We start from the raw sequence: 112,158 nt of genomic DNA, 5'->3' as shown, positions 1-112,158 counted from the left end.
CTCCTTGAAGTGGTCAATGCCTGCCGGCGCATGGCCAGCGGGTGAGGAGAAGTATTGGTGAATACGTCACGACGATGACTAAGACCGTTCCGAGCGAGCCTAAGAAATTTCCTAGCGGCAAGTCATGTCACAAGCCTGGAAGCACAATGCCCCGGCATTGGCCGGGGCATTGTGTGTTCCGCGCGAGGTATCAGTGCGAGACTGCGCCACTGGCCCCCAGGCCGGTCTGCGAACGGACGAACTGCGGGAAGAACAGTGCACGTTCGTTCTCGGCTGCCTTGGACTTGTCGGTGACCGAGAAGAACCAGATACCGGCGAAGGCGATGATCATGGAGAACAGCGCCGGGTACTCGTAGGGATAGATGGCTTTCTCATGACCGAGGATCTGCACCCAGATGGTCGGGCCGAGGATCATCAGGCCCACCGCGCTGACCAGGCCCATCCAGCCGCCGATCATGGCGCCGCGGGTGGTCAGTTTCTTCCAGTACATCGAAAGCAACAGCACCGGGAAGTTGCAGCTGGCGGCGATGGAGAAGGCCAGGCCGACCATGAAGGCGATGTTCTGCTTCTCGAAGAGGATGCCCAGGCCGATCGCCAGCACGCCCAGGGCGACGGTGGTTATCTTCGACACGCGGATCTCGTCCTTGTCGTTGGCCTTGCCCTTGCGCCAGACGCTGGCGTACAGGTCATGGGACACCGCCGAGGCACCAGCCAGGGTCAGGCCCGCGACCACCGCGAGGATGGTGGCGAAGGCCACTGCCGAGATGAAGCCGAGGAACACGCTGCCACCTACCGCGTCGGCCAGGTGTACCGCTGCCATGTTGTTGCCGCCGATCAGGGCGCCGGCGGCATCCTTGAAGTCGGGGTTGGTGCTGACCAGCAGGATCGCGCCGAAGCCGATGATGAAGGTCAGGATGTAGAAGTAACCGATGAAACCAGTGGCGTAGAGCACGCTCTTGCGGGCTTCCTTGGCGTCACTGACGGTGAAGAAGCGCATCAGGATGTGCGGCAGGCCGGCGGTGCCGAACATCAGCGCCAGGCCCAGCGAGAAGGCCGAGATCGGGTCCTTGACCAGACCACCCGGGCTCATGATCGCCTCGCCCTTGGCGTGTACCTTGATCGCTTCGGAGAACAGGGTGTTGAAGTCGAAGCCGACGTGCTTCATCACCATCAATGCCATGAAGCTGGCGCCGGACAGCAACAGCACCGCCTTGATGATCTGCACCCAGGTGGTGGCCAGCATGCCGCCGAACAGCACATACAGGCACATCAGGATACCGACCAGGATCACTGCGACATGGTAGTCCAGGCCAAACAGCAACTCGATCAGCTTGCCGGCACCGACCATCTGCGCGATCAGGTAGAACGCCACCACCACCAGCGAACCGGAAGCCGACAGGGTGCGGATTTCCTTTTGACCGAGACGATACGAGGCAACATCGGCGAAGGTGTACTTGCCCAGGTTGCGCAGGCGTTCGGCAATCAGGAAGAGGATGATCGGCCAGCCGACCAGGAAGCCAATGGAGTAGATCAGGCCATCGTAGCCCGAGGTGAACACCAGGGCGGAAATACCCAGGAACGAGGCTGCCGACATGTAGTCACCGGCGATTGCCAAGCCGTTCTGGAAACCGGTGATCTTGCCGCCGGCGGCATAATAGTCCGCCGCGGACTTGTTGCGCTTGGAGGCCCAGTAGGTAATACCCAGGGTGAAAGCGACGAAGGCCACGAACATGGCGATGGCAGCGACGTTCAGCGGTTGTTTCTGCACCTCACCGGTCAAGGCATCGGCGGCCCACACGGCGGGTGCGAAGGCACCGCAGGCCAGGACGGCCAGGGTTTTGGCGTGTCGGATCATTGCTTGGCCTCCTCGAGGATCGCCTTGTTCAACTCGTCGAATTCGCCGTTGGCGCGGCGGACATAGAGCGCGGTGAGCACGAATGCCGAGAGGATCAGCCCGACACCGAGGGGGATGCCCCAGGTGATCGACGAGCCGGCGCTGAGCTTGGCACCCAGCACATGCGGGCCATAAGCGATGAGGAGGATGAAGGCGCAATAGAGACCGAGCATGATCGCCGAGAGAATCCAGGCGAAACGCTCGCGCTTGGTGACCAGTTCCTTGAAGCGCGGACTGTTCTGTATCGATTGGTAAATGCTGTCGTTCATTGTTTTTGTCCTAGCAGCACAGATTAGGGAGAACCCGACTCCACTTTATTCTGCCGATGGACGCCAACCAGACGACCTTAGTCTTAGATGCAACGGTGTTTTGCAAAATTTGCAACAACCGCAAACGCATCGCGGGCAAGCCCGCCCCCACGATGCTTGTGGGAGCGGGCTTGCCCGCGATTCTTCCAGCGCTTACTTGCCGGTCCACTCCTTGACCCGCTCCGGATGCTTGGCCACCCAGTCCTTGGCTGCCGCCTCGGGCTTGGCGCCTTCCTGGATCGCCAGCATCACCTCACCGATCTCATCCTTGGACTGCCACTGGAACTTCTTGAGGAACTCGGCAACTTCCGGAGCCTTGCTCGCCAATTCCTTGCTGCCGATGCTGTTGACCGTCTCAGCGGCGCCATACACGCCTTTTGGATCCTCGAGGAACTTCAGCTTCCATTTGGCGAACATCCAATGCGGTACCCAGCCGGTCACGGCGATGGATTGTTGTTTAGCGTAGGAGCGGCCCAGCTCCGCAGTCATCGCCGCGCCGGAGCTGGCGGTCAGCTTGTACCCGGTCAAGCCGTAGTCCTTGATGGCCTGATCGGTCTTGAGCATGACCCCGGAGCCGGCATCGATCCCGACGATCTTCTGCTTGAAGCTCTGATCGGTCTTGAGATCTTCGATACTGTTGGCCTTGACGTACTCGGGGACGATCAGGCCGATCTTGGCGTCCTTGAAGTTGGGGCCATAATCGACCACGTTGTCTTTGTTCTTGGTCCAGTACTCGCCGTGGGTCACCGGCAGCCAGGCCGAGAGCATGGCATCGAGCTTGCCGGTGGCCACGCCCTGCCACATGATGCCGGTGGCAACGGCCTGCAGCTTCACGTCATAGCCGAGTTTCTGCCTGATCACTTCGGCGGCCACGTTGGTGGTGGCGACGCTGTCGGACCAGCCATCCACGTAACCGATGCTGACTTCCTTGGCCATTGCCTGCGCAGTACTCATGGCCAAAACCAGGGCGGTACTCACGCCCAGGAAACGTCGCATTCTTGTAATAGTCGCCATCAAAGCATCCCTCGTCAGGTCTTGGAGATTGCATCATCGACCTGCCTGCGCCTGCGACCTGCTCTGGCAGCGACGTTCAGCGAGCGATCAGCGACAGCACTGTGCCATTAGCGTCACCCAGTCAGGGCAGCCTGCGCGATCCTTGCATGCCAAATGCTTGGCGCCGGGCTACTATCACGGGTCCCAGGGGCCGCGCAGTAGCCCCAGCTCCCGAATACGACGATGGACCGCCCGATGTTGCGCACGCTCTACCTGTTCGCCAGCCTGCTCGCCTTCCTCTTTCTCGCCGCCCTCTGGTATGGGCTCGGCAGGCCCGTGCACCTGCCCGATGCCGCTAGCCCGACGCACAAGCTGCAGTGCGCCTCTTACACCCCCTTCGACAAGGACCAGTCGCCCTTCGACCAGCCGTTGCGCCTGCGCCCGGCGCGCATGGATGCCGACCTGGCGTTGCTCAGCGAGCGTTTCCAGTGCATCCGTACCTACTCGATGACCGGCCTCGAGGCGATCCCGGCGCTGGCGCGCAAGCACGGGCTGAAAGTGATGCTCGGCGCCTGGGTCAACGCCAACCCGCTGGACACCGACAAGGAAGTAGAGTTGCTGATCGCCGCGGCCAACGCCAACCCCGACGTGGTCAGCGCGGTGATCGTCGGCAACGAGGCGCTGCTACGCAAGGAAATCACCGGCGAGCGCCTGGCCGGCCTGATCGCCAAGGTCAAAAGCCAGGTCAGCGTGCCAGTGACCTATGCCGATGTCTGGGAGTTCTGGCTGCAGCATCCCCAGATCGCACCGGCGGTGGATTTCCTGACCATCCACCTGCTGCCCTACTGGGAGGACGAGCCCCGCGGCATCGATGCGGCGCTGGCCCATGTCGCCGAGGTGCGCCAGGTATTCGGCAACCGCTTTGCGCCCAAGGACATCCTGATCGGTGAAACCGGCTGGCCCAGCGAGGGCCGCCAGCGCGAAACCGCCGAGCCGAGCCGGGTCAACGAGGCCCGCTTCATCCGCGGCTTCGTCGCCCTGGCCGAAGCCAACGGCTGGCGCTACAACCTGATCGAAGCCTTCGACCAGCCGTGGAAGCGCGCCAGCGAAGGCGCCGTGGGCGGCTACTGGGGGCTGTACGACGCCGACCGCCAGGACAAGGGCGTGCTCGAAGGGCCGGTGAGCAACCTGGCACTGTGGCCACACTGGTTGCTGGCCAGCGTGGCCCTGATGCTGGCGGTCCTTGCCCTGGCCGGGCGTCCAGCCGACCAGCGCGCCACCTTGCTGCTACCGTTGCTCGTGGCCCTGGGCGCCGGCTGCCTGGGGTTGTGGGGGGAGCTGGTTCGCACCAATGCCCGCTTTGCCGGCGAGTGGTTATGGGCATTCGCCCTGGCCGGGCTGAACCTGCTGGTGCTGGCCCACGGCGCACTGGCGCTGGCCCGGCGTGATGGCTGGCGCCAGCGGCTGTTCGCCTGGCTCGAGGCGCACGCAGGCTTATGGTTGCTGGCGGCAGGGTTCGCGGGGGCGGTGAGCATGCTGGCGATGGTATTCGACCCCCGCTATCGCAGCTTTCCCAGCGCTGCGTTGCTGCTGCCGTCGCTGGTCTATCTGTTGCGACCAGTCCCGGCGCGGCGAGCCGAGGTGGCCCTGCTCGCCTTCATCGTGGGTGCCGGGGTGGCGCCACAGTTGTTCCGCGAAGGGCTGCAGAACCCGCAGGCGTGGGGGTGGGCGGTGGTCAGCGTATTGATGGTCGGGGCGTTGTGGCGCAGCCTGAGGTTGCGCCCGGCGTGAAACCCAGCGCGAGGACTTCGTCCTCGATTCGCCGGCAAGCCGGCTCCCAAAGATAAGCGTGTCAGACCTTGTGGGAGCCGGCTTACCGGCGAGGGCCGCCCAGCGGCCGCGCATTTACCGCACCAGCCGCAACCCCGCCAGCACCAACGCAAACACCGCGATGCTCGCGGTATACAGCACCAGTGCCGGCCCCCCAAACACCAACGCCAGCACCGCCAGCCACCAGCCGCCCCGCCCCGGCCACAACTGGCAGACCAACGCCAGGCCCAGTGCCGCCCAGGCCATTACCTGAAAGTGGATTGCCAACCCGAGCAATGATCGCGCCTGGCATTGCCAGGTATCCCCTGACGCACTGCACAACCCGACCCACCGGGCATCCTCCATCAACCCATAACGCACGCCATAGCTGGCCGCCAGCCACAGGCCCAGGCACGCCAGCAGGACATAGAGTGGCCACGTACGAGACATCCGGTTCTCCAACAGCGGTAATGGAAACGCTGCATGATCCCCCAGCGCAGTGCTGAAAGGCAAAATCATGGCCTAGCAGCTATGTTGCACAAGACAAACGTTGGCTGGCGCGGCAACATCTGGTGCGACGAACGACAGGGCGACGGGCAACTTTGTACAGTCTGCAGTGGTCCTAGCCTGCGTAATGCACGACCTTGCGTTTTCCTTGGGGGACTACATGCTTCGATCTTTGCGCCTCGCCGCCCTGCTCGGCGGCCTGCTCATGGCTGCGGCCGCCTCGGCGCGGGATGTCGATGCCGCGAGCTACGGTTACCCGTTGACCAACCCGTTCGAGGCGACCATCGCCACCACGCCGCCGGAAAAGCGCCCGACGCTGCCCAGCGACGATGACATCGACCAGGCCGACTACAGCCTCACCCTGCGCCCGGAACGCGAGTTCACCCTGCCCGACAACTTCTGGTCAGTGAAGAAGCTGCGCTACCGCCTGGCCAGGCAAGATCACGAAGCGCCGCTGATCTTCCTGATCGCCGGCACCGGCGCGCCCTACTCCAGCAGCATCAACGAATACCTGAAGAAGCTGTTCTACCAGGCCGGCTACCATGTGGTGCAGCTGTCCTCGCCCACCAGTTGGGACTTCATGAGCGCCGCCTCGCGCTTCGCTACCCCTGGGGTGTCGAGCGAAGATGCCAAGGACTTGTACCGGGTCATGCAGGCGGTGCGCGCCCAGCAGGCACGCCTGCCGGTCAGCGAGTATTACCTGACCGGCTACAGCCTGGGTGCATTGGACGCGGCGTTCGTCAGCAAGCTCGACGAAACCCGCCAAAGCTTCAAGTTCAAGCGTGTGCTGCTGCTCAACCCGCCGGTCAACCTGTACACCTCGATCACCAACCTGGACAAGCTGGTGCAGACCCGGGTCAAGGGCATCGATCGCAGCACCACTTTCTATGAACTGATGCTGGAAAAGCTCACCCGCTACTTCCAGGACAAGGGCTATATCGACCTCAATGATGCGTTGCTCTACGACTTCCAGAAGTCGCGGGAGCACCTGTCCAACGAGCAGATGGCCATGCTCATCGGCACCTCGTTCCGCTTCTCGGCCGCCGACATCGCCTTTACCTCCGACCTGATCAACCGTCGCGGGCTGATCATTCCGCCTAAATTCCCGATCACCGAGGGCAGCAGCCTGGAACCCTTCTTCAAACGGGCCCTGCAGTGCGACTTCGACTGCTACCTGACCGAGCAGGTGATCCCGATGTGGCGCGCGCGCACCGACGGCAACAGCTTGCTGCAACTGATCGACCAGGTGAGCCTTTACGCCTTGGAGGACTATCTGCGTGACAACCCGAAGATCGCCGTGATGCATAACGCCGACGATGTGATTCTCGGCCCAGGCGATATCGGCTTCCTGCGCCGGGTATTCGGCGAACGCCTGACGCTCTACCCCCATGGCGGCCATTGCGGCAACCTCAACTACCGCGTCAACAGCGACGCCATGCTGGAGTTCTTCCGTGGTTAACAGACTGCTGCTCGTCACCGCCCTGCTCGCCAGCGGCTGCGCCCTGGCCGAGGAAGTCGCGCCACGTGCCAGCGTGGTCGAGGCCGACAAGACCGAAACCCTCACCGTGGAATCGGACGGTTTCGTCGACCCGCTGCGCGAACTGAAATTCAATCCCGGCCTGGACCAGCGCGAATTCGAACGCTCGACCCTGGCCGCGCTGAACATCTATGACCCGCTGGAGTCGCTGAATCGGCGCATCTACCACTTCAACTACCGCTTCGACCAATGGGTGTTCCTGCCGGTGGTCGACGGCTACCGCTACATCACCCCCAGCTTCGTGCGCACCGGGGTGAGCAACTTCTTCAACAACCTGGGTGATGTGCCCAACCTTTTCAACAGTGTGCTACAGCTCAAGCCTCAGCGTTCGGCACAGATCACCGCCCGATTGATGTTCAACACCATCATCGGGGTCGGCGGCCTGTGGGACCCGGCGACCAAGATGGGCCTGCCTCGGCAGAGCGAGGACTTCGGCCAGACCCTGGGCTTCTACGGGGTGCCGGACGGACCGTACCTGATGCTGCCGATCTTCGGGCCGTCGAACCTGCGCGACACCACCGGGCTGGTGGTGGATTACGTGGGGGAGAAGGAAATCAACTACCTGAACGTGCCCGACACCGCCAGCGACCACCCGGAGCTGACCGTGCTGCGGGCAGTGGACAAGCGCTACACCACCAACTTCCGCTACGGGCAGACCAACTCGCCGTTCGAGTACGAGAAGCTGCGATACGTGTATACCCAGTCGCGCAAGTTGCAGATCGCCGAATAGTAAGCATGGGGCCGCTACGCGGCCCTTTCGCGGCGGGTCGTCGCCACGACGAGCCAGGGAAAGGCCATTACAGCGGCCCTCATATCCCCAGGAACTGGCACAGCTCCCGCTTCTTGGCCAAGGCATCCTTGCGCCCCAACTCGATCAGTTCGCTGCAATAGCTCGCCTCGAACAGCAGGTAGCTCAACACCCCTGCCCCGCTGGTCTTGGTCGCCCCCGGCCCGCGCAGAAACAGCCTCAGCGCCGCCGGTAGCTCGCGGCGGTGACGGGCGGCAATCTCGTCCAGCGGTTGGCTGGGCGCCACCACCAGCACCTCGATCGACGCCAACCCCAGGCGCCGGGCGTCCAGGTGCGCCGGCAGCAGATGGCTGAGATGGTTGAGCCGCTGCAGCAACTCGATATCGTCCTCGAGGCTGTCGATGAAGGTACTGTTGAGCATATGCCCGCCGATTTGCGCCAGGCTCGGTTGCTGGCCACTGAACACGCGCTGGGTCGGCAAGGGGGGCGACGGTCGCTGGGGGTTGCCGCTGACGCCGACCACCAGTACGCGACTGGCCCCCAGATGCAGCGCCGGGCTGATCGGCGCTGACTGGCGCACGGCGCCATCACCGAAATATTCCTCACCCAGGCGTACTGGCGCGAACAGCAGCGGGATGGCCGAACTGGCCAGCAGATGGTCGATGGTCAACGGCGTGGGTATGCCGATGCGGCGATGTCGTAGCCAGGGTTCGATGGTGTGGCGGCCCTGGTAGAACGTCACCGCCTGGCCGGACTCGTAACCGAACGCGGTCACGGCAATGGCGCGCAACTGATTGGCCGCCAGGGAGTGGGCGATGCCGTCCAGGTCCAGATGCTCGTGCAGCAGACCGCGCAGTGGGCGGCTGTCGAGCAGCGCCACCGGCACCTGGCCGCCAAGGCCCAGCAGGCTGTGGCCGACGAAGCGACTGGCCTGGCGGATCACCCCTGGCCAGTCGCTACGCAACACCAGGTGGCTGCGAAAGTTCTGCCAGAAGGCCGTCAGATGCTGTACCGACTCGGCGAAGCGGGTGGCGCCACTGGCCAGCTTGACCGCGTTGATAGCACCGGCGGAGGTGCCGACGATCACCGGGAAAGGATTGGCGGCGCCCGGCGGCAGCAGCTCGGCGATGCCGGCCAGCACGCCGACCTGGTAGGCGGCGCGGGCACCGCCGCCTGAGAGGATCAGGCCGGTGGTTGAGGTCATGCATCCTTCCTGGAGTCAGTGGTTGCCAGTACCGGCCTTATCACGGGGCAAGCCCGCTCCCTAACGCTTTTTCTTGTCGTACAGCCGTGGTTCGCCTTCAGGCCGCGATTTGAAGCGCCGATGCGCCCAAAGGTACTGCTCCGGGCACTCGCGCAGCACACCCTCGACCCACTGGTTGATGCGCAGGCAATCGTCCTCCTCGGTTTGACCGGGGAAGTCCTCGAGCGGCGGATGCACCACCAGACGATAGCCGCTGCCATCTTCCAGGCGTTTCTGGGTGAATGGAATCACCCGCGCCTTGCCCAGCCGGGCGAACTTGGTGGTGGCGGTGACGGTGGCCGCAGGGATACCGAACAACGGCACGAAGATACTCTGCTTGATGCCGTAGTCCTGGTCCGGCGCGTACCAGATCGCACGGCCCTTGCGCAGCAGCTTGAGCATGCCGCGCACGTCGTCGCGCTCCACCGCCAGCGAGTCGGCGTTGTGGCGCTCGCGACCGCGGCGCTGGATAAAGTCGAACACCGGGTTGCCATGTTCGCGGTACATGCCGTCGATGGTATGCACCTGGCCCAGCAAGGCGGCGCCGATTTCCAGGGTGGTGAAGTGTACGGCCATGAGGATGGCCCCTTCACCTTCACGCTGGGCGGCCTGCAGGTGCTCGATACCTTCGATGTGAGCCAGGCGCGCCAGCCGGGCCTTTGGCCACCACCAGCTCATGGCCATCTCGAAGAAAGCGATGCCAGTGGAAGCGAAATTTTCCTTGAGCAGGCGCTGCCGTTCGTCGCCGGACAGCGCCGGGAAGCAAAGTTCCAGGTTGCGCGCGGCGATGCGTCGGCGCTCACCCGCCAGCCGGTACATCACCGCGCCCAGAGCGCGCCCCAGCGCCAACAAGGCCCGGTACGGCAGCTGGGCGACCAGCCACAGCAGGCCCAGGCCCAGCCACAGGCCCCAGAATCGCGGGTGAAGGAAAGAGGATCGAAAACGCGGGCGTTCCATTGAAGCTTCCGGCAAGACATGAGCCCGGCATTCTACATCGGTTGCGGGCAAACGGTCTTATCGCTATAAGTCAGGGCACTTTTTTCGCAACAAGCCGTCTATGCAGACCATGAGCACCAACCAGACACCCGACAACGCCCCCGTGTTCCAGCTCAAGGGCAGCATGCTTGCCATCACCGTACTGGAACTGGCGCGCAACGACCTCGAGTCCCTCGACCGCCAACTGGCGGCGAAGGTCGCGCAGGCGCCGAACTTCTTCAGCAACACGCCGCTGGTCCTGGCCCTGGACAAGCTGCCCCATGACGAAGGCGCCATCGACCTGCCCGGGCTGATGCGCGTGTGCCGTCACCATGGCCTGCGCACCCTGGCGATCCGCGCCAGCCGCATCGAGGACATCGCCGCCGCCATCGCCATCGACCTGCCGGTGCTGCCGCCGTCCGGGGCCCGCGAACGTCCGCTCGAGCCGGAACCCGAGGTGAAGAAGCCCGAGCCAGTCCCAGCGCCTCCACCTGCGCCGGCCGAACCCGAAGTGCGCCCGACGCGGATCATCACCTCGACGGTGCGCGGCGGCCAGCAGATCTACGCCCAGGGCGGCGACCTGGTGGTGACCGGCTCGGTCAGCCCCGGCGCGGAACTTCTCGCCGATGGCAACATCCATGTGTACGGCGCCATGCGCGGTCGCGCCCTGGCCGGTATCAAGGGCAATACCAAGGCACGCATCTTCTGCTTGCAGATGACTGCGGAAATGGTCTCCATCGCCGGCCAGTACAAAGTGTGCGAAGACCTGCGCCGCGATCCGTTATGGGGTTCGGGGGTGCAGGTCAGCCTGTCCGGCGACGTGTTGAACATCACCCGTCTTTAACGGATACTTGCCGGCATTTTTAGCGCAACTTTTTTCACGTTGCCGTTTTTCGTATTTGCAGGGACCCACGTCCCGTTTATTTAGGGGTGAAACACCTTGGCCAAGATTCTCGTCGTCACTTCCGGCAAGGGGGGTGTGGGCAAGACCACCACCAGCGCCGCCATCGGTACCGGCCTCGCACTGCGCGGGCATAAGACGGTCATCGTCGACTTCGACGTCGGCCTGCGTAACCTCGACCTGATCATGGGCTGCGAACGCCGCGTGGTGTACGACTTCGTCAACGTGGTCAACGGCGAAGCCAACCTGCAGCAGGCCCTGATCAAGGACAAGCGCCTGGAAAACCTGTTCGTGCTGGCCGCCAGCCAGACCCGCGACAAGGACGCCCTGACCAAGGAAGGCGTCGAAAAGGTACTGATGGAGCTCAAGGACCAGTTCGACTTCGTGGTCTGCGACTCGCCGGCCGGTATCGAGAAAGGTGCGCACCTGGCGATGTACTTCGCCGACGAAGCCATCGTCGTGACCAACCCCGAGGTTTCGTCGGTACGTGACTCCGATCGCATGATCGGCCTGCTGTCGAGCAAGTCGCGCCGCGCCGAACAGGGTGAAGACCCGATCAAGGAACACCTGCTGATCACCCGCTACCACCCCGAGCGCGTCGAAAAAGGCGAAATGCTTGGCGTCGAGGACGTCAAGGAAATCCTCTCGGTCGAACTGCTGGGTGTCATCCCCGAATCCCAAGCCGTGCTGAAAGCCTCCAACCAGGGCATCCCGGTCATCCTCGATGACCAGAGCGATGCAGGCCAGGCGTACAGCGACACCGTCGACCGCCTGCTGGGCAAGCCCAAGCCACTGCGGTTCATCGAAGTGCCGAAGCAAGGATTCTTCGCGCGCCTGTTTGGAGGCAAATAAACCATGAACCTTTTTGACTTCTTTCGTGGCAGACAGAAACAGAGCAGCGCGTCGGTAGCGAAAGAGCGTCTACAGATCATCGTGGCGCACGAGCGTGGCCAGCGCAGCACCCCGGACTACCTGCCTGCCTTGCAGAAGGAGCTGGTGGAGGTGATCCGCAAGTACGTCAACATCGGCAACGACGACGTACAGATTGAACTGGAAAACCAGGGCAGCTGCTCGATTCTGGAACTGAACATCACCCTGCCTGATCGCTGATCGCGCAGCTGGGTGTAATCATTGGGGCTGCTTTGCAGTCTATCGCCGGCAAGCCGACTCCCACAGACAACGCGGGACCCTGTGGGAGCCGGCTTGCCGGCGATGGGCCGCAAGGCGGCCCCAGTGCTTTCCGCCATTTCACCGAGACCTAGCAATGCCGCTGTCGAACATCCAGATCCTTCACGAAGACGCCGCCGTCCTGGTGATCAACAAGCCGACCCTGCTGTTGTCGGTGCCGGGTCGCGCCGAGGACAACAAGGACTGCCTGATCACCCGCCTGCAGGAAAACGGCTACCCGGAAGCCCTGATCGTCCACCGCCTGGACTGGGAAACCTCGGGGATCATCCTGCTCGCCCGCGACGCCGACAGCCATCGTGAACTGTCACGCCAGTTCCACGACCGCGAGACCGAAAAGGCCTATACCGCGCTGTGCTGGGGCCAGCCCGCGCTCGACAGCGGCAGCATCGACCTGCCCCTGCGTTACGACCCGCCGACCAAGCCGCGCCACGTGGTCGACCATGAGCAGGGCAAGCATGCCCTGACCTTCTGGCGCATCGTCGAGCGCTGCGGCGATCACTGCCGGGTCGAGCTGACGCCGATCACCGGGCGCTCGCACCAGCTGCGCGTGCACATGATGTCGATCGGCCACCCGCTGCTCGGCGACCGGCTGTACGCCAACCCCGAGGCGCTGGCGGCCCATGAGCGGCTGTGCCTGCATGCCTCGATGCTGAGCTTTACCCATCCGGTGTCCGGCGAACGCCTGAAATTCGAGTGTCCGGCGCCGTTCTGAGACTCGGGCCCGATCGCGGGGCAAGCCCGCTCCAACGCCTCGCGATAGGGCTGACACAATTTTTCGAGCATTTACGCTAAACTCGCGCCACTGCTGTCTGGAGTGACTTATGCGCGATGCCCTGAACGCCGGCCTGATCGAATTCCTCAAGGCCTCCCCGACGCCCTTCCACGCCACCGCCAGCCTCGCGCAACGCCTCGAGGCCGCCGGCTACCAGCGCCTGGACGAACGCGACAGCTGGGCCACCGTGCCTGGCGGCCGCTACTACGTGACCCGTAACGATTCCTCGATCATCGCCATCAAGCTCGGCAAGCATTCGCCGCTGATCGGCGGTATCCGCATGGTCGGCGCCCACACCGACAGCCCATGCCTGCGGGTCAAGCCGCAGCCCGAACTGCAGCGCCAGGGCTTCCTGCAACTGGGCGTCGAAGTCTATGGCGGCGCCCTGCTCGCCCCTTGGTTCGACCGCGACCTGTCGCTGGCCGGCCGGGTCACTTTCCGCCGTGACGGCAAGGTGGAAAGCCAGCTGATCGATTTCAAGCTGCCGATCGCGGTGATCCCCAACCTGGCGATCCACCTCAACCGCACCGCCAACGAAGGCTGGCAGATCAACCCGCAGACCGAACTGCCACCGATCCTGGCGCAGGTCGCCGGCGACGAGCGCGTCGACTTCCGCGCCCTGCTCACCGAGCAGCTAGCCCGCGAACACGACCTCAACGCCGACGTGGTGCTGGATTACGAGCTGAGCTTCTACGACACCCAGGACGCCGCGTTGATCGGCCTGAACGGCGACTTTATCGCCGCCGCCCGCCTGGACAACCTGCTGTCGTGCTACGCCGGCTTGCAGGCGCTGCTGAACGCCGAAGGCGACGAGACCTGCGTACTGGTGTGCAACGACCACGAGGAAGTCGGCTCCTGCTCGGCCTGCGGCGCTGATGGCCCGATGCTCGAGCAGACCCTGCAACGCCTGCTGCCCGATGGCGACGACTATGTGCGCACCATCCAGCGCTCGCTGATGGTCTCGGCCGACAATGCCCACGGCGTGCACCCCAACTACGCCGACAAACACGACGGCAACCACGGCCCCAAGCTCAACGCAGGCCCGGTAATCAAGGTCAACAACAACCAGCGCTACGCCACCAACAGCGAAACCGCCGGGTTCTTCCGCCACCTGTGCATGGCCGAGGAAGTCCCGGTGCAGAGCTTCGTGGTGCGCAGCGACATGGGCTGCGGCTCGACCATCGGCCCGATCACCGCCAGCCACCTGGGCGTGCGCACGGTGGATATCGGCCTGCCGACCTTCGCCATGCACTCGATCCGCGAACTGTGCGGCAGCCATGACCTGGCCCACCTGGTGAAGGTGCTCGGCGCCTTCTACCGCAGCCGCGAACTGCCCTGACGGCCAACCCGCTCCCACGCGGACCTGTGGGAGCGGCTTGCCCCGCGATCGGATCAGCACCTGCCCCCGGTCAATCCGCCTCGCTTGCAAAGCGCTATGCTTGATACATGGCCCCCAAAACAGAAGGATGCTGTCCATGTCATCGCCGTTCCTGTCCCTGTTCGCGCCGGTGTTCCTGTTCCTGATGCTGCTGACCATCGGTTTCAGCCTGCGCGAACGCAATGTCGGCGTGCTGATGATGTGGATCGGCACCCTCGGCATTTTCGGCCTCACCTGCTGGAAGATCCTCGAGAAACTGCCGTCGTAAACCTCTACACTCGGGCAAACGTTTGACCTGAGGTAGATTTCCCGGTGCCAGCCCTCCTGCGTTGCATCACGCTGCTGTTCCTGTTGCTCGTCACGCCAGCGCACGCCGCCGGCCTGCCAGGCCTGCTCGGCTCCAGCACGCCCGCCCAGCCCGAAGCCAGCGAGCCCTTGGGCAAGTCCCTGGACGAGGTGATCAAGAACCTGGAAAACGACCAGCAACGCGCCAAGCTGCTGGCCGACCTGAAAAAGCTGCGCGACGCCACCCGGCAATCGCAACCCACCGTCGAACAGGGGGTGCTCGGCCTGATCGGCGGTGCCCTGCACGACTTCGAGAAACAGTTCAGCGGCGATGCCAGCCCGTTCAAGCGCTGGTCCCTGGAAATCGACCAAGCCCAGGACGAACTGGCCGCACTGGTGGTGCCGGTGCATCAATGGCCGGCGATCCTGTTTGGCTTCGCCGGGGTCATCCTGGTCTGGGGCCTGCTGGCCTATGCCTTCAACTGGATCGGCCACCGTGTGCGCCTGCGTTTCGGCCTGACCGAAGACCTGCCGCAACACCCGCGGACCTGGGACCTGGTGCGCTTTGCCCTGCGCAAGCTGGGGCCCTGGCTGGTGGCGCTGGTGTTCACCGTGTACCTGAGCTTCGCCCTGCCCTCCTCGCTGGGCAAGTCGATGGCCATGGTGCTGGCCTACGCGCTGGTGGTCGGCACCCTGTTCTCGGCCATCTGCGTAATTGCCTTCTCGCTGCTCGACGGCCCGCATCGCCACCGCGCCCTGCATATCCTGCGACACCAGGCGTTCCGCCCGCTGTGGCTGATCGGCAGCTTCGCCGCGTTCGGCGAGGCGATGAGCGACCCACGCCTGACCACCGCGCTGGGCAGCCACCTGGCCCATGCCCTGGCCACCTTGGCCAATGTGGTCGCAGCTCTGTGCACGGGGCTGTTCATCCTGCGCTTCCGCCGCCCGATCGCCCACCTGATCCGCAACCAGCCCCTGTCCCGGCGACTGACCCGGCGCACCCTGAGCGACACCATCGAACTGCTCGGCAGCTTCTGGTACCTCCCGGCGCTGATCCTGGTAGCGATCTCGCTGTTCGCCACCTTCGTCTCCGCCGGCGACACCAGCACCGCCCTGCGCCAGTCGCTGATGTGCACGGTGCTGGTGGTGGTGTGCATGGTGCTCAATGGCCTGGTCCGTCGCCACGCGGCAAAGCCCAGGCGCGCCAACAAGCGCCAGGCGGTCTATACCGAACGCCTGCGCAACTTCGGCTATGTGCTGGTGCACCTGTTCATCTGGCTGCTGTTCATCGAACTGGGCCTGCGCGTCTGGGGCCACTCGATGATCAGTTTCGCCGAGGGTGACGGCCATGAAGTCAGCCTGCGCCTGCTGGGCCTGGCCGGTACGCTGATCGTCGCCTGGCTGGTGTGGATCCTCGCCGACACCGCCGTGCACCATGCCCTGGTGCATTCGCGGCGCGGGCTGGCCAACGCCCGTGCGCAGACCATGATGCCGCTGATCCGCAACGTGATGTTCGTGGTGATCGTCATCATCGCGGTGATCGTCGCCCTGGCCAACATGGGCATGAACGTCACCCCACTGCTGGCCGGTGCCGGTGTCATCGGCCTGGCCATCGGTTTCGGCGCCCAGTCGCTGGTGGCCGACCTGATCACCGGCCTGTTCATCATCATCGAGGACTCCCTGGCCATCGACGACTACGTGGATGTCGGCGGCCACCTGGGCACGGTCGAGGGCCTGACCATCCGCACCGTGCGCCTGCGCGACATCGATGGCATCGTGCACACCATCCCGTTCAGCGAGATCAAGAGCATCAAGAACTACTCGCGCGAATTCGGCTACGCGATCTTCCGCGTGGCCATCCCGCACAGCATGAACATCGACCAGGCCATCACCCTGATCCGCGAGGTCGGGCAGAAACTGCGCAACGACCCGCTGATGCGCCGCAACATCTGGTCGCCGCTGGAGTTGCAGGGGGTAGAGAGCTTCGAGTCGGGCTCGGCGATCCTGCGGGCGCGGTTCAAGACCGCGCCGATCAAGCAGTGGGAGGTGTCGCGGGCGTTCAACCTGGCGTTGAAGCGCCAGCTCGATGAAGCGGGGTTGGATCTGGCGACGCCACGGCTGTCGGTGCAGGTGGTGACGGCTGGCGGAGGGGCAATGGCTCAGAGCAACGTTTCCAGCTAGATCGCATCGCGGGGCAAGTCGCATCGGCGCACCGCGATGTTCACCCTACCCAGCCTCGGCGCGAATGCGGATCGCATCGTGACGCCAGTATTCCAGGTCGCAGTCGATCAGGTGCCCATGCTGGTCGCTGTTGACCCGGGTGATATGCAACCCGGGGCTGCCAGCCGACACCTTCAAGGCAGCCGCCGCCTCGGCCGGCAACGCCGTCGGCAGGATTTCAAAGCACACCTGCCCATAGTGAATGGCGTATTCCCGCGCGTAGATCTCGGTCAGCGACCGCGCCAGGTCCAGCTCGAGGATCCCCGGGAAGTAACGCGGGTTGAGATAGTGCTCGGCATACAGCACCGCTCGCCCATCGATCCGGCGCAAACGGCAGATCCTCACCACGCTGGACAACGCCGGCAGGCGCAGGCGCGCACAGATCGACGCAGAGGCCGGCTGCAGGCGCGCAGACAGTAACTCAGTGCTCGGCACCCGCCCCTGGTCGCGCACCATCGCATGGAAATGGCTGCGCTCGATCAGGTCGTAGGTCAGCCGCTCGGGCGCGACGAACCAGCCACGGCGCTCCTCGCGGTAGATCAGGCCCATGGCCTCGAGCTGCACCAGCGCCTCGCGCAGGGTGATACGCGTGGTGTCGAACACCTCGCTGAGCCTGCGCTCGGCCGGCAGCTTGCCGCCGGGTGCCAGCAGGCCGTGTTCGATCTGCTCCTGCAGCGCATGGCAGATAGCTGTTACCGCGCGCGGTGGCGTCGCTTGCATCAAAGGTTACCTATCTGGACTAGTCCAGCCCCGAAACGGGGCAGTTGGAGCGTAGTGCAAGCCTAGGGACAGCTGATGAACATCCTGTGACACAGGCGCCACAGGGCACTTGCCAGATCTGCCAGATCCGCGCCAGCCCACGCGAATCAAGGCTTTCGATCTGGTCTACGCTGTAGTTCCAGGGCCTTGGGCCTGCCACCCGCCCCCGCCCCTTACATCAAACTGTCACGCAACAGGCCTACCTTGGCGCAAGGTTTGCTGACCTAGACCAAGGGGTCGCAAGCACCGCTTCAGTTCATAACAACGAATGCAAGGCACCCACCAAAGGAGCTTCGGATGAAAAAGTTGTTCATGGCGTCACTGCTCGGTTCGGCCATCGCTTTTTGCACCTCGGCCATGGCCCAGGACCTCAAGGCCCTTGAAGACGCCGCCCGCAAGGAAGGTACGGTCAACAGCGTGGGCATGCCCGATGCCTGGGCCAACTGGAAAGGCACCTGGGAAGACCTGGCGAAAAAATACGGCCTCAAGCACAGCGACACCGACATGAGCTCGGCCCAGGAAGTCGCCAAGTTCGATGCCGAGAAGGACAACGCCAGCGCCGATATCGGCGACGTCGGCGCGGCCTTCGGCCCGATCGCGGTCGCCAAGGGCGTGACCCAACCCTACAAGCCAAGCACCTGGGACCAGGTCCCGGCGTGGGCCAAGGACCAGGACGGCCACTGGGCGCTGGCCTACACCGGCACCATCGCCTTCATCATCAACAAGGACCTGGTGAAGGAAGAGGACCGCCCAAGCACCTGGCACGACCTGGAAAAGGGCAAGTACAAGGTCGCCATCGGTGACGTAGGCACCGCCGCCCAGGCCGCCAACGGCGTGCTTGCCGCCGCCATCGCCTACAAGGGCGACGAGAAGAACATCGAGCCGGGCCTGCAGCTGTTCACCAAGCTGGCCCAGCAGAAGCGCCTGTCGCTGGCCAACCCAACCATCCAGACCCTGGAGAAAGGCGAGGTGGAAGTGGGCGTGGTGTGGGACTTCAACGGCCTGAGCTACCGCGAACAGATCGACCCGAAACGCTTCGAGGTGCTGATCCCCTCCGATGGGTCGGTCATCTCCGGCTATACCACCATCATCAACAAATACGCCAAGCACCCGAACGCGGCCAAGCTGACCCGTGAATACATCTTCAGCGATGCCGGCCAGACCAACCTGGCCATCGGCCACGCCCGACCGATCCGTGCCGAACACCTGAAGCTGCCGGCGGATGTACAGGCCAAGCTGCTGCCCAACGAGCAGTACAAGGCCGCCCAGCCAATCAAAGATGCTGCGGCCTGGGAAGCGACCTCCAAGGCCCTGCCACAGAAGTGGCAGGAGCAGGTGATCATCGAGATGGAGTAAGCGCCATCCACCTCGTGGGAGCATCGGCGCACCGCCACTCCCACGAGGCCCCGTTTCCCCTGGAGCCAACATGTCACACAACGTCATCCTGGTCCTGCTCGACGGCCTCAACCACCAGGTGGCCCATCACGCCATGGGCCACCTGCACGCCTATGTCGAGGCCGACCGCGCCGCGCTGTACCGCGTGGAGTGCGAGCTGCCGTCGCTGTCGCGACCACTTTACGAATGCATTCTCACCGGTGTACCGCCAATCGACAGCGGCATCGTGCACAACAACGTCAACCGCCTGTCCAACCAGCGCAGCGTGTTCCACTACGCCCGCGAGGCCGGCCTGGGCACCGCGGCGGCGGCCTACCACTGGATGAGCGAACTGTACAACCGCTCGCCGTTCGACCCGCTGCGCGACCGCCACACCCACGCGCCGAAGCTGCCGATCCAGCATGGCCTGTTCTACTACGCCGACCACTACCCCGATTCGCACCTGCTGGCCGACGCCGAATACCTGCGCCGTCGCCATGCGCCGAATTTCCTCCTGGTGCACCCGATGAACATCGACGACGCCGGCCATCGCCATGGCCTGGACAGCAGCCAGTACCGCAACGCCGCGCGCAGCGCCGACATCCTGCTGGCCGACTACCTGCCGCGCTGGCTCGAGGAGGGCTACCAGGTGCTGGTCACCGCCGACCACGGCATGAACAACGACCGCTCGCACAACGGCCTGCTCGCCGAGGAGCGTGAAGTGCCGCTGTTCGTGTTCGGTGAAGCCTTCAGCCTCGACCCTGCGGCCAAGCCGCTGCAGACCGAGCTGTGCGGCACGATCTGCGAACTGCTCGGCGCCGCCCACGACAAACCGGTCTGCCGGGAGCTGCTCAAGTGAATGCAAGCCATCGCGGCCGCTACCTGGCCCTGCTCTGCCTGCTGCCGTTCGCCGTGTTCTTCATCATTTTCCAGATCGCGCCGCTGGCCTGGGTTGCGATAAACAGCCTGCAAAGCGAGAGTGGCTGGGGCCTGGCCAACTTCAGCAAGATCTTCGCCTCGAAGTTCTACCTGCAGGCGTTGCAACGCAGCCTGGAGATCAGCTTCTGGTCGAGCCTGTTCGGCATCGTCATCGCCACGTTGGGCGCCTATTCGCTGCGCCAAGTCGACTCGAAACTGCGCGACTTCGTCAGCGCCTTCGCCAACATGACCAGCAACTTCGCCGGCGTGCCTTTGGCGTTCGCCTTCATCATCCTGCTCGGTTTCAATGGCGCGCTCACCCTGCTGCTCAAGCAGATGGGGCTGCTCGGCGACTTCAGTATCTACTCCAAGACCGGCCTGATCCTGGTCTACACCTACTTCCAGATCCCCCTGGGCGTATTGCTGCTCTACCCCGCCTTCGACGCCCTGCGCGAAGACTGGCGTGAATCCGCCGCGCTGCTGGGCGCCAGCCATTGGCAGTTCTGGCGGCACATCGGCCTGCCCGTGCTTACCCCGGCGCTGCTTGGCACCTTCGTCATCCTGCTGGCCAACGCCCTGGGCGCCTATGCCACCGTCTACGCCCTGACCACCGGCAACTTCAACGTGCTGCCGATTCGCATCGCCGGTCTTGTCGCCGGCGATATCAGCCTCGACCCGAACCTGGCCAGCGCGCTGGCGATGGTGCTGGTGGGCCTGATGACCGTGGTCACGGTGGCCCATCAATGGCTGCTCAAGAGGAGCTACCATGCGCGCTGAAAACAAACGCGGCGGGCTCTACCACCGCGCGGTGGTCTACCTGCTGTTCCTCATCCTGCTGCTGCCACTGGCCGGCACCCTGCTCTATTCGCTGGCCACCAGCTGGTCGGCGACCCTGCTGCCCAGCGGGCTGACCATCAAGTGGTATGTGGCACTGTGGAGCGAACCGCGCTTTCTCGCCGCCTTCGGACAGTCGCTGCTGGTGTGCGTGGGCGCGCTGGTGCTGTCGGTGGTGCTGATCCTGCCGCTGTTGTTCGTGGTGCACTACCACTTCCCCAAGCTCGACGCCTTGATGAACGTACTCATCCTGCTGCCGTTCGCGGTGCCGCCGGTGGTGTCCGCGGTGGGCTTGCTGCAACTCTATGGCAGCGGGCCGATGGCCATGGTCGGCACGCCGTGGATCCTGATCGGCTGCTACTTCACCATCGCCCTGCCGTTCATGTACCGGGCGATTACCAACAACCTGCAGGCGATCAACCTGCGCGACCTGATGGACGCCGCGCAACTGCTCGGCGCCAGCACCTGGCAGGCGGCATTCCTGGTGGTGCTGCCGAACCTGCGCAAGGGCCTGATGGTGGCGCTGCTGCTGTCGTTCTCGTTCCTGTTCGGCGAGTTCGTGTTCGCCAACCTGCTGGTGGGCACCCGCTACGAGACCTTGCAGGTGTACCTGAACAACATGCGCAACAGCAGCGGCCACTTCAACAGCGCCCTGGTGATCTCCTACTTCGCCTTCGTGCTGGTGCTGACCTGGGTTGCCAACCGCCTGAACAAGGACAAGACCTGACATGAGCTTCGTCAGCGTACAGAAACTGCAAAAGAGCTACGCCGGCAGCCCGGTGTTCGAGAACATCGACTGCCAGATCGAACGCGGCGAGTTCGTCACCCTGCTCGGCCCCTCCGGCTGCGGCAAGTCCACGCTGCTGCGCTGCATCGCCGGGCTGACCCCGGTGGACAGCGGGCGGATCCTGCTCGACGGCCAGGATATCGTGCCGTTGAGCCCGCAGAAGCGCGGCATCGGCATGGTGTTCCAGAGCTACGCACTGTTCCCCAACATGACCGTGGAACAGAACGTCGCCTTCGGCCTGCGCATGCAGAAGGTCAAGGCCGACGAAAGCCAGGCACGGGTGCGCGAGGTACTCGACCTGGTCGAGCTGGGCAGCTTCGCCGGGCGCTACCCGCACCAGCTGTCCGGCGGCCAGTGCCAGCGCGTGGCCCTGGCCCGCTCGCTGGTCACCCGCCCGCGCCTGCTGTTGCTCGACGAGCCACTGTCGGCGCTGGATGCGCGTATTCGCAAGCACCTGCGCGAACAGATCCGCGCCATCCAGCGCGAGCTGGGGCTGACCACCATCTTCGTCACCCATGACCAGGAAGAAGCGCTGACCATGTCAGACCGCATCGTCCTGATGAACCAGGGACGCATCGTCCAGAGCGGCGATGCCGAAACCCTCTACACCGCGCCCGTGGACCTGTTTGCCGCCGGCTTCATCGGCAACTACAACCTGCTCGACGCCGACAGCGCCAGCCGCCTGCTGCAACGCCCGGTGGACGCGCGCCTGGCGATCCGGCCAGAGTCGATCACCCTGAGCCTGAACGGCGAGCTGGATGGCGAGATCCGCAGCCACAGCCTGCTGGGCAACGTGATCCGCTACCGCGTCCAGGTACGCGGCGTGGAACTGGTGGTGGACGTACTCAATCGTTGCGCCAGCGATCTGCACGCGGACGGACAACGGGTATCCTTGTCGATCGACCCCACGGCGCTACGGGAAGTGGCCTAAGGAGATTCAACGCATGGCACTGGCAATTTTCGATCTGGACGAAACCCTCATCCACGGCGACTGCGCGTCGTTGTGGAGCAAGCAGATGGCCCGACTGGGCTGGGTCGATGGCAAGAGTTTCCTCAAGCGCGACCATGAACTGATGGAAGCCTACGGCAAAGGCCACCTGCAGATGGAGGACTACATGGCCTTCAGCCTGGAGCCGATCGCCGGGCGCACCCTGGAAGAGGTGGAGCACCTGGTCGAGCCCTGGGTCGAGGATGTGATCGAGCCGATCATCTACGGTGATGCGTGCCGCTGCATCGCCGAGCACCGCCAGCGTGGCGACAGGGTCCTGATCATCTCGGCCAGCGGTGCTCACCTGGTCGGCCCGATCGCCGCGCGCCTGGGCGTGGACGAATACCTGGCCATCGAACTGGAAGCGGTCAACGGCGTGTTCACCGGCAAGACCCACGGCGTGCTCACCTACCGCGAAGGCAAGATCACCCGCCTGCTGGAGTGGCTCGACCAGGAACAGGAAAACCTCGAGGGCGCGAGCTTCTATTCCGACTCGCGCAACGACCTGCCGCTGTTGCTGAAGGTGGATCACCCCCATGTGGTCAACCCGGACCCGGTGCTGCGCGAGCACGCGCAAACCAACGGCTGGCCCATTCTGAGCTGGTCTTGAGTATGATCGGGGGCAGCTGAACAGAACAACAAGGATTGCCCCATGCGTGCCCTCGCCGCCCTCAGCCGCTTCGTCGGCAACACCTTCGCCCTGTGGGTGCTGGTGTTCGCCTGCCTGGCCTTCCTTCAGCCGCAGTGGTTCGTCGCCCTCAAGGTCGCCATCGTGCCGCTGCTGGGCCTGGTGATGTTCGGCATGGGCCTGACCCTCAAGCTCGACGACTTCGCCGCCGTCGCCCGCCAGCCTTGGCGGGTGGCGCTGGGGGTCATGGCGCATTTCGTGATCATGCCCGGGGTGGCCTGGCTGTTGTGCCAGCTGTTCCATCTGCCGCCGGAAATCGCCGTGGGCGTGATCCTGGTCGGCTGCTGCCCGAGCGGCACGGCGTCGAACGTCATGGTGTGGCTGTCCAGGGGCGACCTGGCACTGGCAGTGGCGATCGCCGCGGTGACCACCCTGCTCGCCCCGCTGCTCACCCCGGCGCTGATCTGGTTCCTCGCCTCGGCGTGGCTGCCGGTCTCGTTCATGGACATGTTCTGGTCGATCCTGCAGTTGGTGATGCTGCCGATCGTGCTCGGCGTGCTCGCCCAGCGCCTGCTCGGCGCCCGGGTGCACTTGGCGGTGCAGGTGCTGCCGCTGGTATCGGTGGTAAGCATCGTGATGATCGTCTGCGCGGTGGTGGCGGTCAGCCAGGCGAAGATCGCCGAATCGGGGCTGCTGATCATGGCGGTGGTGGTGCTGCACAACAGCTTCGGCTTCCTGCTGGGCTACCTGACCGGCAAGCTGTGCAAGCTGCCGCTGGCCCAGCGCAAGGCGCTGGCACTGGAGGTGGGCATGCAGAACTCCGGATTGGGCGCGGCCCTGGCGTCGGCGCACTTCTCACCCCTGGCCGCGGTGCCCAGTGCGCTGTTCAGCGTATGGCACAACATCTCCGGGGCTTTGCTGTCGACGTGGTTCCGGCGGATGAAGGAGCCTGCGCCCGAGGTTGAGAACATCGTATCTGCCAGAAATTGATGTTGCCTGACCCGGCCTCATCGCAGGCCTGCCGGCTCCCACACCGACCGCATGAAGCCAGCCATGCGCTAACCCTGTGGGAGCCGGCTTGCCGGCGATGAGGCAACCACCGATCCTTGAAACTTGCCCCAGCCTCGGCAAATGGGCACTATAGTGCGCACTGTGAGGACGGCCTCACGACGCTGTGCGTGAACATACCGGGGACGGCCCCATCTTTGATAACGATGGAGACTCACCATGTCCTGGATCATCCTGTTCTTCGCCGGCCTGTTCGAAGTCGGCTGGGCTGTCGGCCTCAAGTACACCGACGGCTTCACCCGCCCCCTGCCCACCGTGCTGACGGTCGGCGCCATGGTCATCAGCCTCGGCCTGCTGGGCCTGGCCATGAAGGAGCTGCCGCTGGGCACCGCCTATGCCATCTGGACCGGCGTCGGCGCGGTCGGCACGGTGATCGCCGGGATCATCCTGTTCGGTGAATCCATGGCGCTGATCCGCCTGGCCAGTGTCGCCCTGATCATCACCGGCCTGGTCGGCCTGAAGGTCAGCGCCAGCTGACCTTCCTCCGTTACCCCTAGCGAACGTCGCCGCGCAGCAGGCTCACCTGCTCGCGCAGCGCCTCGGGCTGCGCCGCCTCCACCGGGATGGCGGCGCCGGCCACCAGGGTCACCCGCGACCACAGGCGCTTGAAGAAGCCTTTGTTCGGGTCACGGCTGAAGAAGCTGCCCCACAACCCCTGCAACGCCAACGGGATCACCGGCACCGGCGTCTCCTGCAGGATGCGGTTCACGCCGCCCTTGAACACATCGATCTCGCCATCCGCGCTCAGCTTGCCCTCAGGGAAGATGCACACCAGCTCGCCATCGGCCAGGTACCGGGCGATGCGGGCGAAGGCGCGCTCGTAGGTGGCCTCGTCCTCGCCGCGCCCGGCAATGGGGATGGCGCCCGCGGTGCGGAACACGAAATTGAGCACCGGCAGGTTGTAGATCTTGTAGTACATGACAAACCGGATCGGCCGGCGGATCGCGCCGCCGATCAGCAGCGCATCGACGAACGACACATGGTTGCATACCAGCAACGCCGCGCCTTCGTCGGGAATGCGCTGCAGTTCGCGGTGCTCGACCCGGTACATCGAGTGGCTGAGCAGCCAGATCAAGAAGCGCATGGTGAATTCCGGCACGATGCGGAAGATGTAGGCATTGACCGCGATGTTTAGCAGCGACACCACCAGGAACAGCTGCGGGATGCTCAGCTTGGCCAGGCTCAACAGGACGATGGTGATGATCGCCGACACTACCATGAACAGCGCGTTGAGAATGTTGTTGGCGGCGATCACCCGGGCCCGCTCGCCTTCCGCGGTGCGCGCCTGGATCAGCGCGTACAGCGGCACGATGTAGAAGCCACCGAAAATACCCAGGCCGACAATCGATAGCATGATCCACCAGGCCTGGCTCATGGCCAGCAAGGTCAGCCAGTCATGGGGCACGGCACCGACCGGGACATCCCCCGAGTGCCACCACCAGAGCAGGCCGAACAGGGTCAGGCCGAACGAGCCGAACGGCACCAGGCCGATCTCCACCTTGCGCCCGCTCAAGCGCTCGCACAGCAGCGACCCGACGGCGATGCCTACCGAGAACAGGGTCAGCACCAGGGTGACCACGGTCTCGTCGCCGTGCAGCCAGTCCTTGGCGTAGGCCGGGATCTGCGTGAGGTAGATCGCGCCGACGAACCAGAACCACGAGTTGCCAACGATCGAGCGCGATACTGCCGGGGTCTGGCCCAGGCCCAGGCGCAAGGTCAGCCAGGACTGCTTGAAGATGTTCCAGTCCAGCTTCATCTGCGGCGCGGCAGCAGCGGCGCGGGGGATCCAGCGGCTGGCCAGGTAGCCCAGCACCGCGGTGCCCACCACCCCGGTGGCGGCCAGCACCGCGTACTGGTTGGAGGACATCAGCATACCGGCGCCGATGGTGCCGGCCAGGATCGCCAGGAAGGTGCCCATTTCCACCAGGCCGTTGCCGCCCACCAGTTCCTCCTCACGCAGGGCCTGGGGCAGGATCGAGTATTTCACCGGGCCGAACAGCGCCGAGTGGGTGCCCATGGCGAACAGCGCCACCAGCATCAGTTCCAGATGATGGGTGACGAAACCGGTCGCGCCGATGGCCATGATGACGATCTCGGCCAGCTTGATCGCACGGATCAGGCGGTCCTTGGCGAACTTCTCGCCGAACTGCCCGGCCAGCGCCGAGAACAGGAAGAACGGCAGGATGAACAGCAAGGCGCACAGGTTGACCCAGATCGAGCGGTCGCCTTCCAGGCTCAGCTTGTAGAGGATCGCCAGGATCAGCGACTGCTTGAACAGGTTGTCGTTGAAGGCACCCAGCGACTGGGTGATGAAGAACGGCAGGAAGCGCCGCTTGCCGAGCAGGGTGAATTGCGAGGGGTGACTCATCGTCCTTGTACCTGGTTGGGCTTTGTCATTGGAGGCACGCTCAGCGCCCGAAGCCACAAATCTGCACGGGAATGCACGATAAAGGCAAGCCCGTTGCCTAGCCTGGTCGCTAGTAGCGGCCAGCTCCTGATCGAACTGCATCGCCAGCTTGAGACGCCCAACCTGGAGTTCTCGCAGAACGGGCATCTGTGCCTGAGCTGCAACGACAACCCGCTTGGCTTCAAGCTGACTTGCGAGCTGACCCGCACGAGCGATTTCCGCTTGCTGATCGAGCACGGCGTGCACCTGCCGCAGCTCACCGTATTGCTCGACGCCGTGCACACACTGGCCGAGCAGCACGACGACAATTTCAATCTACCTACCCCGGTACAGATCCAGACGGAGCACTGACATGGACCTTTTCGCCCTTATCCTGCTGGCCGTACTGATCGGCGTACCGCTGATCGTCATCAGCCTGTACAACGGCATCGTCGGTAACCATAACCGCGTCAAACGCGCCTGGGCCGATGTGCTGACTTATGAGCGGCAGAAGACCAAGGTCCTCGATGCGCTGCAGGAGCAGGCTGGTCTGTACCGCGATCATGAGCAAAGCGTGCTGGCCGGGATCACCCGCCTGCGCAGCGCCATTGCCGAACTGCCTGTGGAAGCGAACGGCAAGATCCTGGCCAAAGCCGAGGGCGCCACCCGTTCGTTGCTCGGTGGGCTGCGCGTGGCCTTCGAGGCCTACCCCGAGCTCAAGGCCTCGGAGCTGATGAACAACCTCATGCGTGAAATTGCCGAGCAGCAAGAGAACGTCGGCGCGGCCATCGTGATTTTCAACGGCGAGGTGGAGCGCTTCAACAACAGCATCCAGATGTTCCCAGGGTCGCTGGTCAACAGCGTGATGAACAAGCATTCGGCCGTCACCCCATTCACCGATGACCAAGCCACCAGCGCCTTCGACTACACCCCTAACCTGTGAAGCCGCTCAGCGCTGGGCAATGCACGGCGACACGAACAGCTCGCCGCGCCAGGCCCCGCGCAAGGTTCGGCTGGCCACCAGCGCCCAGAGTATGGCCAAGGCCACCACCAGCACCTGGCCGAATACGCTGAAGAAACTCAACTGCAGCCAGCCCGCCAACTTCAGCGTGGCCAGGCAGTACACGCCAAGCGGGAAGGTGAACCCCCACCAGCCCAGGTTGAACGGCATGCCCTGGCGCATGTAGCGCAGGGTGATCAGCACCGCCGTCAGCAACCACCACAACCCGGCGCCCCACAGCACGATCCCGGCCACCAGCCCCAGCCCACGCGCCACCTCACCGAGACTGCCCAGGCCATTGGCGGCGAACACCGCTGGCGCATCGCCACCGAGCACCAGCATGCCCAGCGCGCCGGTACCGATCGGGCCCAGCGCCAGCCAGCTGGAGGCGGCCATGTTGGCCGGCGGCAGCTTGTGCAGGGCCATGCGCAACATGAGGATGGTGAGGATGCTGAACGCCACCGGCAGCGAAACCGCCCACATCACATAGCTGGTGATGACCACCAGGAACTGCCGGTGCGCATCCACCAGGTGCGGCGCCAGCAACCCGCCACTGGCGGCGGCGACCTCCGCTGCCACCACCGGCAGCAGCCACACCGCGGTCATCTGGTCGATGCTGTGCTCCTGGCGGGTGAACATCAGGTAGGGAATTGCCACGCCGCATAGCAGCGCCAGGCCCACGTCCAGCCACCAAAGCATTTCAACCCACGGCACCACGCCCTCGCCCCAGCGCGCCAAGCCGAATACCAGGGCACCGTTGAGGATGGTGGCCAGGCCCATGGGGATGGTGCCGAAGAACATCGACACGGTGGAGTGCGCGAAAATCCGCCGCGCCTCATCGAAGAACATTACCCAGCGGGCGCCGTACAGGATACAGAACAGGGTAAACAGGCCGATGGTCAGCCACCACAGGCCCTCGGCCACGCTGTCCAACCCCGGCATCTGGACCTGATGGAAGGCCAGGGCCAGCACGCCGGTACCCATGGTCGCGGCGAACCAGTTGGGGGTGAACTGGCGGATCACTTCGCGGGGGTGGGCCAACTGGCTGAACGGGCGCCAGGAAGGCGCGCGGGTCTGGGTGCATGGCATAAGCTGTCTCCTGCCCTTGTGTAAGGTATGAATATCTTATGCCTGGAAAGAATATCTATATAACGGGTAATTTCTCTATCTGTTATCGATTTCAAAGATATAGCAGCCCGGCCCGCACTTGACATATGCTTGACCGTTGACAATGACAAGGATCAGTCGATGCTACGCGCCCTCAAAGGCTACCCCGCTGCGGTTCGCCTGCTATTGTTCACCACCTTCACCTTGACCATGGCCCGGGCCATCACCCTGCCCTATCTGGTGGTGTACCTGTCAACGCACCTGGGCCTGTCGGTCGGCCAGACCGGCCTGCTGGTCGGCGGCGCGATGCTCCTGGCCTCCATGCTCAGCCTCTATGGCGGACACCTGGTCGACACCCTGCACAGTCATACCCTGATCGTCGCCTGCACCCTGGTGTTCGCCGTGGCCTTCCTCGGCATCGTGGCCAGCACTTCGGCTGCACTGTTCTTCTGCTTCCTGGTGATCGCCTACCTGGCCCAGACCGTGGTGGACATTGCCGCCAAGGCCGGGTTCTGTGCCTTGCTGCCGGAGAACCAACGCGGCGAAGTGTTCGCCATCAAGTACACCTTCAACAACATCGCCTGGGCTGCGGGGCCGATGCTGGGGGTGCTGCTGATCGAGGCGGACGACCACCTGCCGTTCGTGGTTTCGGCCCTGATCGGCCTCAGCCTGAGCCTGGTCTATTACCGCCTTGGCGAACGCAACTTGCTGAGCCTGCGCGAGGAAAGGCCGGCAGCGGGCTTCACCCAGGTCGCCCTGGGCATGCTGCGCGACCGGCGCCTGGTGTGCTTCACTTTGGGCGGCGTGCTCAGTGCAGTGGTGTTCGGCCAGTTCACCGCCTACCTTTCGCAATACCTGGTAGTGACCCTGAACGATCCCGCCGAGGTGGCGCGTCTGGCCGGCTACCTGGTCACCACCAATGCCCTGGCAGTAATCGGCCTGCAGTACCTGATCGGCCGACGCATCACCCGTCAGCACCTGATGCCCTGGCTGATGGCAGGCATGGCCATGTTCGTTGCCGGATTGCTAGGGTTCTCGGTGGCCGCTTCGGCGCCGGCATGGTGCCTGGCCATGCTGGTATTCACCCTGGGCGAGATCATCGTGATTCCGGCCGAATTCATGTTCATCGACCTGATCGCGCCGGAGCATCTGCGCGGGGTTTATTATGGCGCGCAGAACCTCTCCAACCTCGGCGCTGGGCTCGGGCCGATCCTGGTAGGGCTGGCACTGGGGCATGTGGTGCCGGTGACGGTGTTCTGCCTGTTGATCGGGTCGGTGCTACTGGCGGCGGTGTTCTACTGGATGGGCACACGCAGGGCCCGCCAGGCTTAGTTGGCAATACTGGCCCATCGCGGGGCCTGCGACGTCCTGCCACTGCGACCATCGTCGGCGCTGACGAACCGCGCCCTGCGTGCCAGACTGATTGATCGGGACCGCGTTTTCTTTTTTGCTCCGGAGTTTGCATGTCGTTGTCCAGCGGGCTGATCGCCGTGGTCGCCCTGGCCTATATGGCCATCATGTTCGCCATCGCCTTTTACGGCGACCGCCGCAGCACACCGTTGCCGCCGCGTCTGCGCGCCTGGGTGTACAGTCTGTCGCTGGCCGTCTACTGCACCAGCTGGACCTTCTTCGGCGCGGTCGGCCAGGCCGCCGAGCAGCTCTGGGCGTTCCTGCCCATCTACCTGGGCCCGGTGCTGCTGCTGATCTTCGCGCCTTGGGTACTGCAGAAGATGGTGCTGATCAGCAAGCAGCAGAACATCACCTCGATCGCCGACTTCATCGCTGCCCGCTACGGCAAGTCGCAGAGCCTCGCGGTGGTGGTGGCGCTGATCTGCCTGGTTGGCGTCCTGCCGTACATCGCCCTGCAGCTCAAGGGCATCGTGCTGGGGGTGAACCTGCTGATCGGCGCCAACGCCGACGCCACCGGCAGCCGGGTGCAGGACACCGCACTGGTGGTATCGCTGGTGCTGGCGCTGTTCGCCATCGTCTTCGGCACCCGCAGCCTGGACGTCACCGAGCACCACCGCGGCATGGTCCTGGCAATCGCCTTCGAATCGCTGGTCAAGCTGCTGGCCTTCCTTGCCGTGGGCGCCTTCGTGGTGTTCAACCTGTACGACGGCTTCGACGACCTGTTCACCCAAGCCCGGCAATCCGTGCACCTGAACGACTACTGGGAAGAAACCATCAACTGGCCGTCGATGGTGGTGCAGACCGCCGTGGCGATGATGGCGATCATCTGCCTGCCGCGGCAGTTCCACGTCACCGTGGTGGAGAACATCGAGCCACAGGACATGCGCCTGGCGCGCTGGGTGTTCCCGCTATACCTGGCCCTGGCAGCGCTGTTCGTGGTGCCCATCGCCCTGGCCGGGCAGATGCTGCTGCCGGGCACGGTGATCTCCGACTCCTTCGTGATCAGCCTGCCGCTGGCCGAGGCGCACCCGAGCCTGGCCCTGCTGGCGTTCATCGGCGGCGCCTCGGCGGCCACCGGCATGGTCATCGTCGAGGCCGTGGCGTTGTCGACCATGGTCTCCAACGACATGCTGCTGCCCTGGTTGCTACGGCGCAACAACGCCGAACGGCCATTCGAGGTATTCCGCCACTGGATGCTCTCGGTGCGCCGGGTGACCATCGTGGTGATCCTGCTGCTGGCCTATGTCAGCTACCGCCTGCTCGGCTCCACCGCGAGCCTGGCGACCATTGGCCAGATCGCCTTCGCCGCAGTCACCCAGCTCACTCCGGCCATGCTCGGCGCGCTGTACTGGAAGCAGGCCAACCGCCGCGGCGTATTCGCAGGACTGGCCGCCGGCATCTTCCTGTGGTTCTACACCCTGGTCCTGCCAATCGCCGCCCACAGCCTGGGCTGGCCACTGCAAGTGTTCCCGGGCCTGGCCTGGCTGCACGGCAACCCACTCAACCTGCCGATAACCCCGCTCACCCAGGGCGTGGTGCTGTCACTGGCGGGCAACTTCACCCTGTTCGTCTGGGTTTCGATCCTGTCGCGCACGCGGGTCTCCGAGCACTGGCAAGCCGGACGCTTCATCGGCCAGCAGACCAATGCCCGCCCCTCCAGCAAACCCTTGCTGGCAGTGCAGATCGACGACCTGCTCAAGCTCGCCGCGCGATTCGTCGGCGAAGAGCGCGCGCGGCAAAGCTTCATCCGCTTCGCCTACCGTCAGGGCAAGGGCTTCAACCCGAACCAGAACGCCGACGGCGACTGGATCGAGCACACCGAACGACTGCTGGCCGGCGTTCTCGGCACTTCCTCGACCCGGGCGGTGGTCAAGGCCGCCATCGAAGGCCGCGACATGCAGCTCGAGGACGTGGTGCGCATCGCCGACGAAGCCAGCGAAGTGCTGCAGTTCAACCGTGCGCTGCTGCAGGGGGCCATCGAGAACATCAACCAGGGCATCAGCGTGGTCGACCAGAACCTGCACCTGGTGGCCTGGAACCGCCGGTACCTCGAACTGTTCAACTACCCCGACGGGCTGATCAGCGTCGGCCGACCGATCGCCGACATCATCCGCTACAACGCCGAACGCGGCCTGTGCGGCCCGGGCGAGGCACAGGTGCACGTGGCGCGGCGCCTGCACTGGATGCGCCAGGGCCGTGCCCACTCTTCCGAGCGGCTGTTCCCCAATGGCCGGGTGATCGAGCTGATCGGCAACCCTATGCCCGGCGGCGGCTTTGTCATGAGCTTCACCGACATCACCCCGTTCCGCGAAGCCGAGCAGGCCCTGCGCGACTCCAACGAAGGGCTGGAACAGCGGGTCGCCGAGCGTACTCATGAGCTGTCACAGCTGAACCAAGCCTTGACCGAGGCCAAGAGCCGCGCCGAGGCGGTCAGCCAATCCAAGACCCGCTTCCTTGCCGCGGTCAGCCACGACCTGATGCAACCGCTCAACGCCGCCCGGCTGTTCTCCGCCGCCCTGTCGCAGCAGGCCGAAGGCATGAACGACGAAGCCCGGCAACTGGTGCAGCACATGGACAGTTCGCTGCGCTCCGCCGAAGAGCTGATCAGCGACCTGCTCGACATCTCGCGCCTGGAGAACGGCAAGGTCACCCCCGACATCAAGCCTTTCGCCCTCCATGAGCTGTTCGACACCCTTGGCGCCGAGTTCAAGGTGCTGGCCGCCGAGAAGGGCCTGGAGTTTCGCCTGCGTGGCAGCCGCCTGCAGGTCGACAGCGACATGAAACTGCTGCGCCGGGTGCTGCAGAACTTCCTCACCAATGCCCTGCGCTACGGCAAGGGTCCGATCCTGCTCGGCGCCAGACGCAAGGGCGAACGTCTTTGGCTTGAAGTGTGGGACCGCGGGCCCGGCATCGCCGACGACAAGCTGGCGGTGATCTTCCAGGAGTTCAAGCGCCTGGACAGCCACCAGACCCGCGCCGAGAAAGGCCTGGGGCTGGGCCTGGCGATCGCCGATGGTTTGTGCCGGGTGCTCGGGCACGCGCTGGAGGTACGTTCCTGGCCGGGCAAGGGCAGCGTGTTCCGCGTCAGCGTGCCCATCGCCCGCAGCCCCGCGCCCGCGACGCCCGCCCCCGTGGAACAGGCCGGCCAGCCGCTGGCCGGGCTGCAGGTGCTGTGCGTGGACAACGAAGACAGCATCCTCATCGGCATGAATAGCCTGCTCAGCCGCTGGGGCTGCCAGGTGTGGACCGCGCGCAACCAGGCCGAATGCGAGGCCCTGCTCGGCAAGGGCCTGCGCCCGCACCTGGCGTTGGTGGACTACCACCTGGATGACGGCGAGACCGGTACCGGTCTGATGGGTTGGCTACGGGCGCGCCTGGGCGAGCCAGTGCCCGGTGTCGTGATCAGCGCCGACGGACGCAACGAGACCATCGCCCTGGTCCATGCCGCAGGCCTGGACTACCTGGCCAAGCCGGTCAAGCCGGCAGCGCTGCGCGCCCTGCTCAATCGGCATCTGAGCCTGGTTCAGTAAGGACCTCGTCGCTCAGGGCGCGCTCGACCAGCTCGGCCGGCAGGCTCTTGCTGGCCCGTGCGCCGAGCAGCTTGAGCTGCTCACTGCGGCTGACCAGGTTGCCGCGCCCCTCGCACAGCTTGTTGCGTGCCGCGGCATAGGCCTTGTCGACCTGGGCCAGGCGGGCGCCGAGCTCGTCCAGGTCCTGGATGAACAGCACGAACTTGTCATACAGCCAGCCGGCGCGCTCGGCGATCTCGCGGGCGTTCTGGCCCTGGCGTTCCTGTTTCCACAGGCTGTCGATCACCCTCAGTGTGGCCAGCAAGGTGGTCGGGCTGACAATCACGATCTGCCGGTCGAAGGCCTCCTGGAACAGGTTGGGCTCAGCCTGCAGCGCCGCCGAGAACGCCGCCTCGATGGGCACGAACAACAGCACGAAATCGAGGCTGTGCAGGCCCTCCAGGCGGTTGTAGTCCTTGCTCGACAAACCCTTGACGTGATTGCGCAGCGACTGCACGTGCTGCTTGAGCGCAGCCTCGTCGTTGTTGCCGACAAACTGCTGGTAGGCCGTGAGGCTGACCTTGGCATCGACCACCACCTGCTTGTCGCCCGGCAGCATGATCAGCACGTCGGGCTGGAACCGCTCGCCGTCGGCGCTCTTGAGGCTGACCTGGGTCTGGTACTCGCGGCCCTTCTCCAGCCCCGCGTGCTCCAGCACCCGCTCCAGGATCAGCTCGCCCCAGTTGCCCTGGGTCTTCTGGCCCTTGAGTGCCTGGGTAAGGTTGGTGGCTTCGTCGGACAGGCGCAGGTTGAGCTGTTGCAGACGCTCAAGCTCCTTGCCCAGGGAGAACCGCTCGCGGGCTTCCTGCTGGTAGCTTTCCTCGACACGCTTCTCGAACGCCTGAATGCGCTCCTTGAGCGGGTCAAGCAATTGGCCCAGGTGCTGCTGGCTGGTCTGGGCGAAGCGTTGTTCGCGCTCATCGAAGATTCTAGTGGCCAGGTCGGCGAACTGGGCACGCAAGGTGTCGCGGGCTTGCTGCAAGTCTTCCAGGCGTTGCTGGTGGCTTTCCTGCTGCTCGCGCAACTCGGCCTCCAGCCGTGCGGCCTGCGCCTCCAGGCGGCGCAGCTCGGCCTCACGGTTGGCGCGCTCGAGGTGCCAGGCGTGGGCGGCATCGCGGCTGTTGTCGCGGTCGATCTGCAGCAACTCCAGCTCACGCCCCTGGGCGGCCAGCTGGGTCTGCTTGATGGTGTTGGCCTCGCTGAGGTCGCTGATCTCGTCACGGCTGGCCTCCAGCTGCGCCTGCAGGCCAGCCTGGGCCAGTTGCGCGGCGGCAAGGCGCTCTGCAAGCAGTGCTTGCTCGGCCTTGCGCGCACCCTGGCCGCGCTGTACCTGCATGACCCAGCCCAGGCAAGGCACGGCACCTGCCACCAAGCCCAGCAGAATGCTGGTCAGATCCACTGTCATGCCTACCCCGATCGAACACTGATTGATGCTGCGCAGCTTATCAGGCTGCTGGCGCGGTTGCCTGTGCAGCCCTGTCGCGGGCAAGCCCGCGCCTGTTCAGGCGGGGAACCACTGACGCAACAGCCGCCGCGCCTCCTGCGAACCCTGCCCCGCCGCCAGCTCCAACCAGTAACGGGCCTGTTCAGGCTCCTGGGCCTGGCACAACCGGCCAAACTCCAGCTGTGCCCGACGGTCACCGGCACGGGCCGCCTGACGCAACAGCTCATGACCGATACGCCGGTCGCGGGCATTGCCGCAATCCCGGCAAAGCATCTGCCCCAGGCGGCTTTGCGCCACCACCACGCCCTGGCGCGCCGGTTGCTTGAGCATGCGCCCGGCCAGGTGCTTGACGCTGGGCTTGTCGCCCAGGCGCGGGCTGTCGAGCAGCCACAGGGCCACTTTCAGGGAAAAGCGCTTGGGGGACGGCAGCGCTGGAGAGGCATCAGGACTGGCGAAGTGTTTACCGCGAAGCTTCATGACCAACAGCAAGGGTGACTCGAGAGGCGCGCCACTCTACTCGATTTTTTGCAAACTGGCCTGGGCGACTTTCGGCTGATCGACATTTTTTTCGATGATTTTTTCTTGACGTTTTCACGGTGAAAATGCCCATGCCAGACCGCGCCACCAATTGTCGGACAATCGATGAAACAGCTGGCACGCCCGTCCTAGAGCAAGCGCCCGGGACAATCCACAGAACCTGTGGATAAGTCGGTGGACAACCCCTGAAGGCAGCCCGCAAACCCCTGTGAAATGGGGCTTTCAGTCAAACTGTCGATTTTTTCACCAGCAAAAATTAGTGTTTTTTTTCATTGACTTAAGCCCGCAGTCAAGTCATTGGCGAGCCTTCCACAGGATGTTGCAAGTGCGTTACAAGTCTCCGGGCGAGTGTGTACAAGTGCACCATCAAACGGCACGACTGCGCCCGAAAACGGCACATCCAGGCGATTGCCGGGGCATTTACCCCTCTTCACAGCAGGTGCAATAGGCGACATAATGTTCGGCTCCCCGCAATAAAAAAAAGCTTGCCAACCCTTGTATGTTCGCGTAGGGTTGCGCCCTGTTAGTACCCAGCTGAAGTCATTCTGGCCACTTAGTCCCTACAGCCCGGCGCTCAAGACGAGCAGGCGCTGCCCCATCGGGACCGGCCCATTCGATGATTCACTCGGCAGACCCTGCCCAGCACGAATCACGTTTTCAGATTGATCAGGATCTTCCCCGGCGCCCAGAACCCTGGTGTCGGTGTGCTGCCTGCCTTCTGTCGTACCTACCAGTCAGCCCAGCGCCACTTATTGCATGCGCCCCTCTGGCTGCCCTGTTCCAGTCAGGTTCTGCGTCTCCTTAATAAAGACGTCACTGGAACGTTTCTATTGTGCACGGATCACATACCGTGTCTTATGCAGGAACATCCAACAATATGAGTAACCATCAACAAATCCAGGCTGCCTTTGGCACCCTTTCCCAGGCCTTCGCTCCACTCAAGTGCCTTATCGTTGCCCCACGCAAGGGCAGCTTCAGCTTCACCCTGGTCGACGAATACGGTGTGGCTTGCCACAGCGAGCGTCTCTATCCGGACCAATACAACCGGGCCGAGCCGCTGCAGGCCGTGATCGAGCGTGCGCGCCAATCGTTGACCGCATGAATGAATGGCAGGTGATTCACCCCATGAATACACCCTGCACGCGCCAGCCTGAAGGTAATTGGCTTAATCGCCAGCGGGCATATGCTCCACGCCTTCTGGCCGCAATCGATTTAAAAACAGCCCTTTACACCACAGTTATCACACTACACTTCAACTCGAGCGGCACCTGCCGCTTCCGGCGGGCCTGACCACTCACCAGCTGCCAAGCTCCAGCGCCCGTCGGCCCTTTTCGTAAGAGGCCATCATGGGCATCGCTGCGAACGAGTTGAGTCGATACGTGATCCGACCGACCCTGATCTACCTGGGCCGCCACTGCGACAGCGCAGAAGCGTTGTTACTGGGCGTTGCCGCAAGCCAGTCGGGGCTGGGCGCTGCCCTGCATGACCGACGCGGCCATGGGCTTTACCGGATCGGTGAGAATCGTCACAGTTGTTTGTGGGACGAATACCTGGCCCGCGACCCCGAACTGGCCAGCCTGGTCCGCGGTCTGGCCAGTCAGCACGCCTTTCTCGGTGGCCCCCACCTCGAACTCACCGTCAACCTGCGCTACGCCACCGCCATCGCCTGGATGCTCATAGAAGAGCAGGCCACGCCGCTTCCAGCCGCCGACGATTTACTGGGCCTGGCGCGGATCTGGCGGCAGACCTTCCACCCCCAGGGGCGCCTGCGGGATTTCACCCACGCCTGGCACCAGTGCATCGAGCCGATGCTTACCCACGCCTCCTGAACAGCCACGTCCTACAACCGGAATAAACGGAATTTTGGTCGGATTGTCCTACAAAACCGCTCTATTTCCTGCGTTCTAGCCTATAGCGCAGCGCGGCATTTGTTGGTAGCGTTTCGCCCCGGAGATCCCAAGGAGTTTCTAATAATGAAAAAAGTTATGCTCAAAACCTCTCTCGGCGTTGCCGTTGCCCTCGCTTCCAGCCAATTGCTCGCCAGCGGCTTTGCCCTGAACGAACAGAGCATCAGCGGCATGGGGACAGGTTTTGCGGGTCGTTCTTCTTCTGCCGAAGATGCCAGCACCGTGTATGGCAACCCGGCGGGCATGTCCCGCCTGAAGCGCGATCAAATGACCGTCGGTGGTGCCGCGGTCATCGCCAAATCCGATATTTCCGGACGCGGCAGCAACAAAGGGGGGGAAATGGACGGCGACATGGTGCCTCTGGTCGGCGTGCCGATGGGTTACTACGTCAAGTCCATCGATGATCACTGGAGCGTCGGTTTCGGCGTCTACGTGCCATTCGGCCTGGTCACCGACTACGGCAGCGACGATGCTGCGCGCTACTGGGGCAAGAAAAGCCATGTTCAGGTCGTGACCTTCCAGCCGACCGTGAGCTATGCGTTCAACGACAAGGTCTCGATCGGTTTCGGCCCGACCATCAACCGCATCGAGGGTGAACTGGGCTCGAACCTGGCCAGTATCTCGCCGCTGCGTCCGGCCGACGGCGAAGTGAAGATCAAGGGTGACGACACCGCGGTTGGCTACAACATCGGTATCCTGGTCCAGGCCACCGACCGCACCCGCGTCGGCCTGACCTACCACTCGATGGTCGACTACAAGCTCGAAGGCAAGACCAAGGTCAGCTACCCGCTGCTGGGACTGGACGGCAACAAGTTCGATGCCACCCTGAAGATCAAGACCCCCGAGTCGGTGGACTTCTCGGTCACCCACGAGCTTGACGACCAGTGGACCTTGTACGCAGGCAGCACCTGGACCCGTTGGAGCCGCCTGGAGAACATCACGGTCAACAACGAAGTGCCGGCAGGCCCTGCCGGGCAGTTCGCGACCATCAACGAAGAGCAGAACTGGCACGACACCTGGGCTCACGCCATTGGTGCCTCGTACAAGGTGAACAAGGAATGGGTCCTGCGGACCGGTTTCTCGGTTGACCAGTCGCCGACCAACAACACCAACCGTTCGCCGCGCATCCCCACGGGCGATCGCAAGATCTTCAGCATCGGTGCCGGTTGGAGCCCGTCCGACGACATGACCATCGACGTGGCCTACTCCTACCTGTGGGAAGAGGACACCAAGGTCAACAACCAGCCGCACAGCCCGACCGAAGCCGGCCTCAAAGGCAGCTACCAGGCCAAGTACGAAAACAGTGCCCACGGCATTGGTGCTTCGCTGACCTACCGCTTCTGAGTGTCACCCGCTGCATGAAGAAACCGCCCTCGTGGCGGTTTTTTCATGCCTGCACGGGCCATTATTTGCCCAAATCCATTTGCATGAACTTCACCTCGCACCGCAACGAGCGTGCGGTGACGCAGTAAAGTCGTCACCCGGGCCCTGGACTTCGGACGAATCCTTCGATTATGACTGTCTCCAAAAGGTGCTCAATTGCTGCCACGCAATTGCGCGCCCTCTATACTATTTCCAGCTGCAGCTGACGAAGAACTTGCACCTGGATTAAGCACCTGCAGCTCAATACCAATTTCTGACTGCCCATCATTAGCCCTTGTATTAGAACCAGGCACAGACAGATAAGCTGCATAAGCGCTACTTACAGCTTGTGCACCTTTTACAAAACCTGAAAGCACCCCAAAGCCGAATTGACTAAGGTGTAAATTTTCTTGATCGGGAATATCGTTCCATAAACCCGCTCGAGACTCCACCGCTGCGACGCCCGCCCCCACGACATGGACGCCTGCTGCAAAAAAATTAGCAAGCGCTGCTTTGCGATTACTGCCAAGCTGTTTAAAGCCCACCAGTGCATGCCCCATGGCAGCAGCCGCTGAACCAACCGCCAATGCATATTCGTCCACCCCTAGGGCACCTGCCGGCGAGGGCGACGTACTTATGTCATAAGTTTGTGTCGAGGTCAGTATTGGGGAAGTACTTCCAGGGCTAGGGGCGGATTGGAACATATTACCTCTAAGGTTCCAACCAGGTGCGCCAATCGCCGGCAAAGTATTACGGAGAGGCGCCCGACCATTTCGATCCTGATAGTTGATCGGATCTCCAGCGCAATAGTTATATGCATTGATACCTCCCTTTGCGAACGGGCTCAACGCATCGGGAGACAAGAAACGCATCAAGCAAGGATCATAACTTCGATACCCATTACCCAAGTGATAAAAGCCCGTCGCTGCTTCACGCGCCTGACCACAATACGCCAGCCGTGGGCCAATGGCTACTGGCAATGCACCATAAGGCGGATAGCTTCGAGCAGCATCCGCCGAGGCCAGAACTGACTGTTGCTGGTCACATACTGCTAGATTTTGCATTGCCATGATGCTCTCCGCGCACGTATGACTTCAGCAAGCGTGCATCACTCAGACGCCGGAGGTAACTGGTAAAAATATCAGGTCAGCCCACCTTTCGCTCCACGTTGGACCTATTACACCGCTGCAGGAAAAGCTGCCCTTGTGGCGGTTTTTTCATGCCTGTACGGGCCATTGTTCACCCAGGCACTGTTGCAGGTATTCCATGAATACACGCACCTTGGTCGTCAGCGCAAAGCGGTCGGCCAGGCACAGATAGACATCCATCGGTTCAGTCCGGGCATAAGCGTGGCCACCGCCATTGTTTTCAAACAACGGCACCAGCCGGCCGGCATCCAGGTGCGGACGCACGACGAACTCCGCCAGGCGAGTAATGCCGCCGTCATTCAGGGCCATCTGGGTCAGCGCATCGATGTCGTCACTGATCAATACCCTGCCGAATCGGGCCTCGAAACGCAGCCCGTCGCGCATGAAGCCCCAGGGCAGCAAGCGCCCATCCACCGGGTAGCGGAACACCAGGCAACTGTGGTCTTGCAGGTTTTCCGGGGTGGTGGGCCGGCCAGCGCTGACCAGGTAGCCAGGCGATGCGCAGCAGATAAATGGAATACGGGCGATATGCCGGGCCAGCAGGTGGTCTTCCAACTGCGGGGTGATGCGCAGGCTGACATCCACATCTTCCAGGGCGTGATTGACCTTGCGATCAGCCATCACCAACTCTATCGAAAGCAGCGGGTAGCGGGCGCTGAATGCCGGGATCAACGGCGCCAGCACATGCCGGCCGAAGGCTGAGGTCGAGGCGATGCACAATCGTCCCTGGGGCTCGCTGTCCGGCGTGGTGACCGCCTACTCGGCCAAGGCAAGCTCGCGCTCGATATGCCGTACACGTTCGTAGTACAAGCTGCCGGGCCATGTTGCGGGTAGTACGGGTCAACAGCCGTATCTGCAGGTGAGTTTCGAGCCGCGCCAGGTTCTGGCTCACGGCCGCTGGAGTGAGCCCCAGGCTGCGGGCTCCACCGGCGATGCTGCCAGCCTCGACGACCTTGATGAAGCTGCGGATGGCATTGAGTAGGTCCATGAGATGCCTGACTGATTCGTAAGTTTCTCTTTATAAAGAACTCACCAATCAAGGTCTACAGCACCTCGCACCCCCGTTGCTAACCTGCGCCTCCACCCCATCGTCGAGGAAGTACCATGACTGGACTCGCTACGCCGCGTCGCCGACGCAAGCTGCACCGAGGCACAACGCCCTATGTTTTTGCTTTTTACATGTCGGCCATCATGGCACTGCTGATGTGCTTCGTGATTACCGCAGCCAACGGCGGGATCGATGCCGACTACCTGCACAATGTGCTGAAGGCTTATCAACTAGCGATGCCGGTGGCGTTTTTCTGTGTCCTGATGGTTCGACCAGTAGTCCTCCGGCTGGTATCACTGACTGTACACCCTGAATAACGCCAGGCCAGACGCTCCGCGTCTATTCCTGAGCGCCTTCAAGGCTGCGAAGCAATCGCCTTGTCGATCGCCGCCCTGAACGCCGGATCATCCGGCTTGGTCAGGCTGGAGAAGTTACCGATCACCTTGCCCTTGCGATCCACCACATACTTGTAGAAATTCCACTTCGGCGCACTGCTCTGCCGGGCCAGCTCGACAAACATCGGGATCGCATCCTTGCCACGAACAGCCTGGGTCTTGGTCATGGTGAAGGTCACGCCATAGTTGGCGTAACAGACCTTGGCGGTCTTCTCGCTGTCGGCGTCTTCCTGCTTGAAGTCGTTGGACGGCACGCCGAGCATTTCCAGGCCCTGCTCGCGGTAATCCTTGTAGGTCGCCTCGAGCCCCTCGAACTGCGGAGCGAAGCCGCAATAGCTGGCGGTGTTGATCACCACCAGCGGCTTGCCGGCAAAACGCTGGCACAGGTCGATCTGCTCCTTGCCGCGCAGCTCGGGCAGGCTGCCCTGAAGCAGCGCCGGGCAGTCCGCCGCCCAGCTCGAAGTGGCGGCGGCCAGGGCCAGCAGGGGTAGGGTCAGCCAGCGCGCATGCATGATATCGGTCTCCTGCACATGATTCCTTGAATGTGCAGGTTAGCGCTTAACACAGGCTCATGCCCAACTGCATCAGTGCCAGGCCACCCTTGTGCCAGCCCCACCACACCAGCGCCAATACCAGCACTGCGGCAACCACCAGCAGGCCGTGCCCCAACAGGCGGTTCATGCCGCCTGGGCCTGCAGGCGGGCGACCGGGCGTTCGCGCACCGGCCAGTTCAGCGCCGCGGCCAGCAGGCTGAGCAGGATCGAGATCTGCCATACCAGGTCGTAGCTGCCGGTCTGGTCATACACCACGCCACCCAGCCAGCCGCCGAGGAAGGCGCCCAGCTGGTGGAACAGGAACACGATGCCACCGAGCATCGACAGGTTGCGCACGCCGAACAGCGTGGCCACGGTGCCATTGGTCAGCGGTACCGTGGAAAGCCACAGTAGGCCCATGGCGATACCGAACAGGTAGGCGCTGAACTGGGTCACCGGCGCCCAGAGGAAGAGCACGATGACCACGGCGCGCAGCAGGTACAGGCCGGTGAGCAGGCGCGGCTTGGACATGCGCCCACCCAACCAGCCCGCGGTGTAGGTGCCGACGATGTTGAACAGGCCGACCAGCGCCAGCACGGTGGTGCCGGTAGTCGCCGGCAGGTGCTGGTCGACCAGGTAGGCCGGCAGGTGCACGCCGATGAACACCACCTGGAAACCACAGACGAAAAAGCCCAGCGCCAGCAACCAGAAACCTGAATGCGCGCAGGCTTCCCGCAATGCCTGGCCGAGGGTCTGCTCGGCGCAATGACTGGGCAGCGGGCGGTCACGCAGCATGCCTACGAACGGCACGACCAAGGCCACCAGCAGGCCCAGCACCAGCAAGGCTGTCGACCAGCCCAGCCACTGGATCAGGCCCAGGGTGCCGGGAAGCATGGCGAACTGACCGAAAGAGCCGGCGGCGCTGGCGATGCCCATCGCCATGCTGCGCTTCTCCGCCGGCACGGCGCGGCCGACCACGCCGAGGATCACCGAGAACGAAGTGCCGGACAGGCCGATGCCGATCAGCAGGCCGGCGCTGAGCGACAGCGACCAGGCCGAATCGGCAAAGGCCATCATCGCCAGGCCGACTGCGTAGAGAATGCCGCCGATGATCACCACCTTGGCCGCGCCCAGGCGGTCGGCCAAGGCCCCGGTGAACGGCTGGGCCAGGCCCCAGATCAGGTTCTGCAGGGCGATGGCGAAGGCGAATACCTCGCGACCCCAGCCGAAATCGGCGCTCATCGGCGCCAGGAACAGACCGAAACCATGCCGCACCCCCAGCGACAGCGCGAGGATCAGCGCCGCCCCCAGAAGTACCCAACCGCTGCTCCGCCAAAGGGAAGTCATTGTCGTTGTCTCCAGCCCATCGCAAGGTTGATGCGGGTATATACCCGCTTTTAATCGTCGAATATCAGGCAAGTTGCTCCAACAAGCGCACCAACTCGTCACGCTGCCCCTCACCCAGCCGCTTCACCAGTTGCGCCTGGGCCTGCTGCCAGGCCGGGTAGGCGGCATCCAGGCATGCCCTGCCCGCCTCACTCAACAGCACCACACGGTTGCGCTGGTCTTCTCCGTCGGCCAGCCGCACCAAGCCCTCGGCCTGGAGCACCTTGAGGTTGCGACCCAAGGTGCTGCGCTCCAGGCCCATGGCCTCGGCCAGGCAAGTGATGCTGGGGCGGTCGAGGCGCTGGACATGACGCAGCAGGGAAAACTGGGCGACATTGATGCCGAAGCCGACAAGGGCCTCGTCGTAATGCCGGCTCACCCCACGGGCGGCACGACGTAGATGGGTGCAGATGCATTCACTGGTCAGCATGGATACGTGTATATACCCGCATCCACAACGTTGCAAGACATTTCAGGAAGTGAGGCCAGGCAGCAGGTGTCGACGGGCTTTGAGTGCAGGCAGGTCATGCGACCCGAACCGCCCGCGGGCCCGCCACTTTTTCATCCGTACAAGATCGGCATACTCGACCAGATCACCCGGCCGGCGGCCTATTGCAACGCCAGGCCAAGCACCACCACCAGTTCCAGCAATTCGAGCAGTGCCCCGGCGGTATCCCCGGTGGCCCCACCCAACCGCTTGCACATCAACCGTCGCAGCCAGGCGAACACCAGCAGTGCCAGCAGCATTACCCCCAGCACCGGCCAGCCGCCCATGACCACGCAGAGTGCCACAGTGGCCAGCAACACCCAGATAGCGCCATGCCGCGGCAGATGCTCGGCCAGTGCCGACCCGAGCCCACCGGGGCGCACATAGGGCGTACCGAGGAACAACCCCAGCATCGCCGCGCGCCCGACCACCGGTGCCAGCACCAGCAGGCCGCCAGCCCCCCGCTCGACCAGTACCCACAGGGCACAGAACTTGAGCAACAGCACCAGTACCAGGGTGACCACGGCGATCGGCCCGCTGCGCGGATCCTTCATGATCTGCAAGGTGCGCTCGCGGTCGCCGAAGCCACCCAGCCAGGCATCGGCGCTGTCGGCCAGGCCATCCAGGTGCAGCGCGCCACTGAGCAACACCCACAGCGCCAGGAGCAAGGCCGCGTGCAGAGGGGCCGCCACGCCATCCAGCAGCTGGCTGGCCAGCCACAGCAGCAAGCCGAACAGCAGCCCCACCACGGGATAGAACAGCAGCGAACGCCCCATTTCCTGTGGCGTCGGCATACCCGACAGGCGCACCGGCAGGCTGCTGAGAAACTGCAGGGCAATCCAGAACGGCAGCATCTCAGCGCACCTCGTGCAACTGACCGTCTTGTGCCACGGCCAGGCGTACCAGCGCCCCATGGCCGACCTCGACCTGCAACAGTTGCTCACGTGGCAGGCCGCGTGCACGCGCCAGCAGCAAGCGCATCACCCCACCATGGGTCACCACCAGCACCCGTTTGCCGGCATGCTCGCGGCGCAGGCGCTTGAGCGTGGCCAGCACCCGTTCGGCAAAGACCAGCACTGGCTCGCCCGCAGGCGGGGTGAACGCATAAGGATCCCTCCAGAACAGTCCCAGGGCATCGGCGTCGGCCTGCATGATCTGGGCGGCGCTCTGCCCTTCCCAGTCGCCGAAATGCAGCTCGCGCACACCGGCCTCGCGCTGCACCGGCAGGTTGATCCGGGCCCCCAGCTCTTCGGCAAACGCCGCGCAACGCTGCAACGGCGAGCTCACCAGCACATCCCAGGGGCCGGCAGCGACGGTGGCCTGACGCATCTGCGCCCAGCCGTTTTCGGTAAGGGCATCGTCGAGGCTGCCGCGCAGGCCGCCGCCGAGCTCGGTCTCACCATGGCGCAGTAGCTCGAGGATCATGCCGGACGATCCGCCACCGCGGCCTCGGCAAAGGTCGCCATCTGCCCGTGCAGGGCGCAGGCCAGGCGCATCAGCGGCACCGCCAGCGCCGCTCCACTGCCCTCGCCCAGGCGCAGCCCCAGGGCCAGCAGCGGCTCGGCCTCCAGCGCCGCCAGCAGGGCCTTGTGGCCTGGCTCGGCGCCTTGGTGGGCAAACAGCAGCCACGGACGGCATTGCGGGTTGAGGCGCACCGCCACCAGGGCGGCGACACTGCAGATGAAGCCGTCGACCAGCAGCGCCACGCCATGCTGGGCGCAGGCCAGGTACGCACCTGCCAGCGCGGCGATTTCAAAGCCGCCGACACAGGCCAATGCCTGCAGCGGTTGGTCGGCGCGCAAACCGTGCAATACCAGGGCGCGCTCGATCACTTCGGCCTTGTGGCGTACACCTGCGCTGTCCAGGCCAGTGCCAGGGCCACTGAGCTCATGTGCCGCGCAGCCCAGCAGGGTGCTGGCCAGGGCCGCCGCAGCAGTGGTATTGCCGATGCCCATTTCGCCGCCGATGAACAGTTGGGCGCCCTTGTCGATGGCGCGCAAGGCGCTGTCGCGACCAGCCTGCAATGCCGCCGCCAGTTGCCCCTCGGTCATCGCGGGCTGGCGGGCGAAATTGGCGGTTCCGGCCCCCAGGCGCAAGTGATGCACGCCAGGCAGTTGCAGGTCCGCGTCGATGGTGCCGAGGTCCACCACCTGCAGTTCGGCGCCCAGCTCGCGCGCCAGCACGCTGATCGCCGCGCCACCGCCGACGAAGTTGCGCAGCATCTGCCCGGTCACTGCTTGCGGATAGGCGGAGATGCCCTCCTCCACCACGCCATGGTCGCCGGCGAAGATCGTGATGGCGACCCGCTCCAGGCTGGGACGCTCGCGCCCCTGCAAGCCAGCCAGGCGTACCGCCAGGCCTTCGAGCTGGCCGAGGGAGCCGGCCGGTTTGGTCAGCTGTTGCTGACGGGCGCGAGCCTGGTCCATGGCGGCGCTGTCAAGGGGTTGGCAGGCGTCACGCCACCACATCGGGGTCATAAGGCGGGTCCTTTGAGCATGAGAGGGAGGCCGGCGACGGTCAGCACCACGCGCTGGCAGCGTTCGGCCACGGTTTGGTGCAATGTGCCTGCGAGGTCGACGTAACGGCGGGTCAGTTCGCCCATGGGCACCACGCCCAGGCCGGTTTCGTTGCTGACCAGGATGATCGTGCCCGGCAGTTGCGCCAGGCTGGCGAGCAGCGCGTCGCGCTCCTGCGCCAGGCGCTGGTCATCCTCGAGCATCAGCAGGTTGGTCAGCCACAAGGTCAGGCAGTCCACCAGCAAGCAGCGCCCTTCGTGGGCTTCGGCGTGCAGCACGGCGGCCAGCGCCACGGGCTCCTCCACCAGCCCCCAATGGGCCGGACGCCGTTCGCGGTGCAAGCGCACGCGTTCATTCATCTCGCCGTCCAGCGGCTGGCTGGTGGCGATATAGGTCACCGGCAGGTCGCTGGCTTCGGCCAGTTGTTCGGCCAGGCGGCTCTTGCCCGAACGGGCGCCGCCGAGGATCAGGCTGTGCATTTCAGGCGACTCCACACAGTTCGCGCAGGCGCGCGGTGTCCAGGTGCTGCTCGACCAGATCGGCCAGGCGCTCGATATCGCGCTCGCGCAGGGCCTCGTAGTCGATGGTCTGCGCGTCGGCCAGCCCAGCCCAGCGCAGCAGCGCAGCGCACGACTGGCTACCCTCGAACAGGCCATGCAGGTAGGTGGCGAGGATCTGCCCGTCGGCGCTGATGGCGCCATCGGCACGGCCGTCGGCCAACTGCACTGCGGGGCGCTCCAGCGCAAGCCCGCTGGTGACGCCGGCATGGATCTCATACCCCGCCACCGGGGCCTGCTCGAGATCGAGCGTGCCCGTCACGTTACGCAACTGCTTCTCGGCTTCCAGCACGGTGCTGTACGCCAGCAGGCCCAGACCATCACTGGAGCCGGCCGGTCCTTCCAGGCCCAGGGGATCATGCACCTGCTCGCCGAGCATCTGCAGGCCGCCGCAGATGCCGATGAGCTTGCCGCCATAACGCAGGTGCCGGGCGATGGCCGCGTCCCAGCCGCGCTCGCGCAGTTGCGCCAGATCGCCGCGCACGCTCTTGGAGCCAGGCAGGATGATCAGGTCGGCAGGCGGGATCGGCTGGCCGGGGCCGATGAACTGCAGGTCCACCTGAGGGTGCAGGCGCAGCGGATCGAAGTCGGTGTGGTTGCTGATGCGCGGCAACACCGGGACGATCACCTTCAGCAGGCGCTCACTCTTTTCGCCCTGGCGCGTATCGATACCATCCTCGGCCTCCAGGTGCAGGTCGGTGACGTAGGGCAGCACGCCCAGCACCGGCTTGCCGGTGCGCTGCTCCAGCCAGTCCAGGCCAGACTGCAGCAAGGCGATGTCGCCACGGAAACGGTTGATGACGAAGCCCTTGACCCGCGCCTGCTCGCTCGCCGACAGCAGCTCCAGGGTGCCGACCAGATGGGCGAACACGCCGCCCCGGTTGATATCGGCCACCAGGATCACCGGGCAGTCGACGGCCTCGGCGAAGCCCATGTTGGCGATATCGCCGGCCCGCAGGTTGATCTCCGCCGGAGAGCCCGCGCCCTCGACCATCACCACCGGATAGGCCTCGCTCAGGCGCTCGTGGGAGGCCAACACCGCCCGCATGGCGATGGTCTTGTAGTCGTGATAGGCCACGGCGTTCATGCTGGTCACCGCCCGGCCATGGACGATCACCTGGGCGCCGGTGTCGCTGTTGGGCTTGAGCAGCACCGGGTTCATATCGGTGTGCGGCGCCAGCCGGCAGGCCTGGGCCTGCACCGCCTGGGCGCGACCGATCTCGCCGCCGTCGGCGGTCACGGCGCTGTTGAGCGCCATGTTCTGTGGCTTGAACGGCACCACGGCGATGCCCTGGCGCAGCAGCCAGCGGCACAGGGCGGTGACCAGCGTGCTCTTGCCGGCATCGGAGGTGGTGCCTTGCACCATGAGGGTGGTCATGCCGATTCCTTGTGGTAGTCCGCCAAAGCCTGGGCCAGACGTTGTTCGTCCGCCGCCGTGGCGGGCAGGCCGAAACGCAGCGCCGATGGCCGCTCGAACAGCCGCACCAGGATGCCCCGGCGAGCGAGATAGTCATGCAGGTGCGCGGCACGTTCGTCACGCACGTACTGGAACAGGTCGCAACCGCCACTGGGTGGCAGGCCAGCGCCTTCGAGCGTCATGGCCAGACGCTGGCTGGCCTGGGCGCAACGGGCAATCTGCGCCAGGTGCGTCGCCTCGTCGGCGAAGCACGCCTGCCCCAGCACCCGGGTCGGGCCACTGACGGTCCAGGGCCCGAGCGCCTCGGCCAGTTGCCGCAACACATCCGCCTCGGCGACGACGAAGCCCAGCCGCACGCCGGCCAGACCGAAGAACTTGCCGAACGAGCGCAGTACGATCAGCCCGGGTTGTCCGGCCTGATCGACCACGCTGTGTGCCGGCGTGTTGTCCATGAAGGCTTCGTCCACCAGCAACCAGCCACCCCGCGCAGCCAGACGCGCATGCCAGGCCAGCAGGCGTTCGCGGGGCACACGGCGACCGGTGGGGTTGTTGGGATTGACCAGCACCAGGACATCCAGGCTGTCGAGTACGTCCTCGACCTGGGCCTCATCCAGCTCGACCAGCGCATGCCCCGCCCGCGCCCAGGCATGCGGATGTTCGGCATAGCATGGCGTCAGCACCCCGACCCGAGCGGTCGAACGCAGGTACGGCAAAGCCTGGATCGCCGCCTGCGAGCCGGCCACCGCCAGCAGCGGCTGCGCGCCATAGTAGCGCCGTGCAGCCGCCTCCAGGCCGTCCTCGGTCTCGGGCAGTCGAGCCCAGGCGTCCACGGGAATCGGCGGTATCGGGTAGGGCCAGGGCGCGATACCACTGGACAGGTCGAGCCACTGGTGCCGAGGGATCGCGTACTGTTTCACCGCCCGTAGCAGACGGCCACCGTGCTCAAGCATTCAGGTAGGCTCCCACGCAGATCAATAGCACCCACAGCCAGACGCCGCGCTGTACCAGGTTCCAGCCACGCTCGATGGCGTCGGCGTCGGCCATCGGCCCCTCGCCCAGGCGCGGGCGTTCGTGCAACTCGCCGTGGTACACCGCCGGGCCGCCCAGCTCCACGCCCAGGGCTCCGGCCCCCGCCGCCATCACCGGGCCGGCGTTGGGGCTGTCCCACAGCGGCGCCTGCTTGCGCCAGCAGGCCAGGGCCAGGCGGGTCTTGCCCAGCAGCGCATAGGTCAGCGCCACCAGCCTGGCGGGAATATAGTTCAGCCCATCGTCGATGCGTGCCGCGCACCAGCCGAAGCGCTCGAAACGTTCGTTGCGATAGCCCCACATGGCATCCAGGGTATTGCTCAGGCGATACAGCACCACCCCCGGCGCCCCGGCCACGACGAACCAGAACAGCGCGGCGAATACCGCATCGCTGCCGTTCTCCAGCACCGACTCAGTGGCCGCCCGGGCCACGGCAGGCTCGTCCAGCTCGCGGGTTTCGCGGCTGACCAGGTAACCGACGCGCCGCCGCGCCTCCTCCAGGTCGCCCTGGCGCAACGCCTGGGCCACCGGCAGCACATGCTCGCCCAGGCTGCGCAGGCCCAGGGCGCAATACAGCGCCAGCACATCCACCAGCCAGCCGATAACAGGCAGCCAGGAAAGGATCAGCGCCAGCAAGGTCAGCGGCACCACCGCCAGGAACCAGGCCGTGACACCGTGGCTGCGCCAGCCCCGGCCACCGGCGTTGAAACGCTGCTCCAGACGCGCGGCAAGGTTGCCGAAACCGACCAGGGGATGGCGCCGCCGCGGCTCACCCAGCAGTGCGTCCAGGGCCACGCCGGCCACGGTCAGCAAGGCCACGCTCATGGACATTCCCCCCACTGGTTCTCGTACAGCATGTCACTCAACGGCCGTTGCTCGGCCCAGTCTTCCAGCACCAGCATCGGCGCCGGGTAGAATTCGGTCACCGGCCCCAGGCACAGCACCGCCATGGGCTTGGCGCCCGCGGGCATGCCCAGCAGCTCGGCCAAGGCCCGGGGCTCGAACAGCGACACCCAGCCCATGCCCAGCCCTTCGGCCCGCGCCGCCAGCCACAGGTTCTGGATGGCGCAGGCCAGCGAAGCCAGGTCCATCTCCGGCAGGGTGCGACGGCCGAAGACATGCGCCTCGCGCTTGTCCATCAGCGCTGCCACCAGCACCTCGGCGCAGTCGTTGATGCCTTCGACCTTGAGCTTCATGAACTCATCGGAGCGTTCGCCCAGGGCTTCGGCGGTGCGCACCCGCTCTTCCTCCACCAAAGCCTGGATACGTTCGCGCAAACCGCGCTGGCTGATACGAATGAAGCGCCAGGGCTGCATCAGGCCCACGCTGGGGGCTTGGTGAGCCGCGGCCAGCAGACGCCCGAGCAACTCGGGCGCCACCTCGCCGCCGGCGAAATGGCGCATGTCGCGGCGCTCACCGATGGCCCGGTAGATAGCCGCGCGTTCAACGGCGCTGTACGCGTGTTCGCTCATGGTCGCAACAGCGCCGCCGCCGCGTCGGGGTTGGACGGAAAATAGAAGTGCACGTAGGAAGCGGTCAGCCGGCCCAGGCGGAAGACCGCCTCGTTGCCGCGGCCGCCGTTGGGGCTCAGGCCCCGGGCTATCGGTTGCAGCTCGGTGCTGGTCAGCGAATGGTGATAGGTGTGGCCGCGCAGGGTGCCTTCGGGCAACTCGACGGCCTGCAGGGCCAGGGCCGCCAGGCGCTTCTGCATGGTCGCCTCGCCCGGCAGCAGGCCTGCCAACGGCGCACGCACACCGGCCACATCGGTCAGTGCGTCGAGCAGGTAGAGCATGCCGCCACATTCGGCCAGCAACGGCTTGCCCTCGGCGTGGTGGCCTCGGATCGCCTCCAGCATCGGTGAGTTGGCGGCCAGGGCCTGATGGTGCAGCTCCGGGTAGCCGCCTGGCAGGTACAGGCTGTCTACATCAGGCAACTCACGATCATGCAACGGCGAGAAGAATTCGAGCTGCGCGCCGAGGCTGCGCAGCAGATCCAGGTTGGCCCCATAGGTGAAGGCGAAGGCTTCGTCGTGGGCCACCCCGATGCGCACCCCGGCAAGCGGCGTGGTCACGCCCAGCAGCTCAGGTCGGGCAAAACCGACCGGTGGCGGCAATGCGGCATCGCAGCTGGCACCCAGCGCTTCGGCGGCGGCATCCAGGCGCGCATCCAGGTCGTTCAGTTCACTGGCCTGGACCAGGCCGAGGTGGCGGCTGGGCAGCTCGATGCCACGCTCGCGGGACAACCCGCCGTACCAGCGCAGGCCTTCGGTGAGGCTGCCTTCGAGCAACTGCGCATGGCGCAGGCTGCCAACCCGGTTGGCCAGCACCCCGGCGAACGGCAGGTCGGGCTGGTAACGTGCCAGGCCCAGGGCCAGGGCGCCGAAGGTCTGGGCCATGGCCGTGCCATCGATCACCGCCAGCACCGGTACGCCAAAATGGCGGGCCAGGTCGGCGCTCGACGGCGTGCCGTCGAACAGCCCCATCACGCCTTCGATCAGGATCAGGTCGGCTTCCCCCGCCGCTTCCCACAGCAGGCGACGACTCTCCTCGGCACCGATCATCCACAGGTCCAGCTGGTAGACCGGCGCGCCACTGGCACGCTCGAGGATCATCGGGTCGAGAAAGTCAGGCCCGCACTTGAACACCCGCACCTTGCGCCCGAGGTTGCGGTGCAGGCGGGCCAGGGCGGCGGTGACCGTGGTCTTGCCTTGGCCCGAGGCCGGGGCCGCGATCAGTACGGCGGGGCATTGGCGCGAGTCACTCACAGCTCGACGCCCTTTTGTGCGCGGATACCGGCCTGGAAGGCGTGCTTGAGCATGCCCATCTCGGTGACGGTATCGGCCAGTTCGATCATTTCGGGCTTGGCCGCACGGCCGGTGACGATCACATGCTGCATCGGTGGGCGGGCCTGGATGTCCGACAGCACCTGGTCGAGGTCGAGGTAGCCATGCTTGAGGGCGATGTTCAGCTCATCGAGCACCACGAACTGGATCGACGGATCCTGCAGCAACTGGCGCGATACCGCCCAGGCCGCTTCGGCGGCCGCGATGTCGCGCTGGCGGTCCTGGGTCTCCCAAGTGAAGCCCTCGCCCATCACGTGATAGCGCACTTGCTCGGGGAAGCGGCGGAAGAACAGCTCTTCGCCGGTGCTGTTGCGGCCCTTGATGAACTGCACCACACCGCATTGCATGCCATGGCCCAGGGCGCGGGCGAGCATGCCGAAGGCCGAACTGCTCTTGCCCTTGCCATTGCCGGTCAGTACCAGCAGCAGGCCGCACTCGTTGGGGGAATTGGCGATGCGCTCGTCGATGATCGCCTTCTTGCGCAGCATGCGCGCCAGGTGACGTTCGTCGCGTTCGGTGGATTCGCTCATCAGGGGTCTCCGCAGGCTGTCGCCGGTTGGCGACAGGGAAAAGGCGGGCAGACGGAGAACGCGCAGGGGCCGTGGCCCCAGGCCACATCGCACCGCACATCACCCTCCGTGATGCCGTTGGCAGTGACAGGCCGGTCTCCGGGCTCGCGAGCGGGACATGCCCGGACGACGCGCCTTCCCGGATACCTTTACCCAGTGGCCATGCGCCGTCTTTTACTCACCTACCGTTGCGGGGGCAGCGCCGGACTCGCGCCTGCTGGCGCTCACCGGCTTCCCAGTTTCACCCTGCCGAACCGCAGTTCGCCGGGCACCTGAAACACGCCGCGAAGGTTAGAGGGTTGCACCGGGAGCGTCAATCGAACGAAGACCGTTCTGGCCTGGGTCAATGGCCGATCCGCCAGCTTGTGCCACACTCAAAGCGGTGATATCACTTAGCCACCATTTCGGCTGGCCTCAATCACAATGACAAGGAGCGCAGCATGCAAGGCCTGATCATCAATAACCCGCGCCTGGAATTCCTGCGCCCGGCCCTGGAACGCTGGGTCGACTGCATCGACCGCTTCAACCAGTTCCAGGGCGACAACGAAGCCCCCTATTGGCATGGCGCCGCCGCCAACACCGGACTGCTCGCAGCGGCCGCCTGGCAGGCCGAGCTGACGGCGCTGCAGCAGTACACGAGCAAGAAACAGCGTGACGAAGGCGAGCGTGAGGCCCGCGGCGACCTGAGTATCAACAGCGCCGAAGAGTCGATCCACCTGCACACCAGCCAACGTTGGCCGCGCATGGCCCGTCTCGACATGGGCCCGGCCTTGCAGGAAACCGCCAACCACGCCAAGACGATCGCCTACGCCAGCCAATTCAAGGCCGGGGCGCTGTTCGTCACTCCGTGGAAGGCCGGCCAGCATGCCAGCCCCGAGGAACTCCAGGACCTGGTAGATGACCTGCAGAAACACACCGCTTGCGCGATCGCCTGGTACTTCCCCTATGGCTACCGCAAACTGCACAACGAATTGGGCCAGTACTATCCCGGCGTGGCATTACTGCTCAAGCAAGCTTGATGCCCCTGGCACAGGCCAATGAACAACCAGACGCTGTCCGCGTCCTTATCTAGCGAACAGCAGTCAGGGATTCTGCGCCAGATGTTCAGGGGGTAGCACCCGTTTGGCCTGAAGATAGGCCTTGGCCCAGTAGCTGTTCGACAGGTAGTCCAGACGCACGGTGCCCCCCGTGGAGGGCGCATGGACGAAACGCCCCTCACCCACGTAGATCCCGGCATGGCTGACATGCGAGCCGCCATTGGTGGCAAAGAACACCAGATCGCCGGACTGCAGCGCATTGATATCCACGTTCGGCGCACGCATGACGATCATGTCGCGGGTGGTGCGTGGCAGGCTTATACCCGCGGCATCACGATATACGTAGCCGATCAGGCCACTGCAATCAAAACCAGAGTCTGGAGTGTTGCCGCCCCAGCGATAGGGAGTGCCCACCAGCCCGATGGCACGAAACAGCACATCATCCGCCGCGGGCGAAGACGGCGACGAATTGAACACCACCGGCGCTGTGGGCATTGTCGCCGGAGCGGGAGCACGACTGGAACAGGCCGCGAGCAGGGCCACGAGGGAGAGGAATGCGAAGCGCGCCAACATCGCCATGATGTAAACGTCCTGTCGGGAAGCCCTCGGCCATGACCGAAGGTAAAAAGAGTTGAGAATTTAGATTAGCTGCTTTCTGTAAATGCGCACGGCGGCGAGCTTTTCAGCTACGCCGCCGTGGCAGGGTACAGCATTTTGATATCAATTCAATTGCGCGAGATCGTGGTCGGCGCCATGGCGAGCGCGCGCTTGGCCTCGATGAAGGTCTTGCTCCAGTAGCGATCGCCAAGGCTGTCGATGCGCACGCCACCGCTGCGGCGGCTGCTGGAATGGATGAACTGGTTGTCACCCAGGTAGATGCCAGCGTGGCTGACGCGACCACGACCGTTGGTGCTGAAGAACAGCAGGTCGCCGGGCTTGAGTTTGTTGCGGGCGACTTTCGGTGCGTCGACGTTGATCATCTCGCGGGTCGAACGCGGCAGGTTCATGCCGGCCTCTTCGCGGAACAGGTAGCCGATGAAACCGCTGCAGTCGAAGCCGGACTTCTCGGAGGTGCCACCGAAGCGGTAGCGAGTACCGATCAGGGCCATGCCGCGTTCGAGAATGCTGTCGGCCAGTACGGGCAACTGGTACGGCTTGCTGTTACTGGAGAAGGCCTCGAGGTCATCTTCGCTGGCCAGCTCTTCCTCGGTGAATACGGAAGAGGCAGAGGCCTTGGCCTTGACCGATTGCTCGGTGGCCATGCGTTGATCCTGCGAAGGTGCGACCGGGCCGGTGGAGGCACAGCCGTAAAGAAGGGTGACAAGTGCAAGTGGCACGAGGGGTGCGAAGCGCTTCAGCATGGGCACGACCGTGTCTGTAGTCCTTTAGAAGGGGGAAACTATGCCTTCTATCGGACCCATTTGCAAATTTTATCGAAAAACATGTGACTTTTCTGATTCGACGCTCTGGCACCGTGTTTTCAGCGCTACCAGCCGAGGGTTTCCTTGAGGAACGGAATGGTCAGCTTGCGCTGGGCCTGCAAGGAGGCCTGATCGAGGCGCTCGAGCAGGTCGAACAGCGCGCTCATGCTGCGCGTACCACGGGTGAGGATGAAGTGGCCGACTTCGTCGGTCAGATGCAGGCCGCGGCGCGAGGCGCGCAGTTGCAGGGCGCGCAGCTTGTCCTCGTCGGACATCCCGCGCATCTGGAAGATCAGCGCCAGGGTCAGCCGCGACTTGAGGTCGGCCAGCTTGATCGGCAACTCCCGGGGCGAGCTGGAGGCTGCCAGCAGCAGGCGCCGGCCACTGTCGCGCAGGCGATTGAACAGGTGGAACATCGCCTCTTCCCAGTCGGCCTTGCCCGCGATCACGTGCAGGTCATCGATGCACACCAGCTCGTATTGCTCGAGATGGTCGAGCAGTTCGACGCCACGCTCGAGCAATTGCGCCAGGGGCAGGTACACGGCGGGCTCGCCGAGTTGCTGGAAGCGGTGGGTGGCGGCCTGCAACAGGTGGGTACGGCCCACGCCCTGCTTGCCCCACAGGTAGATGAGGCTTTCGGTCCAGCCGGCGTCGGCTTCGCAGAGCCGCTCGACATAGCCCAGTGCCGCGGCATTGGCGCCGGGGTAGTAGTTGATGAAGGTGGCGTCGTCGCGCAGACGCACACCCAGGGGCAACTGGATCGGTTTCATGCTCGCGGGCGGTCGCGGGGACCACAGGGGGCCTTTGATGAACAGTGTGCAAAGTCTATACCCGCAACGCGGGCGGCACAATCCGGCAGGGGAATAGCACAAGTAAAATCAAGCAGTTGCGTTGCGGAGCAAGCCCGCTGCCACGCCCTCTAGTGTTCAAGGCTCCGGGCATGGGAGCGCGCTTGCCCCGTGATCGCTCACAGATCCGGGTCCACTTCCCCGGCGTACATGTCCGATTCCTTGTACAGGTCGTGGACATGGCGCAGCAGCACCATGATCACCGCCGCCACCGGCAGCGCCAGCAGCACCCCGGTAAAGCCGAACAGCTCGCCGCCAGCCAGGATCGCGAAGATCACCGCCACCGGATGCAGGCCGATGCGGTCACCCACCAGCAGTGGAGTCAGCACCATGCCCTCCAGCGCCTGCCCGACCATGAACACCGCGACGATACCGAGCATGGGATAGAGGTCGCCGCCGAACTGGAACAACCCGGCGACCAGCGCCGCGCCAATGCCAATGATGAAGCCCATGTACGGCACGATCGCCGCCAGCCCCGCCAGCATGCCGATCAGCAGGCCCAGCTCCAGGCCCACCAGCATCAGCCCCGAGGAATAGATGACGCCCAACGCCAGCATTACCAGCAGTTGCCCGCGCACGAACGCCCCGAGCACCTCGTGGCACTCGCCGGCCAACCCCACCACCTGCGGCTCACGCTGGCGCGGCAGCAGGCTGCGCAGCTTGGCCATCATCAGGTCCCAATCGCGCAGCAGGTAGAAGCCCACCACCGGGATCAGCACCAGGTTGGCCAGCCAGCCGATCAGCGCCAGGCTCGAGGCGGTGGCCTGGGACAACAGCACGCCGACGATGTCGGTGGTCTGGCCCATGTGCTCGCCGATCGCGGCCTTGATCTTGTCGAATTTCCAGAAGCCATCCGCCAGGCCCAGGCGGCTCTGCACCCAGGGCAGCGCCACGTGCTGCAGCCAGTCGAGCATTTGCGGCGCCAGCTCGTACAGGCGCAGCAGTTGCTTGGCCAGCATCGGCACCAGCACCAGCAGCAGGGCCAGGAAGATCAGGGTGAACAGGCTGAACACCACCACCACGCCCCAGGTGCGCGACAGCCCGAGGCGCTCCAGGCGATCGACCAGCGGGTCGGCCAGGTAGGCCAGCAGGATGCCCACCAGGAACGGTGAGAGGATGTTGTGCAGGAAGTACAGCAGCACGGCGATCACCAGGGCCGCGCCCAGCCAGATCCAACGACGCATGTCAGTCATTCGCGCCACTCCTTACCAGCGAAAGCGCAGGCCGTCGAACGGCGTTGCGGCAGTGGTGGGCGGCGGTGTGCCGGTATCGCCCTGCGCGCTCGGCGCAGGCGTGGCGGCGGCTGGCTCGGCAGGCAGCTCCTGCAGCTTGGCCAGGCCCAGCTGGGCGCGCAATTGCTCGCGATTGCCGCTGACCTGGTAGGTCAGGGTGTCGCCTTCTGCCATCTGCAAGCGGGCGCCATAAGGTTCCAGCACCCGGCTCAGTTCGGCGTAACGCTGCAGGTTCATCCCCTGCACCTGTACCTGCAGGTCGCTGCTGGCGCCGGGCCGCGTGACATAACGCGGCGCCAGGCGGTTGCTCACTGCCAGCAGCACCGCATCGGCCAGGGCCGCCTGGTCGCTGCCTTCAGCGTTGCCCTGTTCGCGGTTGTCGCCCAGCCACAACTGCCACTTGCCCTGCCACTTGCCGTCGGCCTCATGGGCGTGCACCGCCAGCAAGGCGTCGGCACCATAGCGCTCGGACGCCTCGCGCAGCGGCGCGGGGTCGTTACCCTCGAGCAGCTTGGCATTGGCCACCAATTGCTCCTGCAGATCGGCCAATGGCAGGCGCAGGGGCAGGCCGCGATGCTGGGCTGCCCGACGCAATGGCTCGGCGGCGCTCTGGCCATCGCCGACCAGGCTGCTGCCCTCGACACTGTCGTTCAGCCACCAGCCCAGGACCGACGGCCGGTTGCTGCCCCACAATGCCAGCCCCGCCTGGCGCAGGGCGCGCTCGGTGCTGCCGGGGTCGAACTCGACCAGCACCGACTCCGGTGGGCCTGCCTCGGTACCGACCTGATTGATGATCTGTTGCGGGTCCTTGCGCAGCGCGGCCAGTGCCGGGTTCTGCGCGGCCTTGGGGTCGCCGGTCAGGCGCAACACCAGGGTGTCGAGCGCCTTGCCGGTCGCCTGGGCGCGAGCCTCGCTGCCCTGCCCTTCGACGGGCTCGCGAACCTGATACAGGCCCGAGACGGTTTCGGCCTGCGCGAGGGTGCCGGCCACGACGAGGCAGGCGCCAGCAAGGAAATTGAGAAGACGCATTGAGGATTCCTGTCCAGATGACCTTGGGGCGACGCGCCCTTGCCTGTGGGCTGTGACCGCGCCACGCCGGAAAATGCTCCGCCGCGCCACGCCTTTGCGCGCGTCGCCATGCCTATACCTTATACAGGCGCCGACGCGGCAACCAGTCGCACAGGGTGAAACAGCGTTTTTTGCCCAGATTTCCCGCCTGCCCGTCGGCCTGAGGATGGCCGCCTTGGGGCAACCCTGATAAAATCGCGCGCCTTCGCAGACCAGTGACGTACAGGCAGCCGCCGTTTCTGAAAGTGGCCTTGGCCGTCCCGGTCGTTTTTCTGAATCCCTCCCTCCTAAAGGCCTGGATCAATGAGCAAGCAACCCTCCCTGAGCTACAAAGACGCCGGTGTAGACATCGACGCCGGCGAAGCACTGGTCGAACGCATCAAGGGCGTCGCCAAGCGCACCGCACGCCCTGAAGTCATGGGTGGCCTGGGCGGCTTCGGCGCCCTCTGCGAGATCCCGGCCGGCTACAAGCAGCCGGTGCTGGTCTCCGGCACCGACGGCGTCGGCACCAAGCTGCGCCTGGCGCTGAACCTGAACAAGCACGACAGCATCGGCCAGGACCTGGTCGCCATGTGCGTCAACGACCTGGTGGTGTGCGGCGCCGAGCCGCTGTTCTTCCTCGACTACTACGCCACCGGCAAGCTCAACGTCGACGTGGCCGCCACCGTGGTCACCGGCATCGGCGCCGGTTGCGAACTGGCCGGCTGCTCGCTGGTCGGTGGTGAAACCGCCGAGATGCCAGGCATGTACGAAGGCGAAGACTACGACCTGGCCGGCTTCTGCGTCGGCGTGGTGGAAAAGGCCGAGATCATCGACGGCTCGAAAGTGGTCACCGGCGACGCCCTGATCGCCCTGCCATCCTCCGGCCCGCACTCCAACGGCTACTCGCTGATCCGCAAGATCCTCGAAGTGTCCGGCACCGACATCGACAACACCCAGCTCGATGGCAAGCCGCTGGCCGACCTGCTGATGGCGCCGACCCGCATATACGTCAAGCCCCTGCTGCAGCTGATCAAACAGACCGGCGCGGTCAAGGCCATGGCCCACATCACCGGCGGCGGCCTGCTGGACAACATCCCGCGCGTACTGCCAAAAGGCGCCCAGGCCGTGGTCGACGTGGCCAGCTGGCAGCGCCCGGTGGTGTTCGACTTCCTGCAGGAAAAAGGCAACGTCGACGAACATGAAATGCACCGCGTGCTGAACTGCGGCGTGGGCATGGTCATCTGCGTGGCCCAGGACCAGGTCGACAACGCCCTGAACGTGCTGCGCGCCGCCGGCGAGCAGCCGTGGGTCATCGGCCAGATCGCCGAAGCCGCCGAAGGCGCCGCCCAGGTCGAGCTCAAGAACCTCAAGGCACACTGATGCCGGGCAAGACCTGCAACGTCGTGGTACTGCTGTCGGGCTCCGGCAGCAACCTGCAAGCGCTGATCGACAGCAACAGCGCCAGTGACAGCCCGGTACGCATCCGCGCGGTAATTTCCAACCGCGCCGATGCCTACGGCCTGGAACGCGCCAAGGCCGCCGGTATCGACACCGCGGTGCTCGCGCACACCGGCTTCGACGGTCGCGAAGCCTTCGATGCGGCGCTGATGGCGCTGATCGACGGCTTCGCCCCCGACCTGGTGGTGCTGGCCGGTTTCATGCGCATCTTGAGTGGCGGCTTCGTGCGCCACTATCAAGGCCGCTTGCTCAACATACATCCGTCACTGTTGCCCAAGTATAAAGGGCTGCACACCCACCAGCGCGCGCTGGAGGCTGGCGATGCCGAGCACGGCTGCAGCGTGCACTTCGTCACCGAGGAACTCGATGGCGGGCCTTTGGTCGTACAGGCTGTGGTGCCGGTTGCAACGGACGACACCGAGCAGACGCTCGCCGAGCGCGTGCACCTGCAGGAACACCAGATCTACCCGCTGGCGGTGCGCTGGTTCGCCGAAGGACGCTTGCGTCTGGGCGAGCACGGTGCATTACTGGATGGCCAGCCGCTGGCGGCCAGCGGTCACTTGATTCGATCCTAGGAGAATTTATGCGTCGCGCCCTGCTCTTGGCTCTCGCCGTGCTCGCCCTGCCCCTCCAGGCAGCTGATCTGAAGCCTTTCGCGGCCAGCTACACCGCCGACTGGAAGCAGCTGCCCATGAGCGGCACTGCCGAGCGCAGCCTGGTGAAGAACGCCAACGGTACCTGGGACCTTAATTTCAAGGCCTCCATGATGATCGCCAGCCTGACCGAGCAAAGCACCCTCAAGCTCGACAATGACACCCTGCTGCCGCAGAAGTACCACTTCGAGCGTGGCGGCTTGGGCAAGGCGAAGAAAGTCGACCTCACCTTCGACTGGACCGGCAAGAAGGTGACCGGCAGCGACCGTGGCGACGCGATCAGCCTGCCGCTCAACCGCGGCGTGCTGGACAAGTCGTCCTATCAACTGGCGCTGCAGCATGACGTGGCCGCCGGCAAGAAAAGCATGACCTACCAGGTGGTCGACGGTGACGAGATCGACACCTACGACTTCCGCGTGCTGGGCACCGAGAAAGTGGCCACCAAGACCGGCCAGGTCGATGCGGTCAAGGTCGAGCGCGTGCGCGATCCTAGCCAGAGCAAGCGCATCACCGAGCTATGGTTCGCCAAGGACTGGGATTACCTGCTGGTGCAACTGCGCCAGGTCGAGACCGATGGCAAGGAATACGTGATCGTGCTGCAGGATGGCACGGTAGACGGCAAGGCGGTCAAGGGTAACTGATGGCGCTGCCTGCAATACCCGAAGCCCCGCCTTGTGCGGGGCTTCTTTTTCGGTGAGTGCCTGCACCGCCCAATCGCGGGCCAAGCCCGCACGTATTTGTGTTCGATTCGTGGAAGCGGGCTTGCCCCGCGACTGGCCTCTTCATGAAACTTGTTTCATCGCTGTTTTATTTACTTAGCCTGCTAACAAACTCTATAAAGAGGGTGTGCGACACGCTGTCGCAGCCAACTGAAGCAGTGGAGTTTAACGATGACAGTCCAAGTAACCGAACGCGACGAATCGAAAATGTCCCACGAAGGCCTGGCCGCTGGTGTGCGGATCTGGGATGTGCATCAACAGGGCCAACTGGTCGGCATGTTCCATGATGAGCACCAGGCCCAGCAATACCGCATGGAGCTGGAATACCTAGAGAACCAGCGACCGTCGCAATAACACCCTCTTCAAACGAAAAACCCCGCCTAGGCGGGGTTTTTCATGCTTACCACATCAGATCGTCAGGGATCTTGTAGGCTGCGTACGGGTCGTCCTCGTCCGCCTCCTCGACATGGGTGTTGAGCAGCAGGATGCGCTTGGGGTCGCGCTCCTGGATCTTCACCGCCGCCTCGCGTGGAATCACTTCGTAGCCACCGCCATGGGCGACGACCGCCAGCGCGCCGTTGCTCAGCTTGCTGCGCATCAGGGCGTTGACGGCGATGCGCTTGACCTTCTTGTCATCGACGAAGTTGTAGTAGTCCTCGGTATTCAGCTTGGGCAGGCGGGTCGCCTCGATCAACTGCTTGATCTGCGCGGCACGGGCCTTCTGCTCGGCCTTCTCCTGGACCTGGCGGTTCAGCTCCTGGTCTTTTCGGGCCTTCTCGGCCTGGGCTTCCTTGGCCAGGCGCTGCTGGCTGTCGTCCACCTCGACCTGGCCTTTGTGCTCCAGGCGTTTCTGTTTTTTCTCGGCCTTGTTGGTCTGAGAAACCTGTTTCTGGTTGACCAGACCGGCTTTGAGCAATTGGTCGCGAAGGGAAAGGCTCATGGAAGTTCACTCACTTATGCATCAGCTCAGCCGCAGCTGGGCAGGTTCTTTTCCTGACGCTTGGCCTCGCCCCACAGGGCGTCCAGCTCGTCGAGGGTACGATCTTGGATGTTCAGGCCCTGCTCGCGCAATGCCTGTTCGATGAATCGGAAGCGCCGCTCGAACTTGCGATTGGCGCGGCGCAGGGCGTTTTCCGGGTCGTGGCGCAGGTGGCGGGCCAGGTTGACGGTGGCGAACAACAGGTCGCCCAGCTCATCTTCCAGCGCATCGCTGTCGCCATCGGCCATGGCCTGCAGCACTTCGTCGAGCTCTTCACGGACCTTGTCCAGCACCGGCAGCGCGTCCGGCCAGTCGAAGCCGACCGTGGCGGCGCGCTTCTGCAGCTTGGCCGCCCGTGACAGCGCAGGCAAGGCCGCCGGCACGTCGTCGAGCAGCGAGAGCTGTTCAGGCTCGCTCTTCTCGGCGCGCTCCTCGGCCTTGATCTCTTCCCAGCGCGACTTGACCTGGGCCTCGTCCAGCATGGGGGTGTCCAGCGGCGCATAGAGCTCGCCGGTGGGGAATACATGGGGGTGGCGGCGGATGAGCTTGCGGGTGATCGCATCGACCACGCCGTCGAACTCGAAACGCCCTTCTTCCCTTGCCAGCTGGCTGTAGTAGACCACCTGGAACAGCAGGTCGCCCAGCTCGCCCTGCAGGTGCTCGAAGTCGCCGCGCTCGATGGTGTCGGCCACTTCGTAGGCCTCTTCGATCGTGTGCGGGACGATGCTGGCGTAGTCCTGCTTGAGGTCCCAGGGGCAACCGTATTGCGGGTCACGCAGGCGGGCCATCAGGTGCAGCAGGTCGTCGAGGGTGTAGGTCATGAATATCTTTCCTCAGCGAGGGCCTTGCCCTCGATCGCCGACAAGCCGGCGCCCACAGGGTTATGCCGTACCTGTGGGAGCTGGCTTGCCAGCGATGGGCCGCACAGCGGCCCCGTTCTGTCTCAAGGGGTACGGTTACGCCGCGTCTCGATGATGTTGGGCAACTGCGAGATCCTGCCGAGCAAGCGCCCCAGGGCGTCCAGGCCAGGGATCTCGATGGTCAGCGACATCAAGGCGGTGTTGTCTTCCTTGTTCGAGCGGGTGTTTACCGCCAGCACGTTGATCTTCTCGTTGAGCAGCACCTGCGAAACGTCGCGTAGCAAACCCGGGCGGTCGTAGGCACGGATGATGATGTCGACCGGGTAGGTCTGCACCGGGATCGGTCCCCAGCTGACCTGGATCATGCGCTCCGGCTCCTTGCCCGCCAACTGCAGCACCGAGGCGCAGTCCTGGCGGTGAATGCTCACGCCACGGCCCTGGGTGATGTAGCCGACGATGGCATCGCCCGGCAGCGGCTGGCAGCAGCCGGCCATCTGCGTGAGCAGGTTGCCGACGCCCTGGATCTGAATGTCGTTGCGCTTGCCCGAACGGATGCCCCGCGCCTGGCGCGGGATCAGCTCAACCGGCTCCAGGCGCTCGGGTTCGAGCAACTGCTGGGCGGCGTTGACCATATGCGCCAGGCGCAGGTCGCCGGCACCGAGGGCGGCGAACATGTCCTCGGCGGTCTTGACGTTGGCCTTCTCGGCCAGGCGCTCGAAGTCCACCTGCGGCAGGCCCAGGCGCGACAGCTCGCGTTCGAGCAGAGTCTTGCCGGCGGCGACGTTCTGGTCGCGAGCCTGCAGCTTGAACCAATGGACAATCTTGGCCCGGGCCCGCGAGGTGGTCACGTAGCCCAGGTTGGAGTTCAGCCAGTCGCGGCTCGGGCTGCCGTGCTTGCTGGTGATGATCTCCACCTGCTCGCCGGTCTGCAGGCTGTAGTTCAGCGGCACGATGCGCCCGTTGATCTTGGCGCCGCGACAGTTGTGGCCGATCTCGGTGTGTACCCGATAGGCAAAGTCCAGCGGCGTCGAGCCCTTGGGCAGGTCGATGGCGTGGCCGTCGGGGGTGAACACGTAGACGCGATCCGGCTCGATATCGACGCGCAGCTGTTCGGCCAGGCCGCCGATGTCGCCCAGTTCCTCGTGCCACTCCAGCACCTGGCGCAACCAGGAGATCTTCTCTTCGTAGTGGTTCGAGCTGGGCTTGACATCGGTGCCCTTGTAGCGCCAGTGGGCGCAGACACCCAGCTCGGCTTCCTCGTGCATGCCATGAGTGCGGATCTGCACCTCGAGCACCTTGCCCTCGGGGCCGATCACCGCGGTGTGCAGGGAGCGATAGCCGTTTTCCTTGGGGTTGGCGATGTAATCGTCGAACTCTTTCGGAATGTGCCGCCACAGGGTGTGCACGATGCCCAGCGCGGTGTAGCAGTCACGCACTTCCGGCACCAGCACGCGCACCGCGCGCACGTCGTAGATCTGGCTGAACTCCAGGCCCTTGCGCTGCATCTTGCGCCAGATCGAATAGATGTGTTTCGCCCGGCCACTGATATCGGCGTTGACGCCGGTGGCCAGCAGCTCGTTCTGCAACTGGTTCATCACGTCGCTGATGAAGCGCTCACGATCCAGCCGGCGCTCGTGCAGCAACTTGGCGATCTGCTTGTACTGGTCAGGCTCGAGGTAGCGGAACGACAGGTCCTCGAGTTCCCACTTGATATGGCCGATACCCAGGCGGTGCGCCAGCGGCGCATAGATATCGAACACCTCGCGCGCCACACGCAGGCGCTTCTCGTCATCGGCCGCCTTGACCGCCCGAATGGCACAAGTACGCTCGGCCAGCTTGATCAGCGCCACGCGTACATCGTCGACCATCGCCACCAGCATCTTGCGCAGGTTCTCGACCTGCGCCTGGGAGCCGAGCACCAGCGACTGGCGCGGGCTGAGGCTGGCACTGATGGCCGCCATGCGCAGTACGCCGTCGATCAGCTTGGACACCACCGGCCCGAAGCGCTGGCCGACCTCGGCCAAGGTCACCTTGCCTTCGCGCACCGAACGGTAGATGACAGCCGCCACCAGGGAATCCTGGTCGAGCTTGAGGTCGGCGAGGATTTCGGCGATCTCGAGCCCCGCCTGGAAACTGGACGTGCCATCGGCCCAGGAATGCTTGGCAGGGTTGCCTTTCTTCTCGACCTCGTGGGCAAACTCGCAGGCCTCCTTCAACCCCGGGCGATCGAGTTGCGAATCGACGCTCACCACATGATCGAGCCATGCTTCGAGATTGATACTGCCGTCGTTGTTGACCGGCTGGTGCACTCTCACCTGTACCATCTTTGCTTTACCTTTCCATACAGCGCACCACGCAGGTGCACTGGCTATCACCTGTGCGTCCCTCACTCCCTGATGGCCGCACCAAGAGGGCCAGCCCGGCTAGCCCGCTTCGAATAACGCCATGGCTTCGACATGCGCCGTCTGAGGAAACATGTCGAGAATCCCGGCCCTTTTTAACCGGTACCCCTGCCCGACCAGCACTTGCGTATCACGCGCAAGCGTGGCGGGGTTGCACGATACATAGACCAGCCGTTTCGCACCCAGCCGGGCGAGGCCTTGCACCACCTCGAAAGCCCCGTCGCGCGGTGGATCCAAGAGTACCGCAGAAAAGCCCTCGGCACCCCATCCAGCGCCTGCCAAAGGCTGCGATAAATCGGCCTGAAAAAACCGTGCGTTATGCACATTGTTGGCGTGGGCGTTGGCCTCGGCACGGCTGACCATGGCCTGCACGCCTTCCACCGCCACCACCTCGCGCGCCTGGCGGGCCAGTGGCAAGGCAAAGTTGCCCAGGCCGCAGAACAGGTCCAGGACCCGCTCATGCGCCTGGGGCGCCAGCCAGGCCAAAGCCTGCTGGATCATCGAGGTGTTGACCTGGGCATTGACCTGGACGAAATCCCCCGGCCGCCAGGCCAGCTCCAGGCCCCAGGGCTCCAAAGCAAAGCCCAGTTGCGCCGCGGCGTCTACTGGCGCCGGCTCGCCCTCGCCCTGCAGCCATAACTGGGCGCCGGCCTCGCGGCAGAATGCCTCGAGCCGCGCCAGGTCTTCACTTGGCAAGGGCGCCACATGCCGGACCATCACTGCTTCCGCGGTACCACTGAACAGCTCCACATGCCCCAACACCTGCGGCTTGCTCAAGCTGCGCAACACGGTCGGCAGGTGGCGCATGATCGCCTGCAAGGGCTGTACCAGCACCGCGCAGTCGTCGATGGCAACGATGTCCTGGCTGGCCTCGGCGCGGAAACCGACCTCCAGCTGACGCGCCTTGGTGTCCCAGCGTACCGCTACCCGCGCCCGGCGACGGTAGCCGAATTCCGGTCCGCACAAGGGAACAGCCCACTCTTCGGGCTGCACGCCGGCCACCCGCTGCAACTGCTCGGCGAGCAGGCGCTGCTTGAGCGCCAGCTGGCCGTCATGGGGTAGGTGCTGAAGGTTGCAGCCGCCACAGCGGGCGTAGTGACGGCAGGGCGCTTCGCGGCGCTCGGCGCTGGCCTGGAACACCCGTTCCAGGCGCGCCTCGACCACCTTGCCGCGTGCGGCAAGCACCCGCGCCTCGACGTCTTCGCCGCCCAGCGCGCCGCTGACGAACCAGGTACGACCCTCGCTGAAGGCGATGCCACGGCCGTCACCGGCCACGCGCTCGATAAGCAAGCGCTGCTTCTTGCCCACCGGCACTTGTGCGGCACGGTTGCCGCCGGCCGGCTGAAAACGCAGGCCGGTATTGCTTTTCTTTCTGGACATCAGGTCGGATCGAACAGGCCGGTGGAAAGGTAACGGTCGCCGCGGTCGCAGATGATGGCGACCATCACCGCGTTCTCGACTTCACGGGACAGACGCAACATCGCCGCCACCGCCCCGCCGGAGGATACGCCACAGAAAATGCCCTCTTCGCGGGCCAGGCGACGGGTGGTTTCCTCGGCCTCCTGCTGGGACATGTCGACCACGCGGTCGACCCGGGTGGCGTCGAAGATCTTCGGCAGGTACTCGTGGGGCCAACGGCGAATGCCCGGAATGGCCGAGCCTTCCATCGGCTGCAGGCCAACGATCTGCACCGCCGGGTTCTGCTCCTTGAGGTATTGCGAACAACCCATGATGGTGCCGGTCGTGCCCATGGAGCTGACGAAGTGGGTGATCGTGCCCTGGGTCTGCTGCCAGATCTCCGGGCCCGTGCTGTTGTAGTGCGCGATCGGGTTGTCGCCGTTGGCGAACTGGTCAAGCACCAGCCCACGGCCTTCGGCCTGCAGTTTTTCCGCGAGATCGCGGGCGCCTTCCATGCCCTCTTCCTTGGTCACCAGGATCAGCTCGGCGCCATAGGCGGTCATGGCCGCCTTGCGTTCGGCGGTGGAGTTGTCCGGCATGATCAGGATCATCTTGTAGCCCTTGATCGCCGCGGCCATGGCCAGGGCAATGCCGGTATTGCCGGAGGTGGCTTCGATGAGAGTGTCGCCGGGCTTGATCTGGCCACGCAGTTCGGCACGGGTGATCATCGACAACGCCGGGCGGTCCTTGACCGAACCTGCCGGGTTGTTGCCTTCGAGCTTGAGCAGCAAGGTATTGCTGGTGTTCCCGGCGATGCGCTGCAGGCGAACCAGCGGCGTATGGCCGACGCAGTCGGCGATGGTTGGGTACTGCAGGGTCATGGGCGTTTTCGCAATCCGGACGGCAGGGGCGCCTATCATACCGGCAAACCCGGCGCGGCCATATCACGCAATTGTCGGTGGTTATAGCGGGTAGCTATAAGCAATTGTTCCCTGGCACCGGGCTTGTCCGCGCCGGACCAACCGACGGCCCCGCTTCATGGGCAGGCAGGCGCATGCACAGGCGCAGGCCACGCTCGCCATTAACCGCCCACACCAGCCCACCCTGGCGGCGGATCGCATTGCGGGCAATGCTCAAGCCCAAGCCAAAGCCACCGTCCCCGGGCCGCGCCCCGTCCAACCGGGAAAACGGCGCGAAGATCCGCTCGAGGTCTTCCTCGGCCACGCCACCGCCGTCATCCTCCAGGTCGATACGCCAATACCCGCCTTCACGCCAGCCGCCCAGGCGCACCACACCCGCCTCCGGCGAGTGACGGATGGCGTTGCGCAGCATGTTCTCCAGCGCCTGGGCAAGGTCGTTGAGGCTGCCCCGCACCCAGCAGTCCGCCGGCAACGCACAGCGCAACTGCCCAGGTGCCCAGCCGCTTTCGTAACAGGCATTCTCGCTGAGCAGGTCCCACAGCGCCGGCACCTGGATCGGTTCCAGGTTCACCGGGGCGCGCTCGGCGTCCTGCCAGGCCAGTTGCAAAGTGTCCTCGACCAGTTGCTGCATGCCGTCCACCTCGCGGTGCAGGCGTTCGCGCAGGCGCTGCAGGTCGGTTTCGCCGTCGCAGGCCACGCGCAGGCGGCTGAGCGGCGTGCGCATCTCGTGGGACAGGTCGCGCAGCAACTGCTGCTGCAAGGCCACGGTGCCCTGCAGGCGCTCGGCCATCTGGTCGAAGGCCCTGGCCAGTTCGCCCAGCTCGTCCTTGCGCCGGGTGGTGCGCGGATCCAGGCGCGCCGCCAGTTGGTCGGCGCGCCAGGCGCTGGCCTGTTCTCGCAATTGGTTGAGCGGCACGATCAGCATGCGGTACAGGCCGACGCACAACAGCAGGGTAAACAGTCCAGGAATGATGCCGTTGGTGACGATGCGCCAGAACAACCGGTACTGGCCCGGGTTGAAGCGCTCCGGCAGCTCGATCACTAACATGCCCTGCTCCGGCGCGCCGGGGAACGGCAGGCGCAACCAGGGCTGGCCGATACTGCGCCGGCTCATCGGCCAGTCAACGCCGCGCAGGCGGGTCAGGCGCTGGGCCTGCCGGGCAGTGAGATCAGCGTTGCCCAACGGCTGCAGGTCGCCATCAAGCACCCCCGCCCAGCCTTGCTCGCGCCCACGCATCTCGGCCAGCCAGGCATCGACACCATCAGCGCCGCCCCTGCGCCAGGCCAGCTCCGCCTCGGCCGCGTAACCACGCAGCACCTGACGCGCGGGTTCGGAAAGGAAGGCGTCCTGGGTTTCCATATGGCGACCCCAGCTGTAGCTGAGGCCGATCATCAGCAGGCAGAAGCCCACCAGCAGGACGGCCAATTTCCAGAACAGCGAATGGCGATCGAGCACGACTCAGTCGACCTCGCCCACGCCGAATACATAGCCCTTGCCCCAGACGGTGCGGATCTGCCGCTCGTGATAACCGATGGCCTTGAGCTTGCGGCGAATCTGGCTGACGTGCATGTCCAGGCTGCGGTCATGGCGCGAGTATCCGCGCTGCAGCACCTGCTGGTACAGGAACGGCTTGCTGAGGACCTCGTCCTCGCTGCGATACAAGGTGTCGAGCAGGCGGTATTCGCTGGGGGTCAGCCCGGCCCACTGGCCGGCAAGGCAGATATCGGCCGCTTGCTCGTCAAAGCGCAACAGCGGCTCCGCCTCCTTGCGCGGCGCCAACGCCCGTCGTTCGAAAGCCACTCGGCGCAGGATGGCCTCGATGCGCACCCGCAGCTCGGCGAAACTGAAAGGCTTTGGCAGGTAGTCGTCCGCGCCGCGTTCAAAACCATTGATACGATCGGCCTCGGCCCCCAGCGCCGACATCAGGATGACCGGCGTGGCGCTGCGTCGGCGCAGGCTGGTCAGCGCATCCAGGCCATTGAGGCCGGGCAGCAGGATGTCCAGCAGGACCAGGTCGAAGGCTTGTCGTCCCGCCTCCTCAAGCCCCTCCAGAGCACTACGGCACCAAGTCACCTGGAAGCCGCCGCGACGCAATTCTTCGCGCAGGTAGGCACCGAGCACGGGATCGTCCTCGATGGCCAGGATGTGGGTGGCGTGAATAGCTTCAGGATGCATTGGCAACTGCCATCGATTCTCAGTTGCGTGATTATTGGGCAAGCGCTCCTGGCAAGGCAACCGTCGCCCGACTGACGCGCCATCGTACAGCCGGCCTTACTTGGCAAACAAAAGCCTTACAAATGCCTGCGGCGCGGAGTAACGTTCCCGCTGATGCGCGAACAGCGCTTTTCAAGGCACATGACAGGAGACAGGTGTGCTCGACCGTTTGGGAATCCGCAGCCGCGTCCTGCTGCTGGCCTTGCTCCCCGCCAGCCTGATGGCCCTGGTGCTGGGCAGTTACTTCACCTGGTTGCAGCAGAGCGACCTGCGCACGCAGCTGCTGCAACGCGGCAAGATGATCGCCGAGCAGTTGGCGCCCCTGGCGGCGCCGGCCCTGGCCCGCCAGTCCCCGGCGCAGCTGGAGCGCATCGCGGCCCAGGCCCTGGAGCAGGTCGACGTGCGCGCCGTGGCGTTCCTCGCCGCCGACCGCACGCGCCTGGCCCACGCCGGCCCCAGCATGCTCAACCAGCCGCCCAGCGGCGGCACCGGCACGCAACTGCTGCAGCGCACCGGCAACGATGCCACCCGTTACCTGATGCCGGTGTTCGGCCATCACCGCGACCTGGCCACCGACGCCGTACCCGCCGAAGCCGAGCGCCTGCTCGGCTGGGTGGAGATCGAGCTATCCCACGACGGCACCCTGCTGCGCGGCTACCGCAACCTGTTCACCAGCCTGCTGCTGATCCTCGCCTGCCTGAGCCTGACCGCGCTGCTCGCCCTGCGCATGAGCCGCACCATCAACGACCCGATCAACCGCATCAAGCACGCGGTCAACCAGCTCAAGGACGGCCACCTCGACGAACGCCTGCCAGCCATGGGCAGCCACGAGCTCGACGAACTGGCCGCTGGCATCAACCGCATGGCCGAGACCCTGCACAGCGCCCACGAAGAGCTGCAGCACAGCATCGACCAGGCCACCGAGGACGTGCGCCAGAACCTGGAAACCATCGAGATCCAGAACATCGAGCTGGACATGGCGCGCAAGGAGGCCCTGGAGGCCAGCCGCATCAAGTCCGAGTTCCTCGCCAACATGAGCCACGAGATCCGCACCCCGCTCAACGGCATCCTCGGCTTCACCCATCTGTTGCAGAAGAGCGAGCTGAGCCCTCGCCAGCTCGACTACCTCGGCACCATCGAGAAATCCGCCGACAACCTGTTGGGGATCATCAACGAGATCCTCGACTTCTCCAAGATCGAGGCCGGCAAGCTGGTACTCGACAGCATCCCGCTCAACCTGCGCGACCTGATCCAGGACACCCTGACCATCCTTGCCCCGGCCGCCCATGCCAAGCAGCTGGAGCTGCTCAGCCTGGTCTACCGCGACACCCCGCTGTCGCTGGTGGGCGACCCCTTGCGGCTCAAGCAGATCCTCACCAACCTGGTGAGCAATGCCATCAAGTTCACCCGCGAAGGCACCATCGTCGTGCGCGCCATGCTCGAGGACGAGCAGGAAGACAGCGTGCAACTGCGCATCAGCGTCCAGGACACCGGCATCGGCCTGTCGCCGCAGGATGTGCGCACCCTGTTCCAGGCCTTCAGCCAGGCCGACAACTCGCTGTCACGCCAGCCCGGCGGTACCGGCCTGGGCCTGGTGATCTCCAAGCGCCTGATCGAACAGATGGGTGGCGAAATCGGCGTCGACAGCACGCCGGGCGAAGGCTCGCAGTTCTGGATCAGCCTCAACCTGCCCAAGGCCCACGACGACACCGAGGAGCAACCCGCCCAGGCCCTGGTCGGCCGTAGCGTGGCCATCGTCGACGGGCACGACCTGGCCCGCCAGGCATTGCAGCACCAGCTCGAGGACTGCGGCCTGGCGGTCACCGTGTTCGCTTCCTGCGACCAACTGCTGCACGGCGTGCAGGCGGCAAGCCAGGCCGGGCAGCCGTTCGACTTCGCCGTGCTCGGGGTCAATCTCGGCAGCCTGGCGCCGGAACAACTGGGGCAATACCACCAACAGCTCGAGCGCCTGGGATGCCAGTGCGTGGTGCTGTGCCCCACCACCGAGCAGCCGCTCTACCACCCTTACCTGCCCAACGCCCACGGCCAGTTGCTGGCCAAGCCCACCTGCACGCGCAAGCTGCGTCGCCTGCTGCTGGAACTGGTGCAGCCGCGCCGGCCGGTGTGCGAGCAACGCAGCAACGGCGGCCAACGCATGCCCAAACTCCTGTGCGTCGACGACAACCCGGCCAACCTGCTGCTGGTGCAGACCCTGCTCGAAGGAATGGGCGCCGAGGTACTGGCGGTGGACAGCGGCTATGCCGCGGTGCAGGCCGTGCAGGACGAGCCCTTCGACCTGGTGCTGATGGATGTGCAGATGCCAGGCATGGATGGCCGTGCCTGCACCGAACAGATTCGCCAGTGGGAGGCCAGCCAGAGCGGTCCGGCCCTGCCCATCGTGGCCCTCACCGCGCACGCCATGGCCAACGAAAAGCGTGCCTTGCTGCACAGCGGCATGGACGACTACCTGACCAAGCCGATCAGCGAGCGCCAATTGGCCCAGGTGGTGATGAAATGGACCGGCCTGAGCCTGGGATCACCGCCACAGGAACGGCCCAGTGAGCGCCTGCCCGACAGCAGCGAGCTGAAGGTGCTCGACCCGGAGGAAGGGCTGCGCCTGGCCGCCGGCAAGCCCGACCTGGCGGCGGATATGCTGGCCATGCTCCTGGCCTCGCTGGAGTCCGACCGCGAGGCCATCCAGGCCGCCCGCGACGCTGCCGACCGCAACGCCATGATCGAGCGGGTGCACCGGCTCAACGGCGCCTCGCGTTATTGCGGCGTACCGCAGTTGCGCGCGGCCTGCCAGCGCAGCGAGACCTTGCTCAAGCAGGACAGCCCCCAGGCGTTGCAGGCCCTGGACGAACTGGACCAGGCCATCAGCCGACTGGCCGAGCAGGCACGCGAAAGCGCCTGAATCCCCCCCCACAGGCTTTGCAAGAGTCGTGGCAGCGGAGGTGCGACTTGCCCCGCGACAGGGCCGTCACAGATCAATACCCGATCTCCCTGACGGCCTAGACTGTTGCCGACTCACAGAAGGAAGCCCCCATGCGCGCCCTGTTGTTCAGCAGCCAGCACTACGACCAGGAAAGCTTCACCCGCGCCGCCAGCGCGGACGCCCTGGAGCTGCACTACCAGTCCGCCCGCCTGACCCTGGACACCGCCGCCCTCGCCCAGGGCTTCGAAGTGGTGTGCGCCTTCATTAACGATGAACTCGACGCCCAGGTCCTACAGCGCCTGGCCGCTGGCGGCACGCGCCTGATCGCCCTGCGCTCGGCCGGCTACAACCACGTCGACCTGGCTGCCGCGCAGCGCCTCGGGCTCAGCGTGGTGCGCGTGCCGGCCTACTCGCCGCACGCCGTCGCCGAACATGCCGTGGCCCTGATCCTGGCCCTCAACCGCCGCCTGCACCGCGCCTACAACCGCACCCGCGAAGGTGATTTCACCCTGCACGGCCTGACCGGCTTCGACCTGCACGGCAAGACCGTCGGCGTGGTCGGCACCGGCCAGATCGGCGCGGCCTTCGCCCGCATCATGGCCGGTTTCGGCTGCCAGCTGCTGGCCTACGACCCCTACCCCAACCCTGAGCTGGTCGCCCTCGGCGCCCGCTACCTGGAGCTGCCCGAGCTGCTGCGCCAGGCACGTATCATCAGCCTGCACTGCCCGCTGACCGAACATACCCGCCACCTGATCAATGCCCAGAGCCTGGCCCAGCTGCAGCCCGGCACCATGCTGATCAACACCGGCCGCGGCGCGCTGGTCGACACCCCGGCACTGATCGACGCGCTCAAGAGCGGCCAGCTCGGCTACCTGGGGCTAGATGTGTATGAAGAAGAGGCGCAGCTGTTCTTCGAGGACCGCTCCGACTTGCCGCTGCAGGACGACGTGCTGGCACGGCTGCTGACCTTCCCCAACGTGATCGTCACCGCGCACCAGGCGTTCCTTACCCGCGAGGCCCTGGATGCCATCGCGGCCATCACCCTGGACAACATCGCCCGCTGGGCGGCAGGCAATCCGCAGAATCTGGTCACGGGATGATGCTAGGATACGCGGCATTTCTGGAGGACCCATGGTCGAACACGATTTCCGCTACACCCTTTTCAACCCGCAACACACCCTGATCGAGTGCCGCGCGCTGGTACCGGGCCGCTACCAGGTTACCGGCAACGGCGGCTCGATCCAGAAAGGCGACGCACTGCTGGTTTCGCTCAAAGGCAGCAAAACCCTGTCCATGCGCCTGACCGTGGACAGCGTACGCCACCTGATCAACCCCACCGGGCAGTGGGTGGCCGTGGCCCAGGGGCCAGTATTCAACGAACTGGAAATCCACGAGTGGCAGGTCAAGTGCGACGGCTGCGACGCGGTGCTGGACTTCGAGTTCGCCGCCGAAGCCAAGCTCGGCAAGAAGGGCCACGCCCCGGCAGCCACCGCCCGTGTCCAGGAGCTGGGCTGGGCCAGCCAGGGCGACAAGCACCTGTGCCCGCAGTGCCAGGAGCGCGCCTGAGTGAAACAGCTGCTGACCGGCGTGCTGATCGCCACTGGCCTGATGGGCTGCGCGTCGCAACCTTCGAAGCTGCAGCAGGAGCAAAGCTACCTGCTGGAGTGGATCGGTGAACGCCCGCTGATCGACTACAGCCACTTGACCCTGACCCTGGCCAGCGATGGTCGTGCCTATGGCAATGCCGGCTGCAACCACTGGTTCGCGCCCTATACGCTGGACGGCGAGCACTTAAGCTTCGGCAAGGTCGGCAAGACCCGCAAGCTATGCGCGCCAGCGCTGATGGACCAGGAGAAACGCTTCCTGCAGGCGCTGGAAACGGTGCAGCGCTGGGACGTGTCGCCAATCGAGCAGATCCGCTTCTGGCCGGCCGAGGGCAAGCCGCTGCGGTTCTGGCCTGAGGAAGGCTGAAACCATCGCGGGGCAAGCCCGCTCCTACGTGGGAGCGACGGTGCGCCGATGCGACTTGCCCCGCGATGCAGGGTTCAGGCGCCGCCTTTCAACGCCTTGATCTTGGCCTGCAAACCCTCGAGGGTCTGCTCGCCCAGCAGTTGCTCGCGCACCTTGCCCTTGTCATCGATGATATAGGTCACCGGCAGCGCCTCGCTGCGCGGCAGCTCATAGCGCTCGGCCGGGTCTTGCGCGAGCACGGTGAAGCCGATGCCGAGGGTCTCGGCGGCGGCCTTGAGGTCGGCGCCCTGCAAGCCATCGAAGTTCACCCCCAGCACCTTGATGCCCTCGGCATCCCACTGCTTCGCCGCAGCATTGAGCTCGGGGATTTCGGTACGGCACGGGCCGCACCATTCGGCCCAGTAGTTGAGCACCAGCCAGTGCCCCTCGACCTGTTCGGCCTTCACCGTATTGCCGTGCTGGTCCACGCCGTAGTCCGCACCGCAGCCGCCGAGCAGCAGGCTCGCGGTGATGGCCAGTGCAGCTGCCAAACGCCTTGCCATGGGTCAATCCTTCTCGAAGTTTTCAAGCATTGAAGTCGGTCGCTGCGGTTAGAATAGCCGCCACACCCAGCTGGATGCGACCCGTCATGACCGATCTGACCCTCTATCATAACCCGCGCTGCTCGAAATCCCGCGGCGCCCTGGAACTGCTCGAGGCACGCGGCCTCGCACCGACCATCGTGCGCTATCTCGAGACCCCGCCGGACGCCGCCACCCTCGAACAGCTGCTTGCCAAGCTGGGCATCGGCGCGCGCCAACTGCTGCGCACCGGCGAAGACGAATACAAGGCCCTGGAGCTGGCCAACCCTGCCCTGAGCGACGCTCAGTTGATCAAGGCGATGGTCGAGCATCCCAAGCTGATCGAACGCCCGATCCTGGTCGCAGGCAACAAGGCCGTGATCGGTCGCCCACCCGAGAAGGTCCTGGAGATCCTGCCGTGAGCGAACCCTACATCCTGGTGCTGTACTACAGCCGCCACGGCTCGACCAGCGAGATGGCCCGGCATATCGCCCGCGGCGTCGAGATGGCCGGCATGGAGGCACGCCTGCGCACGGTGCCGGCGATCTCCACGGAGTGCGAAGCCGTGGCCCCGGACATCCCGGCCAGCGGCGCGCTGTACGCCACCCTCGACGACCTGCGCCACTGCGCGGGCCTGGCCATGGGCAGCCCGACCCGCTTCGGCAACATGGCCGCGCCGCTCAAGTACTTCCTCGACGGCACCAGCAGCCTGTGGCTGGGCGGCGAACTGGTGGGCAAGCCGGCGGCGGTGTTCACTTCCACCGCCAGCCTGCACGGCGGCCAGGAAACCACCCTGCTGTCGATGCTGCTGCCGCTGATGCACCACGGCATGCTGGTAACCGGCCTGCCCTACAGCGAGTCGGCGCTGCTCGATACCCGCGGCGGCGGCACCCCGTACGGCGCCAGCCACCATGCAGGCGCTGACGGCAAGCGCGAGCTGGACCAGCACGAGATCACCCTGTGCCGCGCCCTCGGCCAACGCCTGGCCAACACCGCCAAGGCCCTGGGTGGCCAGCGTGGCTAGAAAACCCAAGGTGCTGCCGCCGCTGGAGTGGCTCGCCCCACGCGTACGGCTGACCCGCGCCCTGAGCCTGGCCTGCTTCTTCGGTCTGATCGCCCTGCTGGTGGTGAACAACCTGTGGTTCGCCAACCTGCACGGGGCGCGGGTCGAGGTGATCCTGGCCATCGAGCTGATCCCCCTGCTGCTGTTGCTGCCGGGCATGCTGATGGGCAGCGCCCGGGCGCATGCCTGGACCTGCTTCGTGGTCAATATCTACTTCATCAAGGGCGTGCTGGCCGCCTTCGACCCCGCCCGAGCGCTGTTCGGCTGGGTCGAAGTGCTGGTGAGCCTGGGGCTGTTCGTCAGCGGCTTGCTGTTCGTGCGCTGGAAGTTCCAGCAGGATCGACGCCTGGCCGGCGAAGGTGCCTGACCGTATCGGGGCCGCATTGCGGCCCCGGCGATCTCAATGGTTGACGGTATGCGCCAACATCACCGACAACTGGCACAGCGGCCGCCCGCTTTCGGCATGCCACTGGTTGAACGCCTGCTGCACCAGTGCCAGGTCACGCAGGCTGGTCGGCGGCTTGTCGATGATCTTCTGGGCGATCAACGCGGCGGCCATGTCGTCGGTGGGGATGAAGGTGTCCTTGCCGACCATGCGCAGGAAACGCGGCGCCGACAACCCGCCCAGTTGGTTGCCATGCTTGGCCAGGTACTTCCACAGCCCGACGATATCGGTCTCGGGCCAGTCGGCGATGAACGCGCCGAAACTGCCCTTCTCCTTCGCCACGTCGAGGATCATCTGCGCATTGCGCGGCACGCTCTTGAGCTTGCCCAGGTGGCGGATGATGCGCTCGTCCTGCATCAGTCGCTCCAGGTGCTCGGCGCCCATCAGCACCACTTTCTCCGGGTCGAAGCCAAAGAACACCTGCTCGAACGCCGGCCACTTGGCATCCACCAGGCTGTGCTTGAGCCCGGCGCGGAACACGCGCAGGGCCAGGGTCGACAGGTAGCGGTCGTCGGTGATGTCACGCAGCTGCGCGGGTGTGCGCGGCTGCGGCAGGAAGGCTTCCAGCGCCTGGGCCGAACCGAAGCGGTTCAGGCAGTACTCATGCAACCACTGGTAGTCACGCATAAGGTCAGATGTTCAGCACGTCGAGGAAACGCGGGGTGGCGCTCTCGTCGATCTTCAGGCTGGTGAAGTCGAACAGGTTGCGGTCGGCCAATTGCGACGGGGCGACGTTCTGCAGGGCGCGGAAGATGCTCTCGGTACGGCCAGGGTGCTTGCGCTCCCACTCCACCAGCATGTCCTTGACCACCTGGCGCTGCAGGTTTTCCTGCGAGCCGCACAGGTTGCACGGGATGATCGGGAATTCCTTCATGTCCGAGTAGGCCTGGATGTCCTTCTCGCTGCAGTAGGCCAGCGGGCGGATCACCACGTTGCGCCCGTCATCGGCGCGCAGCTTCGGCGGCATGCCCTTGAGCGCGCCGTTGAAGAACATGTTGAGGAAGAAGGTCTCGACGATGTCGTCGCGGTGGTGCCCCAGGGCCATCTTGGTCGCGCCGATCTCGTCGGCGAAGGTGTACAGGGTGCCGCGGCGCAGGCGCGAGCACAGCGAGCAGGTAGTCTTGCCCTCGGGTACCAGCTCCTTGACCACCGAGTAGGTGTCCTTCTCGACGATGTGGTACTCGACGCCCAGTTCCTTGAGGTAGGCCGGCAGCACGTGCTCGGGGAAGCCCGGCTGCTTCTGGTCCATGTTCACCGCGACGATCTCGAACTTGATCGGCGCCACCTTCTGCAGGTGCAACAGAACGTCGAGCATGGTGTAGCTGTCCTTACCGCCGGACAGGCAGACCATGACCTTGTCGCCATCCTCGATCATGTTGAAGTCGGTGATGGCTTCGCCGGCGAGGCGACGCAGGCGTTTTTGCAGTTTGTTCTGGTTGACCGAGAGGGTGCCCATAGCGCTTGGATCCGCGAGGTGTGACAAAAGCCGGCTATTTTACGCACAAACCGGGCGGCGCAGTAGGTGAATCCGATAAAGACTTCAAGGGAATCAACAACCGTCCTGACAGCGCGATTTGCTCTAAAAAGCCGGTTTTATGCGGGAATCCGCTTCCTATACTGCGACATAAGGCCACATTGGCGCAGCACCTGGTGTCCTGGCCTCGGGCCATAGGCGCTCCATCCGGGGGGCGTTTGGCAACGACGATAGGAGTGACCCGTATGATTCATCACGTTGTTGGGCTGTTCACCCACCCCGACCAGGAGTGGCGGGAGATTCGTGGCGAGGATGAAAGCATCAGCCACATGTACCTGACACACACGCTGATCCTGGCGGCGATCCCCGCCGTGTCGGCGTTCATCGGCACCACCCAGGTCGGCTGGGTGATCGGCGAGCGGCCAGCCGTGATGCTGACCATGGAAAGCGCATTGTGGATGAGCATCATGTCCTACCTGGCGATGCTCGCAGGCGTGGCGGTGATGGGCGCCTTCATCCACTGGATGGCGCGCACCTACGACGCCAACCCGAGCATGGCGCAGTGCATCGCCTTTGCCACCTACACCGCCACTCCGCTGTTCATCGGCGGCCTTGCGGCGCTGTACCCACACCTGTGGCTGGGCATGCTGATCGGCACGGCGGCGATCTGCTACACCGTGTATCTGCTGTATGTCGGCTTGCCGACCTTCATGAACATACCGTCGGATGAAGGCTTCCTGTTCTCCAGCTCGGTGCTGGCGGTGGGCCTCGTGGTTCTGGTGGCGATCATGGCCGCGACCGTGATCATCTGGGGACTGGGCGTGGGGCCCGTCTATACCAACTGAACGCATACCAACCAGATCCAACCAACACTGGGGCATCACCGGGGCCGCCGCAAGGCGGCCTCGCTTCGTGTGCCTGACCGGCGGCTCGGCAGCCGCCCGTTGCCTGCGGCATAATGCCCGGTCAGGAGAACTACCCCGCCATGCCCGAGCTGCTCAGACAACGCGTCGAAACCTGTTACCAGCAAGCCGAAACCTTCTTCAAACGCCCCTTCCCGCGCCCGCAGGTCAGCTTCAAGCTGCGCGGACAGAAGGCCGGCGTCGCCCACCTGCACGAGAACCTGCTGCGCTTCAACCTGCAGCTGTACCGCGAGAACGCCGAAGACTTCCTGCGCCAGACCGTGGCCCACGAGGTCGCCCACCTGATCGCCCACCAGCTGTTCGGCGAGCGCATCCAGGCCCATGGCGAGGAGTGGCAGTTGATCATGCGCGGGGTGTACGAGCTGCCGCCGAACCGTTGCCACAACTACGAAGTGCAGCGGCGCGTGGCGACACGCTACATCTACCGTTGCCCGTGCCCGGAAAGCGATTTCCCGTTCACCGCCCAGCGCCACAAGCTGGTGCGCCAGGGGCGACGCTACCTGTGCCGGCGCTGCCGGGAGATCCTGGTATACAGCGGCGAGACACGGGTCGAATAATCGTCAACGCATGAAAAAGGCGACCCGAGGGTCGCCTTTTCGCATTTCAACTCACGCTCAACGCGCCGGGCCTTCGGCCACGCCCAGGTCGTCGGTCGGACGGGTGTCGATCAGCGGCGAGCCGCCAGACGCCAATTCGGCCTGCAGGGTGTCGGTGTCCAGCTCCTTGACCCACTTGGCCACGACCACGGTGGCCACGGCGTTGCCGATCAGGTTGGTCAGGGCGCGGGCTTCGGACATGAAGCGGTCGATACCCAGGATCAGCGCCAGGCCGGCAACCGGCAGGTGGCCGACGGCCGACAGGGTGGCGGCCAGGACGATGAAGCCGGAACCGGTGACGCCCGCGGCACCCTTGGAGGCCACCAGCAGCACCAGCAGCAGGGTGATCTGGTGGGTGATGTCCATGGTGGTGTCGGTGGCCTGGGCGATGAACACCGCGGCCATGGTCAGGTAGATCGAGGTACCGTCCAGGTTGAACGAGTAGCCGGTCGGGATCACCAGGCCAACCACCGATTTCTTCGCGCCCAGGCGCTCCATCTTGGCCAGCATGCGCGGCAGGGCCGACTCGGAGGACGAGGTGCCCAGCACGATCAGCAGTTCTTCACGGATGTAGCGGATCAGCTTGATCACGCTGAAGCCGTGGGCGCGGCAGATACCGCCCAGCACCACCAGGACGAACAGCAGGCAAGTGATGTAGAAGCAGGCCATCAGGTAGCCCAGCTGCACCAGCGAACCCACGCCGTATTGGCCGATGGTGAAGGCCATGGCACCGAAGGCGCCGATCGGGGCCAGCTTCATGATCATGTTGATGATGTTGAACATGACATGGGCGAAGCGGTCGATCAGGTCCAGCACCGGTTTGCCGTAGCTGCCCAGGCGGTGCAAGGCGAAGCCGAACAGCACCGAGAACATCAGCACTTGCAGGATGTCGCCGTTGGCGAAGGCGCCGACCACGGTGTTGGGGATGACATTGAGCAGGAAGCCGACGGTGGTCTGCTGCGCGCCGGCGGCGGCATAGGCAGCCACGCTGCTGGCGTTGAGGGTGCTGACGTCGACGTGCATGCCGGCGCCCGGCTGCACCACGTTGACTACCACCAGGCCGATGATCAGGGCGATGGTGGAGACGATCTCGAAGTACAGCAGCGCGTAACCGCCGGTCTTGCCGACCGACTTCATGCTCTGCATGCCCGCGATGCCGCTGACCACGGTGCAGAAGATGATCGGCGCGATGACCATCTTGATCAGCTTGACGAAGCCGTCACCCAAGGGTTTGAGGGCTACGCCGGTTTCCGGGTAGTAGTGGCCGAGCAGGATACCGATGGTGATCGCGACGATCACCTGGACATACAGCGATTTGTACAGCGGCTGACGAGTCGTCATGGCTAGTTTTTCCTCAAGTGGGCCGGCGCATCCTTCCCAGGATGTCGGGGCACCTGAATCGCGAACCCTCCTGTACCCGGAGGGATTTGTCGTTGTGTTCGAGCGCCTGGGCAGGCCTCTGCCAGGTGAATAGCAAGGGCGATGCCAAAGTGCCCGCTTGAGGTGCACAACCAATGATTACAGGGTGTGAATGCCCCGGGGCGGGGCGTAATAGCCAGTGGGAAATGGCGGATTTCCGCCCGATGGCGGAAATCGTACAGGGCAGGTTGGCGGATTTCCGCCCAGCGCGCGCCTACAAGTCTTGCGCGATTTCAATCGAGCCGGAAAGCGATGCGGAACGCAGCCCCGCCCAATTCGGAGTCGCCCAGGCTCAACTCGGCGTCGTAGCTGTCGATGATGTCCTTGACCACCGCGAGGCCGATCCCCTGCCCGGGGTGCTGGCGGTCCAGCCGCTCGCCGCGTTCGAGAATGCGCTCACGCTGGTCGGGCGGCACACCCGGGCCGTCGTCCTCGATCCACAGCTCCAGTTGCCCAGGCGCTTCGCGCAGGCTGACCCGCACCTGTCCCAGGCACAACCGGTAGGCGTTCTCCAGCAGGTTGCCGAGCAGCTCGAGCAAGGCCCCCTGCTCCATCGGCACCCGCGCATCGGCCGGCAGATCGAAACCGACCTCAACGCGTTTGTCGCGATAGACCTTGGCCAAGGTGCTGCACAGGCTGTCGAGCAACGGCTTGAGCTGGACCTGGTGCTTTACCAGGCCACTCTTGCGCAGGCTGGCGCGTTGCAGTTGGTAGTCGATCTGCTGGCTCATGCGCTCGATCTGGCTCTGCAGCACCCGCGCCTGCTCGCGGTCGCCCTGCTCCATGCTCTCGCCCACGCCCTGCAGCACCGCCAGCGGGGTCTTCAGGCTATGGGCCAGGTCGTCGAGCGAGTCGCGGTAGCGCTGGCGCTGTTCGCGCTCGCTGCGCAGCAGGCGGTTGAGCGAGCCGGTCAGGCGCAGCAGCTCGCGCGGGTGCTCGCGGCTCAGTCCATCCCTGGCGCCGCTCTCCACGTCATCCAGCTCGGAGCTGAGCCGGCGCAGCGAGCGCAGGCCCCAGGTCAGGCCGGCCCACAGCAGCACCATCAGCGCCAGCAGCGCCGCGCCGAAGCCGAAGTAGAGTTTCTCGCGCAGGCCATTGAGGGTGTCCTGGTATTCGCGGACCGGTTGCAGGGCGACGATGCTGAACGCCGCACTCTTGCCGCCAAGCAGCTTGACCTCGACGTCATAGACGAAGAACTCCTCGCCGTCGTCCTGGTGAATACGCGCGAATTCGTTGCCACGCCCGTCATAGCGCGGGTGATAGTTGATGTTGCGGTTGCGCGTGGCCCGCGACTGCCACACCAGCTTGCCCTGGCGGTCGAAGATGTAGCCGAGCAGGCCTGTATACGGCAGGTTGAAGCGTTCGTCCGGCAGCAGCGCCGGCATCTGCAACTGGCCACGCTCTATGCGCGCAGCTGAAATCAGTGTGGTCACGTCCGAGGCCAGGCGTTGCTCGATGGACTCCTGCAACGCCAAGCTGAAGGCCTTCTGCAGCGCCGGCAGCAGCGCCAGCATGAACAGCAGCGCCAGCAACGCCGCCGCCAGCATCAGGCGCACCCGCAGCGAGCGGATCATCGGCAGCGCTCGGTGAACAGGTAGCCCAGGCCACGCACGGTATCGATCGGCTTGAAGCCGTTGTCGCCCTCGAGCTTGCGGCGCAGGCGGCCGACCAGCACCTCGATGACATTCGGGTCGCGCTCCTCGTCATCCGGGTACAGCTGTTCCATCAGGCGGTCCTTGGCCACCACCTGCTGGTGATGACGCATGAGGTACTCGAGGATGCGGTATTCGTAGGCGGTCAGCGCCAGCGGTTGCTCGTCCAGGGTCGCCTGCTTGCGGTTGAGGTCGAGCACCAGCGGGCCGGCGGCGATGGTCGACTGGGTGAAGCCACTGGAGCGGCGCAGCAGGGCGTTCAGGCGCGCCTCCAGCTCTTCGAACTGGAACGGCTTGACCACGTAATCGTCAGCGCCGGCGGCCAGGCCTTCGACCTTGTCCTGCCAGTTGCCACGGGCGGTGAGAATCAGGATCGGAAAGGTCTGGCCAAGGTTGCGCAGCTGACGGATCAGGTCCAGCCCGCTCATGCCCGGCAGGCCCAGGTCGATCACCGCCAGGTCATGGTTGTACTGCTCGGCCTGGTACAAGGCTTCCTCGGCGTTGGCCACCGCCTGCACCACATGGCCGCCCTCGCCGAGGCGGGTGAACAGGTGATGACGCAGCAGCGCCTCGTCCTCGACCACCAGCAATTTCATGCAGTTCTCCTTCCAATAGCGAATGCCTGTACCGGCCTCATCGCGGGGCATCCTCGCGATGAGGCCGGTACAGGATAACAGCGACCTCAGAACTTGTAGCTCGCCGCCAGGTAGGTCTGTGCGCTGCTGGTCAGGCGCAGGGTGCCGTCCTTCGGCCCGCCGTGGGCGCCGATCTCGGTGGCGGCGTTGCTGCGCAGGTAACGGTAGCCCATCTCCACCGAGGCCTTGTCGGTGATTTCCTGGATCACGCCGGCCTGCAGGCCCACGGCATAGCCGTAGTCGGTGTCGCGGCTGGCGCCCGGCGAGTCCTGGGTCAGCTTGGTCATGCCCAGGGTGCCGCCACCGAACAGCTTGGTGGTATCGCCCACCGGCAGGAACAGGTCGTAGCTGCCGAGCAGGTTTTCCTGGCGCAGCTTGACGCCGCTGTGATCGCCCGAGACGTTGTCGTAGGTCATGTAGTAGCGGCCCTGGTCGTTGATCTTGCCCAGGCGCACGCCCCAGGTGCTGTCCTTGCCGATGATGCCGTCGGCGTTCAGGCCGTCGGTGTTGCGTTGCAGCAGGCCGGACTTGCGCACTTTGTCGCTGGTCTGGCCGTAGGTCAGGCTGGCGAAATTGTCATCGGCCTGGGCGGCGGTGGTGAGGCCGGCGGCGCAAACCGCCATGGCGGCGATCAGGGTATTGAGCGTTTTCATGGTTCAGGTACTCCGGGTTGGATGCGTTGTTTCTGTCTGGGGACTAGAGTAGGGAGGGCGCCCTGAACCCCTGCTGAACCCGGCCTGAACCTGGGCTGAACGAACCGAACAAGGAGCTCGACCATGCGTACCCTGCTTGCACTGGCCCTGTTGTGCGGCGCCACCCTCGCCCAGGCGGCGGTGCAGACCCGCGAGATCCGCTACCAGGACGCCGACGGCACTGCGCTGATCGGCTACTACGCCTACGACGACGCCATCAAGGGCAAGCGCCCGGGCGTGGTGGTGGTGCATGAATGGTGGGGGCTGAACGACTACGCCAAGCGCCGCGCCCGCGACCTCGCGGCGCTGGGCTACAACGCCCTGGCCATCGACATGTACGGCGACGGCAAGAACACCGAGCACCCGCAGGATGCCCAAGCGTTCATGGCCGCGGCGATGAAGGACCCAGCGGCCGCCGCCCGGCGCTTCGATGCCGGGCTGGAGCTGCTGAAGATTCAGCCCAACACCAACAAGCACCAGTTGGCGGCCATCGGCTACTGCTTTGGCGGCAAGGTGGTGCTGGACGCGGCGCGCCGCGGTGAGAAGCTCGACGGCGTGGTGAGTTTCCATGGCGCGCTGGTGACCCAGACGCCGGCCAAGCCGGAGGTGATCCGGGCCAAGATCCTGGTGGAGCATGGCGAGGCCGACAGCATGGTCACCCCGCAGCAGGTGGCGGCGTTCAAGGCGGAGATGGATGCGGCCAAGGCCGACTACAAGTTCGTCGGGATCCCGGGGGCCAAGCATGGCTTCACCAACCCGGATGCCGACCGCTTGAGCCATGGCGAGCATGGCGGGCCGGATATCGGCTATGACAAGGCAGCTGACGAGAGCTCGTGGAAGGATATGCAGGCGTTCTTGAAGGATGCGCTCGACTGATGATCGCCGAGGCCGCTTTGCGGCCCTTTCGCCGGCAAGCCGCCTCCCACAAAAGATGGCGACGCCCCCTGTGGGAGCCGGCTCGCCGGCGAAAGGGCTGCGCAGCAGCCCCAAAATCTGTGCTCCACCACCAGCCACCAGGCTGGCACAATACCCGCCATGAACAGACTCCCCACCTGCTGCGCCCCGCTCCAGCACCACTGGCCCCTGCCGCGCCCGGTCCCCGGCGCGGTGCTGGTCAGCTGCGCCTTCGACCCGGCCAATCTCGCGCCGGACGATTTCCAGCGCGCCGGCATCGAACAGACCGCCAGCCTGCAACGCTCGGTGGCCAAGCGCCAGGCCGAGTACCTGGCAGGCCGAGTCTGCGCCCGTGCAGCCTTGCAACATCTGGATGGCCGCGACTACGCGCCCGCTACCCACGAAGACCGCTCGCCGATCTGGCCCGCCGGCATCCACGGCTCGATCACCCACGGCCAGGGCTGGGCCGCCGCCGTGGTCGCCGCTGACGGCCAATGCCGCGGCCTCGGGCTTGACCAGGAAACCCTGCTCGGCGAGGACCGCGCCGAACGCCTGGCCGGGGAGATCCTCACCCCTGCGGAACTGGAACGCCTGGACCGCAGCCAACAGGCCCTGGCCGTGACCCTGACCTTCTCGCTCAAGGAAAGCCTGTTCAAGACGCTCTACCCACTGACGAAAAAGCGCTTCTATTTCGAGCACGCCGAACTGCTGGAATGGTCCGCCGACGGCCACGCGCGCCTGCGCCTGCTCACCGACCTGTCGGCCGAATGGCACCACGGCGTCGAGCTGGATGGCCAGTTCTGCCTGCAGGACGGCCACCTGCTCAGTCTGATCAGCGTTTAGTCGCGTGGCTGCTCCCGCGGCCAGCTCAGGCTGAAACACGCCCCGCCCAACTGCTCGCTGTGCCCGACCAGGGCGCGGCCGCCGTGCCAGTAGATGATCCGCCGCACGATCGACAGCCCCAGGCCATGCCCGCCCGAGGTCCGGGTGCGGCTGTCGTCGAGGCGGGTGAAGGGGGTGAAGATGCGGTGCCACACGCCCTCGGGAATCCCGGGGCCGTCGTCCTCCACATCGATGCGGCAACGTTGCTGCCCCAGGTGATAGCTCACGCGCACTTCGGACTCGGCATGGCGCATGGCATTGCGCACCAGGTTCTGCAGGGCCCGGTGCAGGTAGCGCGGCTCGGCCTCGACCCGGGCGTCGCCACCGTCGAGCCCGTGGCATACGCCACGCACCACCCGCACCTCGGCGCGCAGCGGTGCCAGCTCCTCGATCACCCGCGCCAGCAGCTCGTCCAGGTCCACCACCTGGAAATGCAGGGCCGGCGCGCCCTGCTCCAGGCGGGCGTAGGTCAGCATCTCGTCGACCAGCTTGTCCAGATCCTGGATATCGCCGTCCATGCCCGCCAGGTGCTTGGCCCGGGCCTCGTCGCTGCCGGCGCTCTCGATCATCTCCAGGCCGAAGCGCAGCCGCGCCACCGGCGTGCGCAGCTCGTGGGACACCGCCCGCACCAGCTCGCGCTGCATGGTCAATGAACGTTGCAGGTGCTCGGCCATGCCGTTGAAGGCCTCGGCCAGACGCCCCACCGAGTCGGCATCGCCGGCCGGCACCCGGGTGTCGAGGCTGCCCTGGGCGATGCGCGTGGCCGCCACCTCCAGGCCCGACACTCGCCGCTCCAGCTGGCGCACCAGCAGGTAGACCACCAGGCCGATCAGGCACAGGCCGAGAAAGGCGATGAGGATCAGCAACTGCGGCGGATAGGGGTTGAGCTGATACAACGGGCCGATCTCCAGCACCCAGGGCGAACCGGACAACCCCGAGAACACGCGGATCGAATCGCCGTCCCTGCCCAGGGCCATCACCGTATCGCCCTCCTCCACCCGGCGGCGCTGGTCGTCGTCCAGGGCGGCGCGCTCGATGCGCTGCAAGGCGATGTCGAAACCGAAGCCCTTGCTCTGCCGCAGCTGCGCCAGGCGCGCCTGCTGCTCGGTCACCGGGTAGCGCACCAGTTCGTCGGCCAACAGATAAAGGGTGGCGCGGGCCAGCTGCTCGCTGATCTGCTTGACCTCGGCCACCAGCAGCAGGTCCTCGTGGCCAACCCGGCGCAGCACCCGGGCGGCATGCGGGCCGGTCTTCTCCACCACCACCAGGTCTCGGTACAGGCGCGCCCGCTGCCCGCCGTCGAGGGTAAAGGCCGACAGCGGTTGCAGGTCCAGCGGCACGCCGAGCAGGCGCTCCCAGATCACCAGCGAACGGGTGCGCTCCACCGCGTTCTGCTGCGCCAGGTTGTCGGCCATCAGGCTGAAGGTGCCCTGGGCCAGGCGCTCGCGGTGCTGGCCGGCGCGGATCTCGTTGAGCAGGTGCAGGCTCAGCACACCGAGCACGGCCACCAGCACCAGCACCGCGAGCATGCCGCCATAGATGCGCAGGAAGATCGAGTTCATGGCGCCTCGCCGACGAACAGGTAGCCCTTGCTGCGCAGGGTCTTGATCAACCGCGGGGTGATCGGGTCGTCGCCGATCTTGGGGCGGATCTTGGAGATGCGCACATCGATGGAGCGATCCTGGCCGTCGTAGCCGACGCCGCGCAGCGAGGTGAAGATCTCCTCGCGGGACAGCACGCGTCCGGCGTTGCTGGCCAGCAGCCAGAGCAGGTCGAATTCGGCGCCGGTCAGGTCGACCAGCTGGCCGTGCAGGCGCGCCTCGCGCTGGCGGCTGTCTATATGCAGGGGCCCGAAGGTCAGGTCCTGGCGGCGCTCCGGGGCGTCGCTGCGGCGCAGCAGGGCATTGATACGCGCCAGCAGCACGCGCGGGCGCACCGGTTTGCACACGTAGTCGTCGGCGCCCAGGTCCAGGCCCTGGATCTGGTCGAGCTCGTCGCTGCGGGCAGTGAGCATGAGGATGGGGCCGGCGTACTGGCCGCGCACGCGGCGGCAGATGCTCAGGCCGTCTTCGCCGGGCAGCATCAGGTCGAGGATCACCAGGTCCGGCTGGCTGTCGATGATGCGCCGCGCGGCGCGGCCACCGTCGCCCTCCACCGCCACTTCGAAGCCGTTGGCCTGGAGGTATTCGGCAGTCAGTTCGGCCAGGCGCTGGTCGTCCTCGACGATCAGGATGCGATTGATTGGTTGGTCCATGGCCTCCCCTTCTTCTGTTTATTGTCTGGCCTTGTGTTATCCGTGCCGGCCTTATCGCGGGGCCAGCACAACCCTTTGATTGCAGAGCAAATCCGCCTTCACCAAAGCGCAACATCAGCCCCGGATACTACGTCCCGCCCCCACCCCTGCCAACCACCGCAAACAGCCCTCGACTGAACCGTTTTTTGTGATAGGGTGCGCGCCCTAAAAAATCTTCGCGGCGGCGTAGCACAGGCAAAAAATCGTGCAAACCTCTTGGGACAAGGCCTACAGCGAATACCCACGGATGACTCACAAAGTACCCACAAGTTATCCACAGGCGCCGACCTTGCAAAGCCCCCTGGACCGCATTATCTTGTATCCCCATCGCAGCGAACCACTAGATATTGGGTTTTGCGCAAAATCACAAACACAAGTCAACAGGCAAATTCAAGCGAATTTTCTGGCTGAACTTAAGGTGATTTCAACAGCCAAACCGCTCCTGCGGAGGGCGACCGAGGCAAGCCGCAGACGGCCTTGTTCGGGTATGAGTGTTGCAGGCAAGGCCCGCACTCATCAGCAACAGATTTTGGGTACGCCCAGAACCTTTGACTTCGGCCAGGGAGCGGCAGGTTACTGCCCCTAATTCCTGAGTCTGTCCCGAAGTCGGTAAGCCCGAGCGGGCGGATGCGTGTGCTTCACGCGCATCCCCGCCCGGGCCATCGAGCAAGTGGACGGAACGGTGGCGCCCGACAACGGCGCCTGAACAAACTAGAAACTGTGGAGACACCCACCCATGCAAACCGACACAACTCGCGAGAACCCGCAGGCCAAGGCGCCTCAGGCCGCCGATTCGAACCAGGATCTGGCCGCCACCGCCCCTGGCCAACTGCGCGTGATCAAGCGTAACGGCACTGTCGTCCCCTACACCGACGACAAGATCACCGTTGCCATCACCAAGGCGTTCCTCGCAGTTGAAGGCGGCACCGCTGCCGCCTCGTCGCGCATCCACGACACCGTCGCGCGCCTGACCGAGCAGGTCACCGCCACGTTCAAGCGTCGCATGCCATCGGGTGGCACCATCCACATCGAAGAAATCCAGGACCAGGTCGAACTGGCCCTGATGCGCGCCGGCGAGCAGAAAGTCGCCCGTGACTACGTCATCTACCGCGACCAGCGTGCCAAGGAGCGTGCTACCCGCTCCAACGCCGACAGCGTGGTCGAGCCGCACCCAAGCATCCGCATCACCCTGGCCGACGGCAGCCTGGCGCCGCTGGACATGGCGCGCCTGAACACCATCATCAGCGAAGCCTGTGAAGGCCTGGCCGAAGTCGATGGCGAGCTGATCCAGCGCGAAACCCTGAAGAACCTGTACGACGGCGTCGCCCTGAAGGACGTCAACACCGCCCTGGTGATGACCGCCCGTACCCTGGTCGAGCGCGAGCCGAACTACTCGTTCGTCACCGCCCGCCTGCTGATGGACACCCTGCGTGCCGAAGGCCTGGGCTTCCTGAACGTCGCCGACAGCGCCACCCACCACGAGATGGCCGACCTGTACGCCAAGGCCCTGCCGGCCTACGTCGAGAAAGGCGTCGAGTTCGAACTGCTCGACCCGGCGCTGAAAGGTTACGACCTGGAGCGCATGGGCAAGGCGATCAACCACGAGCGCGACCAGCAGTTCACCTACCTGGGCCTGCAGACCCTGTACGACCGCTACTTCATCCACAAGGATGGCGTGCGCTTCGAGCTGCCGCAGGTGTTCTTCATGCGTGTGGCCATGGGCCTGGCGCTGGAAGAGAAAGACAAAGAAGCCCGTGCGATCGAGTTCTACAACCTGTTGTCGTCCTTCGACTACATGGCCTCGACCCCGACCCTGTTCAACGCCGGCACCCTGCGTCCGCAGCTGTCGAGCTGCTACCTGACCACCGTGCCGGACGACCTGTCGGGCATCTACCACGCGATCCACGACAACGCCATGCTGTCGAAATTCGCCGGTGGCCTGGGTAACGACTGGACTCCGGTGCGCGCCCTGGGCTCGTACATCAAGGGCACCAACGGCAAGTCGCAAGGCGTCGTGCCGTTCCTGAAAGTGGTCAACGACACCGCCGTCGCCGTGAACCAGGGTGGCAAGCGCAAGGGCGCCGTATGCGCCTACCTGGAAACCTGGCACCTCGACATCGAAGAATTCATCGAGCTGCGCAAGAACACCGGTGATGACCGTCGTCGTACCCACGACATGAACACCGCCAACTGGATCCCTGACCTGTTCATGAAGCGCGTCTTCGATGACGGCAAGTGGACCCTGTTCTCGCCATCGGAAGTGCCTGATCTGCACGACCTGACCGGCAAGGCCTTCGAAGAGCGCTACGAGTACTACGAAGCCCTGACCGAGTACAACAAGATCAAGGTGTTCAAGACCATCCAGGCCAAAGACCTGTGGCGCAAGATGCTGTCGATGCTGTTCGAGACCGGCCACCCGTGGCTGACCTTCAAGGACCCGTGCAACCTGCGCAGCCCGCAGCAGCACGTGGGCGTGGTCCACAGCTCGAACCTGTGCACCGAGATCACCCTGAACACCAACAAGGACGAGATCGCGGTCTGCAACCTGGGCTCGATCAACCTGCCGAACCACATCGTCGATGGCAAGCTGGACACCGCCAAGCTGCAACGCACCGTGAACACCGCCGTGCGCATGCTCGACAACGTGATCGACATCAACTACTACTCGGTGCCGCAAGCGCGTAACTCGAACTTCAAGCACCGCCCGGTCGGCCTGGGCATCATGGGCTTCCAGGACGCGCTGTACCTGCAGCACATCCCGTACGGCTCCGATGCTGCCGTCGAGTTCGCCGACAAGTCGATGGAAGCGGTCAGCTACTACGCGATCCAGGCTTCCTGCGACCTGGCCGACGAGCGCGGCGCCTACGAGACCTTCCAGGGTTCGCTGTGGTCCAAGGGCATCCTGCCGCTGGATTCGCAACAGATCCTGATCGAGGCCCGTGGCCAGAAGTACATCGACGTCGACCTGACCGAGAGCCTGGACTGGGCCCCGGTGCGCGAGCGTGTACAAAAAGGTATTCGTAACTCGAACATCATGGCCATCGCGCCGACCGCGACCATCGCCAACATCACTGGCGTGTCGCAGTCCATCGAGCCGACCTACCAGAACCTGTACGTGAAATCGAACCTGTCGGGCGAATTCACCGTGATCAACCCGTACCTGGTCCGCGACCTGAAGGCCCGCGGCCTGTGGGACTCGGTGATGATCAACGACCTGAAGTACTACGATGGTTCCGTGCAGCAGATCGAGCGTATCCCGCAAGAGCTGAAAGACCTGTACGCCACCGCGTTCGAAGTCGAGACCAAGTGGATCGTCGATGCCGCCTCCCGTCGCCAGAAGTGGATCGACCAGGCCCAGTCGCTGAACCTGTACATCGCCGGCGCTTCGGGCAAGAAGCTGGACGTGACCTACCGCATGGCCTGGTACCGTGGTCTGAAGACCACCTACTACCTCCGTGCCCTGGCCGCGACCAGCACCGAGAAGTCGACCATCAACACTGGCAAGCTCAACGCCGTGTCGAGCGGCGGCGACAGCGCCCCGGTCCAGGCCGCGGGCCCAGCCCCGGTACCGAAGGCCTGCGCCATCGACGAGCCGGATTGCGAAGCCTGCCAATAAGGCCTTCGCAGAGGCTACCCCCGGGTAGCCTCTTTTCTGCGCCACGGCGCAGAACCCTGTGGGAGCTGGCTTGCCAGCGATGAGGCCGGCACTGCCAGCACCTCCCCACAGCCAGACATAACAAGCCGGGGCCCAACGCCCCGGTCAGCCCTCCCCGGGCACTCCAGATTTGCGTGCACCGCACCGCAACCAAGATCCACCGGCCATACTCATTGATGGCCCTCAAGCAGGAGATCTCACCATGCTGAGCTGGGACGAATTCGACAAAGAAGACGGCGAAGTCGCCGCCAAAGGCAACACCGCCGCACAGGCCGCTGCCACCACCACCCTGGACAAGCTCGACAGCGCCGGCGGTGCCGCCGCCCTGGAAGCCCGCGCCGCCACCGCCGCCGACTCCGACGCGGTCAAACGCGCCAAGGCTGCCCTGGACGCCCTGGACATCGCCGAAGGCCTGGCCGAGCTGGAAGGCTCCTCGGCCCGCGTCGCCGTTGACGAAAAGCGCATGATCAACTGCCGCGCCGACCTCAACCAGCTGGTCCCGTTCAAGTACGACTGGGCCTGGCAGAAGTACCTCGACGGCTGCGCCAACCACTGGATGCCGCAAGAGGTCAACATGACCGCCGACATCGCCCTGTGGAAGAGCATGGACGGCCTGACCGAAGACGAGCGCCGCATCGTGATGCGCAACCTCGGCTTCTTCTCCACCGCCGACTCCCTGGTTGCCAACAACCTGGCCCTGGCCGTGTACCGCCTGATCACCAACCCCGAGTGCCGCCAGTACATCCTGCGCCAGGCCTTCGAAGAGGCGATCCACACCCACGCCTACCAGTACTGCATCGAGTCGCTGGGCATGGATGAAGGCGAGATCTTCAACATGTACCACGAGATCCCATCGGTCGCGAAGAAAGCCGCCTGGGGCCTGAAGTACACCCGCGCCATCTCGGACCCGGAGTTCAACACCGGCACCGTCGAAACCGACAAAGAGCTGCTGCGCAACCTGATCGCCTACTACTGCGTACTGGAAGGCATCTTCTTCTACTGCGGCTTCACCCAGATCCTGTCGATGGGCCGCCGCAACAAGATGACCGGCGTCGCCGAGCAGTTCCAGTACATCCTGCGCGACGAGTCCATGCACCTGAACTTCGGCATCGACGTGATCAACCAGATCAAGATCGAGAACCCGCACCTGTGGGATGCCGCGATGAAGGAAGAGGCTACCCAGATGATTCTGCAGGGTACCCAGCTGGAGATCGAATACGCCCGTGACACCATGCCACGCGGCGTGCTGGGCATGAACGCGGCGATGATGGAGGATTACCTCAAGTTCATTGCCAACCGTCGACTGACCCAGATTGGTCTGAAGGAAGAGTATCCGGGGACTACCAACCCCTTCCCTTGGATGAGCGAGATCATGGACTTGAAGAAAGAGAAGAACTTCTTTGAGACTCGGGTTATCGAGTACCAGACAGGTGGTGCTCTGAGCTGGGATTGATCGTCCAGCTTTCCAGAAAGGCTGCCCTTGGGCAGCCTTTTTTATTTCTCGAGCCTCAAAATCAAGAAACCTCCTACATAGGTATCTCTACTTAACCAGAGAAAACCACGGTAGTTTGTTTGAGCGCTAAGAACGCTCACATGGCGGAATTCCGTTCCCGTTAGAAACGGCTCTCCCTGACTTGGATAGCCCATCATGACTCACTACTCCTCCACCCTCTTCACCCGCCACAACCGCCCCCTCCACACTCTCTGGCTCGAATCCCAAGCCTGGTTCTGCGCCCACGAACTCGGTCGGATGACCGGGCGCTTCTTCGACGAACACTGCATCCGCAAGCTCGACCCGGACCAGCATCGCACCGTGCAGCTGCTGCGCTACGGCCAGTACGGCGAAACCACCATGGTCAGCGAGTCCGGGGCCTATACCCTCCTCGCCCATCATCACATTCCGGAAAACCGCCACCTGCGCCACTGGCTGACCCATGAGGTGGTGGCGGTGCTGCGCGATGGGCAGGACTCGGCGCTGGAAGACCTGCCGCGCCTGGGCAGGATGTGCTGGCCGGGTGGGCATACGGCGAGCCTGTTGTATTGGCAGAGTGAGCCTTGGGTACGGATGCGGGATATGCCGTTGGTGATGGCGGCGGAGTTGCCCGTGGTGGTGCCCGAGCGGCGCAAGCTGAGCTGGAAGGAATGTGCGCAGCGGGCATTGAGGTTACATGGGGTTGGCGATTGAACCCTGCGATGCACTGAAAGGGCTGCCATGCAGCCCTGTTCAACCCTGCCCTGACTTCTTCCGGATGCGCTGGCGCTTGGCACCGAGCTCGTAGCGAGCAATGTCGGCTATGCACTCCACCCTCGGCAAAAACAGCGCCTCAAGCTCTTTTCTTCGGCCTAGAACCATCGCCACTCGGATCAGGTTCTCAAAACCGACATTACGTCCCGTTTCAAGGTTGGACACAGTATTGGTGCCGACGCCAGCCCGAGCAGCCACTTCCGCTTGCGACATCTGTTGAGCGAGCCGCTCGGTGCGCAAGCGCTCGCACAGCGCCCTCATGAGTTCACTGGGTTTGGTAAGACTTAAATCCAAATTCATGTGTGTTATCTGAATAGATGGCAGTTAAGGCACAAAATATTGGATTAAGTATTCCTCTGCCAGGAAGGGATTCATCTTTCTGAATGGTCTGACAGCACCGTAAGACTCGGGCAGATTTCGAATGGGAATTTCTGATGCCTGGGCATGGGAGCGGCTGTGCGCCACAGGGACCTACACCCCGAAGCCGGTGCCCCCCTTCCACTCCCACGCCCTCATCTGCTCACTATGGACTTAGTGAGCAACATCCAACGACATCCGGTACTCGATCACCCCCGGCTTCTCGGCAATCCAATCATACAACCGCTGCGCAGTCTTGTTGGTCTCCTGGGTATGCCAGTACAACCGGTCGCACCGGTGCTGCCGGGCCTGGTCCTGGACGAACTCGATCAGCCGCTTACCGATCATCCTCCCCCGCGCCCTTGGCGACACGAACAGGTCTTCCAGGTAACAGAAATCATTGCGGCCCCAGGTCGAGCGGTGGAATACGTAGTGAACGAAGCCGAAGATTTGCCCGCCGTCCGTGGCCACGGCGCAGTGCATGGGCTCGGCCGGGTCGAAGAAGCGCGCCCAGGTACGCTCGGTGATGGCCGGGCCCAGCTCCACTTGGTAGAAGGCCTGGTATTGCGCCCAGTAGTCGGACCATGGCTGCAGGTCGGTTTGCTTCACTTCGCGTACGAAAACGGGCAGTTGGGTGGTGGTCATTCTTCAAACCCCTTTTGGACAACACAGCTGAATGAGTGAGGGGGCCGGCCTGTCCGCAGCGCTTGCCTTCCTTGGTGATTGCTTGCGGACCTGGGTTTTATAGCGGATAAATGGCTGGTTTTTACCTGCCAATTATTCGGTAGTTACCAGACCATTTTCAGGGACGCGATCCGGCCCAGGATAGGCAGGCACCTTTCATATCCACGCGCCAAGGACCAGGCCAATGTTCAAACACGCCCAGCTGGAATCGGTAAAAGCCTGGCTAACGGATCCCGCCCATGGGGCACTGGTGCGGCATGTGCGCATCCAGCGGGCCATCCGCCAGTTGATCCTCGAGGGTGCCCTGCCGGTCGGCAAGCCGCTGCCGGCGTCGCGGTCGCTGGCAAGTTCCCTGGGCGTCTCGCGGGATACCGTGGAGTCGGCCTACAGCCAGTTGCACGCCGAGGGCTTTATCGAGCGGCGCGTGGGCAGCGGCAGCTTCGTGTCGCAACGGGCCCGCTGCCTGCCGTCGCGCAAGCGCCAGCGGCCGGCACAAAGCGAGGCCACGGTGCAGTTGAGCCGCCGAGGTGAAGCGCTATTGCACAGCGGTGGCGTTCACAACTTCCAATCACCCCGCCCCTTCGCCCCGGGCGTGGCAGAAACCCGGCGTTTCCCCCTGGCCGTCTGGGAGAAGCTGGAGCGGCAGGTGTACAAGGAATACGGCACTCGCGCCCTGGAACACAGCGAGCCACAGGGCATGTTCGCCTTGCGCAGTGCAATCGCCGACTACCTCAACCTCGAACGCGGCGCGCAGGCATCCGCCGACCGCATCCTGATCCTCACCAGCTCGCAGCAGGCCCTGGGCCTGTGCGCTCAGGTACTCATGGACGCAGGCGACCGGGTGCTGGTCGAGGACCCGCTGTACCAAGGCACCCGCAAGGCCATCAGCGCCGCCGGGCTGCAAGGCGTGCCGGTGCCGGTGGACGCGCACGGCCTGCAGGTGGACGGCATGGCCCAGCTAGCGCCGGATGCCCGGGCGCTGTTCCTCACGCCCTCGCACCAATACCCGACCGGCGCCACCCTGTCGCTGGACCGGCGCCTGCTGGCCATCGAATGGGCCCGCCAGCAACGGGCGTGGATCATCGAGGACGACTACGACAGCGAGTTCCACTATGCCGGCCGCCCCACCGCCTGTGTGCAGGGCTTGGATTCGCATGCGCGCACGCTGTACATCGGCACCTTCACCAAGTCGCTGGGCGCCGGGCTGCGCATCGGCTACCTGCTGCTGCCGCCCCAGCTCGTCGCGCCAATGACCGCTGCGCGAACGCTGCAGGATGGCCACAACGCATCCATCGCCCAGCTGACCCTGGCCAGGTTCATGGAGGACGGACACTTCAACGCCCATGTACGGGTCATGCGCAGCCTCTATGCCGAGCGGCGCGACGTGCTGGCAGATCTGGTGCAGCGGCACCTGGGGGCGTTCCTGCGCCCGCAAGTGCCGGTAGGTGGGCTGCAGATGCCCTGCCACTTCATTCAAAACTTGGCGGAAGACGCAGTGGTCAGGGCGGCACGCGGAGCGGGAATCGATCTGTTGGGGCTGGGCAGCTTGTACGCGGTGCCGAGGAACGATGCCGGCTTGCTGATGGGGTTTGCGGCACTGACGCCCGCTGAGATGAGGGAGGCGGTGCTGAAACTGGAGAAGGTGCTGGCAGGTCTGGCCAGATAACCACGCTGCGTGCATGTGGCATGTAACCAGAATGCTCGATCCACCTAATGCCTCGGATTGCAGGCATTAACGGCCAATATCGCACTCAGTGCCCAGAAATCCAGGCATTGGCGTTAGAGGAGGTGCAAACAGGTGGCTCCATCGCCACAAGCCCTGGGGTTGTATTGAAAAACCCCCACCCCCTGTATCTGTCGCTGCCTAGTCCTTCGTTCCACCATCCCTTCCGCACTCCCCCGGATGGCTAAAGGAACCCGCATCATGGCTGCCCTGCTGCTGCAAATGTCCCCCATAGGCCTGGTGATCGCCCTGATCCTGCTGCTGCGCCGCCCGCCCGTACAGGCCGCGCTGGCCGGCGTGGCCGGTGTCTTGCTGCTGTGGGGCCTGGGCGCCGCGCAGCCGCTGTCGACGGCGGTGTCCGGCGCGATCCTGCAAGACACGCTGATCCTGTTCCTCAGTACCGCCTGTGTGATCGTCCCGGGCCTGGCCTTCGTCATCCTGGTCGAGCGGGCCGGCGCGCCGCAGGCAATCGGCGCCTGGGTGCGCGAGCTGGGCTGGACGCCGCCGATGCAGGTGATCTTCATCGTGCTGGGCCTGGCGCCGCTGCTGGAGGCGATGACCGGGTTCGGCGTATCGCTGATCGCTACCGTGCCGTTGTTGATGGGGCTGTTCTCGCGCCAGGTCGGCATGAAGATGGCGCTGGCCGGCATGGTGGTGATGCCTTGGGGCACGCTTGGGCTGGCGACGGTGATCGGCGCGTTGCTGGCGCATGTACCGGCGCAGGAGCTGGGCAGCCATTCGGCGTTGGTGAGCGCTCCTGTGTTCCTCTGCCTGGCCGCCGTGGCGTTGGGCCTGGCGGGTGTTCGCAGTGTACGGGCATGGCTCGGGCTGGGATCGATCTCGCTGCTGTTCAGCACAGTGCTGTATGCGGTCAACCGCTGGATCGGGCCGGAGGCCTCGGGTGTGCTGGCCGGGCTTGCAGTGGCCGCGGTCGGCCTGGGTATCTCCTGGGCGCGGCGCGGGGCACTGGTGCGCTGGCCGCAGGCGGCATGGCCTTACCTGGCGCTGTTGGCGGTGATTATCGCGTCGCGGGCGTTGTTCCTGTTGTCGGGCTGGGACGGGATGTGGGTGGTGCACGGCGCCAATGTGTCGTGGAAGCCGCTGGCGTCGCCGGGGCTGGCCTTGCTGCTGGTGGTGCTGATGATGGTTGGCCGCCAGGGCGCGGGCTTCCCGTGGCAGGCGCTGGCCACTCGGGCGCGGTTCCCGGTGGCGACGATCTTCCTGTTCCTGCTGCTGTCCCAGGTGATGGTAAAGGCCGGCTTCCTGGTCGAGGCACAGCGGGCGTTGCAGGCGCTGTCCGGGGTGTCGCTGGCCTCGACGGTGTCGCTGCTGGCGGGGTTGGCTGGCTATGTCACCGGCTCCAATGTCGGCGGCAACACCCTGGTGATGCCCTCCATCGCGGCGCTTTCCACGGTCCACGGCCCGTGGCTGGCGGCGATGGTCAACAGCGCCGCCGGGCATGGCGCGCTGGGCTCGCTGTCGATCCTGTCGCTGATCATCGGTCTGGCCGGGGCCAACCGCGAGGAAGAGCACGGGCTGATCCGCTTCGGCTTTGCCCTGGTGCTGCTGAACATCGTCATCGTGGCTGCAACCGGCGTGGTTTTGCTCTACCTTTCGGGTGCCTCCGCCTGACTCGAGAAAAAAGGCCCCATGGACCGGAACCCCAAGCCCGACAAACGCTGGCACACCGTCAACACCTGGCTGCTGCGCCAGATCGACAGCGGCGAATGGCCCACCGGCACGCAGCTGCCCTCGGTGCGCGAACTGGCGCGGCTGTTCGACAGCAGCCTGGCCACGGTGCAACGGGCACTCGCTGAGCTGGAAGCCAATGCCTATGTGCAGGCCACTCCCCGGGTGGGGTACTTCGTCGCCAAGGGCGCGGCCCAGGTGCAGGGCTTTGACCTCGCCAGTGTCAGCGTCAACGTCAACCACGCGGTGGTCGCCATGCTCGCCCAGGCGGCCGGCAACGGAGGGCTGTCGTTGAGCTCGGCGGTGCTGCACGACGAACTCACGCCCCAGGTGCTGCTGAACAAATGCCTGATGGCCCTGGCCAGCAAGGCCGATCAGCCGCTGGCCGGCTTGATCGCCCCACCTGGCCTGGCCTCGCTGCGCCGACGTATCGCCGGGCTGATGCTGCAGCGCGGCGTGGCCTGCGGCCCGGATGAAATCCTGGTGACCTCGGGCGACACCGTGGCCCTGGAGCTTGCACTGGAAGCGGTGGCCCAGCCGGGCGCCACGGTGGCCATCGAGACCCCCACCTACTACGGCATCCTGCAGACCATCGAACGCCTGGGGATGCGCGCCCTGCCCATGCGTACCCACGCAGGCAGCGGCATGGACCTGGAGCACCTGGCATGGGCGCTGAAACGCAAGAAGGTCGATGTGATCTTCCTCAACCCGACGCTGCAGAACCCTCGCGGCTTCATCATGCCCGACGCCGCGCGGGCCGAGCTTTCGCGCCTGGCCCAGGCGGCGGATGTGCCAATCATCGAGGACGACATCTTCTTCGACCTGGTGGACGAGCCGCAGCGCCCGAAGGCGATCAAGCACTACGACACGACCGGGCAGACGATCTACTGCTCGTCGTTCTCCAAGACCGTGGCACCGGGCTACCGGGTGGGATGGTGCGTGGCCGGGCGTTATCGGGACGCGATCCTGGCCCAGCTGTTCTCGCGCAACCTGGCGGTGTCGAGCCTGGCCCAGCGGGTGCTGGACGAGTTCATCGGGCGCGGGTACATGGAGGCGCATTGCGCGAAGCTGCGCGGGCGGCTGACGGCGCAGGCCGAGGTGATGGAGATGCTGGTGCGCTCGGATTTTCCACCGGGGACGCGGTATGTGGCGCCTGATGGAGGATTCATCCACTGGCTCGAATTGCCGGAAGGGACGGATATGGCGGCGCTGCGAGGCCTTACCGCCGAGCAGGGATGCAAAGTGGGCGACAGCGGGATGTTCTTTGCCGATGGGGAATGTGGCACGGGGTTGCGGGTGTGCCTTGGGCGGGTGATTACGCCGGAGGTGATGGGCGGCTTGAGGGTACTGGCGGCGTGTGCGCGACAGGCGCAGGTGCCTTGCCTGAGCTGAGCCGACAGGCCACTCGCTCAGCTCAGGTGCGCATGGCTGCGCAGATGCTCGGCCAGCATGTCGATGAAGGTACGCACCTTGGTCGAGCCGTACTTGCTCTCGCGATGCAGGATATGGATCGGCCAGGGCGCCTCCTCGTACTCGGCCAGGATCACCTGCAAGCGCCCGGCCGCGACCTCATCCGCCACCTGGTACGAGAGCAGCCGGGCAATCCCCAGCCCGGCACTGGCCGCAGCGATGGCGGCGTCGTTGCTGGTCACGGTCAGGCGCGGCTTCATGCGGATCAGCGTCGGGTCGTCGATGGCGCCGAAACGCCAGTCGGTGCGAGGTGACAGCGTCCCGGCGGCAATGACCTCGTGCTTCTGCAACTCCGAGGGATGCCGCGGCGTGCCATGGCGCTCCAGGTACTCGGGCGAGGCGCACAGCAGCCGGCGCATCTTGCCCACCCGCAGCGCCTTCAGGCCCGAGTCGGGCAACTGGCCGATGCGCACGGCCACGTCCATGCCCTCCTCCACCAGGTTCACCACGCGGTCGAGGAAGAACGCCGAGACGTCCACCTCGGGGTACTGCTGCAGGTAGCGCACGATGCAGGGCATGACGAACTTCTTGCCGAACAGGATCGGCGCGGTCACCGCCAGGTCGCCCTTGGGCGAGGCATTGATGCCGGCGGCGGCTTCGTTGGCTTCGATAATGCTGGCGAGGATATGCCGGGTGTCTTCCAGATAGCGCCCGCCGGCCTCGGTCAGGCGCACGCTGCGAGTGGTGCGCAGCAGCAGCTTGACCCCGAGCTGCTCCTCCAGGGCGCTGACGGCGCGGGTTACCGCCGCTGGCGAGATGGCCAGGCGGCGGGCGGCGGCGGCGAAGCTTTCCAGCTCGCCGACGGCCACGAACACTTTCATCAGGTGGATCTGGTCCATGCCGCGCCCCACGCGTTGTCGTGGGGCGATTATCCCTGTGCGCACGCTAGAGCTCCAGCACCACGGCTTGCACACCGTCCTCGGCCTGGGCCGGAACCGCGCAGCAGATCAGCACGCTGCCGGCTTCGGGCAGCTCGGCGGGTGGGTTCGGGTAGTGGACCTGGCCGCTGACCAGCTTGGTCTTGCAGGTGCCACAAGAGCCACCGCGGCAACTGAAGTCCGGCGACAGGCCGCGGCTCTCCGCCAGTTCCAGCAAAGTACCGCCACCAGGCGCCCAACGCGCTTCCTTGGCTGAGCTGGCGAAGTACACCGGCACCGGCTCGCTGGCGGGCGGCGGTTGTTGCAGAGTGGGCTGGTTGTCGTCGGTATGGCGGCGCAGGGTCGAAGGGCCGAAGGCTTCGGCATGGATGCGGGCGTCGGGTACATGCACCGTGCGCAGCCCCTCGTAAAGGTCCTGGGTGAAGCTGGCCGGGCCACACAGGTAGAAGTCGTAGTCGTCCAATGGCAGCGTGGCCTTGATCTGTTCGATGCCCAGGCGGCTGGCGAACGCATAGTCGCGGCCCTGCACGGCTTGGGATTCGGGCAGGCTCAGGGCGCGGTGAATGCTCAGCAGGCCACCGGCGTGTTGCTGGAGTTCAGCAAGCTCGTGCTGGAAGGGCAGGTCGGCCAGCGTACGGCTACCGTGGAACAGGTAGATGCGCCGCCCCAGCCCCAAGGCCAATTGTTCGCGCAGCATGGCGATCAACGGGGTGATGCCGACGCCCGCACCGACCAGCACAAGGGGGCGGTCGCTGGTGTGATCGAGGGTGAAGCTGCCCATGGGTAGGCGCACCTGCAAAGGGTCGCCCACCTTCAGTTGCTGGTGCAGGTAGTGTGAGGCAGGCCCCTGCGCCTTGACGCTGATGCGCAGGTGGCCATCGGACGGCGCGCTGGACAGGCTGTAGGTGCGGATCAGCGGGGCCTCTCCATCAACTTGAAGGCGCACGGGAATATGCTGGCCGGGCGCGAAGGCCACCGGCGTACCCTCCTCGGGTTGCAGGTAGAACGAACGAATATCGCGGCTTTCCTGCTCGACACGCAGCACGCGCCAGGTCAGCCATTGGCGCTGGCGCTCACGCTGTTGCAGGCGCTCTTGGGCTTCACTCCAGGTACCGGTCATCAGGCTGGTGGGCGCGTACTCCTGGAAGGCCCAGCGCAACGACACCGCAGCCGGGCGGACCACCACCTGCTCGATGTCCAGGGTCCAGATCCGCTCGGCCCCCTCGAAAGCGCTGATCAGCGGGCTGTCGAGAACCACCTCGGTTCGCCCTGAAACCTGCAGCACATCGCCGGTGGTGAAGTCGACGAACAACAGACCTGCAACCGGGTTGACCAGCAAGTTGCCGAGGGTGTTGAAATGCAGGTTGCCGGCATAGTCCGGAATGGTCAGGCGATTGCCTTCGACCCTGACGAAACCGGGGCGGCCACCGCGGTGGGACACGTCCACGGCACGCTGGCCGTTTTCCTGCTCGACGTAGCTGGCGACAAAGAACGTGTCGGCGTTTTCGATCATCGCGCGGGACGCGGCATCGAGTGTCGATGAATCCCGACGCGCCTGCGGCGGTTCATCGACGCGGGTGTATTCGCGCAGCTGGATGTACTGGGGGCAGTTGCCGAACGACTGCTCGACCACCACCTCCAGCTGACCGTTGCCTGCCCGACGGATCAGGCCATTGAGCCGGTTGCGTCGCCGGGTATGCAGCTCGATCCCCAGCAAGCCAATGGCACCGCCATCCACCAGGCCCGGCGTGGCCGGGTCATCAGCGGCAGGCGCGGTGCCGATCAGCAGTTGCCGGGGATCGGGCGAGCTGACGAAGCCTTCCGGGCCTTCGAGCAGCGTCGCCCAAGGGGTGCCAGCGGCATCCACGGCAGCGGCCACCAGGAACGGCAACTGGTGATAGAAAGCCCGGTGCTGGTCGGGCATGAAGTCGCGGATGACCTTCTGGCCGAACACCTCCATGCGCTCTGCAACACCGACTTGCTCCTGCAGCCGTTTTTCACCTGCATGCCAGGGCGATCGCATGGCGGCATTCCTCTGGGTTCAGAGCGTGGTCTGTAAACCGATGACGGTGCGTGGCATCGGCACGAAGCCCGGCAGCGCCTCGATCCGGGCCAGCCAGGCGCGCACATTGGCGTACGGCTCCAGCGACACGTTGCCCTCGGGGGCGTGGGCGATGTACGAGTAGTTGGCGATATCGGCGATGGTCGCCTGGTCACCAACCAGGAACGGGCCCTCGGCCAGTTCGGCGTCGATCACCTTGAGCAGGGTGTGGGCGCGGCCAATCACTTCGTCGGTGTTGAACGAGGCGCCGAATACAGTCACCAGGCGTGCGGCGGCCGGGCCGAAGGCCAACGGGCCTGCCGCCACCGACAACCAGCGCTGCACGCGGGCGGCGCCGACCGGATCCTCGGGCAACCAGCGCTCGCCGCCATACGCCTTGGCCAGATAGACGAGGATGGCGTTGGAGTCGGCGATGACGATGCCGTTGTCATCGATCACCGGCACCTGGCCGAAGGGGTTGATGGCGAGGAACTCGGGCTGCTTGTGTTCACCCTTGGCCAGGTCGACGAATACCAGCTCGGTAGGCAGTTCGAGCAGTGACAGCATCAGCTCGATACGGTGGGCGTGGCCGGACTTGGGGAAGTTGTAGAGCTTGATCGGGCTTGGCATGTGCGGGGCTCCAGGTCAGCGCCGGGAGTGGCGCTGCTGGAGGACATGCTGCACTGGATCGACCGGCAGCAGAATCAGTGCTGGGTGCAATCCAGTATTTCGGCAAGTGGAATAATCACAATTGCGGGACACGTCGGGTCGCCGCATCGCCGCTCCCACGCGCCCGCGGTTACGATCTCAATGCCGGTGCTGTTTCTGGTACTGGTACAACCCCCGCGCCGCCTCGACCACCAGCGGTACACAGGCCTGGCGCTCATCGAAGCTCATCGAGTCGAGCAGCTCGAAGTTGTCTTCCAGCCCATGCAGCGAAATGGCCTTGAGCAGACGATCCTGCTCTGGCGGCAGGTCGCTCCACTCGGCCACTTGTGTGCCGCGCATGTAGCCGAAGCACCACTCCTCGAGAATGATCGCCGGGCCCTCTTCACTCTCGCCCTCTTCGAACATCGGCTCGAAGTCCTCGAGGTCGGTGGCCAACTCTTCGGCCACCTGGCTGGCATAACGCAGCATCAGCGCGGTATACGCTTCTTCATGGGCAGGCTTCTTGAACTTGGGCACCTTGCCACCGGCGACAGAAGGCAGCCACTGCTCAGGGTTGACCTTGCTGGGGGAGCTGGCCAGAGCAGTGAAGAAACCGTTGAGCTCGGCGAGGTTGAGTACCGAATAATCGTTGCCGTAGGTGATCAGCAGGTCTTCGAGGCGGTCGAGTTCTTTTTCGCTGAGCGCGGGGAGCATGGGTGGGTGTCCTGGGTAAATGTGCGTGCACCGTAGCATAGGCAACGCCTGCCCGCTCCCTTCATGAGAGCGGGCATCGGGCTATTGCTGCAGCCACTGCGCCAGCTCGGCCTGCCGCCCGCTACCGGCCAGCAGCCACAACAAGAGCCGACATTTGCGCGGGCAAAGCCAGCCAGCCATGTGCAGGCCGCGGGCCTGCAGGTCGATCTCGCCGCCGACGAATCCGTAGGTTCCCCGGGCTGTCGAACCACTGCCGGTGCGGGTGGCGATAATCACTGGCATGCTGTCTGCGACGTCCTTCAAAGCCTCGGCCCAGGCTTCGGAGACATGGCCTGCGCCAAAGCCGGCAACCACCAGCCCTGAATAGCCCATGGCACCAAAGGCTCGCAGCAGACGCGTATCGGCATCAAGGCACGCCTCCAGTAGCACGACCTGATGATCGACCTGCGTCGGCAGGGGCAACACCCAGCGTGGCGCGGCAGCCTGACGATAGATGGGACAGCCCTCCTCCACTTCCCCTATCGCCCCTGCGCCGGGCGATTCGAAGGCCGCCATTGCCAGGCTGGCAGTCTTGCGCACCCGAGCAGCCAAGTGGATTTGGTCGTTGATCACCACCAGTACGCCACGCCCCCGGCTGCCATCGGCTATCGCAACCTGCACTGCCGCCAGCAGGTTCGCCGGACCATCTGCGCCCGGCTGGCAGGCCGAGCGCATGGCGCCGGTCATGATCAGCGGGGTGTCATGGGGCCAGAGCAGATCGAGGAAATACGCGGTCTCCTCCAGCGTATCGGTGCCCTGGGTAAGTACCACGGCCTGGGCTCCCGCTTGCACTTGTGCGTTTGCCCAGGCCAGCGCATCCAGCATGTCGGTGAATGCCAGGGAGGCGCTCGGCACCAGGCACAACGTGGCGGTGCTGATTTGCGCCAGTGTCTGCAACTGCGGCAGCGTGCTCAGCAGAGCGGCACAGTCGAGCCGGGGTGTCACACCCTGCCCCGGCGCCGCGGATTGCATGCTGACCGTACCGCCCAGGCTGCCGATAGAAACGCGTGGTGCTGTCATGGGTTACCTCCCGCAAGCAGGCCAACCAGGGGCACGATACCCAGGGTACTGATGGCCATGGACAGGACGTTGCCGATATAGCCGTGCATGTAGCCTGGCAGTCGCCGGCTGATGGCCACGGCAAGCGGTGGCGCGATCAGCGCGCCGAGCACTGCGCTGGCGACGACCACCTGCCAGCTGCCACCCAGAGTCAGCACGGCGGCGGGCACGATCGAAACGATGGGAATATAGGTCGGATACCAGCCCCGCTCTTTCCATTGCCGTCGCCAAAACAGCACACCGACCAGCGATGCCAACCCCTGCCCGGCCACCATCTGCAACACCAGTTGCGAACCGTAGGCTGGTGCCGACGGGGCCAATACATAAGCCAGCAATACGCCAAGCAGCAAACCCAGGCTGGCCAGTTCATTGCCAAAGAACGGCGCCTCGCTGAAATCGGCCAGTACCCGACGCAGGGTCCAGACCAGGCCATAGTCCGGCTGGCTCGCCGTCGCTGCGACCTCTGGGCGCTGCCCATCGCGAACCAGCGCCGGAAACCGCTTGCACAACAGGAACGCCAGCACACTGGCCAGGGCCATGCCACTGACATTGCCGATCACCACCGGCAACTGCAGCGGGTAGCACAGGTAGTTGACCAGCAGCAGGCTGGCCGGCGTCACCAGCACGGCACCGAGCAGCGCGCCATTGATCACGACGCGCCAACCACCACCGAACAGCAGGACCATGGCCGCCGGCAGCGAAACGAAAGCTACGAAAGTCGGCTGCCAGGCACCACCGTCCAGCGTCCAGCCCCACAACGCATGGCTGAGCAGCAAGCCGAGCAGCGAGCTGATGATCAGCCAGGGCCACAGCCCTGTGCCGTAGCAGATGGCAAAACCTTGCCAGCGATGGCCCCGCTGCTGGGCCCAGTGCGCGAGGCTTGCCCCCAGCAGCAACCCCAGTGCCGGCAACTCGTGCTTGTAGAAGGCGACCTCGCTGATATCGCCGACTATCCAGCGCAGCCTACTCAGCGGCTGGTCGAGGGTTGCGACGAGCTGCGCATAATCAGGCCCTCCACCCAACATCAGGCTGGCAACGCACAGTAGCGCGAAGCCCAGGAGTATCAGCAACGACGACCGTTGTCGCGGTAAAGCAAGACGCTGTTCCATGACGCCTCCTCAACATGGCATCGGCGCATGCAGCCGATACCCCAAGGTGGTGTCGTAGAGGTCGGTACGCCTGTCACGCGGCAGGTCGTTCAGGCTGTTCCATATCGGCGCCGAGCGGGCGGTACTGAGGTCGACGTCGGCATATAGGATGCACTCCTCCTCGGCACTGGCCACCTCGCCTATGGGCCAGCCGTTGGTGCCGGCAATCAGCGAACAACCCAGGAAGCGCCCGCCCCGCTCGCGACCAATGCGATTGGCGGCGGCGATATAGACATTGTTGACGTGGGCCGCGGTCATCGTCAGGTACGAGGCCATGCAGCGTCCGGCTTCGTCGAACAGCGGCGGCGGTGTCCAGACCCAGTTGTTCAGGCTGCAGATGATGTCGGCGCCCTGCGCCGACATGAGCCGTGGCACCTCCGGGAACCAGATGTCCCAGCAGATCAGCAGGCCGATGCGGCCGATGGGCGTTTCGAAAACCGGGAAGCCCAGGTCTCCAGGGGTGAACCAGAGCTTTTCCTGGTTCCACAGATGCGCCTTGCGGTAATGCCCGAGCAGCCCGTGCGGGCCGAACAGCACGGCGCTGTCGAAGAGCTTGAGGCCGTCACGCTCGGCGAAGCCTGCAGCCAGATACACCTGCTGCTCACGGGCGAACTCCGCCCAGGCATCAAGGCTTCGCCCACCATCCAGCGACTCGGCGTGAGCATAGGCCTCGGCGCGAGAGTTGAAGGTATAGCCGGTGTTGGCCAGCTCTGGCAGTACGATCAGGTTCGCCCCTTCACACGCGGCGCGGCGGGCCAGGGCCAGGCCACGGCTCAGGTTGCCATCGCAATGGTCGAGGCCGACCTGCGGGTCGTACTGGATGACGGCAATGCGCACGGGGCTGACGGGAATAGTGTGTTCCTGCATGGCGGCTTCCTGTTCTGGTTGTTGTGGAAGGCCGCCAGTAGAACGGGCATGGCAGATGGAACGACAGTCAGCAGGATCCTCTGGAACTGGGGGAGATTGCGAAAAAACGTGGAGGAGCACTCCTACAAAATTGTTTCAGAGCGTCTGTCGAGGCACCTGATAATGCGGATAGTGCTCAAGGCTGAAGCCACCCTTGAAGTGAGCACCCGTGTTGTTGCAGAGGTTGATCACGGTGTCGATGGCGGTGCGCAGACACGGTTCGGTCCAGCCGGCATCGACAGAGAAGGACTCACCGGCGAGGTAAAGCCCTGAATGGGCGCTCAGGTCACGGTTGTATTTCATCAGGCTAACCGCGTCGTAGTAGGCACCTGCCCGGTACAATTTCGCACAGCCGAGTGCATTCCTGTCTGTCATCCATCTTTGTATGCGGGTGTTTCCAATGTCGATATGCGGCGAGATGGGCTCACCAATGTTGGTACAACGCAACAGAATCCGATCGAGTTCCGCCACGCATTTTTCCACCAGCTCGGTGTCTGAATACGCCGCCAGCTTGGTGGCATCGTCCTCCCAGGTGTAGCTGAGCAGGATGCAATCGCGGCTGTGCTGATCGTTGTAACGGTAGGCATAGACATCGTGCACAAAGCTGTCGGTGACCAGGATCTGCGGTAGATGCGGATGCTGATCGAGAAAGCTTTTACGCAGCGGCGCATAAACCTTGCAGCTGGTCTCCCAATGGGCGTGCTTCCAGGCCTCGACAATGGCCGGTGGCAGCATGCTCCGGGAGAACCCGCCCAGACGCATGCCTGTTTCGATCAGCCAGGACGGCGTGGTAAGCACTACGCTGTCGAATACGTCACTCATCGGTTGAGCCTTGGCGTCATCGCTGTGCCGCCAACGGTAGTCGACTCGGATGCGGCCATCGGCCAGTTTATGCAGGCCATGGACAGTGCTGTCCGTCAGCAAGCCATCCTTACGCGCCACGCATCGGCTGTACAAAGACTCGCCCAAGCCAGCGATGTCCATGAACAGCAGGGCCTCATCCAACGCGGCGATCCCCAGGTAGGCAGGCGCCTGGAAATGCAGGCCTCTGCTGTCGGGCACGGTCTCGGCATCCTGATACGGCGCTGCAAGCACTCGCCCCCTTTCATCTACACGCCCATGCACAAGCTGCAGGTGGCTGCTGAACCCGAAAATGGCGGTGCGCAGCGGATAGAGGCAGCACACGTCGTAGAAGGCGCCCCAGCTGCCATCACCGATGCCAATTGCGTAGAAGATCGCCGACTCTTCACGGTCCATCCCAAGACCGCCGAAATCGCCTGGATTGGCAGGGTCCCAAGCCTCCTGGATCGGCAGCAATACGAGATCCCGGAATGACAGCCTGTGATATCGCTCGACGATTGCCGACCACATCGCCAGCCAACCTTCTGTGCCGTAAATGGCGGCCACCTGTTCAGCAAAGCGCTCGGCAAAGCGTCGCCACTTGCCATGAATCTTCTGCAGTACTGCAGTAGGTGGCGGGGTGTGACCTTCGGAATTCTTCCAGATCAGCAACTTCGGATCGCACTCCCCTTCCAGCTGGCCTTCACGCAGGTAGATACCCGTCGCATTGACCCACTGCGTGCCAGGGTTGGGGAAGTTGGAAAGCCGCAGGTCGAACAGGTCTGCGTAGTAAGCCATCAATGAACGTCCGGCTTTGGGCGGCTCGCCGCTTCGGTTGAAGAACGGCATGCGCATCGCGCCCATCTCGAAGGGGGCGGTGTGTGCTGGTGACTTGTCAGCCGGGGTCGAAACGGTGAGATGACGTCCCCCGATACGCCGGGCCTGCTCGATCAGGGTGATATGGGTGAAACCACAGCGCAGCAGTTCACGTGCGACGCTAAGGCCGGTGACGCCAGCACCGACAATGCAGATGCGATGTGCAGGACGAGCAGCCTGGGCAATGCCACCTTGTTGTTCAACAAGACGTCGGTAGTCAAAACACAGGTCAGGCGGGTTCGGGAAGCGCGCGGCCCATGGCAGCACTGGAGTATGCGGCTCGACGGCCAGGTGGGCGGGATGGTTGTGCGTTGAACCGATGGTCATGGTTTCGGGTTCTCAGGGTAGGTGGAGCCTGAGCATGCCGAGAGCCGGGAGATGGTGAGTGGTAGATGGGTATCGCGGTGCTGAGTGCGTCGTTGCCAGAACAGACGCAATCACGGGGCAATCCCGCACCCACGTTGTTCTTGCACAACGTGGGAGCAGGATTGCCCCGCGATGAGGGTGCTACGGTTTAGACCGCCAGCGCGCGCTCACGCAGCTCGCTGTTGAGGATGCGGTCGTTCTCGCTGTAGTCGACCGGGCAGTCGATCACGTGCACGCCCGGGGTCTTGATGCAGTGTTCGAGCAGCGGCAGGAAGCCTTCGGCGCTCTCCACGCGGTGGCCATTGGCACCGTAGGCTTCGGCGTATTTGACGAAGTCCGGGTTGCCGTAGTCCAGGCCGAAATCGGTGAAGCCCATGTTGGCCTGCTTCCAGCGGATCATGCCGTAGCCGTCGTCACGCAGGATGACCACGGTGATGTGCATCCCTAAGCGAACTGCCGTTTCCAGCTCCTGGCTGTTCATCATGAAGCCGCCGTCGCCGCAGACCGAGATCACCGGGCGATCCGGGTAGACCAGGTGCGATGCCATGGCCGATGGCAGGCCGGCGCCCATGGTCGCCAGGGCGTTGTCCAGCAGCACGGTGTTGGGTTTGTGCGCCTTGTAGTTGCGGGCGAACCAGATCTTGTAGATGCCGTTGTCCAGGGCGACGATGCCTTCGGACGGCAGGGCGCGGCGGATGTCGGCAACCATGCGCTGCGGGTAGACCGGGAAGCGGTTGTCGTCAGCGCCTTCGGCGATCTGCGCTTCGTTGGCTTCGCGGATGGCCATCAGGCGGGTGAAGTCCCAGTGGCTGGTGTCGGTCAGCGCTTCGCTGATCTGCCACACGGCGTTGGCGATGTCGCCGATCACTTCCACCTGCGGGAAGTACACGGCATCCACCTCGGCCGAACGGAAGCTGACGTGGATCACTTCGGTACCGCCACGGACCATGAAGAACGGTGGCTTCTCGATCACGTCGTGGCCGATGTTGACGATCAGGTCGGCGGCTTCAACCGCACGATGTACAAAATCGCCGGAGGACAGCGCGGCGTTGCCCAGGAAGCGCGGGTGGCGCTCGTCGACCACACCTTTACCCATCTGGGTGGTGATGAACGGGATGCCGGTCTTGTCGATCAGTTGCTTGAGGACCTTGGCAGTCATCTTGCGGTTGGCGCCGGCGCCGATCACCAGGATCGGGTTACGGGCGTTCTTCAGCTTCTCGACGGCGGCTTCGATGGCCACGTGCTCGGCCAGCGGGCGACGGTGCAGGCTGCGCGGGATCGGCAGGGCATCGGTCTGCTCGGCGGCGATGTCTTCCGGCAGTTCCAGGTGCACGGCGCCCGGCTTCTCTTCTTCAGCCAGGCGGAAGGCTTCACGCATGCGCGCAGGGATGTTGTCGGCCGAAGCGAACTGGTGGGTGTACTTGGTGATGGGGTCCATCATGCCGCACACGTCGATGATCTGGAAGCGGCCCTGCTTGGACTTCTTGATCGGCTTCTGGCCGGTGATCATCATCATCGGCATGCCGCCCAGGTAGGCGTAGGCGCTGGCGGTCACCAGGTTGGTCGCGCCAGGGCCGAGGGTCGACAGGCTGACGCCGGTCTTGCCGGTCAGGCGGCCATAGGTGGCGGCCATGAAGCCCGCGGACTGTTCGTGGCGGGTCAGTACCAGCTTGATCTTCGACTTGCGCAGGGACTCGAGCAGGTCGAGGTTTTCCTCACCAGGAATGCCGAACACATACTCGACACCTTCGTTTTCCAGGCATTGCACAACGACATCGGCGGCCTTGGCCATCTTGCTTCTAACCTCAAGTAATAGGACGGTGAAAGTCCAGAAATGCGCAGCACGGTACGCTGGCATCGCTCGGTCCGGGTGCCAGGATTGCCCCGAACCTAAGCCTTGACGCAGGGTAGGTGCGGGGAAGTCACTTAATGTGACGGCAATATTGTCGCACCTGTGACGAGGCGGTGTGAGGTAGCCGACGAGCAAAGGATATTTGCGGTGAACGCAGGGATGTCTGCGATGAAGCCAATCAGCCGTAGAGAGCGCCGCTGACGCAGCGCATCGCCGGCAAGCCAGCCCCACAGACTTTTCCGGGCACAAAGACAAAACCCCTACCTGCTCGCGCAGATAGGGGTTTTGCGAAATGAATCTTGACGATGACCTACTCTCACATGGGGAAACCCCACACTACCATCGGCGATGCATCGTTTCACTGCTGAGTTCGGGATGGGATCAGGTGGTTCCAATGCTCTATGGTCGTCAAGAAATTCGGTTGCCAGTACGTCTTTGCAGACATGCCAGCCAATTCGGATATGTGATCTTGTGATTCGTCGCGAACTTTCGGTTCGTTTCGTCTTCACCACCGCAATCTGCGTGAGCAAATTGCTTGGGTGTTATATGGTCAAGCCTCACGGGCAATTAGTATTGGTTAGC

Annotated in this window: 106 protein-coding genes, 1 rRNA gene, 1 pseudogene and 1 riboswitch; of the genes and pseudogenes, 48 read left to right on the top strand and 60 right to left on the bottom strand. The window is 64.6% G+C overall.

Annotation, left to right across the window (positions count from 1 at the left end; genetic code table 11):
* Positions 1-190: 190 nt before the first annotated feature.
* The 3 genes from BMY03_RS18055 to BMY03_RS18045 form a co-directional block, all read right to left on the bottom strand.
* Positions 191-1,855 (bottom strand): cation acetate symporter, encoded by a 1,665-nt coding sequence (locus tag BMY03_RS18055; protein ID WP_038706600.1) that lies wholly within the window; start codon positions 1,853-1,855, stop codon positions 191-193.
* Entirely contained in the window at positions 1,852-2,163 is a 312-nt protein-coding gene (locus BMY03_RS18050) for a DUF485 domain-containing protein (RefSeq protein ID WP_023629970.1), read from the bottom strand. The genes BMY03_RS18055 and BMY03_RS18050 overlap by 4 nt, the downstream gene beginning before the upstream one ends.
* Positions 2,164-2,355: 192 nt before the next feature.
* The gene (locus BMY03_RS18045; RefSeq protein ID WP_094011838.1) at positions 2,356-3,216 is read right to left on the bottom strand and encodes a glycine betaine ABC transporter substrate-binding protein; all 861 of its coding nucleotides are present in this window, start codon (positions 3,214-3,216) and stop codon (positions 2,356-2,358) included.
* 222 nt (positions 3,217-3,438) lie between these two features.
* Between BMY03_RS18045 and BMY03_RS18040 the strand changes: the two genes are divergently transcribed.
* Positions 3,439-4,986 carry a glycoside hydrolase family 17 protein gene (locus tag BMY03_RS18040; protein ID WP_094011837.1) on the top strand — a complete coding sequence of 516 codons (1,548 nt, stop codon included), beginning with the start codon at positions 3,439-3,441 and terminating at the stop codon, positions 4,984-4,986.
* A 114-nt stretch (positions 4,987-5,100) separates the two neighbouring features.
* Here the strand turns inward: BMY03_RS18040 and BMY03_RS18035 are convergent, their stop codons facing one another.
* Complete coding sequence (locus BMY03_RS18035) at positions 5,101-5,454, bottom strand: hypothetical protein (RefSeq protein ID WP_094011836.1); 354 nt, start codon at positions 5,452-5,454, stop codon at positions 5,101-5,103.
* Between the two features lie 217 nt (positions 5,455-5,671).
* On the opposite strand from BMY03_RS18035, the gene BMY03_RS18030 reads away from it, so the two are divergent.
* Positions 5,672-6,970, top strand: coding sequence for a serine/threonine protein kinase (locus BMY03_RS18030; protein ID WP_031315201.1), 1,299 nt, complete (start codon positions 5,672-5,674; stop codon positions 6,968-6,970).
* Positions 6,963-7,778 carry an MlaA family lipoprotein gene (locus tag BMY03_RS18025; RefSeq protein ID WP_094011835.1) on the top strand — a complete coding sequence of 272 codons (816 nt, stop codon included), beginning with the start codon at positions 6,963-6,965 and terminating at the stop codon, positions 7,776-7,778. The genes BMY03_RS18030 and BMY03_RS18025 overlap by 8 nt, the downstream gene beginning before the upstream one ends.
* A gap of 79 nt (positions 7,779-7,857) precedes the next feature.
* On the opposite strand, the gene BMY03_RS18020 is transcribed toward BMY03_RS18025, so the two are convergent.
* Together BMY03_RS18020 and BMY03_RS18015 are read right to left on the bottom strand one after the other, a co-directional pair.
* On the bottom strand, positions 7,858-9,000 hold the full coding sequence (locus tag BMY03_RS18020) for a patatin-like phospholipase family protein (protein WP_094011834.1): 1,143 nt from the start codon (positions 8,998-9,000) through the stop codon (positions 7,858-7,860).
* A gap of 60 nt (positions 9,001-9,060) precedes the next feature.
* Positions 9,061-9,996, bottom strand: coding sequence for a lipid A biosynthesis lauroyl acyltransferase (locus BMY03_RS18015; protein WP_094011833.1), 936 nt, complete (start codon positions 9,994-9,996; stop codon positions 9,061-9,063).
* Between the two features lie 100 nt (positions 9,997-10,096).
* Between BMY03_RS18015 and minC the strand changes: the two genes are divergently transcribed.
* From minC to BMY03_RS17985, 7 genes are all read left to right on the top strand, one after another.
* On the top strand, positions 10,097-10,858 hold the full coding sequence (gene minC, locus BMY03_RS18010; protein WP_038706605.1) for a septum site-determining protein MinC: 762 nt from the start codon (positions 10,097-10,099) through the stop codon (positions 10,856-10,858).
* A 96-nt stretch (positions 10,859-10,954) separates the two neighbouring features.
* Positions 10,955-11,767, top strand: a complete 813-nt coding sequence (minD, locus tag BMY03_RS18005) for a septum site-determining protein MinD (protein ID WP_023631119.1) — start codon at positions 10,955-10,957, stop codon at positions 11,765-11,767.
* Between the two features lie 3 nt (positions 11,768-11,770).
* Positions 11,771-12,025, top strand: a complete 255-nt coding sequence (minE, locus tag BMY03_RS18000; protein WP_023631120.1) for a cell division topological specificity factor MinE — start codon at positions 11,771-11,773, stop codon at positions 12,023-12,025.
* A 154-nt stretch (positions 12,026-12,179) separates the two neighbouring features.
* Positions 12,180-12,815 (top strand): RluA family pseudouridine synthase, encoded by a 636-nt coding sequence (locus BMY03_RS17995; protein WP_038706606.1) that lies wholly within the window; start codon positions 12,180-12,182, stop codon positions 12,813-12,815.
* 109 nt (positions 12,816-12,924) lie between these two features.
* The gene (locus BMY03_RS17990; protein WP_023631594.1) at positions 12,925-14,214 is read left to right on the top strand and encodes a M18 family aminopeptidase; all 1,290 of its coding nucleotides are present in this window, start codon (positions 12,925-12,927) and stop codon (positions 14,212-14,214) included.
* Between the two features lie 136 nt (positions 14,215-14,350).
* A complete protein-coding gene (locus BMY03_RS26390; protein WP_232888249.1) occupies positions 14,351-14,521 on the top strand; it encodes a hypothetical protein in 171 nt (56 codons plus the stop codon).
* Between the two features lie 44 nt (positions 14,522-14,565).
* A complete protein-coding gene (locus tag BMY03_RS17985) occupies positions 14,566-16,719 on the top strand; it encodes a mechanosensitive ion channel family protein (RefSeq protein ID WP_094011832.1) in 2,154 nt (717 codons plus the stop codon).
* A 45-nt stretch (positions 16,720-16,764) separates the two neighbouring features.
* Here the strand turns inward: BMY03_RS17985 and BMY03_RS17980 are convergent, their stop codons facing one another.
* Entirely contained in the window at positions 16,765-17,478 is a 714-nt protein-coding gene (locus BMY03_RS17980) for a UTRA domain-containing protein (protein WP_023631597.1), read from the bottom strand.
* 336 nt (positions 17,479-17,814) lie between these two features.
* On the opposite strand from BMY03_RS17980, the gene BMY03_RS17975 reads away from it, so the two are divergent.
* The 8 genes from BMY03_RS17975 to sugE all read left to right on the top strand — a co-directional run bounded on the left by BMY03_RS17975 (position 17,815) and on the right by sugE (position 24,591).
* A complete protein-coding gene (locus BMY03_RS17975; RefSeq protein ID WP_023631598.1) occupies positions 17,815-18,873 on the top strand; it encodes an ABC transporter substrate-binding protein in 1,059 nt (352 codons plus the stop codon).
* A gap of 70 nt (positions 18,874-18,943) precedes the next feature.
* Positions 18,944-19,750 (top strand): alkaline phosphatase family protein, encoded by an 807-nt coding sequence (locus BMY03_RS17970; RefSeq protein ID WP_023631599.1) that lies wholly within the window; start codon positions 18,944-18,946, stop codon positions 19,748-19,750.
* Positions 19,747-20,586, top strand: a complete 840-nt coding sequence (locus BMY03_RS17965; protein WP_094011831.1) for an ABC transporter permease — start codon at positions 19,747-19,749, stop codon at positions 20,584-20,586. The genes BMY03_RS17970 and BMY03_RS17965 overlap by 4 nt, the downstream gene beginning before the upstream one ends.
* Positions 20,576-21,370, top strand: coding sequence for an ABC transporter permease (locus BMY03_RS17960; protein WP_094011830.1), 795 nt, complete (start codon positions 20,576-20,578; stop codon positions 21,368-21,370). Before BMY03_RS17965 ends, BMY03_RS17960 begins: the two co-directional genes overlap by 11 nt.
* A 1-nt stretch (position 21,371) precedes the next feature.
* Positions 21,372-22,361: an ABC transporter ATP-binding protein gene (locus BMY03_RS17955; protein ID WP_094011829.1), complete on the top strand. Its 990-nt coding sequence runs from the start codon at positions 21,372-21,374 to the stop codon at positions 22,359-22,361.
* A 13-nt stretch (positions 22,362-22,374) separates the two neighbouring features.
* Complete coding sequence (locus BMY03_RS17950) at positions 22,375-23,028, top strand: HAD family hydrolase (RefSeq protein WP_094011828.1); 654 nt, start codon at positions 22,375-22,377, stop codon at positions 23,026-23,028.
* Positions 23,029-23,070: 42 nt separating this feature from the next.
* The gene (locus BMY03_RS17945) at positions 23,071-24,036 is read left to right on the top strand and encodes a bile acid:sodium symporter family protein (RefSeq protein ID WP_094011827.1); all 966 of its coding nucleotides are present in this window, start codon (positions 23,071-23,073) and stop codon (positions 24,034-24,036) included.
* A 237-nt stretch (positions 24,037-24,273) separates the two neighbouring features.
* On the top strand, positions 24,274-24,591 hold the full coding sequence (sugE, locus tag BMY03_RS17940) for a quaternary ammonium compound efflux SMR transporter SugE (protein WP_023631604.1): 318 nt from the start codon (positions 24,274-24,276) through the stop codon (positions 24,589-24,591).
* A gap of 16 nt (positions 24,592-24,607) precedes the next feature.
* On the opposite strand, the gene BMY03_RS17935 is transcribed toward sugE, so the two are convergent.
* Positions 24,608-26,482 carry an MFS transporter gene (locus BMY03_RS17935; protein WP_094011826.1) on the bottom strand — a complete coding sequence of 625 codons (1,875 nt, stop codon included), beginning with the start codon at positions 26,480-26,482 and terminating at the stop codon, positions 24,608-24,610.
* Positions 26,483-26,575: 93 nt separating this feature from the next.
* Here BMY03_RS17935 and BMY03_RS17930 point away from each other — a divergent pair, with 93 nt between their 5' ends.
* Together BMY03_RS17930 and BMY03_RS17925 are read left to right on the top strand one after the other, a co-directional pair.
* A complete protein-coding gene (locus tag BMY03_RS17930) occupies positions 26,576-26,872 on the top strand; it encodes a hypothetical protein (RefSeq protein WP_094011825.1) in 297 nt (98 codons plus the stop codon).
* Position 26,873: 1 nt separating this feature from the next.
* On the top strand, positions 26,874-27,443 hold the full coding sequence (locus tag BMY03_RS17925) for a LemA family protein (protein ID WP_094011824.1): 570 nt from the start codon (positions 26,874-26,876) through the stop codon (positions 27,441-27,443).
* A 6-nt stretch (positions 27,444-27,449) separates the two neighbouring features.
* Here BMY03_RS17925 and BMY03_RS17920 read toward each other — a convergent pair whose 3' ends face one another.
* A complete protein-coding gene (locus tag BMY03_RS17920) occupies positions 27,450-28,589 on the bottom strand; it encodes a TDT family transporter (protein WP_094011823.1) in 1,140 nt (379 codons plus the stop codon).
* Between the two features lie 159 nt (positions 28,590-28,748).
* Here BMY03_RS17920 and BMY03_RS17915 point away from each other — a divergent pair, with 159 nt between their 5' ends.
* Together BMY03_RS17915 and BMY03_RS17910 are read left to right on the top strand one after the other, a co-directional pair.
* Positions 28,749-29,939 carry an MFS transporter gene (locus BMY03_RS17915; RefSeq protein WP_094011822.1) on the top strand — a complete coding sequence of 397 codons (1,191 nt, stop codon included), beginning with the start codon at positions 28,749-28,751 and terminating at the stop codon, positions 29,937-29,939.
* Positions 29,940-30,070: 131 nt separating this feature from the next.
* Entirely contained in the window at positions 30,071-33,547 is a 3,477-nt protein-coding gene (locus BMY03_RS17910) for a hybrid sensor histidine kinase/response regulator (protein WP_094011821.1), read from the top strand.
* Here the strand turns inward: BMY03_RS17910 and BMY03_RS17905 are convergent.
* Together BMY03_RS17905 and BMY03_RS17900 are read right to left on the bottom strand one after the other, a co-directional pair.
* A complete protein-coding gene (locus BMY03_RS17905) occupies positions 33,519-34,877 on the bottom strand; it encodes a DNA recombination protein RmuC (protein WP_177182929.1) in 1,359 nt (452 codons plus the stop codon). The genes BMY03_RS17910 and BMY03_RS17905 overlap by 29 nt on opposite strands.
* 210 nt (positions 34,878-35,087) lie before the next feature.
* Positions 35,088-35,507, bottom strand: coding sequence for a tetratricopeptide repeat protein (locus tag BMY03_RS17900; RefSeq protein ID WP_038707589.1), 420 nt, complete (start codon positions 35,505-35,507; stop codon positions 35,088-35,090).
* A gap of 937 nt (positions 35,508-36,444) precedes the next feature.
* On the opposite strand from BMY03_RS17900, the gene BMY03_RS17895 reads away from it, so the two are divergent.
* The 3 genes from BMY03_RS17895 (at position 36,445) to BMY03_RS17885 (ending at position 38,818) form a co-directional block, all read left to right on the top strand.
* Positions 36,445-36,669 carry a hypothetical protein gene (locus BMY03_RS17895; RefSeq protein ID WP_023632427.1) on the top strand — a complete coding sequence of 75 codons (225 nt, stop codon included), beginning with the start codon at positions 36,445-36,447 and terminating at the stop codon, positions 36,667-36,669.
* Positions 36,670-36,913: 244 nt separating this feature from the next.
* On the top strand, positions 36,914-37,396 hold the full coding sequence (locus BMY03_RS17890; RefSeq protein ID WP_094011820.1) for a hypothetical protein: 483 nt from the start codon (positions 36,914-36,916) through the stop codon (positions 37,394-37,396).
* A gap of 144 nt (positions 37,397-37,540) precedes the next feature.
* Positions 37,541-38,818 carry an OmpP1/FadL family transporter gene (locus tag BMY03_RS17885; protein ID WP_046854555.1) on the top strand — a complete coding sequence of 426 codons (1,278 nt, stop codon included), beginning with the start codon at positions 37,541-37,543 and terminating at the stop codon, positions 38,816-38,818.
* Between the two features lie 191 nt (positions 38,819-39,009).
* Here the strand turns inward: BMY03_RS17885 and BMY03_RS17880 are convergent, their stop codons facing one another.
* Positions 39,010-39,906, bottom strand: a complete 897-nt coding sequence (locus BMY03_RS17880; protein ID WP_094011819.1) for an RHS repeat-associated core domain-containing protein — start codon at positions 39,904-39,906, stop codon at positions 39,010-39,012.
* Between the two features lie 147 nt (positions 39,907-40,053).
* Positions 40,054-40,972, bottom strand: a pseudogene (locus BMY03_RS17875) (LysR family transcriptional regulator).
* 116 nt (positions 40,973-41,088) lie between these two features.
* Between BMY03_RS17875 and BMY03_RS17870 the strand changes: the two are divergent.
* Complete coding sequence (locus tag BMY03_RS17870) at positions 41,089-41,349, top strand: DUF2798 domain-containing protein (RefSeq protein ID WP_094011818.1); 261 nt, start codon at positions 41,089-41,091, stop codon at positions 41,347-41,349.
* Positions 41,350-41,387: 38 nt separating this feature from the next.
* Here the strand turns inward: BMY03_RS17870 and BMY03_RS17865 are convergent, their stop codons facing one another.
* The 14 genes from BMY03_RS17865 to cobO form a co-directional block, all read right to left on the bottom strand.
* Positions 41,388-41,939 (bottom strand): glutathione peroxidase, encoded by a 552-nt coding sequence (locus BMY03_RS17865; RefSeq protein ID WP_023632422.1) that lies wholly within the window; start codon positions 41,937-41,939, stop codon positions 41,388-41,390.
* Between the two features lie 46 nt (positions 41,940-41,985).
* On the bottom strand, positions 41,986-42,108 hold the full coding sequence (locus BMY03_RS26770) for a hypothetical protein (protein WP_256586229.1): 123 nt from the start codon (positions 42,106-42,108) through the stop codon (positions 41,986-41,988).
* Complete coding sequence (locus tag BMY03_RS17860) at positions 42,105-43,307, bottom strand: MFS transporter (RefSeq protein ID WP_094011817.1); 1,203 nt, start codon at positions 43,305-43,307, stop codon at positions 42,105-42,107. The genes BMY03_RS26770 and BMY03_RS17860 overlap by 4 nt, the downstream gene beginning before the upstream one ends.
* Before the next feature lie 64 nt (positions 43,308-43,371).
* Positions 43,372-43,776: a MarR family winged helix-turn-helix transcriptional regulator gene (locus tag BMY03_RS17855; protein WP_023632908.1), complete on the bottom strand. Its 405-nt coding sequence runs from the start codon at positions 43,774-43,776 to the stop codon at positions 43,372-43,374.
* A 179-nt stretch (positions 43,777-43,955) separates the two neighbouring features.
* The gene (locus BMY03_RS17850; RefSeq protein WP_038706612.1) at positions 43,956-44,687 is read right to left on the bottom strand and encodes an adenosylcobinamide-GDP ribazoletransferase; all 732 of its coding nucleotides are present in this window, start codon (positions 44,685-44,687) and stop codon (positions 43,956-43,958) included.
* Between the two features lies 1 nt (position 44,688).
* On the bottom strand, positions 44,689-45,258 hold the full coding sequence (gene cobC / locus BMY03_RS17845; protein ID WP_094011816.1) for an alpha-ribazole phosphatase family protein: 570 nt from the start codon (positions 45,256-45,258) through the stop codon (positions 44,689-44,691).
* Positions 45,255-46,310: a nicotinate-nucleotide--dimethylbenzimidazole phosphoribosyltransferase gene (gene cobT, locus BMY03_RS17840; protein WP_094011815.1), complete on the bottom strand. Its 1,056-nt coding sequence runs from the start codon at positions 46,308-46,310 to the stop codon at positions 45,255-45,257. Before cobT ends, cobC begins: the two co-directional genes overlap by 4 nt.
* Positions 46,307-46,828, bottom strand: coding sequence for a bifunctional adenosylcobinamide kinase/adenosylcobinamide-phosphate guanylyltransferase (gene cobU, locus BMY03_RS17835; RefSeq protein WP_094011814.1), 522 nt, complete (start codon positions 46,826-46,828; stop codon positions 46,307-46,309). Before cobU ends, cobT begins: the two co-directional genes overlap by 4 nt.
* Position 46,829: 1 nt before the next feature.
* Complete coding sequence (locus BMY03_RS17830; RefSeq protein ID WP_094011813.1) at positions 46,830-48,284, bottom strand: cobyric acid synthase; 1,455 nt, start codon at positions 48,282-48,284, stop codon at positions 46,830-46,832.
* Positions 48,281-49,273 carry a threonine-phosphate decarboxylase CobD gene (cobD, locus tag BMY03_RS17825; RefSeq protein ID WP_094011812.1) on the bottom strand — a complete coding sequence of 331 codons (993 nt, stop codon included), beginning with the start codon at positions 49,271-49,273 and terminating at the stop codon, positions 48,281-48,283. The genes BMY03_RS17830 and cobD overlap by 4 nt, the downstream gene beginning before the upstream one ends.
* Entirely contained in the window at positions 49,266-50,174 is a 909-nt protein-coding gene (gene cbiB / locus BMY03_RS17820; protein ID WP_094011811.1) for an adenosylcobinamide-phosphate synthase CbiB, read from the bottom strand. The genes cobD and cbiB overlap by 8 nt, the downstream gene beginning before the upstream one ends.
* The gene (bluB, locus tag BMY03_RS17815) at positions 50,171-50,821 is read right to left on the bottom strand and encodes a 5,6-dimethylbenzimidazole synthase (RefSeq protein WP_094011810.1); all 651 of its coding nucleotides are present in this window, start codon (positions 50,819-50,821) and stop codon (positions 50,171-50,173) included. The genes cbiB and bluB overlap by 4 nt, the downstream gene beginning before the upstream one ends.
* Complete coding sequence (locus BMY03_RS17810) at positions 50,818-52,113, bottom strand: cobyrinic acid a,c-diamide synthase CobB (RefSeq protein WP_094011809.1); 1,296 nt, start codon at positions 52,111-52,113, stop codon at positions 50,818-50,820. The genes bluB and BMY03_RS17810 overlap by 4 nt, the downstream gene beginning before the upstream one ends.
* Positions 52,110-52,721, bottom strand: coding sequence for a cob(I)yrinic acid a,c-diamide adenosyltransferase (gene cobO / locus BMY03_RS17805; RefSeq protein WP_046854540.1), 612 nt, complete (start codon positions 52,719-52,721; stop codon positions 52,110-52,112). The genes BMY03_RS17810 and cobO overlap by 4 nt, the downstream gene beginning before the upstream one ends.
* Before the next feature lie 112 nt (positions 52,722-52,833).
* Positions 52,834-53,051: riboswitch (cobalamin riboswitch) on the bottom strand.
* A 149-nt stretch (positions 53,052-53,200) separates the two neighbouring features.
* Here cobO and BMY03_RS17800 point away from each other — a divergent pair.
* Entirely contained in the window at positions 53,201-53,779 is a 579-nt protein-coding gene (locus BMY03_RS17800; protein WP_023630053.1) for a hypothetical protein, read from the top strand.
* A gap of 63 nt (positions 53,780-53,842) precedes the next feature.
* On the opposite strand, the gene BMY03_RS17795 is transcribed toward BMY03_RS17800, so the two are convergent.
* From BMY03_RS17795 to BMY03_RS17775, 5 genes are all read right to left on the bottom strand, one after another.
* Positions 53,843-54,376: a C40 family peptidase gene (locus BMY03_RS17795; protein ID WP_094011808.1), complete on the bottom strand. Its 534-nt coding sequence runs from the start codon at positions 54,374-54,376 to the stop codon at positions 53,843-53,845.
* A gap of 146 nt (positions 54,377-54,522) precedes the next feature.
* A complete protein-coding gene (locus BMY03_RS17790; protein WP_031314898.1) occupies positions 54,523-55,158 on the bottom strand; it encodes a C40 family peptidase in 636 nt (211 codons plus the stop codon).
* A gap of 125 nt (positions 55,159-55,283) precedes the next feature.
* Complete coding sequence (gene hda / locus BMY03_RS17785) at positions 55,284-55,988, bottom strand: DnaA regulatory inactivator Hda (protein WP_031314897.1); 705 nt, start codon at positions 55,986-55,988, stop codon at positions 55,284-55,286.
* Between the two features lie 197 nt (positions 55,989-56,185).
* On the bottom strand, positions 56,186-57,259 hold the full coding sequence (locus tag BMY03_RS17780) for an AI-2E family transporter (RefSeq protein WP_038706621.1): 1,074 nt from the start codon (positions 57,257-57,259) through the stop codon (positions 56,186-56,188).
* Positions 57,260-57,271: 12 nt separating this feature from the next.
* Positions 57,272-58,327 (bottom strand): DUF2066 domain-containing protein, encoded by a 1,056-nt coding sequence (locus BMY03_RS17775; protein ID WP_094011807.1) that lies wholly within the window; start codon positions 58,325-58,327, stop codon positions 57,272-57,274.
* Between the two features lie 342 nt (positions 58,328-58,669).
* On the opposite strand from BMY03_RS17775, the gene purM reads away from it, so the two are divergent.
* The 4 genes from purM (at position 58,670) to BMY03_RS17755 (ending at position 61,532) form a co-directional block, all read left to right on the top strand.
* Complete coding sequence (purM, locus tag BMY03_RS17770) at positions 58,670-59,728, top strand: phosphoribosylformylglycinamidine cyclo-ligase (RefSeq protein WP_038706623.1); 1,059 nt, start codon at positions 58,670-58,672, stop codon at positions 59,726-59,728.
* The gene (gene purN / locus BMY03_RS17765) at positions 59,728-60,381 is read left to right on the top strand and encodes a phosphoribosylglycinamide formyltransferase (RefSeq protein WP_023630172.1); all 654 of its coding nucleotides are present in this window, start codon (positions 59,728-59,730) and stop codon (positions 60,379-60,381) included. Before purM ends, purN begins: the two co-directional genes overlap by 1 nt.
* A gap of 8 nt (positions 60,382-60,389) precedes the next feature.
* Positions 60,390-61,100, top strand: a complete 711-nt coding sequence (locus tag BMY03_RS17760) for a DUF3108 domain-containing protein (RefSeq protein ID WP_023630171.1) — start codon at positions 60,390-60,392, stop codon at positions 61,098-61,100.
* 249 nt (positions 61,101-61,349) lie between these two features.
* Positions 61,350-61,532: a hypothetical protein gene (locus BMY03_RS17755; protein WP_023630170.1), complete on the top strand. Its 183-nt coding sequence runs from the start codon at positions 61,350-61,352 to the stop codon at positions 61,530-61,532.
* Between the two features lie 46 nt (positions 61,533-61,578).
* On the opposite strand, the gene BMY03_RS17750 is transcribed toward BMY03_RS17755, so the two are convergent.
* The 7 genes from BMY03_RS17750 to BMY03_RS17720 form a co-directional block, all read right to left on the bottom strand.
* The gene (locus BMY03_RS17750) at positions 61,579-62,118 is read right to left on the bottom strand and encodes a DUF2058 domain-containing protein (protein WP_023630169.1); all 540 of its coding nucleotides are present in this window, start codon (positions 62,116-62,118) and stop codon (positions 61,579-61,581) included.
* 26 nt (positions 62,119-62,144) lie between these two features.
* On the bottom strand, positions 62,145-62,978 hold the full coding sequence (gene mazG / locus BMY03_RS17745; protein WP_023630168.1) for a nucleoside triphosphate pyrophosphohydrolase: 834 nt from the start codon (positions 62,976-62,978) through the stop codon (positions 62,145-62,147).
* 122 nt (positions 62,979-63,100) lie between these two features.
* Positions 63,101-65,341: a GTP diphosphokinase gene (gene relA, locus BMY03_RS17740; RefSeq protein WP_038706624.1), complete on the bottom strand. Its 2,241-nt coding sequence runs from the start codon at positions 65,339-65,341 to the stop codon at positions 63,101-63,103.
* Positions 65,342-65,440: 99 nt separating this feature from the next.
* On the bottom strand, positions 65,441-66,799 hold the full coding sequence (gene rlmD / locus BMY03_RS17735) for a 23S rRNA (uracil(1939)-C(5))-methyltransferase RlmD (protein ID WP_094011806.1): 1,359 nt from the start codon (positions 66,797-66,799) through the stop codon (positions 65,441-65,443).
* Positions 66,799-67,698, bottom strand: coding sequence for a cysteine synthase CysM (cysM, locus tag BMY03_RS17730; RefSeq protein ID WP_023631413.1), 900 nt, complete (start codon positions 67,696-67,698; stop codon positions 66,799-66,801). The genes rlmD and cysM overlap by 1 nt, the downstream gene beginning before the upstream one ends.
* Positions 67,699-67,792: 94 nt before the next feature.
* The gene (locus BMY03_RS17725) at positions 67,793-69,193 is read right to left on the bottom strand and encodes a HAMP domain-containing sensor histidine kinase (RefSeq protein ID WP_094011805.1); all 1,401 of its coding nucleotides are present in this window, start codon (positions 69,191-69,193) and stop codon (positions 67,793-67,795) included.
* Between the two features lie 3 nt (positions 69,194-69,196).
* Positions 69,197-69,913 (bottom strand): response regulator transcription factor, encoded by a 717-nt coding sequence (locus tag BMY03_RS17720; RefSeq protein ID WP_094011804.1) that lies wholly within the window; start codon positions 69,911-69,913, stop codon positions 69,197-69,199.
* Between the two features lie 196 nt (positions 69,914-70,109).
* Between BMY03_RS17720 and BMY03_RS17715 the strand changes: the two genes are divergently transcribed.
* The 4 genes from BMY03_RS17715 to BMY03_RS17700 all read left to right on the top strand — a co-directional run bounded on the left by BMY03_RS17715 (position 70,110) and on the right by BMY03_RS17700 (position 74,858).
* Positions 70,110-72,866 (top strand): response regulator, encoded by a 2,757-nt coding sequence (locus BMY03_RS17715; protein ID WP_094011803.1) that lies wholly within the window; start codon positions 70,110-70,112, stop codon positions 72,864-72,866.
* A 131-nt stretch (positions 72,867-72,997) separates the two neighbouring features.
* A complete protein-coding gene (locus BMY03_RS17710) occupies positions 72,998-73,987 on the top strand; it encodes a 2-hydroxyacid dehydrogenase (RefSeq protein ID WP_094011802.1) in 990 nt (329 codons plus the stop codon).
* A gap of 31 nt (positions 73,988-74,018) precedes the next feature.
* Complete coding sequence (locus BMY03_RS17705) at positions 74,019-74,453, top strand: hypothetical protein (RefSeq protein WP_094011801.1); 435 nt, start codon at positions 74,019-74,021, stop codon at positions 74,451-74,453.
* Positions 74,454-74,858, top strand: a complete 405-nt coding sequence (locus tag BMY03_RS17700) for an META domain-containing protein (RefSeq protein ID WP_023632210.1) — start codon at positions 74,454-74,456, stop codon at positions 74,856-74,858. It abuts the gene before it with no gap.
* Between the two features lie 74 nt (positions 74,859-74,932).
* On the opposite strand, the gene BMY03_RS17695 is transcribed toward BMY03_RS17700, so the two are convergent.
* On the bottom strand, positions 74,933-75,400 hold the full coding sequence (locus tag BMY03_RS17695) for a TlpA disulfide reductase family protein (RefSeq protein ID WP_023632209.1): 468 nt from the start codon (positions 75,398-75,400) through the stop codon (positions 74,933-74,935).
* 86 nt (positions 75,401-75,486) lie between these two features.
* On the opposite strand from BMY03_RS17695, the gene arsC reads away from it, so the two are divergent.
* Genes arsC through BMY03_RS17680 form a run of 3 tightly spaced genes read left to right on the top strand, consistent with a single transcriptional unit; the run spans position 75,487 to position 76,848 of the window.
* Positions 75,487-75,840: an arsenate reductase (glutaredoxin) gene (arsC, locus tag BMY03_RS17690; protein ID WP_023632208.1), complete on the top strand. Its 354-nt coding sequence runs from the start codon at positions 75,487-75,489 to the stop codon at positions 75,838-75,840.
* Positions 75,837-76,442, top strand: coding sequence for an NAD(P)H:quinone oxidoreductase (gene wrbA, locus BMY03_RS17685; protein ID WP_038706629.1), 606 nt, complete (start codon positions 75,837-75,839; stop codon positions 76,440-76,442). Before arsC ends, wrbA begins: the two co-directional genes overlap by 4 nt.
* Entirely contained in the window at positions 76,435-76,848 is a 414-nt protein-coding gene (locus tag BMY03_RS17680) for a DUF2069 domain-containing protein (RefSeq protein ID WP_031315197.1), read from the top strand. The genes wrbA and BMY03_RS17680 overlap by 8 nt, the downstream gene beginning before the upstream one ends.
* A 33-nt stretch (positions 76,849-76,881) precedes the next feature.
* Here BMY03_RS17680 and BMY03_RS17675 read toward each other — a convergent pair whose 3' ends face one another.
* Both BMY03_RS17675 and ttcA read right to left on the bottom strand, forming a co-directional pair.
* Positions 76,882-77,553, bottom strand: a complete 672-nt coding sequence (locus tag BMY03_RS17675) for a DNA-3-methyladenine glycosylase I (RefSeq protein WP_023630776.1) — start codon at positions 77,551-77,553, stop codon at positions 76,882-76,884.
* Between the two features lie 4 nt (positions 77,554-77,557).
* A complete protein-coding gene (gene ttcA / locus BMY03_RS17670) occupies positions 77,558-78,382 on the bottom strand; it encodes a tRNA 2-thiocytidine(32) synthetase TtcA (protein ID WP_023630777.1) in 825 nt (274 codons plus the stop codon).
* A gap of 263 nt (positions 78,383-78,645) precedes the next feature.
* Between ttcA and BMY03_RS17665 the strand changes: the two genes are divergently transcribed.
* Together BMY03_RS17665 and BMY03_RS17660 are read left to right on the top strand one after the other, a co-directional pair.
* Entirely contained in the window at positions 78,646-79,245 is a 600-nt protein-coding gene (locus BMY03_RS17665; protein WP_023630778.1) for a Yip1 family protein, read from the top strand.
* Between the two features lie 140 nt (positions 79,246-79,385).
* Positions 79,386-79,880 (top strand): SprT family zinc-dependent metalloprotease, encoded by a 495-nt coding sequence (locus BMY03_RS17660; RefSeq protein WP_046854519.1) that lies wholly within the window; start codon positions 79,386-79,388, stop codon positions 79,878-79,880.
* A 57-nt stretch (positions 79,881-79,937) separates the two neighbouring features.
* Here BMY03_RS17660 and BMY03_RS17655 read toward each other — a convergent pair whose 3' ends face one another.
* From BMY03_RS17655 to BMY03_RS17640, 4 genes are all read right to left on the bottom strand, one after another.
* Positions 79,938-81,260 carry a dicarboxylate/amino acid:cation symporter gene (locus tag BMY03_RS17655; RefSeq protein ID WP_023630780.1) on the bottom strand — a complete coding sequence of 441 codons (1,323 nt, stop codon included), beginning with the start codon at positions 81,258-81,260 and terminating at the stop codon, positions 79,938-79,940.
* 311 nt (positions 81,261-81,571) lie between these two features.
* A complete protein-coding gene (locus BMY03_RS17650) occupies positions 81,572-82,912 on the bottom strand; it encodes an ATP-binding protein (RefSeq protein WP_094011800.1) in 1,341 nt (446 codons plus the stop codon).
* A complete protein-coding gene (locus BMY03_RS17645) occupies positions 82,909-83,586 on the bottom strand; it encodes a response regulator (protein ID WP_023632177.1) in 678 nt (225 codons plus the stop codon). The genes BMY03_RS17650 and BMY03_RS17645 overlap by 4 nt, the downstream gene beginning before the upstream one ends.
* A gap of 86 nt (positions 83,587-83,672) precedes the next feature.
* On the bottom strand, positions 83,673-84,278 hold the full coding sequence (locus tag BMY03_RS17640; protein WP_023632176.1) for an outer membrane beta-barrel protein: 606 nt from the start codon (positions 84,276-84,278) through the stop codon (positions 83,673-83,675).
* Between the two features lie 123 nt (positions 84,279-84,401).
* Between BMY03_RS17640 and BMY03_RS17635 the strand changes: the two genes are divergently transcribed.
* Together BMY03_RS17635 and BMY03_RS17630 are read left to right on the top strand one after the other, a co-directional pair.
* Entirely contained in the window at positions 84,402-85,193 is a 792-nt protein-coding gene (locus BMY03_RS17635; protein ID WP_094011799.1) for a dienelactone hydrolase family protein, read from the top strand.
* 159 nt (positions 85,194-85,352) lie between these two features.
* Positions 85,353-86,054 carry a 4'-phosphopantetheinyl transferase family protein gene (locus tag BMY03_RS17630; RefSeq protein WP_094011798.1) on the top strand — a complete coding sequence of 234 codons (702 nt, stop codon included), beginning with the start codon at positions 85,353-85,355 and terminating at the stop codon, positions 86,052-86,054.
* Here BMY03_RS17630 and BMY03_RS17625 read toward each other — a convergent pair.
* Positions 86,051-87,655 carry an ATP-binding protein gene (locus BMY03_RS17625; RefSeq protein WP_094011797.1) on the bottom strand — a complete coding sequence of 535 codons (1,605 nt, stop codon included), beginning with the start codon at positions 87,653-87,655 and terminating at the stop codon, positions 86,051-86,053. The genes BMY03_RS17630 and BMY03_RS17625 overlap by 4 nt on opposite strands.
* Complete coding sequence (locus tag BMY03_RS17620) at positions 87,652-88,347, bottom strand: response regulator (RefSeq protein WP_038706632.1); 696 nt, start codon at positions 88,345-88,347, stop codon at positions 87,652-87,654. The genes BMY03_RS17625 and BMY03_RS17620 overlap by 4 nt, the downstream gene beginning before the upstream one ends.
* Positions 88,348-89,122: 775 nt before the next feature.
* On the opposite strand from BMY03_RS17620, the gene BMY03_RS17615 reads away from it, so the two are divergent.
* From BMY03_RS17615 to BMY03_RS17605, 3 genes are all read left to right on the top strand, one after another.
* On the top strand, positions 89,123-92,002 hold the full coding sequence (locus BMY03_RS17615; protein ID WP_038706633.1) for a ribonucleoside-diphosphate reductase subunit alpha: 2,880 nt from the start codon (positions 89,123-89,125) through the stop codon (positions 92,000-92,002).
* A 241-nt stretch (positions 92,003-92,243) separates the two neighbouring features.
* A complete protein-coding gene (locus BMY03_RS17610) occupies positions 92,244-93,494 on the top strand; it encodes a ribonucleotide-diphosphate reductase subunit beta (RefSeq protein ID WP_038706634.1) in 1,251 nt (416 codons plus the stop codon).
* Between the two features lie 195 nt (positions 93,495-93,689).
* The gene (locus BMY03_RS17605) at positions 93,690-94,226 is read left to right on the top strand and encodes a BRO-N domain-containing protein (protein ID WP_094011796.1); all 537 of its coding nucleotides are present in this window, start codon (positions 93,690-93,692) and stop codon (positions 94,224-94,226) included.
* A gap of 39 nt (positions 94,227-94,265) precedes the next feature.
* Here BMY03_RS17605 and BMY03_RS17600 read toward each other — a convergent pair whose 3' ends face one another.
* Together BMY03_RS17600 and BMY03_RS17595 are read right to left on the bottom strand one after the other, a co-directional pair.
* Positions 94,266-94,586 (bottom strand): helix-turn-helix domain-containing protein, encoded by a 321-nt coding sequence (locus BMY03_RS17600; RefSeq protein WP_094011795.1) that lies wholly within the window; start codon positions 94,584-94,586, stop codon positions 94,266-94,268.
* Between the two features lie 231 nt (positions 94,587-94,817).
* Positions 94,818-95,288 carry a GNAT family N-acetyltransferase gene (locus BMY03_RS17595; RefSeq protein ID WP_094011794.1) on the bottom strand — a complete coding sequence of 157 codons (471 nt, stop codon included), beginning with the start codon at positions 95,286-95,288 and terminating at the stop codon, positions 94,818-94,820.
* Positions 95,289-95,511: 223 nt separating this feature from the next.
* Here BMY03_RS17595 and pdxR point away from each other — a divergent pair, with 223 nt between their 5' ends.
* The 3 genes from pdxR (at position 95,512) to BMY03_RS17580 (ending at position 100,131) form a co-directional block, all read left to right on the top strand.
* Positions 95,512-96,993 (top strand): MocR-like pyridoxine biosynthesis transcription factor PdxR, encoded by a 1,482-nt coding sequence (gene pdxR, locus BMY03_RS17590; RefSeq protein WP_094011793.1) that lies wholly within the window; start codon positions 95,512-95,514, stop codon positions 96,991-96,993.
* Positions 96,994-97,251: 258 nt separating this feature from the next.
* Positions 97,252-98,682 (top strand): L-lactate permease, encoded by a 1,431-nt coding sequence (locus BMY03_RS17585; RefSeq protein WP_094011792.1) that lies wholly within the window; start codon positions 97,252-97,254, stop codon positions 98,680-98,682.
* 18 nt (positions 98,683-98,700) lie between these two features.
* Entirely contained in the window at positions 98,701-100,131 is a 1,431-nt protein-coding gene (locus BMY03_RS17580) for an aminotransferase-like domain-containing protein (protein ID WP_094011791.1), read from the top strand.
* Positions 100,132-100,148: 17 nt separating this feature from the next.
* On the opposite strand, the gene BMY03_RS17575 is transcribed toward BMY03_RS17580, so the two are convergent.
* From BMY03_RS17575 to rrf, 10 genes are all read right to left on the bottom strand, one after another.
* A complete protein-coding gene (locus tag BMY03_RS17575) occupies positions 100,149-101,048 on the bottom strand; it encodes a LysR family transcriptional regulator (RefSeq protein ID WP_094011790.1) in 900 nt (299 codons plus the stop codon).
* A gap of 46 nt (positions 101,049-101,094) precedes the next feature.
* Positions 101,095-103,110, bottom strand: coding sequence for a 2Fe-2S iron-sulfur cluster-binding protein (locus BMY03_RS17570; RefSeq protein WP_094011789.1), 2,016 nt, complete (start codon positions 103,108-103,110; stop codon positions 101,095-101,097).
* Positions 103,111-103,128: 18 nt separating this feature from the next.
* Positions 103,129-103,758, bottom strand: coding sequence for a glutathione S-transferase family protein (locus BMY03_RS17565; RefSeq protein WP_094011788.1), 630 nt, complete (start codon positions 103,756-103,758; stop codon positions 103,129-103,131).
* Positions 103,759-103,935: 177 nt separating this feature from the next.
* Positions 103,936-104,490: a UPF0149 family protein gene (locus BMY03_RS17560; protein WP_094011787.1), complete on the bottom strand. Its 555-nt coding sequence runs from the start codon at positions 104,488-104,490 to the stop codon at positions 103,936-103,938.
* 81 nt (positions 104,491-104,571) lie between these two features.
* Complete coding sequence (locus tag BMY03_RS17555) at positions 104,572-105,549, bottom strand: asparaginase (RefSeq protein ID WP_094011786.1); 978 nt, start codon at positions 105,547-105,549, stop codon at positions 104,572-104,574.
* Positions 105,546-106,613 (bottom strand): hypothetical protein, encoded by a 1,068-nt coding sequence (locus tag BMY03_RS17550; protein WP_371041602.1) that lies wholly within the window; start codon positions 106,611-106,613, stop codon positions 105,546-105,548. The genes BMY03_RS17555 and BMY03_RS17550 overlap by 4 nt, the downstream gene beginning before the upstream one ends.
* Positions 106,614-106,706: 93 nt before the next feature.
* On the bottom strand, positions 106,707-107,603 hold the full coding sequence (locus BMY03_RS17545) for a nitrilase family protein (RefSeq protein ID WP_094011784.1): 897 nt from the start codon (positions 107,601-107,603) through the stop codon (positions 106,707-106,709).
* Between the two features lie 135 nt (positions 107,604-107,738).
* Positions 107,739-109,685: a flavin monoamine oxidase family protein gene (locus BMY03_RS17540; protein WP_094011783.1), complete on the bottom strand. Its 1,947-nt coding sequence runs from the start codon at positions 109,683-109,685 to the stop codon at positions 107,739-107,741.
* 187 nt (positions 109,686-109,872) lie between these two features.
* The gene (locus BMY03_RS17535; protein ID WP_094011782.1) at positions 109,873-111,516 is read right to left on the bottom strand and encodes an acetolactate synthase large subunit; all 1,644 of its coding nucleotides are present in this window, start codon (positions 111,514-111,516) and stop codon (positions 109,873-109,875) included.
* A gap of 357 nt (positions 111,517-111,873) precedes the next feature.
* Positions 111,874-111,989, bottom strand: a 5S ribosomal RNA gene (gene rrf, locus BMY03_RS17530).
* Positions 111,990-112,158: the final 169 nt, after the last annotated feature.

Source organism: Pseudomonas soli (assembly GCF_900110655.1).
GTDB classification, from domain to species: Bacteria; Pseudomonadota; Gammaproteobacteria; order Pseudomonadales; family Pseudomonadaceae; genus Aquipseudomonas; species Aquipseudomonas soli.
The sequence above is the reverse complement of the archived record's forward strand: the minus strand, read 5'-3'. Positions and strand labels throughout refer to the sequence as shown.

Bases quoted from the DNA above. Each gene is read 5' to 3' on its own strand.
- BMY03_RS17560 (WP_094011787.1), bottom strand. From the start codon at position 104,490: ATGCTCCCCGCGCTCAGCGAAAAAGAACTCGACCGCCTCGAAGACCTG.
- BMY03_RS18040 (WP_094011837.1), top strand. From the start codon at position 3,439: ATGGACCGCCCGATGTTGCGCACGCTCTACCTGTTCGCCAGCCTGCTC.
- BMY03_RS17585 (WP_094011792.1), top strand. From the start codon at position 97,252: ATGGCTGCCCTGCTGCTGCAAATGTCCCCCATAGGCCTGGTGATCGCC.
- BMY03_RS17540 (WP_094011783.1), bottom strand. From the start codon at position 109,685: ATGACCATCGGTTCAACGCACAACCATCCCGCCCACCTGGCCGTCGAG.
- BMY03_RS17855 (WP_023632908.1), bottom strand. From the start codon at position 43,776: ATGCTGACCAGTGAATGCATCTGCACCCATCTACGTCGTGCCGCCCGT.
- BMY03_RS17705 (WP_094011801.1), top strand. From the start codon at position 74,019: ATGGTCGAACACGATTTCCGCTACACCCTTTTCAACCCGCAACACACC.
- BMY03_RS17800 (WP_023630053.1), top strand. From the start codon at position 53,201: ATGCAAGGCCTGATCATCAATAACCCGCGCCTGGAATTCCTGCGCCCG.
- cysM (WP_023631413.1), bottom strand. From the start codon at position 67,698: ATGACCCTGCAGTACCCAACCATCGCCGACTGCGTCGGCCATACGCCG.
- BMY03_RS17970 (WP_023631599.1), top strand. From the start codon at position 18,944: ATGTCACACAACGTCATCCTGGTCCTGCTCGACGGCCTCAACCACCAG.
- BMY03_RS17960 (WP_094011830.1), top strand. From the start codon at position 20,576: ATGCGCGCTGAAAACAAACGCGGCGGGCTCTACCACCGCGCGGTGGTC.
- BMY03_RS17760 (WP_023630171.1), top strand. From the start codon at position 60,390: ATGCGTCGCGCCCTGCTCTTGGCTCTCGCCGTGCTCGCCCTGCCCCTC.
- mazG (WP_023630168.1), bottom strand. From the start codon at position 62,978: ATGACCTACACCCTCGACGACCTGCTGCACCTGATGGCCCGCCTGCGT.
- BMY03_RS17750 (WP_023630169.1), bottom strand. From the start codon at position 62,118: ATGAGCCTTTCCCTTCGCGACCAATTGCTCAAAGCCGGTCTGGTCAAC.
- BMY03_RS17665 (WP_023630778.1), top strand. From the start codon at position 78,646: ATGATTCATCACGTTGTTGGGCTGTTCACCCACCCCGACCAGGAGTGG.
- BMY03_RS17925 (WP_094011824.1), top strand. From the start codon at position 26,874: ATGGACCTTTTCGCCCTTATCCTGCTGGCCGTACTGATCGGCGTACCG.
- purM (WP_038706623.1), top strand. From the start codon at position 58,670: ATGAGCAAGCAACCCTCCCTGAGCTACAAAGACGCCGGTGTAGACATC.
- BMY03_RS17950 (WP_094011828.1), top strand. From the start codon at position 22,375: ATGGCACTGGCAATTTTCGATCTGGACGAAACCCTCATCCACGGCGAC.
- hda (WP_031314897.1), bottom strand. From the start codon at position 55,988: ATGAAACCGATCCAGTTGCCCCTGGGTGTGCGTCTGCGCGACGACGCC.
- BMY03_RS18035 (WP_094011836.1), bottom strand. From the start codon at position 5,454: ATGTCTCGTACGTGGCCACTCTATGTCCTGCTGGCGTGCCTGGGCCTG.
- BMY03_RS17605 (WP_094011796.1), top strand. From the start codon at position 93,690: ATGACTCACTACTCCTCCACCCTCTTCACCCGCCACAACCGCCCCCTC.
- cobT (WP_094011815.1), bottom strand. From the start codon at position 46,310: ATGACCCCGATGTGGTGGCGTGACGCCTGCCAACCCCTTGACAGCGCC.
- pdxR (WP_094011793.1), top strand. From the start codon at position 95,512: ATGTTCAAACACGCCCAGCTGGAATCGGTAAAAGCCTGGCTAACGGAT.
- BMY03_RS17635 (WP_094011799.1), top strand. From the start codon at position 84,402: ATGCGTACCCTGCTTGCACTGGCCCTGTTGTGCGGCGCCACCCTCGCC.
- BMY03_RS18030 (WP_031315201.1), top strand. From the start codon at position 5,672: ATGCTTCGATCTTTGCGCCTCGCCGCCCTGCTCGGCGGCCTGCTCATG.
- BMY03_RS17755 (WP_023630170.1), top strand. From the start codon at position 61,350: ATGACAGTCCAAGTAACCGAACGCGACGAATCGAAAATGTCCCACGAA.
- cobD (WP_094011812.1), bottom strand. From the start codon at position 49,273: ATGCTTGAGCACGGTGGCCGTCTGCTACGGGCGGTGAAACAGTACGCG.
- BMY03_RS17550 (WP_371041602.1), bottom strand. From the start codon at position 106,613: ATGTTGGGTGGAGGGCCTGATTATGCGCAGCTCGTCGCAACCCTCGAC.
- BMY03_RS17865 (WP_023632422.1), bottom strand. From the start codon at position 41,939: ATGCATGCGCGCTGGCTGACCCTACCCCTGCTGGCCCTGGCCGCCGCC.
- BMY03_RS17660 (WP_046854519.1), top strand. From the start codon at position 79,386: ATGCCCGAGCTGCTCAGACAACGCGTCGAAACCTGTTACCAGCAAGCC.
- BMY03_RS17720 (WP_094011804.1), bottom strand. From the start codon at position 69,913: ATGCATCCTGAAGCTATTCACGCCACCCACATCCTGGCCATCGAGGAC.
- BMY03_RS17890 (WP_094011820.1), top strand. From the start codon at position 36,914: ATGGGCATCGCTGCGAACGAGTTGAGTCGATACGTGATCCGACCGACC.
- BMY03_RS17775 (WP_094011807.1), bottom strand. From the start codon at position 58,327: ATGCGTCTTCTCAATTTCCTTGCTGGCGCCTGCCTCGTCGTGGCCGGC.
- BMY03_RS17565 (WP_094011788.1), bottom strand. From the start codon at position 103,758: ATGCCAAGCCCGATCAAGCTCTACAACTTCCCCAAGTCCGGCCACGCC.
- minC (WP_038706605.1), top strand. From the start codon at position 10,097: ATGCAGACCATGAGCACCAACCAGACACCCGACAACGCCCCCGTGTTC.
- minE (WP_023631120.1), top strand. From the start codon at position 11,771: ATGAACCTTTTTGACTTCTTTCGTGGCAGACAGAAACAGAGCAGCGCG.
- BMY03_RS17955 (WP_094011829.1), top strand. From the start codon at position 21,372: ATGAGCTTCGTCAGCGTACAGAAACTGCAAAAGAGCTACGCCGGCAGC.
- BMY03_RS17975 (WP_023631598.1), top strand. From the start codon at position 17,815: ATGAAAAAGTTGTTCATGGCGTCACTGCTCGGTTCGGCCATCGCTTTT.
- BMY03_RS17695 (WP_023632209.1), bottom strand. From the start codon at position 75,400: ATGGCAAGGCGTTTGGCAGCTGCACTGGCCATCACCGCGAGCCTGCTG.
- BMY03_RS17850 (WP_038706612.1), bottom strand. From the start codon at position 44,687: ATGCTGCCGTTCTGGATTGCCCTGCAGTTTCTCAGCAGCCTGCCGGTG.
- bluB (WP_094011810.1), bottom strand. From the start codon at position 50,821: ATGAGCGAACACGCGTACAGCGCCGTTGAACGCGCGGCTATCTACCGG.
- BMY03_RS17555 (WP_094011786.1), bottom strand. From the start codon at position 105,549: ATGACAGCACCACGCGTTTCTATCGGCAGCCTGGGCGGTACGGTCAGC.
- BMY03_RS18045 (WP_094011838.1), bottom strand. From the start codon at position 3,216: ATGGCGACTATTACAAGAATGCGACGTTTCCTGGGCGTGAGTACCGCC.
- BMY03_RS17935 (WP_094011826.1), bottom strand. From the start codon at position 26,482: ATGAGTCACCCCTCGCAATTCACCCTGCTCGGCAAGCGGCGCTTCCTG.
- relA (WP_038706624.1), bottom strand. From the start codon at position 65,341: ATGGTACAGGTGAGAGTGCACCAGCCGGTCAACAACGACGGCAGTATC.
- BMY03_RS17640 (WP_023632176.1), bottom strand. From the start codon at position 84,278: ATGAAAACGCTCAATACCCTGATCGCCGCCATGGCGGTTTGCGCCGCC.
- rlmD (WP_094011806.1), bottom strand. From the start codon at position 66,799: ATGTCCAGAAAGAAAAGCAATACCGGCCTGCGTTTTCAGCCGGCCGGC.
- BMY03_RS17990 (WP_023631594.1), top strand. From the start codon at position 12,925: ATGCGCGATGCCCTGAACGCCGGCCTGATCGAATTCCTCAAGGCCTCC.
- BMY03_RS18050 (WP_023629970.1), bottom strand. From the start codon at position 2,163: ATGAACGACAGCATTTACCAATCGATACAGAACAGTCCGCGCTTCAAG.
- BMY03_RS17995 (WP_038706606.1), top strand. From the start codon at position 12,180: ATGCCGCTGTCGAACATCCAGATCCTTCACGAAGACGCCGCCGTCCTG.
- arsC (WP_023632208.1), top strand. From the start codon at position 75,487: ATGACCGATCTGACCCTCTATCATAACCCGCGCTGCTCGAAATCCCGC.
- BMY03_RS17595 (WP_094011794.1), bottom strand. From the start codon at position 95,288: ATGACCACCACCCAACTGCCCGTTTTCGTACGCGAAGTGAAGCAAACC.
- BMY03_RS17795 (WP_094011808.1), bottom strand. From the start codon at position 54,376: ATGGCGATGTTGGCGCGCTTCGCATTCCTCTCCCTCGTGGCCCTGCTC.
- ttcA (WP_023630777.1), bottom strand. From the start codon at position 78,382: ATGGGCACCCTCTCGGTCAACCAGAACAAACTGCAAAAACGCCTGCGT.
- BMY03_RS18015 (WP_094011833.1), bottom strand. From the start codon at position 9,996: ATGGAACGCCCGCGTTTTCGATCCTCTTTCCTTCACCCGCGATTCTGG.
- BMY03_RS17885 (WP_046854555.1), top strand. From the start codon at position 37,541: ATGAAAAAAGTTATGCTCAAAACCTCTCTCGGCGTTGCCGTTGCCCTC.
- BMY03_RS18055 (WP_038706600.1), bottom strand. From the start codon at position 1,855: ATGATCCGACACGCCAAAACCCTGGCCGTCCTGGCCTGCGGTGCCTTC.
- BMY03_RS17625 (WP_094011797.1), bottom strand. From the start codon at position 87,655: ATGAACTCGATCTTCCTGCGCATCTATGGCGGCATGCTCGCGGTGCTG.
- BMY03_RS17920 (WP_094011823.1), bottom strand. From the start codon at position 28,589: ATGCCATGCACCCAGACCCGCGCGCCTTCCTGGCGCCCGTTCAGCCAG.
- BMY03_RS17600 (WP_094011795.1), bottom strand. From the start codon at position 94,586: ATGAATTTGGATTTAAGTCTTACCAAACCCAGTGAACTCATGAGGGCG.
- BMY03_RS17655 (WP_023630780.1), bottom strand. From the start codon at position 81,260: ATGACGACTCGTCAGCCGCTGTACAAATCGCTGTATGTCCAGGTGATC.
- BMY03_RS17580 (WP_094011791.1), top strand. From the start codon at position 98,701: ATGGACCGGAACCCCAAGCCCGACAAACGCTGGCACACCGTCAACACC.
- cbiB (WP_094011811.1), bottom strand. From the start codon at position 50,174: ATGAGCGTGGCCTTGCTGACCGTGGCCGGCGTGGCCCTGGACGCACTG.
- BMY03_RS17910 (WP_094011821.1), top strand. From the start codon at position 30,071: ATGTCGTTGTCCAGCGGGCTGATCGCCGTGGTCGCCCTGGCCTATATG.
- BMY03_RS17535 (WP_094011782.1), bottom strand. From the start codon at position 111,516: ATGGCCAAGGCCGCCGATGTCGTTGTGCAATGCCTGGAAAACGAAGGT.
- BMY03_RS26770 (WP_256586229.1), bottom strand. From the start codon at position 42,108: ATGAACCGCCTGTTGGGGCACGGCCTGCTGGTGGTTGCCGCAGTGCTG.
- BMY03_RS17545 (WP_094011784.1), bottom strand. From the start codon at position 107,603: ATGCAGGAACACACTATTCCCGTCAGCCCCGTGCGCATTGCCGTCATC.
- BMY03_RS17915 (WP_094011822.1), top strand. From the start codon at position 28,749: ATGCTACGCGCCCTCAAAGGCTACCCCGCTGCGGTTCGCCTGCTATTG.
- BMY03_RS17575 (WP_094011790.1), bottom strand. From the start codon at position 101,048: ATGGACCAGATCCACCTGATGAAAGTGTTCGTGGCCGTCGGCGAGCTG.
- BMY03_RS17610 (WP_038706634.1), top strand. From the start codon at position 92,244: ATGCTGAGCTGGGACGAATTCGACAAAGAAGACGGCGAAGTCGCCGCC.
- BMY03_RS17790 (WP_031314898.1), bottom strand. From the start codon at position 55,158: ATGCTGAAGCGCTTCGCACCCCTCGTGCCACTTGCACTTGTCACCCTT.
- BMY03_RS17650 (WP_094011800.1), bottom strand. From the start codon at position 82,912: ATGATCCGCTCGCTGCGGGTGCGCCTGATGCTGGCGGCGGCGTTGCTG.
- BMY03_RS17880 (WP_094011819.1), bottom strand. From the start codon at position 39,906: ATGGCAATGCAAAATCTAGCAGTATGTGACCAGCAACAGTCAGTTCTG.
- cobU (WP_094011814.1), bottom strand. From the start codon at position 46,828: ATGCACAGCCTGATCCTCGGCGGCGCCCGTTCGGGCAAGAGCCGCCTG.
- BMY03_RS17780 (WP_038706621.1), bottom strand. From the start codon at position 57,259: ATGACTGACATGCGTCGTTGGATCTGGCTGGGCGCGGCCCTGGTGATC.
- cobC (WP_094011816.1), bottom strand. From the start codon at position 45,258: ATGATCCTCGAGCTACTGCGCCATGGTGAGACCGAGCTCGGCGGCGGC.
- BMY03_RS17870 (WP_094011818.1), top strand. From the start codon at position 41,089: ATGACTGGACTCGCTACGCCGCGTCGCCGACGCAAGCTGCACCGAGGC.
- cobO (WP_046854540.1), bottom strand. From the start codon at position 52,721: ATGAGCGAATCCACCGAACGCGACGAACGTCACCTGGCGCGCATGCTG.
- sugE (WP_023631604.1), top strand. From the start codon at position 24,274: ATGTCCTGGATCATCCTGTTCTTCGCCGGCCTGTTCGAAGTCGGCTGG.
- BMY03_RS17645 (WP_023632177.1), bottom strand. From the start codon at position 83,586: ATGAAATTGCTGGTGGTCGAGGACGAGGCGCTGCTGCGTCATCACCTG.
- BMY03_RS17620 (WP_038706632.1), bottom strand. From the start codon at position 88,347: ATGGACCAACCAATCAATCGCATCCTGATCGTCGAGGACGACCAGCGC.
- BMY03_RS26390 (WP_232888249.1), top strand. From the start codon at position 14,351: ATGTCATCGCCGTTCCTGTCCCTGTTCGCGCCGGTGTTCCTGTTCCTG.
- BMY03_RS17570 (WP_094011789.1), bottom strand. From the start codon at position 103,110: ATGCGATCGCCCTGGCATGCAGGTGAAAAACGGCTGCAGGAGCAAGTC.
- BMY03_RS17895 (WP_023632427.1), top strand. From the start codon at position 36,445: ATGAGTAACCATCAACAAATCCAGGCTGCCTTTGGCACCCTTTCCCAG.
- BMY03_RS17860 (WP_094011817.1), bottom strand. From the start codon at position 43,307: ATGACTTCCCTTTGGCGGAGCAGCGGTTGGGTACTTCTGGGGGCGGCG.
- BMY03_RS18020 (WP_094011834.1), bottom strand. From the start codon at position 9,000: ATGACCTCAACCACCGGCCTGATCCTCTCAGGCGGCGGTGCCCGCGCC.
- BMY03_RS17675 (WP_023630776.1), bottom strand. From the start codon at position 77,553: ATGCGTGACTACCAGTGGTTGCATGAGTACTGCCTGAACCGCTTCGGT.
- BMY03_RS17710 (WP_094011802.1), top strand. From the start codon at position 72,998: ATGCGCGCCCTGTTGTTCAGCAGCCAGCACTACGACCAGGAAAGCTTC.
- BMY03_RS17945 (WP_094011827.1), top strand. From the start codon at position 23,071: ATGCGTGCCCTCGCCGCCCTCAGCCGCTTCGTCGGCAACACCTTCGCC.
- purN (WP_023630172.1), top strand. From the start codon at position 59,728: ATGCCGGGCAAGACCTGCAACGTCGTGGTACTGCTGTCGGGCTCCGGC.
- BMY03_RS17830 (WP_094011813.1), bottom strand. From the start codon at position 48,284: ATGACCACCCTCATGGTGCAAGGCACCACCTCCGATGCCGGCAAGAGC.
- BMY03_RS17900 (WP_038707589.1), bottom strand. From the start codon at position 35,507: ATGAAGCTTCGCGGTAAACACTTCGCCAGTCCTGATGCCTCTCCAGCG.
- BMY03_RS17980 (WP_023631597.1), bottom strand. From the start codon at position 17,478: ATGCAAGCGACGCCACCGCGCGCGGTAACAGCTATCTGCCATGCGCTG.
- BMY03_RS17615 (WP_038706633.1), top strand. From the start codon at position 89,123: ATGCAAACCGACACAACTCGCGAGAACCCGCAGGCCAAGGCGCCTCAG.
- BMY03_RS17630 (WP_094011798.1), top strand. From the start codon at position 85,353: ATGAACAGACTCCCCACCTGCTGCGCCCCGCTCCAGCACCACTGGCCC.